Origin of the sequence: Paenibacillus sp. FSL K6-3182 (assembly GCF_037976325.1) — a bacterium.
In the GTDB taxonomy this organism is placed as follows: Bacteria; Bacillota; Bacilli; order Paenibacillales; family Paenibacillaceae; genus Pristimantibacillus.
Map to the genome: position 1 here is coordinate 1,257,501 of NZ_CP150265.1, position 115,343 is coordinate 1,372,843.

101 protein-coding genes, 4 tRNA genes, 1 rRNA gene, 1 pseudogene and 1 riboswitch (1 of these 108 only partly in view) are annotated in these 115,343 nt (G+C 44.7%); of the genes and pseudogenes, 88 read left to right on the plus strand and 19 right to left on the minus strand.

The genetic code is table 11. From position 1 onward, the window contains the following. The 6 genes from MHH56_RS05435 to MHH56_RS05460 all read left to right on the plus strand — a co-directional run. Positions 1 to 1,585: ribosomal RNA gene (locus MHH56_RS05435) — 23S ribosomal RNA — on the plus strand (it extends 1,347 nt beyond the left edge of the window). A 147-nt stretch (positions 1,586 to 1,732) separates the two neighbouring features. Continuing rightward, positions 1,733 to 1,809, plus strand: a tRNA-Met gene (locus MHH56_RS05440). A 40-nt stretch (positions 1,810 to 1,849) separates the two neighbouring features. Then, positions 1,850 to 1,926: transfer RNA gene (locus MHH56_RS05445), tRNA-Asp, on the plus strand. A gap of 30 nt (positions 1,927 to 1,956) precedes the next feature. Next, positions 1,957 to 2,031, plus strand: a tRNA-Gln gene (locus MHH56_RS05450). A gap of 7 nt (positions 2,032 to 2,038) precedes the next feature. Continuing rightward, positions 2,039 to 2,113: transfer RNA gene (locus tag MHH56_RS05455), tRNA-Gly, on the plus strand. A gap of 81 nt (positions 2,114 to 2,194) precedes the next feature. Further along, positions 2,195 to 2,791, plus strand: a complete 597-nt coding sequence (locus tag MHH56_RS05460) for a hypothetical protein (protein WP_339207118.1) — start codon at positions 2,195 to 2,197, stop codon at positions 2,789 to 2,791. A 38-nt stretch (positions 2,792 to 2,829) separates the two neighbouring features. Here MHH56_RS05460 and MHH56_RS05465 read toward each other — a convergent pair whose 3' ends face one another. Beyond that, positions 2,830 to 4,212: a DUF5808 domain-containing protein gene (locus tag MHH56_RS05465; protein WP_339207120.1), complete on the minus strand. Its 1,383-nt coding sequence runs from the start codon at positions 4,210 to 4,212 to the stop codon at positions 2,830 to 2,832. A gap of 10 nt (positions 4,213 to 4,222) precedes the next feature. Further along, entirely contained in the window at positions 4,223 to 4,618 is a 396-nt protein-coding gene (locus MHH56_RS05470; RefSeq protein WP_339207122.1) for a GntR family transcriptional regulator, read from the minus strand. Between the two features lie 196 nt (positions 4,619 to 4,814). Between MHH56_RS05470 and MHH56_RS05475 the strand changes: the two genes are divergently transcribed. From MHH56_RS05475 to MHH56_RS05525, 11 genes are all read left to right on the plus strand, one after another. Continuing rightward, positions 4,815 to 5,810, plus strand: a complete 996-nt coding sequence (locus tag MHH56_RS05475) for a Gfo/Idh/MocA family oxidoreductase (protein ID WP_339207123.1) — start codon at positions 4,815 to 4,817, stop codon at positions 5,808 to 5,810. A 153-nt stretch (positions 5,811 to 5,963) separates the two neighbouring features. After that, a complete protein-coding gene (locus tag MHH56_RS05480) occupies positions 5,964 to 6,728 on the plus strand; it encodes an NUDIX domain-containing protein (RefSeq protein ID WP_339207124.1) in 765 nt (254 codons plus the stop codon). Between the two features lie 22 nt (positions 6,729 to 6,750). Next, positions 6,751 to 7,560 carry a ribose-phosphate pyrophosphokinase gene (locus MHH56_RS05485; protein ID WP_339207125.1) on the plus strand — a complete coding sequence of 270 codons (810 nt, stop codon included), beginning with the start codon at positions 6,751 to 6,753 and terminating at the stop codon, positions 7,558 to 7,560. A gap of 1 nt (position 7,561) precedes the next feature. Then, positions 7,562 to 9,046 carry a nicotinate phosphoribosyltransferase gene (locus tag MHH56_RS05490; protein WP_339207127.1) on the plus strand — a complete coding sequence of 495 codons (1,485 nt, stop codon included), beginning with the start codon at positions 7,562 to 7,564 and terminating at the stop codon, positions 9,044 to 9,046. A 333-nt stretch (positions 9,047 to 9,379) separates the two neighbouring features. Next, complete coding sequence (locus MHH56_RS05495) at positions 9,380 to 10,798, plus strand: RtcB family protein (protein WP_339207129.1); 1,419 nt, start codon at positions 9,380 to 9,382, stop codon at positions 10,796 to 10,798. Between the two features lie 267 nt (positions 10,799 to 11,065). Continuing rightward, positions 11,066 to 11,848 carry a nucleotidyltransferase domain-containing protein gene (locus MHH56_RS05500; protein ID WP_339207131.1) on the plus strand — a complete coding sequence of 261 codons (783 nt, stop codon included), beginning with the start codon at positions 11,066 to 11,068 and terminating at the stop codon, positions 11,846 to 11,848. Positions 11,849 to 11,888: 40 nt separating this feature from the next. After that, a complete protein-coding gene (locus tag MHH56_RS05505; protein WP_339207132.1) occupies positions 11,889 to 13,154 on the plus strand; it encodes a methyltransferase domain-containing protein in 1,266 nt (421 codons plus the stop codon). 5 nt (positions 13,155 to 13,159) lie between these two features. Next, on the plus strand, positions 13,160 to 15,745 hold the full coding sequence (locus MHH56_RS05510) for a metallophosphoesterase (protein WP_339207133.1): 2,586 nt from the start codon (positions 13,160 to 13,162) through the stop codon (positions 15,743 to 15,745). 116 nt (positions 15,746 to 15,861) lie between these two features. Continuing rightward, a riboswitch (cyclic di-GMP riboswitch) is annotated at positions 15,862 to 15,947 on the plus strand. An 84-nt stretch (positions 15,948 to 16,031) separates the two neighbouring features. Further along, positions 16,032 to 18,944, plus strand: coding sequence for an EAL domain-containing protein (locus tag MHH56_RS05515; RefSeq protein ID WP_339207134.1), 2,913 nt, complete (start codon positions 16,032 to 16,034; stop codon positions 18,942 to 18,944). Between the two features lie 134 nt (positions 18,945 to 19,078). Beyond that, on the plus strand, positions 19,079 to 19,888 hold the full coding sequence (gene speD / locus MHH56_RS05520; protein WP_339207135.1) for an adenosylmethionine decarboxylase: 810 nt from the start codon (positions 19,079 to 19,081) through the stop codon (positions 19,886 to 19,888). A gap of 7 nt (positions 19,889 to 19,895) precedes the next feature. Next, a complete protein-coding gene (locus MHH56_RS05525) occupies positions 19,896 to 20,765 on the plus strand; it encodes an SDR family oxidoreductase (RefSeq protein ID WP_339207137.1) in 870 nt (289 codons plus the stop codon). An 8-nt stretch (positions 20,766 to 20,773) separates the two neighbouring features. Here the strand turns inward: MHH56_RS05525 and MHH56_RS05530 are convergent, their stop codons facing one another. After that, on the minus strand, positions 20,774 to 21,658 hold the full coding sequence (locus MHH56_RS05530) for an SDR family oxidoreductase (RefSeq protein ID WP_339207139.1): 885 nt from the start codon (positions 21,656 to 21,658) through the stop codon (positions 20,774 to 20,776). Positions 21,659 to 21,786: 128 nt separating this feature from the next. On the opposite strand from MHH56_RS05530, the gene MHH56_RS05535 reads away from it, so the two are divergent. Next, positions 21,787 to 22,743, plus strand: a complete 957-nt coding sequence (locus MHH56_RS05535) for a YafY family protein (protein WP_339207141.1) — start codon at positions 21,787 to 21,789, stop codon at positions 22,741 to 22,743. A 222-nt stretch (positions 22,744 to 22,965) separates the two neighbouring features. Here MHH56_RS05535 and MHH56_RS05540 read toward each other — a convergent pair whose 3' ends face one another. Then, positions 22,966 to 24,969, minus strand: coding sequence for a serine hydrolase (locus MHH56_RS05540; RefSeq protein WP_339207142.1), 2,004 nt, complete (start codon positions 24,967 to 24,969; stop codon positions 22,966 to 22,968). Between the two features lie 244 nt (positions 24,970 to 25,213). Between MHH56_RS05540 and MHH56_RS05545 the strand changes: the two genes are divergently transcribed. Together MHH56_RS05545 and MHH56_RS05550 are read left to right on the plus strand one after the other, a co-directional pair. Then, positions 25,214 to 25,810 carry a sensor domain-containing protein gene (locus MHH56_RS05545; protein ID WP_339207144.1) on the plus strand — a complete coding sequence of 199 codons (597 nt, stop codon included), beginning with the start codon at positions 25,214 to 25,216 and terminating at the stop codon, positions 25,808 to 25,810. A gap of 75 nt (positions 25,811 to 25,885) precedes the next feature. Then, the gene (locus MHH56_RS05550; protein WP_339207145.1) at positions 25,886 to 27,706 is read left to right on the plus strand and encodes a hybrid sensor histidine kinase/response regulator transcription factor; all 1,821 of its coding nucleotides are present in this window, start codon (positions 25,886 to 25,888) and stop codon (positions 27,704 to 27,706) included. Between the two features lie 50 nt (positions 27,707 to 27,756). Here MHH56_RS05550 and MHH56_RS05555 read toward each other — a convergent pair. The 3 genes and pseudogenes from MHH56_RS05555 to MHH56_RS05565 form a co-directional block, all read right to left on the minus strand. Beyond that, positions 27,757 to 27,894, minus strand: a pseudogene (locus MHH56_RS05555) (IS3 family transposase); the annotation flags it as partial. 333 nt (positions 27,895 to 28,227) lie between these two features. Further along, entirely contained in the window at positions 28,228 to 29,016 is a 789-nt protein-coding gene (locus tag MHH56_RS05560; protein ID WP_339207146.1) for an ABC transporter permease subunit, read from the minus strand. A gap of 23 nt (positions 29,017 to 29,039) precedes the next feature. Further along, complete coding sequence (locus MHH56_RS05565; protein ID WP_339207147.1) at positions 29,040 to 29,927, minus strand: ABC transporter ATP-binding protein; 888 nt, start codon at positions 29,925 to 29,927, stop codon at positions 29,040 to 29,042. Between the two features lie 156 nt (positions 29,928 to 30,083). Here MHH56_RS05565 and MHH56_RS05570 point away from each other — a divergent pair, with 156 nt between their 5' ends. The 7 genes from MHH56_RS05570 to MHH56_RS05600 all read left to right on the plus strand — a co-directional run bounded on the left by MHH56_RS05570 (position 30,084) and on the right by MHH56_RS05600 (position 37,995). Then, positions 30,084 to 30,689 (plus strand): TetR/AcrR family transcriptional regulator, encoded by a 606-nt coding sequence (locus MHH56_RS05570; protein WP_339207148.1) that lies wholly within the window; start codon positions 30,084 to 30,086, stop codon positions 30,687 to 30,689. A 96-nt stretch (positions 30,690 to 30,785) separates the two neighbouring features. Further along, positions 30,786 to 32,018: an aminopeptidase gene (locus tag MHH56_RS05575; RefSeq protein ID WP_339207151.1), complete on the plus strand. Its 1,233-nt coding sequence runs from the start codon at positions 30,786 to 30,788 to the stop codon at positions 32,016 to 32,018. A 247-nt stretch (positions 32,019 to 32,265) separates the two neighbouring features. Continuing rightward, positions 32,266 to 33,321 carry a fatty acid desaturase gene (locus MHH56_RS05580; RefSeq protein WP_339207152.1) on the plus strand — a complete coding sequence of 352 codons (1,056 nt, stop codon included), beginning with the start codon at positions 32,266 to 32,268 and terminating at the stop codon, positions 33,319 to 33,321. A 155-nt stretch (positions 33,322 to 33,476) separates the two neighbouring features. Next, positions 33,477 to 34,595, plus strand: a complete 1,119-nt coding sequence (locus tag MHH56_RS05585) for a sensor histidine kinase (RefSeq protein WP_339207154.1) — start codon at positions 33,477 to 33,479, stop codon at positions 34,593 to 34,595. 31 nt (positions 34,596 to 34,626) lie between these two features. Next, positions 34,627 to 35,226: a response regulator transcription factor gene (locus MHH56_RS05590; RefSeq protein ID WP_339207155.1), complete on the plus strand. Its 600-nt coding sequence runs from the start codon at positions 34,627 to 34,629 to the stop codon at positions 35,224 to 35,226. 138 nt (positions 35,227 to 35,364) lie between these two features. Further along, positions 35,365 to 36,807, plus strand: a complete 1,443-nt coding sequence (locus MHH56_RS05595) for a nicotinate phosphoribosyltransferase (RefSeq protein WP_339207157.1) — start codon at positions 35,365 to 35,367, stop codon at positions 36,805 to 36,807. 165 nt (positions 36,808 to 36,972) lie between these two features. Beyond that, positions 36,973 to 37,995, plus strand: coding sequence for an S-layer homology domain-containing protein (locus MHH56_RS05600; protein ID WP_339207159.1), 1,023 nt, complete (start codon positions 36,973 to 36,975; stop codon positions 37,993 to 37,995). 49 nt (positions 37,996 to 38,044) lie between these two features. Here MHH56_RS05600 and MHH56_RS05605 read toward each other — a convergent pair whose 3' ends face one another. The 4 genes from MHH56_RS05605 to MHH56_RS05620 form a co-directional block, all read right to left on the minus strand. Continuing rightward, entirely contained in the window at positions 38,045 to 38,923 is an 879-nt protein-coding gene (locus tag MHH56_RS05605) for a tetratricopeptide repeat protein (RefSeq protein ID WP_339207160.1), read from the minus strand. A 27-nt stretch (positions 38,924 to 38,950) separates the two neighbouring features. Next, positions 38,951 to 39,916 (minus strand): ATP-binding protein, encoded by a 966-nt coding sequence (locus tag MHH56_RS05610; RefSeq protein WP_339207162.1) that lies wholly within the window; start codon positions 39,914 to 39,916, stop codon positions 38,951 to 38,953. Positions 39,917 to 40,033: 117 nt separating this feature from the next. Continuing rightward, positions 40,034 to 40,645, minus strand: a complete 612-nt coding sequence (locus MHH56_RS05615; RefSeq protein ID WP_339207163.1) for a hypothetical protein — start codon at positions 40,643 to 40,645, stop codon at positions 40,034 to 40,036. A 70-nt stretch (positions 40,646 to 40,715) separates the two neighbouring features. Then, complete coding sequence (locus MHH56_RS05620) at positions 40,716 to 41,456, minus strand: DNA-binding response regulator (RefSeq protein WP_339207164.1); 741 nt, start codon at positions 41,454 to 41,456, stop codon at positions 40,716 to 40,718. 303 nt (positions 41,457 to 41,759) lie between these two features. Here MHH56_RS05620 and MHH56_RS05625 point away from each other — a divergent pair, with 303 nt between their 5' ends. The 6 genes from MHH56_RS05625 (at position 41,760) to MHH56_RS05650 (ending at position 47,757) form a co-directional block, all read left to right on the plus strand. Further along, positions 41,760 to 42,671: a Gfo/Idh/MocA family oxidoreductase gene (locus MHH56_RS05625; protein ID WP_339207165.1), complete on the plus strand. Its 912-nt coding sequence runs from the start codon at positions 41,760 to 41,762 to the stop codon at positions 42,669 to 42,671. Positions 42,672 to 42,685: 14 nt separating this feature from the next. Continuing rightward, positions 42,686 to 43,480 carry an alpha/beta hydrolase gene (locus tag MHH56_RS05630; protein WP_339207166.1) on the plus strand — a complete coding sequence of 265 codons (795 nt, stop codon included), beginning with the start codon at positions 42,686 to 42,688 and terminating at the stop codon, positions 43,478 to 43,480. 215 nt (positions 43,481 to 43,695) lie between these two features. Next, positions 43,696 to 44,064, plus strand: coding sequence for a GntR family transcriptional regulator (locus MHH56_RS05635; protein WP_339207167.1), 369 nt, complete (start codon positions 43,696 to 43,698; stop codon positions 44,062 to 44,064). Then, on the plus strand, positions 44,061 to 44,939 hold the full coding sequence (locus MHH56_RS05640) for an ABC transporter ATP-binding protein (protein WP_339207169.1): 879 nt from the start codon (positions 44,061 to 44,063) through the stop codon (positions 44,937 to 44,939). The genes MHH56_RS05635 and MHH56_RS05640 overlap by 4 nt, the downstream gene beginning before the upstream one ends. Then, positions 44,939 to 45,685 carry a hypothetical protein gene (locus MHH56_RS05645; protein ID WP_339207171.1) on the plus strand — a complete coding sequence of 249 codons (747 nt, stop codon included), beginning with the start codon at positions 44,939 to 44,941 and terminating at the stop codon, positions 45,683 to 45,685. Before MHH56_RS05640 ends, MHH56_RS05645 begins: the two co-directional genes overlap by 1 nt. Positions 45,686 to 45,804: 119 nt before the next feature. Continuing rightward, positions 45,805 to 47,757, plus strand: coding sequence for an ATP-binding protein (locus tag MHH56_RS05650; protein ID WP_339207173.1), 1,953 nt, complete (start codon positions 45,805 to 45,807; stop codon positions 47,755 to 47,757). Between the two features lie 41 nt (positions 47,758 to 47,798). Here MHH56_RS05650 and MHH56_RS05655 read toward each other — a convergent pair whose 3' ends face one another. Together MHH56_RS05655 and MHH56_RS05660 are read right to left on the minus strand one after the other, a co-directional pair. Next, entirely contained in the window at positions 47,799 to 48,044 is a 246-nt protein-coding gene (locus MHH56_RS05655) for an NHLP leader peptide family RiPP precursor (RefSeq protein ID WP_339207174.1), read from the minus strand. Between the two features lie 115 nt (positions 48,045 to 48,159). After that, a complete protein-coding gene (locus tag MHH56_RS05660) occupies positions 48,160 to 49,092 on the minus strand; it encodes a hypothetical protein (RefSeq protein WP_339207176.1) in 933 nt (310 codons plus the stop codon). Between the two features lie 373 nt (positions 49,093 to 49,465). Between MHH56_RS05660 and MHH56_RS05665 the strand changes: the two genes are divergently transcribed. The 15 genes from MHH56_RS05665 (at position 49,466) to MHH56_RS05735 (ending at position 66,541) form a co-directional block, all read left to right on the plus strand. Further along, entirely contained in the window at positions 49,466 to 50,035 is a 570-nt protein-coding gene (locus MHH56_RS05665; protein WP_076269627.1) for a hypothetical protein, read from the plus strand. Positions 50,036 to 50,120: 85 nt separating this feature from the next. Next, positions 50,121 to 51,203, plus strand: coding sequence for a Gfo/Idh/MocA family oxidoreductase (locus MHH56_RS05670; protein WP_339207178.1), 1,083 nt, complete (start codon positions 50,121 to 50,123; stop codon positions 51,201 to 51,203). A gap of 239 nt (positions 51,204 to 51,442) precedes the next feature. After that, positions 51,443 to 52,894: a polysaccharide deacetylase family protein gene (locus MHH56_RS05675; RefSeq protein ID WP_339207179.1), complete on the plus strand. Its 1,452-nt coding sequence runs from the start codon at positions 51,443 to 51,445 to the stop codon at positions 52,892 to 52,894. Positions 52,895 to 52,921: 27 nt separating this feature from the next. Then, positions 52,922 to 54,235, plus strand: a complete 1,314-nt coding sequence (locus MHH56_RS05680; protein ID WP_339207181.1) for a nucleotide sugar dehydrogenase — start codon at positions 52,922 to 52,924, stop codon at positions 54,233 to 54,235. Positions 54,236 to 54,256: 21 nt separating this feature from the next. Then, positions 54,257 to 56,128, plus strand: coding sequence for a glycosyltransferase (locus MHH56_RS05685; RefSeq protein ID WP_179089864.1), 1,872 nt, complete (start codon positions 54,257 to 54,259; stop codon positions 56,126 to 56,128). A 38-nt stretch (positions 56,129 to 56,166) separates the two neighbouring features. Continuing rightward, on the plus strand, positions 56,167 to 57,828 hold the full coding sequence (locus tag MHH56_RS05690; RefSeq protein ID WP_339207184.1) for a polysaccharide deacetylase family protein: 1,662 nt from the start codon (positions 56,167 to 56,169) through the stop codon (positions 57,826 to 57,828). Between the two features lie 37 nt (positions 57,829 to 57,865). Further along, a complete protein-coding gene (locus MHH56_RS05695; RefSeq protein ID WP_339207186.1) occupies positions 57,866 to 58,960 on the plus strand; it encodes a glycosyl hydrolase family 18 protein in 1,095 nt (364 codons plus the stop codon). Between the two features lie 145 nt (positions 58,961 to 59,105). After that, complete coding sequence (gene efeO, locus MHH56_RS05700) at positions 59,106 to 59,963, plus strand: iron uptake system protein EfeO (RefSeq protein WP_339207187.1); 858 nt, start codon at positions 59,106 to 59,108, stop codon at positions 59,961 to 59,963. Between the two features lie 4 nt (positions 59,964 to 59,967). After that, a complete protein-coding gene (gene efeB, locus MHH56_RS05705; protein WP_339207189.1) occupies positions 59,968 to 61,275 on the plus strand; it encodes an iron uptake transporter deferrochelatase/peroxidase subunit in 1,308 nt (435 codons plus the stop codon). Between the two features lie 87 nt (positions 61,276 to 61,362). Next, positions 61,363 to 63,153, plus strand: a complete 1,791-nt coding sequence (locus MHH56_RS05710; RefSeq protein WP_339207190.1) for an FTR1 family protein — start codon at positions 61,363 to 61,365, stop codon at positions 63,151 to 63,153. Between the two features lie 186 nt (positions 63,154 to 63,339). Further along, complete coding sequence (locus tag MHH56_RS05715; protein ID WP_339207192.1) at positions 63,340 to 63,669, plus strand: lipopolysaccharide assembly protein LapA domain-containing protein; 330 nt, start codon at positions 63,340 to 63,342, stop codon at positions 63,667 to 63,669. Between the two features lie 27 nt (positions 63,670 to 63,696). Further along, on the plus strand, positions 63,697 to 64,614 hold the full coding sequence (locus tag MHH56_RS05720; protein ID WP_339207193.1) for an RNA methyltransferase: 918 nt from the start codon (positions 63,697 to 63,699) through the stop codon (positions 64,612 to 64,614). Positions 64,615 to 64,646: 32 nt separating this feature from the next. Beyond that, positions 64,647 to 64,850, plus strand: a complete 204-nt coding sequence (locus MHH56_RS05725) for a hypothetical protein (protein WP_179089865.1) — start codon at positions 64,647 to 64,649, stop codon at positions 64,848 to 64,850. A gap of 274 nt (positions 64,851 to 65,124) precedes the next feature. Beyond that, complete coding sequence (locus tag MHH56_RS05730; RefSeq protein WP_339207195.1) at positions 65,125 to 65,820, plus strand: hypothetical protein; 696 nt, start codon at positions 65,125 to 65,127, stop codon at positions 65,818 to 65,820. Between the two features lie 73 nt (positions 65,821 to 65,893). After that, positions 65,894 to 66,541, plus strand: coding sequence for a hemolysin III family protein (locus MHH56_RS05735; RefSeq protein ID WP_076269640.1), 648 nt, complete (start codon positions 65,894 to 65,896; stop codon positions 66,539 to 66,541). Positions 66,542 to 66,641: 100 nt separating this feature from the next. Here MHH56_RS05735 and MHH56_RS05740 read toward each other — a convergent pair whose 3' ends face one another. After that, positions 66,642 to 67,457 carry a lipase family protein gene (locus tag MHH56_RS05740; protein ID WP_339207197.1) on the minus strand — a complete coding sequence of 272 codons (816 nt, stop codon included), beginning with the start codon at positions 67,455 to 67,457 and terminating at the stop codon, positions 66,642 to 66,644. 150 nt (positions 67,458 to 67,607) lie between these two features. Here MHH56_RS05740 and MHH56_RS05745 point away from each other — a divergent pair, with 150 nt between their 5' ends. Next, positions 67,608 to 68,576 carry a Gfo/Idh/MocA family oxidoreductase gene (locus tag MHH56_RS05745; RefSeq protein WP_339207198.1) on the plus strand — a complete coding sequence of 323 codons (969 nt, stop codon included), beginning with the start codon at positions 67,608 to 67,610 and terminating at the stop codon, positions 68,574 to 68,576. Positions 68,577 to 68,648: 72 nt separating this feature from the next. On the opposite strand, the gene MHH56_RS05750 is transcribed toward MHH56_RS05745, so the two are convergent. After that, the gene (locus MHH56_RS05750; protein ID WP_339207200.1) at positions 68,649 to 69,839 is read right to left on the minus strand and encodes a magnesium transporter CorA family protein; all 1,191 of its coding nucleotides are present in this window, start codon (positions 69,837 to 69,839) and stop codon (positions 68,649 to 68,651) included. Between the two features lie 193 nt (positions 69,840 to 70,032). Between MHH56_RS05750 and MHH56_RS05755 the strand changes: the two genes are divergently transcribed. Continuing rightward, positions 70,033 to 70,587, plus strand: a complete 555-nt coding sequence (locus MHH56_RS05755) for a general stress protein (RefSeq protein WP_076269644.1) — start codon at positions 70,033 to 70,035, stop codon at positions 70,585 to 70,587. 149 nt (positions 70,588 to 70,736) lie between these two features. On the opposite strand, the gene MHH56_RS05760 is transcribed toward MHH56_RS05755, so the two are convergent. Continuing rightward, complete coding sequence (locus MHH56_RS05760) at positions 70,737 to 71,966, minus strand: FAD-binding oxidoreductase (protein WP_339207201.1); 1,230 nt, start codon at positions 71,964 to 71,966, stop codon at positions 70,737 to 70,739. Between the two features lie 101 nt (positions 71,967 to 72,067). Beyond that, positions 72,068 to 72,937 (minus strand): AraC family transcriptional regulator, encoded by an 870-nt coding sequence (locus tag MHH56_RS05765; RefSeq protein ID WP_339207202.1) that lies wholly within the window; start codon positions 72,935 to 72,937, stop codon positions 72,068 to 72,070. Between the two features lie 205 nt (positions 72,938 to 73,142). Between MHH56_RS05765 and MHH56_RS05770 the strand changes: the two genes are divergently transcribed. From MHH56_RS05770 to MHH56_RS05785, 4 genes are all read left to right on the plus strand, one after another. Next, positions 73,143 to 74,315, plus strand: coding sequence for a galactokinase (locus MHH56_RS05770; RefSeq protein ID WP_339207204.1), 1,173 nt, complete (start codon positions 73,143 to 73,145; stop codon positions 74,313 to 74,315). Between the two features lie 43 nt (positions 74,316 to 74,358). Further along, positions 74,359 to 75,345, plus strand: a complete 987-nt coding sequence (galE, locus tag MHH56_RS05775; RefSeq protein WP_339207206.1) for a UDP-glucose 4-epimerase GalE — start codon at positions 74,359 to 74,361, stop codon at positions 75,343 to 75,345. A 27-nt stretch (positions 75,346 to 75,372) separates the two neighbouring features. After that, the gene (locus tag MHH56_RS05780) at positions 75,373 to 76,968 is read left to right on the plus strand and encodes a UDP-glucose--hexose-1-phosphate uridylyltransferase (protein ID WP_339209511.1); all 1,596 of its coding nucleotides are present in this window, start codon (positions 75,373 to 75,375) and stop codon (positions 76,966 to 76,968) included. A 221-nt stretch (positions 76,969 to 77,189) separates the two neighbouring features. Continuing rightward, positions 77,190 to 77,642 carry a hypothetical protein gene (locus MHH56_RS05785; RefSeq protein ID WP_076269650.1) on the plus strand — a complete coding sequence of 151 codons (453 nt, stop codon included), beginning with the start codon at positions 77,190 to 77,192 and terminating at the stop codon, positions 77,640 to 77,642. A 115-nt stretch (positions 77,643 to 77,757) separates the two neighbouring features. On the opposite strand, the gene MHH56_RS05790 is transcribed toward MHH56_RS05785, so the two are convergent. Next, a complete protein-coding gene (locus tag MHH56_RS05790) occupies positions 77,758 to 77,985 on the minus strand; it encodes a DUF1128 domain-containing protein (RefSeq protein ID WP_076269651.1) in 228 nt (75 codons plus the stop codon). A 128-nt stretch (positions 77,986 to 78,113) separates the two neighbouring features. Between MHH56_RS05790 and yyaC the strand changes: the two genes are divergently transcribed. The 20 genes from yyaC (at position 78,114) to MHH56_RS05890 (ending at position 99,008) form a co-directional block, all read left to right on the plus strand. Then, positions 78,114 to 78,716, plus strand: a complete 603-nt coding sequence (gene yyaC, locus MHH56_RS05795) for a spore protease YyaC (RefSeq protein ID WP_339207209.1) — start codon at positions 78,114 to 78,116, stop codon at positions 78,714 to 78,716. 14 nt (positions 78,717 to 78,730) lie between these two features. Beyond that, a complete protein-coding gene (locus MHH56_RS05800) occupies positions 78,731 to 79,594 on the plus strand; it encodes an alpha/beta hydrolase (protein ID WP_339207211.1) in 864 nt (287 codons plus the stop codon). 21 nt (positions 79,595 to 79,615) lie between these two features. Beyond that, entirely contained in the window at positions 79,616 to 80,278 is a 663-nt protein-coding gene (locus tag MHH56_RS05805; protein WP_339207212.1) for a DUF6483 family protein, read from the plus strand. 53 nt (positions 80,279 to 80,331) lie between these two features. Then, on the plus strand, positions 80,332 to 81,519 hold the full coding sequence (locus tag MHH56_RS05810) for an SAM-dependent methyltransferase (protein ID WP_339207213.1): 1,188 nt from the start codon (positions 80,332 to 80,334) through the stop codon (positions 81,517 to 81,519). Positions 81,520 to 81,643: 124 nt separating this feature from the next. Further along, the gene (locus MHH56_RS05815; protein WP_339209513.1) at positions 81,644 to 83,320 is read left to right on the plus strand and encodes a diguanylate cyclase; all 1,677 of its coding nucleotides are present in this window, start codon (positions 81,644 to 81,646) and stop codon (positions 83,318 to 83,320) included. A 121-nt stretch (positions 83,321 to 83,441) separates the two neighbouring features. Next, the gene (locus MHH56_RS05820; protein WP_339207215.1) at positions 83,442 to 84,524 is read left to right on the plus strand and encodes an HD-GYP domain-containing protein; all 1,083 of its coding nucleotides are present in this window, start codon (positions 83,442 to 83,444) and stop codon (positions 84,522 to 84,524) included. Between the two features lie 201 nt (positions 84,525 to 84,725). Continuing rightward, complete coding sequence (locus tag MHH56_RS05825) at positions 84,726 to 85,595, plus strand: YitT family protein (protein WP_076269656.1); 870 nt, start codon at positions 84,726 to 84,728, stop codon at positions 85,593 to 85,595. A gap of 92 nt (positions 85,596 to 85,687) precedes the next feature. Then, positions 85,688 to 86,773 carry a thiamine-phosphate kinase gene (gene thiL / locus MHH56_RS05830; protein WP_339207217.1) on the plus strand — a complete coding sequence of 362 codons (1,086 nt, stop codon included), beginning with the start codon at positions 85,688 to 85,690 and terminating at the stop codon, positions 86,771 to 86,773. A 13-nt stretch (positions 86,774 to 86,786) separates the two neighbouring features. Further along, positions 86,787 to 87,275: a tRNA (adenosine(37)-N6)-threonylcarbamoyltransferase complex ATPase subunit type 1 TsaE gene (gene tsaE, locus MHH56_RS05835; protein ID WP_339207219.1), complete on the plus strand. Its 489-nt coding sequence runs from the start codon at positions 86,787 to 86,789 to the stop codon at positions 87,273 to 87,275. Next, entirely contained in the window at positions 87,272 to 88,090 is an 819-nt protein-coding gene (gene tsaB, locus MHH56_RS05840; protein ID WP_339207221.1) for a tRNA (adenosine(37)-N6)-threonylcarbamoyltransferase complex dimerization subunit type 1 TsaB, read from the plus strand. Before tsaE ends, tsaB begins: the two co-directional genes overlap by 4 nt. Beyond that, positions 88,087 to 88,575, plus strand: a complete 489-nt coding sequence (rimI, locus tag MHH56_RS05845) for a ribosomal protein S18-alanine N-acetyltransferase (RefSeq protein ID WP_339207222.1) — start codon at positions 88,087 to 88,089, stop codon at positions 88,573 to 88,575. Before tsaB ends, rimI begins: the two co-directional genes overlap by 4 nt. Further along, positions 88,572 to 89,657 carry a tRNA (adenosine(37)-N6)-threonylcarbamoyltransferase complex transferase subunit TsaD gene (tsaD, locus tag MHH56_RS05850; protein ID WP_339207223.1) on the plus strand — a complete coding sequence of 362 codons (1,086 nt, stop codon included), beginning with the start codon at positions 88,572 to 88,574 and terminating at the stop codon, positions 89,655 to 89,657. The genes rimI and tsaD overlap by 4 nt, the downstream gene beginning before the upstream one ends. 962 nt (positions 89,658 to 90,619) lie before the next feature. After that, positions 90,620 to 92,185: a 2-isopropylmalate synthase gene (locus MHH56_RS05855; protein WP_339207224.1), complete on the plus strand. Its 1,566-nt coding sequence runs from the start codon at positions 90,620 to 90,622 to the stop codon at positions 92,183 to 92,185. A 104-nt stretch (positions 92,186 to 92,289) separates the two neighbouring features. Continuing rightward, positions 92,290 to 93,102 (plus strand): class I SAM-dependent methyltransferase, encoded by an 813-nt coding sequence (locus MHH56_RS05860; RefSeq protein WP_339207225.1) that lies wholly within the window; start codon positions 92,290 to 92,292, stop codon positions 93,100 to 93,102. 536 nt (positions 93,103 to 93,638) lie between these two features. Further along, positions 93,639 to 94,382, plus strand: a complete 744-nt coding sequence (locus tag MHH56_RS05865; protein WP_076269663.1) for an ABC transporter ATP-binding protein — start codon at positions 93,639 to 93,641, stop codon at positions 94,380 to 94,382. 63 nt (positions 94,383 to 94,445) lie between these two features. Continuing rightward, positions 94,446 to 94,673: a hypothetical protein gene (locus tag MHH56_RS05870; RefSeq protein ID WP_076269664.1), complete on the plus strand. Its 228-nt coding sequence runs from the start codon at positions 94,446 to 94,448 to the stop codon at positions 94,671 to 94,673. A 48-nt stretch (positions 94,674 to 94,721) separates the two neighbouring features. Further along, a complete protein-coding gene (locus tag MHH56_RS05875) occupies positions 94,722 to 95,651 on the plus strand; it encodes a polyprenyl synthetase family protein (protein WP_339207228.1) in 930 nt (309 codons plus the stop codon). Positions 95,652 to 95,780: 129 nt separating this feature from the next. After that, a complete protein-coding gene (gene comX, locus MHH56_RS05880) occupies positions 95,781 to 95,951 on the plus strand; it encodes a competence pheromone ComX (RefSeq protein ID WP_339207229.1) in 171 nt (56 codons plus the stop codon). A gap of 32 nt (positions 95,952 to 95,983) precedes the next feature. Beyond that, a complete protein-coding gene (locus MHH56_RS05885) occupies positions 95,984 to 98,380 on the plus strand; it encodes an ATP-binding protein (protein WP_339207230.1) in 2,397 nt (798 codons plus the stop codon). After that, positions 98,358 to 99,008 (plus strand): response regulator transcription factor, encoded by a 651-nt coding sequence (locus MHH56_RS05890; RefSeq protein ID WP_339207232.1) that lies wholly within the window; start codon positions 98,358 to 98,360, stop codon positions 99,006 to 99,008. The genes MHH56_RS05885 and MHH56_RS05890 overlap by 23 nt, the downstream gene beginning before the upstream one ends. A gap of 112 nt (positions 99,009 to 99,120) precedes the next feature. Here MHH56_RS05890 and MHH56_RS05895 read toward each other — a convergent pair whose 3' ends face one another. After that, a complete protein-coding gene (locus tag MHH56_RS05895) occupies positions 99,121 to 101,055 on the minus strand; it encodes an ABC-F family ATP-binding cassette domain-containing protein (RefSeq protein ID WP_339207234.1) in 1,935 nt (644 codons plus the stop codon). A gap of 148 nt (positions 101,056 to 101,203) precedes the next feature. Between MHH56_RS05895 and MHH56_RS05900 the strand changes: the two genes are divergently transcribed. From MHH56_RS05900 to MHH56_RS05965, 14 genes are all read left to right on the plus strand, one after another. Continuing rightward, positions 101,204 to 101,809 carry a 5-formyltetrahydrofolate cyclo-ligase gene (locus MHH56_RS05900; protein WP_339207236.1) on the plus strand — a complete coding sequence of 202 codons (606 nt, stop codon included), beginning with the start codon at positions 101,204 to 101,206 and terminating at the stop codon, positions 101,807 to 101,809. An 82-nt stretch (positions 101,810 to 101,891) separates the two neighbouring features. Further along, entirely contained in the window at positions 101,892 to 102,371 is a 480-nt protein-coding gene (gene moaC, locus MHH56_RS05905; protein WP_339207238.1) for a cyclic pyranopterin monophosphate synthase MoaC, read from the plus strand. A gap of 27 nt (positions 102,372 to 102,398) precedes the next feature. Further along, entirely contained in the window at positions 102,399 to 102,893 is a 495-nt protein-coding gene (locus MHH56_RS05910; protein ID WP_054026672.1) for a MogA/MoaB family molybdenum cofactor biosynthesis protein, read from the plus strand. Further along, positions 102,890 to 103,945 carry a molybdopterin-binding protein gene (locus tag MHH56_RS05915; RefSeq protein ID WP_339207241.1) on the plus strand — a complete coding sequence of 352 codons (1,056 nt, stop codon included), beginning with the start codon at positions 102,890 to 102,892 and terminating at the stop codon, positions 103,943 to 103,945. Before MHH56_RS05910 ends, MHH56_RS05915 begins: the two co-directional genes overlap by 4 nt. Before the next feature lie 54 nt (positions 103,946 to 103,999). Then, positions 104,000 to 104,245, plus strand: coding sequence for a twin-arginine translocase TatA/TatE family subunit (gene tatA / locus MHH56_RS05920; protein ID WP_339207243.1), 246 nt, complete (start codon positions 104,000 to 104,002; stop codon positions 104,243 to 104,245). Between the two features lie 128 nt (positions 104,246 to 104,373). Next, a complete protein-coding gene (tatC, locus tag MHH56_RS05925; protein ID WP_076269790.1) occupies positions 104,374 to 105,126 on the plus strand; it encodes a twin-arginine translocase subunit TatC in 753 nt (250 codons plus the stop codon). Between the two features lie 202 nt (positions 105,127 to 105,328). Continuing rightward, positions 105,329 to 106,495: an ABC transporter permease gene (locus tag MHH56_RS05930; protein ID WP_339207245.1), complete on the plus strand. Its 1,167-nt coding sequence runs from the start codon at positions 105,329 to 105,331 to the stop codon at positions 106,493 to 106,495. A 69-nt stretch (positions 106,496 to 106,564) separates the two neighbouring features. Next, a complete protein-coding gene (locus MHH56_RS05935) occupies positions 106,565 to 107,158 on the plus strand; it encodes a TetR family transcriptional regulator (protein ID WP_339207246.1) in 594 nt (197 codons plus the stop codon). Positions 107,159 to 107,346: 188 nt separating this feature from the next. Next, positions 107,347 to 109,182, plus strand: coding sequence for a heparinase II/III family protein (locus MHH56_RS05940; protein ID WP_339207247.1), 1,836 nt, complete (start codon positions 107,347 to 107,349; stop codon positions 109,180 to 109,182). 33 nt (positions 109,183 to 109,215) lie between these two features. Beyond that, complete coding sequence (locus MHH56_RS05945; RefSeq protein ID WP_339207249.1) at positions 109,216 to 110,346, plus strand: glycoside hydrolase family 88 protein; 1,131 nt, start codon at positions 109,216 to 109,218, stop codon at positions 110,344 to 110,346. A 49-nt stretch (positions 110,347 to 110,395) separates the two neighbouring features. Beyond that, entirely contained in the window at positions 110,396 to 111,580 is a 1,185-nt protein-coding gene (locus MHH56_RS05950; RefSeq protein WP_339209514.1) for a DUF2264 domain-containing protein, read from the plus strand. A 313-nt stretch (positions 111,581 to 111,893) separates the two neighbouring features. Then, positions 111,894 to 112,175 carry a co-chaperone GroES gene (gene groES / locus MHH56_RS05955; RefSeq protein ID WP_054026679.1) on the plus strand — a complete coding sequence of 94 codons (282 nt, stop codon included), beginning with the start codon at positions 111,894 to 111,896 and terminating at the stop codon, positions 112,173 to 112,175. Between the two features lie 78 nt (positions 112,176 to 112,253). Then, entirely contained in the window at positions 112,254 to 113,888 is a 1,635-nt protein-coding gene (gene groL / locus MHH56_RS05960) for a chaperonin GroEL (RefSeq protein WP_076269676.1), read from the plus strand. 317 nt (positions 113,889 to 114,205) lie between these two features. Then, positions 114,206 to 114,820, plus strand: coding sequence for an undecaprenyl-diphosphatase (locus MHH56_RS05965; RefSeq protein ID WP_339207250.1), 615 nt, complete (start codon positions 114,206 to 114,208; stop codon positions 114,818 to 114,820). The last annotated feature ends 523 nt before the right edge of the window (positions 114,821 to 115,343 follow it).

Here is a 115,343-nt window from a genome sequence, read left to right on the forward strand (position 1 = left end):
AAAGCCTAAGGGTTCCTGAGGAAGGCTCGTCCTCTCAGGGTAAGTCGGGACCTAACGCGAGGCCGAAAGGCGTAGTGGATGGACAACAGGTTGAAATTCCTGTACCACCGAAGATCGTTTGAGCAATGGGGTGACACAGAAGGGCAGTGACGCGGACTGATGGAATAGTCCGTCCAAGCAGTGAGGCTGATCGATAGGCAAATCCGTCGATCATAAGGCTGGGCTGTGATGGGGAGCGAAAATTGCAGTAGCGAAGGTCATGTACTCCGGCTGTCAAGAAAAGCCTCTAGTGAGATCTAGGTGCCCGTACCGCAAACCGACACAGGTAGGCGAGCAGAGCATGCTAAGGCGCGCGGAAGAACTCTCGTTAAGGAACTCGGCAAAATGACCCCGTAACTTCGGGAGAAGGGGTGCCTCGGTAGGGTGAATAGCCCGAGGGGGCCGCAGTGAAAAGGCCCAAGCGACTGTTTAGCAAAAACACAGGTCTGTGCGAAGCCGTAAGGCGAAGTATACGGGCTGACGCCTGCCCGGTGCTGGAAGGTTAAGGGGAGCGGTTAGGGGTAACCCGAAGCTGTGAACCGAAGCCCCAGTAAACGGCGGCCGTAACTATAACGGTCCTAAGGTAGCGAAATTCCTTGTCAGGTAAATTCTGACCCGCACGAATGGCGTAACGACTTGGGCGCTGTCTCAACGAGAGATCCGGTGAAATTTTAATACCTGTGAAGATGCAGGTTACCCGCGACAAGACGGAAAGACCCCATGGAGCTTTACTGTAACTTGATATTGAACTTTGGTACGATCTGTACAGGATAGGTGGGAGCCTTTGAAGCATGAGCGCCAGCTTGTGTGGAGGCAACGTTGGGATACCACCCTGATCGTATCGGAGTTCTAACCTAGAACCGTGAAACCGGTTCGGGGACCGTGTCAGGTGGACAGTTTGACTGGGGCGGTCGCCTCCTAAAATGTAACGGAGGCGCCCAAAGGTTCCCTCAGAATGGTTGGAAATCATTCGAAGAGTGCAAAGGCATAAGGGAGCTTGACTGCGAGACCTACAAGTCGAGCAGGTACGAAAGTAGGGCTTAGTGATCCGGTGGTACCGAATGGAAGGGCCATCGCTCAACGGATAAAAGCTACCCTGGGGATAACAGGCTTATCTCCCCCAAGAGTCCACATCGACGGGGAGGTTTGGCACCTCGATGTCGGCTCATCGCATCCTGGGGCTGAAGTAGGTCCCAAGGGTTGGGCTGTTCGCCCATTAAAGCGGTACGCGAGCTGGGTTCAGAACGTCGTGAGACAGTTCGGTCCCTATCTGTCGCGGGCGCAGGAAATTTGAGAGGAGCTGTCCTTAGTACGAGAGGACCGGGATGGACGTACCGCTGGTGTACCAGTTGTTCCGCCAGGAGCACCGCTGGGTAGCCAAGTACGGACGGGATAAGCGCTGAAAGCATCTAAGCGTGAAGCCCCCCTCAAGATGAGATTTCCCAGTATGTAAGACCCCTTGAAGACGACGAGGTTGATAGGTTCGGGGTGGAAGCACAGCAATGTGTGTAGCTGACGAATACTAATCGGTCGAGGGCTTATCCTAAACACGTTTACTGCGACCCATACATCCAGTAGACAGCAGCATTAAGGCTTCAGCAAGCCTACCTTTCGTATCCAGTTTTCAGGGCGCAACTTGCTAATGCGTGCATTAGTGATCGTTCTGTAAATGAATAGTTTTAGTAGTAAATGACGCGGGGTGGAGCAGCCCGGTAGCTCGTCGGGCTCATAACCCGAAGGCCGCAGGTTCAAATCCTGCCCCCGCAACCAAACCAAGGTTTCACTTTCGGATTTATCCGAGCTTACATACGGAGCTGTGGTGTAGTGGCCCAACATGCCTGCCTGTCACGCAGGAGACCGCGGGTTCGAATCCCGTCAGCTCCGCCACTTTTACAAGAAGAGTAACAAAATATATGTTGGGGATTAGCCAAGCGGTAAGGCAACGGACTTTGACTCCGTCATTCTCAGGTTCGATCCCTGAATCCCCAGCCATTTATATGCGGAAGTGGCTCAGCGGTAGAGCATCGCCTTGCCAAGGCGAGGGTCGCGGGTTCGATTCCCGTCTTCCGCTCCAATTTTACACATCCAAAACATCTTGCAATGCAGGGTGTTTTTTTGTTATGAATAAGACATTAATAATGATGAGGGGTTCGCGATGCGCAAATTAGTATTTTTTGTAGGCGGTGCAGGAGCAGGCAAGACGACATTAGCGAAAGCGCTGGCGAAGAGGCGCAGTGTGGCCATTATTGATATGGATACGGTGCTTAGGCCGGCAGCCGTTGCGCTTATGACGCTTGCAGGACTTGATCCGAATGACCGAGATTCAAGTTTCTATAAGAAACTGTGCCGCGATTTAGGCTATCGCATTACGATGGATGCTGCACTTGAGAATATTGCTAATGACGGCGATATATTTGTAATCGGGCCCTTCACGAAAGAAACAGAGACCCCTGACTGGATTGAGCAGGAGCTCTTCGCAATCGGGGCCTCTTTATCAGACGTTGAGGTAAAGGTCGTATTCGTTTATCTCCGTGACGACAAGGTGCATTATGAACGAATTGTGCAAAGGGGATCTATACTCGATCAGTATAAGCTGGACAACTGGAGCGAGTTTAGTCCATCTTTAGTGAGGAGAGAGCTGAAATGGAACATTCCAGCATCCTCAGTGCTTTATTTTGACAACTCCACGCCTCTGAACGAGCAGTCTTTAGCATCTCTGGATCAATTTGTGTATGGTGGAGACGCGTTCTAATAGCACGAACATAAAAGCAGTTGAGTACCGTATGAGCATTAAAGCTTACTAGCCATTAGTTGTTCGAAAAGCTCCTTCGTTCTGGCGGCGTCTTTCTCATTAAAAATAACGGTTAAGCCGTCAAGCTGCATGGTAATGTACGGCGGTGAGTTTTTAAATACATATAGCTTGGCAGCACCCAGCTTCTCTAAGGAAAAGTTGCCACGGGCATATTCGGCTGTCGCTGTGCCATTTGTTCTAAATCCGCTTGGGAGCGTTTCTTCAAGCGTAATTCCCTTAACGTCACTTAAATTAAAGCTGTAATCATATAAAGGATAATCGATGGACACGATACCGTCCTCTTTAATAGTTAGAGTAGGAGCCGTATTGTCAGATTGTACAATAAAAGCAGTCAAAGGAATGACGATCACAAGGACCAGCACGATGCCGCCGTATTGAATCCATTTTCCGGCTCGGGTTGCCATATTGACCGTTGTTCCAATTCCAACACGTTTAGGAACCATGATCGTTTGATCATCCGGGTTGTAGTAAGTAGAGCCATTAATCCAGTAGTGGTCGTCATCGGCTACAATACTTTGGCCGTCTGTTTCCGCAAGGCTTTCTTCAACCGCCTGTATCTTGTTATGTACAAAAAAGATGCTGCACAGCGGCAAGAGGGATACCATGACAATACCAATCATCCACTGCGTAAAGCTCAGCGAGCTTCCCTGTGTTAAAATCATATAGGCAACAAAAGCATTAATGCTCTCAAAAACAGCAAGGCTAGGCCAAAGCATGGACCAATAACGACGTGCTGCGCGGTTAATAGCGGCGTTGATGTCGTGGTTTTTGCTGTATACCTTCGTCTTCATTTTGCCAAAGGCAGTGTAAATGACGAATAAGATCGCTGTCATCGCGAGTGAGGCAATGCCGGTCATTTTTAAGAGAACGTCGCTTTTAAACAAGGAAACAATAATAGGGACGACAGATAAAAGAGCGGGAATTAGGAACCAATAGGGAGAAACAAGCATCGATTTTTTGAGCTGCGTTACTTTGGTATCGATACGGATCACTCGTTTTTCTCCGACAAACCATTGTTTATCCCGTTTGAGAGCAGCGGCTTTATGATGGATTTTGTTGAAAGGAAGTTTGGATGTATACAAAAAAATTGCAAACCAAAGCAGCATGTAAGTAAAGGCTAACGAAAAGTATTTATCGAGCAGGAAAAAAGGCACTAAAGTTATTAACGTAATGCCAGCATACACAAAATATGATTTTTTATATTTTTCTTGAAGCTGCTTCATTTCTGCATCCTCGAAGGCATGTGCAGGAAACGTAACGCCAAACAATATATGATTGCTTGGTACGGCTTGCTTCAAAAACATAACAAGAATAGTGATGTAGGCAATAGCTGCTGGAACGATTAAAATAATATTGTTCATGAAAGGTCTCCTATTCTGGCAGGGGATGATTTTTGCTCATTGCGGCTTTAAAGATGTTCGAGCAAATGTGCATAAATTGTTCTTGCTCGATACCTTTAAGACTAGCCTCAGAAATAACAAGCTTTAATTCATATTCCAGCTTTTGGCTAAAATCAGCTTGCTTGCTCCATTCGGTGCGTACCTTGGCCCCATGACGGCGATCAATAGATATGTATCCCTCGTTTTTGAGAAGGGCATAGGCTTTGTTCACGGTCATGGCATTTACCCCTAAATCATCAGCGAGCTGTCTTACCGTTGGCAATTTCTCCCCATAATTGAGTCCGCCTACGCCAATTCCGATGACAATTTGGTTGCGGAGCTGGACGTAGATCGGTATATCACTGTTGTAGTCGAGCGTCATAATCATCGGATCACCCCTAGCAATAAAGTATCATTTGTATTAGAGATGTTAATACAGATTATACAAAATGTCAAAATGCAGCTGAATCATTTGGACAGGCAGTCCTTGGCATGGCTATAATAAACAGAAGAAGATTTTCCTCATTTCATAAAAATATAATAAGCGATTAGCCAATAAAAATATTTTTCAAGGAGAGACGATTATGATCAAATTCGGCGTTATCGGTACAAACTGGATTACGGAGTCATTTATTTCTGCGGCGCGCGAGGTTGAAGATTTCAAACTAGCTGCTGTCTATTCGCGTTCGATAGAAACAGCGAGTACATTTGCGGAGAAACATAGTATTGCTGCTACGTTTACGGATATCGAAGAGATGGCGGCAAGTGGACAAATTGATGCGGTATACATTGCTAGTCCAAACTCATTTCATGCCGCTCATGCGATTGCTTGTATGAAGCATGGCATTCATGTGCTCTGCGAGAAGCCGATCGCTTCGAATGCGCATGAGCTGCGCCAGATGATTGCGGCTGCGAAGGAAAACGGCGTGCTGCTCATGGAGGCGTTAAAGTCGACGATGCTGCCAGGGTTTAAGGCTGTTCAAGACAACATCGACAAGCTTGGAACGATACGGCGTTATTTTGCGAGCTATTGCCAATATTCGTCTAGGTACGATGCCTATAAGGCGGGTACGGTGCTTAATGCTTTTAACCCTGTATTCTCAAACGGGGCGCTTATGGATCTTGGCATTTATTGCGTCTACCCGCTTGTAGCCTTATTTGGCAAGCCGGATGTGATTAAAGCGACTGGTGTCATGCTGGATTCTGGCGTGGATGGGGAAGGAAGCATCGTTCTTCAGTATGAGAGCATGGATGCGGTCATCATGTATTCCAAAATTACACATTCATCGCTGCCATCGGAGATTCAAGGGGAGAACGGCAGTATCGTAATCGACAAGATTAGTGAAATAGGGAAGGTTGAAATCCAATACCGCAACGGAACAAGCGAAGATATTTCGCAGCCTTCAAATAGCAAGTCGATGTACTATGAAGCGAAGGAATTTATCGAGCTGATTAAAGCTGGACGTACGGAGTCATCCATTAACACGTTTGCAAATTCACTCGTAACGCTGGAAATTATGGATGAGGCAAGAAAGCAGATTGGACTCGTCTACCCTGCCGATGCTATAGAAACGAAATAATATAACAGGAGCGGTGTGCAGCCGCTTCTTTTTTTATATACTTATTCGTGACTAATTGCCTATTTTTCACAGCAGCCGTTGACAAAGGAAATTAATAATGTCATTATGATAATATCAAATTGAATAAATGATATGGATCGGAGTGCAGCAGCAATGGTCGAAAATGAATCCAATTACGCAGCAGATCATTACCGATCACCTGATGGCGCACCAGCAGATATCGTCATCTTTACGATCGTAACGACTGAAAGGCAAACGCCTAAGAAGGCGCTGCCTACGAGGGAGCTGCAGGTGCTGCTGATTAAGCGGAATATATGGCCCTTCGAAGGGCAGTGGGCGCTGCCAGGCGGCTTTACGATGGAAAATGAGACGGTATATGACTGTGCTATACGCGAGCTGCAAGAAGAGACAGCGGTTGAGGACGTGCATATTGAATATTTTAACGTGTATAGCACGCCTGGCCGTGATCCAAGGGGCTGGATTATCTCGCATGCTTTTCTAGCGCTCGTTAATGAATGTACACTTGAACAAAGGGCTGCGGCTGTAGATGCATCGGATGTGCAATTGTTTACAGTCGAAGAAGCGCTTCAAATGGATTTGGCGTTTGACCATAAGCAAATCTTGACCGACGCGCTGCAAGAGATTCGCAAGAAAATGCTGACTACGAAGATAGCGAAGGAGTTTCTGCCAGAGGAGTTTACGCTTAGTGAGCTGTATCAGGTAATAAAAACGGTTGTTCCTGATTTTGAGGAGAAAAATTTCATTCGCAAATTGACGTCAACGAAAAGCCGCAGCACGATTATTGAAGAGGCGACGGATACGAATGGAAATCCGAAGCAATCCAATCAATATTCGCAGCGAGCAGCGCAATTGTACCTTTTTACAAAGGAAGAGCCAAGATTGTCTATTTATAGCTGAACGCTACGAGGAGAGTGATGTCATGCTGAGGTTTAATGGAGTAGAGCTTGGGTTAAAACAGTTTCCGAATGGGGAGACGCTCATAAACGGCGATGAAATTCTAACGCATATGGCGGAATTCAATACGATCGTATGGAAATATGAGAATGATGGCGATCTGGTTAAGCTGATGTTCATCAAGAGCTACCTGGATGATCGGCGCGTTAAATGTACGTTGACCATTTATTATTTGCCGTACAGCCGAATGGATCGAGTCGAAGGTACTTCTGCCTTTACGTTAAAATATACAGCTGCCTTTATTAATAACATGAACTTTGAGTCGGTTACGATTATCGAGCCGCATTCCGATGTATCGCTGGCGCTGATCGATCGCAGTATCGGCAAATATCCAACGATTCAGCTGCTTGAGCAAGTCGCGAACGAAGTAGGTTTTGATTCGGAGAAGGACTATCTTTTTTTTCCAGATGCAGGGGCGCAGAAACGTTACAGCAAGGTTCAAGGCTACCAGCAGCTGGTAGGCTATAAAGCGAGAGATTTTCAGACCGGCCAAATCAAGAGTCTGGATGTCGTTGGACATACCCCGCGCGAGGGCTTTAAGGCCATCATTGTTGATGATCTTTGTTCGTATGGCGGCACGTTTATGCTTAGCGCAGAGAAGCTGAAGGTACTTGGAGCCACGCATATTTATTTGCTGGTAGGACACTGCGAGCATTCGATCTATAAAGGGAAAATATTAGAAACTGATCTTATTGATAAGGTGTATACGACCGATACCATACTTCATCAAGCAGAGCATGACAAAATTCACGTATTCGCAATGGGAGGCCTATAACATGACGCAAACATTCGTTTATCCAGCTACGCTGCTATGTGACTTTTACAAGGTGAGCCATAAAAATCAGTATCCAAAAGGAACGGAGCTCGTTTATTCGACGTGGACCGCTCGCACAAGCCGACTAGATGATATTAACGAGGTTGTCGCTTTTGGCTTCCAATCGTTTATAAAACAATATCTCATCGATTATTTTAATGAGCACTTCTTTGCAAGAACAAAGGCAGAGGTAGCGTATGAGTACAAGAGGCTCATTCAATTTGCGCTTGGAGAAGCGAATCCCGATGCATCGCATATTGAGGAGCTGCACGATCTTGGATATTTGCCGATCAAGATTAAGGCAATTAAAGAAGGTGCATTAGTACCGATAAGAGTACCAATGCTGACTATTGAGAACACGAAGCCTGAATTTTTCTGGCTGACGAACTATTTGGAGACGTTGATGTCGTGCCAGCTGTGGATGCCGGCTACGAGCGCTACGCTAGCTTTTGAATATCGCAAAATTTTAGAAGCCTATGCGCTGCAGACAAGCGGCGATACAGCAGGCGTACCGTTCCAAGGTCATGATTTCTCGATGCGCGGCATGGGTGCGCTTGAATCGGCGCTCGGCAGCAGCGCAGGCCATCTCCTATCGTTCACGGGAACAGATACAATACCAGCGATATTGTATTTGGAAAACTATTATAATGCGAATATAGAAAAGGAATTGGTGGGTACGTCGATTCCGGCAACCGAGCATAGCGTTATGTGCGCGCACGGACGCGATGAGATGGCATCGTACCGCTATTTGATCAAAGAGGTATACCCAAATGGCTTTGTCTCGATCGTATCGGATACTTGGGATTTATGGAGTGTGCTGGACGTGGTCATTCGCGGCTTGAAGGATGACATTATGAGCAGGGACGGCAAGGTAGTCATTCGTCCCGACAGCGGAGATCCGGTCAAAATCATTTGCGGCGACCCGGATGGAGAGAGTGAATTCGAGCGCAAAGGCGTTATTGAAATACTCTGGGATATTTTTGGCGGTACGGTTACGGAGAAGGGGTATAAGCAGCTAGATAGCCACATCGGGGCAATCTATGGGGATGCGATTACGATTTCGCGCTGCAAGGAAATTTGCGAGAAGCTGGCAGCAAAAGGTTTTGCATCGACGAATATGGTGTATGGTATCGGTTCGTTTACTTACCAGTACAACACGCGGGATACATTCGGCTTCGCATTAAAATCGACGTTTACGATTGTGAATGGCGAGGAGCGCAAAATCTATAAGGATCCCAAAACAGATAATGGCGTGAAGAAGTCGCAGACAGGTCTTGTCCTCGTTACGGAGCAGGATGGGAAATTTGCCTATACTGACAATCTTAGCGCAGAGGAATATGAAGCTCGTAAAGCAGAGGATCAGCTGGAAGTAGTGTTTGAAGATGGGAAGCTAGTTCGCGATTTGACGCTGGCTGAAGTACGCGCGAACTTATTGGCTCATTTATAAGTTATTTATCCGTGAAAATAAGATGCTCCCTCGAGCATCTTATTTTTGGTTTATTATAAATGTGTTGACAGAAGTTGGGTGATCAGATTATTATGATGTAAATCAAATGAAAGGAGGTCGATGACAATGTTCGGACTAAATTTAGAACGTAATCATGCAACTAAATATAGCAAGTCCATTTCATCGGCCTCTACGGGGCCTGTGACTATTTTCTAAAATCTTGTATGCTGCAAGCTGCAACGATTGGGAAATAAAGGCGCAAGATTAAGCCATGGACTTTTTGGGGTCCATGGCTTTTTTGTGTTTATTTGAATTTTGAGGAGATTATCGGATATGAAAGAAACGTATTATCAGCAAGTTAAGCTGCCTTCGGGGCAGGTGCATGTTTATGCAGGACCAGAGCTATTCGCGTCCTTGGATTATAAAGTGTTTGAAATGGCGAACAACAACTTACAAATACCGAATCAAGTATATATGAGCTATACGCCTGATGTGCATGTTGGCGTGGGAACCTGTATCGGTACAACAGCGGTATGGAATACGAGTGATGGCTACGTTTCTCCTTCCATCGTAGGCAGCGATATCGGATGCGGAATGCGCGTACAGCTAACAAATCTGCATAAGGATGATTTGAAGGAAGTGAAACTGCGGCGTAAGCTGGTTAAGGCTATTGAGAAATATATGCCAGTTGAGGAGCATGCAAGAGGTTACTTCTCAGATATTAGACTTGAGACTATCGTGAAGAAGGGCTTGCACGGCTTGCCAAAAAAATATATTCCAGATGCCTACACGCCGCGCAAAGCTACCTCTTTAACCCATGTGGAGAGCAGCCGCTTTGATTTTGACGAAGAGGTGCTGGATAAGTTTCCGGAAGTTGTCTGGCATCGCGCGCATCGCCAGCTCGGCACACTTGGCGGCGGCAATCATTTTGTAGAAATTCAAGCGATTGAAATTGCTGAGGAAAATAGAGAAATTGCCGAAGCATGGGGGCTGTTCGACGGCCAAGTGGTCATTATGATTCATTCCGGCTCGCGGGCTTGGGGCGGTGCGGTCAGTCAATATTGCAGCACGGACATTGCCAAAATGATGCGTCAGGAAGGCATAGGCACCGCGGATCCTAAGCTGCTGTATGCGCCGTTATCCCATCCGCTCGGTCAAACGTATGTCAACCTCATGTACTCGGCCTTGAATTATGCGGTCGTGAATCGCCACCTGATTGCATACGCTGCCTTGGAGGCGGGCAAGGATGTGTTCGGCTCCAAATTCGAGCTGCGCACGCTGTATGATCTCATGCATAACTACGCATGGGAGGAAGAACAGGATGAGCAATCCTATTTCATTCATCGCAAGGGTGCAACAAGAGCGCTGCCGGCAGGACATCCGGATAACCCAGATCCGTATCGGAGCACGGGGCATCCGGCGCTTATACCAGGATCGATGGGCACTGCCTCGTATATTATGGTCGGAAGTGCTGCAGGGAAAGCGAATCATTATTCCATCTGTCATGGCGCAGGACGAATCAGGTCACGGAACGCAACGAAGCAGCTCGTATCGGTAGAAGAGGTCGCTATTGCAATGCGTGTAGGCACGGATGATGAAATCGTCGTAAACCAGCGCTCTATGGAGTCGCTGGTCGATGAATCACCGCAGGCATACAAGGATGTAGATCAAATCATTGAGAGTGTAGTCGGAGCGGGGCTTGCGCAGGTCGTAGCGAAATGCAAACCGTTAGCTGCTGTCAAAGGAACGTAAATAAAGGAAAAGAAGGGGGACGAGGAGAATGTTTAACCAATATCTAGAAGTACAGTTAGTTAACGTAAATGATGAACGGCACAATTCTTTTAATCGAAGCAAAGAGAATAGCTCCACTCCTCGGACCCGTTGTTTGGTATTTGAAGGGAAGCGTGTACTGACCTCGTGTTAGCTGCATTGCTGACTGTTCTTTTTCCTAGACTATGGACGATCTTGTCCATGGTCTTTTTTTTTTGCAAGAAGAAGCTGAGTAAAGGAGTGTCTAGAATGACCAAAATACATGAAAATATTTTGCTGGAACTGGGTAAAATCGAACGGGAGGAACAGGTTCGCATCGTTTACGCGTGCGAATCAGGAAGCAGGGCTTGGGGTTTTCCTTCTAAGGACAGCGATTACGATGTCCGATTTATTTACGTCAGGCCGGTGGAATGGTATTTATCGATATTTGACAAAAGAGATGTAATCGAACGCCCTATAAGCGATCTTCTCGATATAAACGGCTGGGATTTGCGCAAAGCGCTTAATCTGTTTCGCAAGTCGAATCCGCCGCTGCTCGAATGGCTGCAATCACCGATTCCATACTTTACGAAATACTCAGTAGCCAAACAAATCCGAAGCGTCTCTCCGTTATCTTTCTCGCCGAAGTCATGCATGTACCATTATCTCCATATGGCTAAAGGGAACTACCGAGAGTATCTGCAAGGCGAGCAAGTGAAAATAAAAAAGTATTTTTATGTGTTAAGGCCGATTCTTGCTTGCGGCTGGATTGCGAAGTACAACTCGATGCCTCCAATCGAATTTGATCGTTTAGTAGAGGCGCTTATTCCTGAGCAGAGCGAGCTAAGGGCTACGGTTGAACAATTGCTGCGCAGGAAAAAAGCGGGTGACGAGCTCGATTATGAGCCTAGGCTGCAAGTTATTAATTCCTATTTGGAGGAGCGAATGGTTCATTTTGAACAAATCGCACTCGAAATGGGTCAAGGGGGAACTGCGCAGGACAATCAGCTTGATGACTTGTTCCGCAGAGCATTACAAGAGGTTTGGGATTAAATAGTGTTGCTTTTAATTGATAAGTAAGGGGAAGTTAAGGATGGCTATCGTGCAAGTGAAATCGACGAACCCAAGCTTTTCGTTCGTCATTAGAAAAAATCCGGGGTCAGGCATGCTGCTGCGCGCTGTTCGCAAAGGAATGGCCTACGGCTGGTATACCGATGAAGCAACCTTCAACGTTTATTTTAAGGATGCTGACAATGAGGTTTCATACAAGCAGCATAGGCAGGACCAATTTGAGTACCTCAATGTATCGCGATATAATACGCCGCTCTTTGTACTGGGAGCGATTAATGAATTTTTTGCAGCGCCGCTTAAAGCGCAGCATTCGAGTGACACGGAGCAATACGAGCATACCTTCCATATCAATATGATTCATATTGAGCTCTTGCGTTATATTCATTTTTTTGAGAAGCATCTTACCGACTATACATTTGAAGCTGTACACCTGGCGCATAAGAGCTATTCGCTTACCATTAAGACGCATAAATCGTTATATGAGCTTATGCATGTCGTTAGTGTGCTTTGTCTCTTCCTTTCGATGTTCAGCGACGAATACATCGATATTTCTGATGATGTGTTGATTAAATATGTGAAGAGTATCCAAATTATCGACGCACCCTTTTATATACGAAGCTTGTTTGCCCGCAATTTTCTAGCTTCAAGAGACCGGTTCAAGAAATATAAAGAAGAGCTGGAGAAAACAGATCGTTATGCGGTTCAATTGGCCTTCGGCGGGACGGCTCAGCAGCGGAGAAGCTATATCGGAAGCGTGCTTCCGTTCAATAAGGCCATTCTCGACGTTGGCTGTGGAGAAGGTTTCTATGCGATTCCATTTGCATCCAAGATTGAAGATAGCTACTACGCGGTTGATATCCATGAGCCGCTGCTAGAGGTGGTAGAGCGAAAGGCGAAAGCAAAGGAACTGGACAACATCGCTAGCTTTCCTTCCATTGAACATTTTCTAGAGGCTTATAACGGCGAGCAGGTGGATGTCATTTTGACCGAGGTTATTGAGCATATGAGTCTAAATGAGGCAGCTGTTCTGATACAGCAAATATGCGAACATGTTGATTTTGATTATTTTGTGCTGACAACACCTAATGCAGAGTTTAATGCTTATTATGAGCTGGAAGACTTCCGGCATGATGACCATAAATGGGAGCTTGGACAAGCTGAATTTCAAGAGTGGCTGCTCGAAACGATTAAAGATCAATCCGTGGAAAGCCAATTTGTCGCAATCGGCGACGGAGTGAATGGTATACAAACGACGCAGGGTGCGATTTTGCGGAAGAGGAGAGAGTAGCGTCAATGGAAATGAGAACGAGAGTCCATACGATTTTTATGCTGATTGGCACGACGGAATGCGGGAAAACAACCTTTGCAAACGAAGTGCTGATGCCGCAGCTGCGATTTAGGGATGACAGCAAGGGCATGAATGCGAACGTGCAATATATTTCATCCGATAGCATTAGACAAGAGCTTCTAGGCTCTGATTATGATAAATATGATCAAATCATGCTTGAAGCGAGCGATCAGGCTTTCCGCCTTTTGTTCGAGAAGCTGCGGCTGGTCACTACTTTCCCCATCAATGCGGAATTTGTTGTCGTGGATACAACAGGTTTGTCGGAGGATTTCCGGGCGAGAGTGAGGGAGGTTGCAAAGGAAAATAACTACAACCTTGAAGTCGTGCTGTTTGATTACAAGAAGCGGGATGATTATTATTCATCGGAGCGTTCAAAGAAACTGATAACGAGCCACATTAATCGTTTGCGCAAGGACGTGCTTGGTTCGCTCTCGAGGGAGAAATATAGCAAAGTTCATAAAGTGCGGGCTAAAGATTTTTATTCCCCTATGGATAAGGTTGCGAATCCGGATTATAAGATTATAATCGAGGATGCTGCTGAGTATTTGGATGTTTTTTTACCGCTGGACCAGAAGACGATAATCGTCGGTGACGTTCACGAATGTGTGGATGAGCTGAAGGCTTTGCTCGTTAGCCATGGGTTTCAACTAGAGGGCAATGTACTGGTTGAGACAGGAAAGGTCAGCGGTACAAAAGTATTGCTCGTTGGAGATTGGATCGATAAGGGAAGCCGCACTAAGGAAATCATTGATTTCCTATATACGAATCAGGATAAGTTTTTGTTTGTGCTTGGCAATCATGAAAACTTCGTCCATAAATTTATGCGTGGTGAAATCAAAGGTGTGGAAGAGGAGCTGCTGCATGCCTACTTCGATTCCACTGAGGTGCTGAGAGGCGATGCTGAGCTTCTTCAGAAGTTTAATCATCTCGTATCCTTGTCGAAGCCTCTCTACAGAATAGTAGGAAAAGCAGGACCATCCTATTATGTGACTCACGCGCCATGCGAGAACAAATATATTGGCAAGCTGGATGTGAATTCGATCCGTCATCAGCGCAATTTTAGACTCGACCGATCGGCGCCGATTGAAGCACAGCTTGCGTTTCTGAAGCGGGATGCAGCAGGAAACCAGCCGTATCATGTTTTTGGACATGTGTCTGCTAAACAAGCATTTCGGATCAGAAATAAAATCCATTTGGATTCAGGCGCAGTTCACGGCAATCTGCTAACCTCGGTTTCTCTGTCGATGAAGCCGACTTTCAAATCACAGAAATCGTCAATAGCCAGCATGGAAGGCGAGCTTCCTGCTCTCTTCAAAGAGGAACGCAAAGTATCGCTGCAGGAGCTGGATGATGATGAAGCCCGCAGATTGCAGTATTGCTCGCGCAATAAAATTAACTTTATCTCAGGAACCATGTCTCCCGCAGATAAGGATGAAGCGGCGGGTGAGCTGGAATCGCTGAGGAAGGGGCTGAACTATTTTGTGGAGCGCGGTGTGAAAGAGGTCGTGCTGCAGCCCAAATACATGGGATCACGCTGCAATGTTTATTTGCATGCAGATATCGAGCAATGTTTTGCAGTGAGCCGCAATGGGTACAAAATAAATAAGGTTGACCTGACCGCTGTTTATGAGCGACTGCTGCAAAGATTCGGAAGCTACATGAAGGAAAACGATATATCGATGCTCCTGCTGGATGGCGAGCTTTTGCCATGGGAGGCGCTGGGAGAAGGTCTCATCGAAAAGCAGTTTAAGCCTATTGAGAAGGGGCTTGAGACAGAGCTTGCTTTCCTGAAGGCGAATGGATTCGAGGAAGCGTTCGGAAAGCTTGCGCATGATTTCAAGGAAAGTGGTTTTGAAAAGGATCAGTTTCACCTTAGCAAAGGGGCTATTAATGAGAAATATGGCCTAGCCGTCTATCAAAATTTTAAGCATGTTCATTCTATTCTTGAGAAAAATAGGCCAATTGACGAGCATATCAAAGCATATGAAACGTATAAGAGGCAGCTGGAACTGTATGCCGAGGCAGGGGAGCTTGAATACAAGCCTTTTTCGCTGCTCAAAATCGTATACGTGGACGGAAGCGAGCAGCTGCCAGCGTGGAAAACCTCTGAGATGTATCAATTCCTCACTGACGATACATTCATCACGCTTGTGCTGTCTGATGCGGAGAGCTATGAGCTTGCAGAAAAATATTTTTACACGCTTACGGTAGACAATCATATGGAAGGTGTCGTGATTAAGCCCGAGATGTCTCAGCCGTACACGGTTCCCTATATGAAAGTGCGCAATAAGGAATACATGTCTATTATTTACGGTTATGATTATAGATTTCCGCACAAGTACAATAAGCTCATCAAGCAAAAAAATATTACGCAAAAGCTTCGTACATCATTTAACGAGTACCGGCTAGGACAGCATATGCTGGCGATTCCTTTTGCTGAAATTGCCCCGGAAAACAATGGATATCAAGCGGCTGTTGCGAATCTTTTGTTTGAGGTTGCCAAAGAGAAGGAAATCGATCCTAGATTGTAAAACATCAATATACCAAACCTCCCATAATGGGAGGTTTTTCTACATCATTCGACCTATTATGAAATTGGTTATGGTATATATCGGAATAATATGGAATACTGGTATATGTAAAAAGTCCTAGTAAAAAGCAAAGTTGTCGAAAGACAATGACGCAAAGCCAACAGGCCTAAAGGAAATTTCCAAAGGTGGCTGGGTTGCCAAAAGGATGAGTGATAACATACCTATATCCTCTCCTTAAAAACTTCAGGTTACCGCCTACGTTATGAATAAGAGGGGATATTTAGCAATGAAACAAATGATTAAACGTTTTAATGGCAATGTTAATGTTGGTAGTTTTAATATTGTTCAAAAGCTATCTAATTTAGGTTACTGGGAGTTTGACCATATTCGCAGAGAAGCATCCTGGTCGAATCAAATGTTCGAAATATATGGTATGAAATCTGATTTCTCGATGACGATTGAACAATTTTTTGAGTTCGTGCATCCCGAAGATCGTGAGCGCGTTAATGAGCAGTTCCACCTTGCAATTGAATCAAAAAAGGAAAGCGTTTCCGAGTACAGAATCGTTCGTCAGAGCGGTGAAGTTAGATATGTGGTGGAAAACATTACTTTCATACGGAATGCCGAAAACGAGATATTGTTGACGATAGGCATGATTCAGGATGTAACGGAAAATAAAAAAATACAGCATCGCCTCACAATCGAAGAGCAGCTTTATAAATCGATATTTGAAAACAACCCTGACGCGGTCTTTTCTTTAGACGCACAAGGGCGTTTTTTGTCATGCAATTCAGTGCTTGAGCAAGTTTTTGGATATACGAAAGAGGAAATTATTAATGATAGTTTTCATAAATTTGTAGATGCCGCAGCGCTGGATAAAACGATTCAATATTTTGAGCAAACGGTCAAGACGCGGAACCCTCAAAACTATGATACGACAGGCATTACGAGAACAGGGCAAACGGTCGAATTTAATGTGACCAATATTCCAATCATTATTAATAAAAAGCTTATCGGTGTCTACGGCATTGCCAAGGATATTACGCAGCAAAAAATGATTGAGCAATCGTTGACTGAGACCGAATTAAAATACCGCAGTATTGTCGAGCAATCCATTGTCGGTATTTTTGTCGCGCAAAAAAACAACTTCGTTTATTCAAACGATCAGCTCAATAAAATGTTTGGTTATGACTCCTTGATCGGTATGGATATTATTCAGACGATCCATCCGTCAGACCGTGAAGCCGTCGTTAATCAACTAACGAAGTTACAGGAGGGGCAGTCTTTATCTAATTTCTGCCACAGAGCCATTAAACAAGATGGGACGATTATTCATTGCGAAGTGCACTATAATCAAGTGTCAAATATGGGAGAGCAGGCAATCGTTGGAGTAGTCCTTGATATTACGGATCGGAGCAAGGCTGAGGAATTAAATCAATATTTGGCTTACCACGATTATTTAACGGAGATGCCAAATCGCAGAATGTTTGAAGACCAGCTAGATAAGCAGCTAAGGGTAAGCGAGTATTTTAAGCAGAGGCTGGCGATCGTGCTGATTGACGTGGATCGTTTCAAATATGTAAATGATACGCTGGGGCATCCAATTGGGGATGAGTTGCTGAAACAAATCGCCTTTCGATTGATGAGCAATTTACGTGATGGCCAAACCGTATTCCGGCTTGGCGGAGACGAATTTGCAATTATTATAGCTGATGTAAAGCAGCAAAACGAAATCAAGGATATGGCAGCTACTATTATTAAGCTTATCAATGAGCAATTTTTGATAGAAGGATATGAGCTGAATGTAACCGCAAGTATTGGAATCAGTCAATCGCCTGGCGATGGGAGCTCGGTGGAGCAGTTGATGAAAAATGCAAATGCGGCTCTTTATCATGCGAAGTCCAGAGGCAGCAATCAATCACAGTGCTATTCCGCTTCTTTAAATGTGCAATCATTCAAATTGTTTTCACTCAGCAATGATTTGCGTAAAGCGCAGGAAAGAGGAGAGCTATTCCTGCATTACATGCCACGCGTACATTCGCAAACGATGGAAATTGTTGGCGTCGAGGCACTGCTGCGCTGGAATCATCCGGATTGGGGATTGGTTGCTCCGTCTGAATTCATACCGATCGCAGAGGAAACGGGGCTAATTGTATCGATAGGAGAATGGGTGCTCCGCGAAGCCTGTATGCAGCATAAACGGTGGCAGAGCTTAGGCCTGCCTTCGGTTACGCTGTCGGTTAACTTTTCGGTGCAGCAGCTTCTTCAGCAAAATATATTGCATACCATCGATAAGATCATCGAGGAGACAGGAATTTCCCAAGATCGATTGGAAATTGAAATAACGGAAAGCTCCTTTATTAGCAATGAGAATGCGGTGACTGAATTGCTGCTGGAGCTGAAGAAAAGAAAAATCAAAGTATCGCTTGATGATTTTGGAACCGGCTATTCCTCTCTTTATTTGTTGAAGCGCTTGGCACTCGATACGATCAAAATTGATCGGTCATTTATCGAGGAGTTGATGACGGATCGTAGAAATAAAAGCATTATTGAATGCATTATTCAATTGGCTGGCGAACTTGGCATGCAGGTGGTGGCCGAAGGTGTTGAAACGAAGGAGCAGTTCAACTATTTACGCGATCAGCGATGCGATGAAATCCAAGGTTATTATTTCAGTCGTCCTGTAGAGCCGGACAGCATCGTACAGCTATTGAGCCGAAGATCTTGTAAAGAGCCTGCTTTATTTATGCCAAGTAAAGAAGTGCTCGTTAATCGGAGAAAAAGCTTTCGAATCGATTTGAAGCATTGTCTATTGGCAGAGATGACCATTACGATGTTCAAAGGTAGCAGTGTGAAGCTTGGGAGTACAGAGGTGTTTGTTCGAAACATCGGGCCAGGTGGGCTCCGGTTTATAGTCGGTGTGAAGCTGCCCGTTAACAGCGATATCCTCTTGATGTTTAAGACGAAAATTCTTAATCAAATGTATGTGCTATTCGGATTTATCGTCTGGTACAATGAACTGGGCAAAGACATTTATGAATATGGTGTGCAATTTCAATTAAAAGAAAAGCAGCAGGATGAGCTCGTCAATACGCTTAATTTCCTAGCCATTAAGCAGTGTGATGGCATGCTTCCTCAAACACAGGTGTATGTGGGAGATCCGATACTCCGGATTAAGGAATTGAAAAAACATAATTAAAAATGAGATGGAAAAAGCATTTTACATTCGGTAAAACCGGGGCGTGAAATGTTTTTTTTGTGCAACATAAAAGTTTTGCCGCATCGGTCTTTGGGTAAAAGGAAATAGTAGTTATTGAAAAGGAGGATGCGCGCTTGAAACTTACACCGGAACAAAGAATTCAGCTGCATGGCTTTAATAATTTAACGAAGTCACTCAGCTTCAATATGTATGATGTGTGTTATACGAGAACGAAAGAAGAGCGTAAAGCATATATCGCCTATATAGACGAACAATATAATTCGGATAGGCTGACGAATATTTTGGAAACAGTATCGGATATTATTGGAGCGCATGTGCTTAATATTGCAAAGCAGGATTATGAGCCGCAGGGTGCCAGCGTTACTTTGCTCGTATCGGAAGGGCCGGTAATTAGCGGACCCAATGAGTCGTTTGAAGAATCGCCGGGTCCCTTGCCTGATTCCGTAGTGATGCATTTGGATAAAAGCCATATAACGGTTCATACGTATCCGGAGTATCATCCGAACGAAGGGATAAGCACGTTCCGCGCAGATATTGATGTATCGACCTGCGGCGAGATCTCACCGCTTAAAGCGCTGAACTATCTGATCCATTCATTTGATACCGATATTATGACACTGGATTATCGTGTGAGAGGTTTCACGCGCGACATTAATGGTTATAAACTTTTTATTGATCATGATATTAACTCGATTCAAAACTACATACCGAAGAAGGAATCTCTTTTGTATGACATGATCGACGTTAATATTTATCAAGAAAATGTGTTTCATACCAAATGCAAGCTGAAGCAATTTGATTTGAACAACTATTTATTCGGCTATACGAAGGATTCGTTGTCAACCATAGAGCAAGAGGAAATTACGAGAAGATTAAAGACCGAGATGGATGAAATCTTTTATGGAAAAAATATAAGGAGCTGATTTTCTCATGTCTAAATCGTCATCACAAAAAAATATTAACCCGCCGCAGCACCAAAACCGTCAACCGGGTATTGAATCCGAGATGAAGCCGCTGCCGATTTTTGAATCGGATTCATATAAAGCGGCAGGCAAGCTGAAAGGGAAGACAGCTATTATTACGGGTGGAGATAGCGGCATTGGCCGCGCTGTAGCCGTTGCTTTTGCCAAAGAGGGCGCGGATTTAGCGATCGTATATTTGAATGAGCATGACGATGCAGAGAAGACGAAGGAAGTTGTAGAGAAAGCTGGCGTGAAATGCTTGCTTATAGCTGGCGACGTCGGCGAAGAGGATTTTTGCAAAAGTGTCATCGAGCAGACGATTAAGGAGTATGGCAAGCTGGATATTTTGGTGAATAACGCGGCAGAGCAGCATGTGCAGCAGAAGCTTGAGGATATAACGTCGGATCAGCTGGTGGCTACGTTTCGAACGAATGTGTTCAGCATGTTCTATTTGACGATCGTCGCTTTGCCGCACTTGAAGGCATCCAGCTCCATCATCAATACGGCGTCTATAACGGCATACAAAGGCAATCCGACGTTAATTGATTACTCCGCTACAAAAGGAGCAATCGTTTCCTTTACGCGCGCATTGTCAGTGAATTTGGCTGAGCAAGGTATTCGCGTTAACGGTGTAGCTCCCGGACCGATCTGGACGCCGCTTATTCCAGCGACATTCGATGAACAGTCCGTAGCCACTTTTGGCTCAGATACACCGATGAAACGACCAGGACAGCCGCATGAGTTAGCAGCTGCCTACGTCTACCTAGCTTGTGATGATTCCAGTTATATGTCAGGCCAAATGCTGCATATTAACGGCGGAGAAGTTGTAAACGGGTAAAGTAGGTATTACAAGAAACCATGCAGCTTCGCATAATTTCCCCAGTGCGGCTGTCTGCCATCGACGTCGGTTATGCCGAACTCATCAGACAGCTGCCAGCTCGGGAATACTTGTCCGGATCTTTCAAGCAAATCGCTGCTTGCTGCAAGAGCTGCGATTCCACGTCCAACAAAATATGGCGTTTCCGATTGGCTGAAATGCTCGGCGTCTGGCTTGCCGCCATGCACAGCATCAAGCCACGTTTCTTCCGTTACTTCAAAATGCTCCAGCATTTCCTCGGAGCGAAGGAAGCCGGGAGTTACAGCAACAGCCGTTACATCATAGGGCTTAAGGTCAGCTGCCATTGCCGCGGCAAGATGAATAGGTGAAATTTTGGCCAGGCTATAAAACAAACTTCCGCGATAACGGTAATCGATTCCGTCAGTGACTTCAATGATTAGTCCCTTTCTCCGTTTCACCAGCAATGGAGCACCATAATGACTCGTAATGAGATGAGCTTTTACGGCACGCTCTTGCATTAACAGGCCCTTGCTTAACGAATGCTCCCAAAACGGCTTTCCCCATTCCGTTAATTTTTCTCCTCCCCAAATGTTATTGACCAGCACATCCAGTTGTCCATTTTGCTCCTTGTTGATTTTCTCGAACAAAGCCTGAACGTCCACTTCAACTGTATGGTCCACTCTAACCGGGATGCCCACGCCTCCTCGTGCAGTGACCAATTCGGCTGTTTCTTCAATCGTTTCCGCTCTGTTCAAATCGGAGGCTTGGCCGCGAATGCTTCTTCCTGTGCAGTAAACGGTGGCTCCTGCTTCTCCAAGACTTACTGCAATACCGCGTCCAGCTCCTCGTGTAGCTCCAGCAACGACTGCGATTTTTCCCTCTAATGGTTTCATTGTATCTCTCCATTCCGATTTCTATGGTTTACTCTTTGTCAGTTTAACAAACGATATACGACAACTACTGTCATATATTCATGCTACAATGAAAAAAACGAATGAAAGCAGCACAGGAGGCCTAGCATATGAGAGCGGGACGGTTAATTGCCATCCTATTATTGATGCAAAACAGCGGGAAATTGACGTCAAAAGAACTTGCGGAAAAGCTGGAGGTATCCGAGCGTACCATCATTCGTGATATGGAGTCGCTTAGTGAAGCGGGCATTCCGGTTTATGCGGAGAGGGGAGTGCACGGAGGATGGGTTTTATCCGAGGGGTATCGAACTAATCTAACGGGTATGCATGCGGATGAATTAGTGTCTGTTATCGTTGGCAGTCCATCTTCTTTGCTGAGCGATCTAGGAATTGCGAGTCATTATGAAGCGGCTGTTCAAAAAATACTGGCTGCCTCTCCTGCTGAAGTGAGCAAAGGGGCAGCTCTTATGAAGCAAAAGATTCATATTGATGGAGCGGGCTGGCATCAGATGGAAGAGTTAATGCCATTCTTGTCGATTGTGCAGGAAGCCGTTTGGGAAGAACGATTATTGAAGATTCGCTATCATCGCGAGGACGGTATCGCCGAGCGAATCGTCTCTCCGCTTGGACTCGTTGCTAAGCGCAACGTTTGGTATTTGATTGGCGAAGTGAACGGGGAGAAACGGACCTACCGAATCTCAAGATTATTGGATGCCCTTATGCTGGAGGAGCGGTTCGAACGCCCAGCAGACTTTGATCTGGCTCAGTACTGGGAACAGTCCATGGGTGAATTTAAGCAGAGACTGCCGCAATATCCTGCTGTTATTACCTTTCATGATACGGTGCTCTCTCGGCTATCCAAAGAACGATATGTGAAAATCGTAAAAAGCAGCCCTTCACTGAAAACGAGTTGGTCATCGGCGCGAGTTGAATTTCAAGGATTGGAATCGGCGTGCGAAATTATTTTAAGTTATGGTTCACGAATAGAAGCGGTTGAGCCTGCAGAGCTGCGGCAAAAAGTGATAGCTGAGGCAAAAGCTATTTATGCTTTATATGGCGATTTGTAAAAAAAAGAGGAAGCTCGAAGTGATCTGGACCAGATATTGCTGATCCACGAGCGATAACGAATGGCGATTCTTTTATGCTGGTCCGATGTCATTGAGTTCTATGCGGGTGAAGTATATGAATGAGAAATAGAGCAGGTGGGAATAAAAAGAGATAATTACTACTCCGTATGGATCACAGAGGAATCATCTCCTTTTCGCTATTATTATCGTTACATTTGTTTCTTAAGGTGTACGTGGCAGAGCATAATATCCAAATGCAAGATCAAGTAAGGCACTTGCTTCTTGGCGAAGCAGTGGTTTTTGCGAACGGAAGTCAACTGAACCGTCCTCGTTTACTTTTGTATCGGGATCTGCAATGCCTTGGGAAATAAGTGCTTTAATTCCTTCAACAGCCCATGGAGCAGTGTCGTCAGTAAGCTTAATGTCTCGCTCAAGCTTAGCTTGTTTTAAATTTTGAATCATAGTTGCAGCTGTTTGTCTTGTAATGACTGCATTTCTATCAACATCAGGAATACCAGTTATCATTTGCTTCTTGTGACCTTCAATCATATCAGGAAAACTATGCCAGCCATGAGCAATCATAAGGACCTCCATAAACTCGCCTTGTGTCATTGTGCCTCTTGGCTCAAAGTTATTGCCCTCTTTGGCAAATAGGACATCACGCGCATGTAAATTGTTAATGTACGACGAATATGCACTATCATTAGGGACATCATTGAATGCTGGCTTAATATGAACCTTACGCGCATCAGAACCAAAATCAAGACCATTGGGATTTGTATAATAAAAATATTCAATCTGACCCTGATGATCTTTTTTGAAAGCTAATTTGTTGCCTGCTTCATCTTCAAACAACAGTGGGTGAATCATTTTTAACGTGTGTTTGCCACTGGTTCCTGTCTCCATAATGAGGTTGCCATCCCCGTAAGTGAAGTTGGAATTCAAGAAAAAGAATCTTGTGTTCAAATAAGATCCAACATATTGCTCCGCATCCTTCTCGCTTAGTGGAATGTACTTCGGTTGTTCTACTTCTCTCTCGTCAGGGAAATACTGATCCATAAATGCTTCATATACCTCTAAGCTCATCATCGTATCATTATTATAGGACATGTAGAAGGAAACGTTTTTCTCCGGCAACAGCACAATCAAGGACTGATGACCAGGCAGGTTCCCGCCTTTCAGTACAACATGGTGGCCATTCATAATATCATTGCGATAACCCTCAAACCCGCCAACTGTAGTCATAGGAATTGATTTGTCTGCAAATACTGCGTAGGTTTGCATCTGTTCCGCAGTTTTTTCATTAATGATCTTCTTGCCGTTAACTGTTCCCTCCTGCTGAAACATGATTAAATATTTTGCCATATCTTCACCCGTTGACAAAATACTGCCATGTGGGCCATCGGTCGGTGCATGTCCAGATACTGAATGAGGTTTGCCATCCGGTCCATAATGTGTGGCCATTCTACCCAGCAACTCGGGCGTAAATCGAGAGCTTGTAGAATTCATCCCTAACGGTTTAAACACATTGTCTTCCATATACTGCGGGTATGATTTACCGCTTACGTTTTGAATCGCATAGCCAGCCAATAAAAAAGCAAAATTGTCATACGTATAAGCTTCGCCAGGTTTTCGAACAACTGTAGGCATATTTTCTGTCATAAAGTCCTTCATCGGAATATCTTGATCGACATATTTAGGGTCTAAAAAGAGGGATTTATCCGGGTAATCAAATCCTGCTGTGTAAGTCAACAAATTGTATAACGTAAGCGGAGTATTTGTTTTGTTAGGTACTTTCATTCCCCCGAGATAGTCTTGAATATCTCGATCTAGCTCCATTTTCCCACCTTCTACGAGTTGCAGTGCAGCTAAAGCAGTAAATGTTTTTGAAACAGATGCGATTTGAAACACAGTATCTTTATCTACAGCAATTTCCTTTTCTTTGTCTGCAAAGCCATACCCTTTATTGACGAGCACTTTACCATCTTGAACAACGACAAAATTGGATCCATTCACGTTGTATTTTTCCATCATATTTTCAAATACAGGATCAATAAAGTCCTCAATTTCTTGTGGGTTTAACTTAATATTTGTGCTGACCTCATTCGATATCTGAGATGCGACTGGACTAGTATCTCGATTGGAAACGGGCGCCGTGCAGGCTGTAAATATAGTTGTAAATGAAAGTAAAGCGACGATACTGACCTTGCGAAATTTGTTATTCACTATTCATTCTCCTTATGTGTTTGTAGTTGGCTAGCGTACAAGTCAAACGGATAACACTGCTTCACGAGTATCACAAAAAGAGTGTCATTCTAACAAGTTACCTTATGTCATCCCTTTCGTTTCCTTGCTTAAGATAAACAATGTTACATGTCATATGACGTTTTGACACTAGGAATAGAGAGGGTTTGACGTTTAAACTGCAGAGGATATAAGGGCATTACAAAACTCTGGAGGTGCATTTCTTTTGAAAAAGCTATTGTTAAACAACCTGCAAAATGTAATCTTTTTGTTCTTTACTTTTATTTCAGGTCTATTTTATTTTTGCTTCTATTTAGTGACTCTAACATTTGGATTAGGTATGTCGTTCACGGTAATTGGGATACCGATATTAACGTTTGTTATGCGTTCAGCACGGAAGTTCGTCCGATATGAACGTACACAAACCAAAATTTATACTGATCTAACAATAGAGTTGGAAGATGTGGAACTACTAGTGGAAGGATCGTTATGGGTTCAAGCTAAGCGAGAGCTTCTAGATCAACGCAACTGGAATGCTATTTTTTGGTTAATGCTAAAGCTGGTCGTAGGCTGGATAAGTCTTTTTTGCGCTGTCATATTATATATTGTGCCGCTTGCCTTTATTGCAGCGCCTTTACTTGTTCCATTCGTGAATATTCAAATAATGTTTATGACGATTGATACGTTGGAACATTCTTTAATCATTATGTTAGCAGGTATTGTACTTATCTTTTTTGGCGCGTGGTTAGGAAAAGGTATCACGCAAGCAATTGGAGGATATACACGATACATGGTTAGGGCGATATCTGGCGATTCTGCGTAAACAGGATGCGTCAGGAGAGTGAATACTCTATACTATTATGTATAATAAGGATGAAGTTTAGGTGAGGTGCTACACATGTTTGATGTAGTCAAACAATGGTTTTGGTATGATTGGATATTGCTTCTATTTCGGATTTTGGCTAGTGTTTCTGTCATGTCCGCAATGGTAGATGAGCAAGCTCAATTAACGATACCGATTTGGGGAATGATAATTTGGCAGATTATCTCATTTTCTATCCCGTGGCTTAGTTTGCTGTTTAACTATAACTATTATCTTGTATCTGAAATGGTACTTTCTGGAGGTATAAGTTTATATTTAAGTATGATCTTCCCTGAAGCTTATACGACTTTTTTGATACCTGCCTTTATGATCGCAGCCAACAGCGCAAAACAATCTTATCGATGGTCGGCCCCAATTACGGTTCTCGCTATTCCACTTGTCATTAATGCGGCTGCCGAGCACCATGTGTTATTGGATTTGATTATAGATATAGGACTTGCTTATACAATTGGGTTTGCTTTTCATCTACTTGTTGTCAATCATCGGCAGAATGGAATTATTCGTAATCAAAATGCAGTACTAGAGCAGTATATATCTCAAATTGAGAAAGTAACTATAAGCGAAGAACGCAGCCGTCTTATGAAAGACTTGCACGATACGTTAGGCCATTCCTATGCGTCCATCATTATGGGTTTAGAGACGCTTCGAACGGAACTTATGACTAGTGAGGGTCAAACAAAGCTAGAGGCTTTGTTGCGCTTAGCACGCAAAAGTATGGATGAAGGCAGAGGGTTTGTACATCAACTAGAAACACCGCATGATCGATTAACATTGGTTGAAGCTTTGAAGGGACTTGTAGATGAATTTCAATTCAATTCTGACGTTGTCGTCCGTTTTCGAACATTGGGGGAAGAAACAACGATAACTAAACTAGCTCATACGACTCTTTATCGTTGCTTACAAGAATCTTTAACAAACGCTGTACGACATGGTCAAGCTACAGAGCTTGTTGTCCTTCTTCAATTTGAGGAGCAACAAACAAGGCTTGAAGTTCAAGATAACGGTCTTGGGACAGCGGTGTTACAGGATGGATTCGGACTGAGGGCGATGAAAGAACGTGCAAGCAATCTTCAAGGTCAAGTGTCAATCTATTCTGAAGTTGGTGAAGGCACAGTCGTTACGTGTACGTTACCAAGGCAAACGGCACAGCCAAACGAGATGATACGATTGTTAGTAGTTGATGACCAACCTTTCATAAGAGAAAGTCTAAAAACGTTGTTAGAAGGTCAGCGTGATTTGCTTGTCGTTGGAATGGCTGAAGATGGGGTAAAGGCTACAGAATATTGCGAGCAGTTACAGCCGCATGTCGTTCTAATGGATTTGGATATGCCGAATAGAGACGGAATAGAAGCAACTAAGTTGATCAAACAGAATTGGCCAGCTGTCCGCGTTCTTATTCTTACTACTTTTCAGGATAAGGAAAAAGCAAAGGAAGTGCTGAGAAGTGGTGCAGATGGATATTTATTAAAGTCTATGGAGCCACGCGAGCTAGCTGAAACGATACGTCTCGTCTATCGTGGAGGAACGATTATTGCTCCATTTATATCTAATCAATTGTTTGGCGAGTCAGAAGTGATGCTTGAGGAAAGGGGTAGTTCAATCACCGAGCATGATAGTAAGGTTGTAATGGAATCATATGACCTAACAGCCAGAGAACTTGAAATATTACAGCTAGTTGCACAAGGACTTCGTTACAAAACGATAGCTTCAAAACTCTATTTATCCGACGGGACAGTACGCAACTATGCTTCTTCCGCATACCTTAAGTTGGATGTACGTAATCGTGAAGAGGCCGTTCAAAAGGTAGTTGCAGCTGGTTTTCTAAAAGTGAATTGAATGGTTGTTGGTATTTAATAACGGGATCTAATACTAGGGTTAAAAAAGAAGATGGTCGATAAATAGGCGATCTCTGTGCGTCCGTATGGAAGATAGGTGATTTCGGTAAGTAAAACAAGCCCTGGAACACCCTGCTTGAAATCCCTTTGGAGTTTGTTAGGGAAGGTTCGGTGTTCGAGTTTGGCTTTGCCCATGACTTCATCTTGCGTTAGTTCCCTTTTTAGAGGACGTCGAGAACTCTCTTTACGAGAGTCGGCCAATCCAATAATCCCAGCGTTTCATAGGCTTTCTTCCAACAGTTAGCACATTGCTCTACACGTTTTATTCCAATTACCTCTACATTAAATCCGTTTGTCTCAAAGATTTCTCGTTCTTACTCACGAAATCCCTCCGTTACTTACTCCAGTATACAAAAAGGTACCCACAGCCTGAACACCTTTTTTAAAAGTATCCAGTCTATAGGTACCAGTTTAAAGTCGGGCTTCCTCTTTTTTTTGCTTGTATCAATACTTAATGAGGCATTACAATGGCAAATCTCGTTTGCTGAATGTGATGATGCCTGCCATAAAGCCAGCAAGACCGATCAAAAAGAGAATGACCGAGGCTAGTATCGGGTTACCGCCGCCGCTCGCGAGTTCACTCGGCCTATATAATGAAAAGAGGGAGACGAAACGGAGCCATTCTATATTCTCGCTGATTTTGCCGAGCATATCGAATCCGAACATGCCAAACGTAGTAACCCCCGAGATGCCTAGTGCTTTCTTCTCGTCGCTGGAGAGAGCAGAAATGAAGAAGGAAATGCCGCCTATTGCGAAGAACAGCATCCATGCGATGACATTCAATAAAATGAAGCGGGAACCGTCAAATTCGTATCGATCACCGATAAACAAGGCATAGCCAATAAAACCAGCAGCTGTCGTAACGATCATAATCAGCAGCAGTCCAGCGACGAGTACACTTGCTTGCGTTACGGCGATACGCTGTCGAGATGTCGGTGTGGACAGCAGATAAGCCATGGAGCCTTGATCCACCAGCCTTGCCATTAGGCCCGTAGACAGCATGATGCTGAATATAGAGAGCAGAAGAGGCAAAATGAGTCCGTAATACTCTCCAGAGATGAAGGCCTCCATGCTCCCGAAGCCGGATTGAACGCCAAAAGCATTGACGATTCCCTCGGGCAGAGCCGACATAAGCTCGTTAAGTGCTCCTGTGTTTTGCGCGATGCCGGGATACAGCCAGAACATGAGCAAAATATAGAAGGCCGAGCCGAAGGCGTAGTTGCTTATTCCTTTAAGATTGATCTTCATCATTTGTTTGAAAAGGGGAGCGTTCATCAGGCGAGCTCCTTCCGGTCATAATAGTGCATGAATACGTCCTCAAGATTTTGTGCGGTGATATCGAGACTGCGAATAGGGTATTTGGCCGTCTCTCGAATCAGCTCGTTATAATTGCCCTGCACGGCGACTGTGACCCGTCTGCCATCGTGTGATTCGATAGGCACTGTGCCCGATAACACGAACAGATGAGCATCTGTGGCTTGCTCGAAAACAATCTCAACCAGCTTGCGCTGCATGGACTGAAGCTCATGTATGTTTTTGACGGTCATCACTTTCCCGTCCTTTATTATGGCGGCGCGGTCGCAGGTTCGCTCGATTTCGGTAAAGCTATGGGAAGACATCAGAAAGGTCGTTCCTTTCGCCTTCTCTTCGAGAACAAGCTCAATAAATGTCTGCTGCATGAGAGGATCGAGACCGGAGGTAGGTTCATCGAGAATGATTAATTCGGGATCATGCATGAATGCGGCGACAATTCCGACTTTTTGCTTCATGCCTTTGGACATCTTCCGAATCGGCGTGTTGACGTCGAATTGCAGCCGTTCGATTAGGCTCCGGCGTTTGGCTGAGCTGTCCACTCTCTGCATAGAGGAGAGAAATTCAAGGAAAGCTTTTCCTGTCATTCCTTCGATAAAAGCGATTTCCCCAGGCAAATAGCCAACAAACTTCTGCACCGTTCCTTGTTTCGCCCAGGTATCGAGTCCCTTTATGGATACGCGTCCATGATCCGGCTTCATAAAACCCATAATGTGACGAATAGTCGTCGATTTGCCTGCACCATTAGGGCCCAAAAAACCGAACACTTCACCTTTGTTTACCGTGAATGACACATCTGTAATGCCGCGGCCATTCCGAAAAAGCTTAGTCAGCCCCTCAACGATTAACATATACCGCTGCACCCCGCATTTGTAATTATGAAATTATTTTATTATTTGATTTCATTATTTATGATAATTTCGTTAGGGTTAGAAGTCAATGGGTTATGAAATATAGATGTGCTATAATTTCATTGAATTAAAATAGACTTGATTGCAGGAGGCAGTATGAACGGTTTCGAGAGAAGGAAGGAATTAATCAAGGAGAAGATTAAGAAGACGGTTTTAGACATGCTCAAGACGTGGGAGCCAAAAAAAATACGAATCGCCGATATTGCAGCGGAAGCTGAAGTATCTCAAGTGACGATTTACAATTATTTCGGCAGTAAGGAAGCACTGCTTAGCGAGGTGTTCAAACAATTTATTGATAAGAGCATTACCGATTTTGAAACATTCATTCAAGGTGATCACTCCTTAAAGGAGATCATTCAATATATCGTTTTTGTAGATAAGGAAGCTTATCGCGCCTTTACTCCTGAATTTTTCACACAGTTCCTGATTGATGACGAAACGAATCAATATATTGAAGAGCTTTATCGAACAAAGGGAATGCCGCTCGTCGTACAATTTGTAGAAGAAGGGAAAAGGAAGGGCGAGATCTCGAAGAAGGTTTCGACTCCGACCATTATCGCTTATATCAATATGCTAAAAGCGCAATCCCACATGTTCCTTGATTTGGCGCAGCAAAGCGAACAAGTAGACGATTTTCTTGATGAGTTTATTCATCTCTTCTTTTATGGTATTTGCAGCTCTGAACCAGAGTCTAATTCGTAGGTCCATGTTATTTGACTATGGGCTTGTATATTCGATACAATTTAGGCTGCAGCATGTTTGTACATAGAGGTATGAATGAAGGGAGAATACGAGATCATGAGTGGATTTGAACATCATTTAGATACGTATGCAGAGTTGATTGTAAAAATTGGAGTGAACGTACAGCAGGGCCAAGAGGTATTCGTTACAGGAGCTGTCGATCAAGCAGCACTCGTTAGACTTGTAGCCGGCAAAGCCTATGAAGCAGGCGCGAGCAACGTCCATGTGGAATGGACTGACGATTCATTGTCCAGATTAAAATATGAGCAAGCAGCAGACGAAGTATTTGCGCGTTACCCCGAATGGGAAACGGCAAAACGCAACTCCTTTGTGGAACGCGGAGCAGCATTTATCTCCATCGTTTCATCAAGCCCAGATTTGCTGAAAGGCATCGATTCAGGACGTATTTCCAGCTTCCAGAAGGCATCTGGCCAAGGCTTGCAGGAGTTCCGCAGAGCTATTCAATCGGATAAGGTGAGCTGGACAGTAGTTGCTGCAGCGAGCAAGCAATGGGCAGCGAAGGTATTCCCGGATGCAGGGGAAGAGGAAGCGGCCCAAAAGCTGTGGACAGCTATTTTTGAATCGGTTCGTTTGCATGCTGAGAACCCTGTCAAAGCGTGGGAAGAGCATAATGCGAACCTTCACAGCAAGGGCGAGACGCTCAACCAGAACCGTTTTCACAAATTGCATTATACGGCTCCTGGCACGGATCTTACGATTGAATTGCCAGAGAAGCATATTTGGGTCGCTGCAGGCAGCACGAACATTAACAACATTCCTTTCATGGCGAATATGCCGACCGAGGAAGTGTTTACAGTTCCGCTAAAAACAGGCGCAAACGGTTATGTATCCAGCACGAAGCCGCTAAGCTATGGCGGCAACATTATCGATCGTTTCAAGCTGACGTTTGAAGCCGGACGTATTGTGAAGGTAGAGGCTGAAGAAGGGCAAGACATCTTGCAGAAGCTCGTAGACATTGATGATGGCGCGCATTACCTAGGCGAGGTTGCGCTCGTTCCGCATGAGTCACCGATTTCACAGTCCAACATCTTGTTCTATAATACGTTGTTTGATGAGAATGCATCTAATCACCTGGCAATCGGCAGCGGTTATGCTTTCAATATTGAGGGCGGCAAGTCGATGTCACCTGAAGAGCTTGCTGAGAATGGCGTAAATGCCAGCATCACGCATAATGATTTTATGATCGGCTCAGCTGAAATGGATATCGATGGCATCACGAAGGATGGAAAGGTTGTCCCTATTTTCCGTAAAGGAAATTGGGCTATTTAATTAGGGTTAGCAAATAAAGAAGCTACCCGGGAAGAAGCGAATGCTTCTTCCCGGGTAGCTTCTTTCTGTTTTATGGGTTCTTTTACATAAATAAGACAACTTCCCAGATGGCTATATGACAAATGTCATGCCATCGTATTGACGTTTATGACTACAATGACCTGACAGTTTTCTTTACAATAAAGTTAGAATACTGCGTTAGACGTCCGGGATACTCTCCAAGCGTCATATTGAGGAGGAAAATGCGATGACAGAGCTTAAACATGCTCACTTGAAAAAAGAAGTTGCCCCATTTGAGAAAACGGATTTAAAGTCGAGTATCAGACAGCTTATTAACACCTTAGTGCCACTCGTTCTGCTCTGGTATGCCTCTTACTATAGTCTTTCCATATCGTACTGGCTTACTGCTCCGTTGGTGCTGCTTACTTCTGGTTTCGTCATTCGTACATTCATCATCTTTCATGACTGTTGTCACGGATCGTTTTTCAAAAGCAAAAAAGCAAACGATATCATAGGTACAATTACAGGCGTCATTACGCTTGTCCCTTATAGACAGTGGAAAAATTCACATTCTATCCATCACGCAACAAGCAGCAACCTCGATAAACGGGGCGTTGGCGATTTGTGGATTTTAACGGTGGAAGAATACGCAGCAGCGCCGCTTATGCGCCGGTTTGCATATCGTATGTATCGTCATCCGCTAGTTATGTTTGGACTTGGTCCAATCGGTGTTTTCCTTATTCAATACCGCTTTAATATTAAAGGTGCTAGACGCAAGGAACGGATGAACACTTATTTAACAAATGCTTTGATCGTAGGCTCTTACGCGCTGCTTATCTGGGCAATCGGTTGGCAAGCATTCCTGCTTGTTCAAGGTCCTGTGTTTTTTGTATCGGGTCTGCTCGGCATATGGTTGTTTTATGTACAGCATCAATTTGAGGATTCTTATTTTGAAAATGAAGACGAGTGGAGTTATGTGAAAGCTGCCGTTGACGGAAGCTCTTACTACAAGCTGCCTAAAGTGCTGCAATGGATTACAGGCAACATCGGCTTCCACCACGTTCATCATTTGAGCCCAAAGGTTCCGAACTATAACTTGGAAAAAGCGCATAATGCAACGCCGCCGCTTCACAAAGCGACGACGATTACGATCAGCGAAAGCTTAGAATCGCTCCAGTTCCGTCTTTGGGATGAATCAGACAAAAAATTTGTCAGCTTCAAAGGGATCAAGCATCGTCTTCGTAAAGCAAAAGCATCATCTGAGAAAATAAAAGCTACACAAGCAAGCTTGAAATTTAAATAACTCCATTTAAACATACACCAGAAGCCATGCCCTTACAGGCTGGCTTCTAGTGCATACAGCATCAAGGAAAATAAATACTTGAAATGTTGTATATGCTAAAATGATTATAAAATAATCATCACCATCGTATGGCATGGGATAAAGGATGGACGACCATGAACAAGTGGTATCAGATTTTTCAGAAAAACACAGGTCTAAGCCCATATGTGTGGGTCGTCTTCTGTATTTTGCCTTTTTATTTTATTTTTCGTTCGTCTTCCCCTTATGAAGCCGTATCCGGTATCATCATGATTATTTTGTTTTTTATTTGTTACCGGCTATCGTTTGTGTCTAAGGGCTGGCTAGTGTATTTCTGGACCAGTGTGCAAATTATTATATCGATTGCGATGACCTTATTGTTCAGTTATGTTTATTTTTCGATATTTCTAGCTTTTTTTATCGGACATATTCAGAATCGAGCTGGATTTTTTACTTTGTATACGATTCATATTGTCAGTACGTTCGTAACGGTCAATTACGGATTTGCTACACAGAACACGTTGTTTTTTACACAGTTTCCGTTCATACTCATCAGTCTCATCGTCGTTATTCTGCTTCCCTTCAACACGTACAACAAAAACAAGCAGGGGCAGCTCGAAGGGCAGCTTGAGGACGCGAATAAGCGGATATCGGAACTTGTAAAGCTTGAGGAGAGGCAGCGAATCGCACGTGATTTGCATGATACGCTGGGACAGAAGCTGTCGCTAATCGGTTTGAAGAGCGACCTCGCCGGCAAGCTGATGGTCAAGAACCCAGCGCAAGCCCAAGCGGAAATCAATGATGTTCGCCAGACGGCGAGAACCGCGCTTAAAGAAGTGCGGGAAATGGTTACGCAGATGCGCGGGACGAGAATTGAGGATGAAATGTTTCGGGTAAAGCAGATTTTGAAGGCTGCCGAAATTGAATTCGAGCTCGTGGGAGAATTGAAGCTTGGTACTGCGAATTTGCTCACTGAAAATGTTCTCAGCATGTGTTTGAAGGAAGCGGTAACGAATGTTGTCAAGCACAGCGGAGCAACGACGTGCACCGTAACGATTCAGTCATCGCGTACAGAGCTGTTGCTGAAGGTGCAGGACAATGGTGTAGGAATTCCTGAGGAAGCTAGAAACTATGGAGGCCATGGTCTTCAAGGCATGAAGGAGCGTCTTGAGTTCGTGAATGGAAGCCTAGATATCATTTCGAATGATGGAGCGACGCTCATTATTAAAGTGCCAAACGTTATTAAACAAATGTAATGATTAGCTGAAAAGGGGATTGAGGGATAATATGATCAGAATCGTCATTGCCGAGGATCAGCGCATGCTGCTGGGCGCCCTCGCTTCCTTGCTTGACTTGGAAGAGGATATGAAGGTCGTCGGAAGAGCAAGCAATGGAGAACATGCCATAAGTCTTGTGCATGAGCACAAGCCTGATATTTGTATTATGGATATTGAAATGCCGGCCAAGACTGGGCTTGATGCTGCTGAGGAGCTGAAGGGACAGGGCTGCAAGGTCATTATTTTGACGACATTTGCAAGATCCGGTTACTTTGAGCGTGCTCTCAAAGCGGGAGTTAGCGGCTATTTGCTCAAGGACAGCCCAAGCGAGGAGCTTGCAAATTCGATTCGCAGCGTGATGGCTGGACGACGGATCTTCGCATCGGAGCTTGTAGATGAGGCATACGGACAAGAAAATCCGTTAACAGAGCGTGAGAAGGAAGTGCTTGTGCTCGTAGCAGACGGGAAAAACACGAAGGAAATTGCAAGCGAGCTGTTTATTACGACAGGTACCGTTCGCAACTATATATCTGTCATTCTTGATAAGCTTGACGTCAGCAACCGCATCGAGGCAATTACTCGGTTTAAAGAAAAGGGCTGGTTCAAATAATGTACCAGTACAAGAGCACCGAAGTGAAAATATGATGCGTTATTGAGCGGAGTTATTCGATCTCAACGGCGCTTTTTTTGTTTTCAAGAGTTAAAGGAACGGGTATTGGAGAGAGTACTAGGGAAGGGAGTTAATGGGATGAGTTATACAAATTTGACACTTCATACAGATAAGTACCAAATAAATATGATGTACGCGCATTGGCTGCAAGGAAGCAAAGATGAGAGGGTTGTATTCGAGGCGTATTTCCGAAAGCTTCCCTTTAATAACGGCTTTGCTGTATTCGCAGGTTTGGAGAGAATTGTGGAATACATTCAATCTCTTCATTTCGGAGAAGAGGAAATTACATATTTGCGTACGCAAGAAGAGAACTACAAAGAGGAGTTTCTTGATGAGCTGCGTAGCTTCAGGTTTACAGGCAATATTTATTCGGTAGAGGAAGGAACGCTCGTTTTTGCGAATGAACCATTGTTCTGCGTTGAGGCACGCGTATTTGAAGCACAGCTCATAGAAACGGCTATCCTCAATATGATGAACTATCAGACGTTGATCGCGACGAAGGCTGCTCGAATTAAGCAGGTTGCTCCAGATGACGTATTGCTTGAGTTCGGAACGAGGCGTGCGCAAGAGGCAGATGCAGCGGTTTGGGGAGCAAGAGCTACTTATATTGCGGGCTTCCATGCGACGTCTAATATGAGGGCTGGCATGCTGTTTGGCATTCCTGCCAAAGGCACGCATGCCCATTCTTGGGTGCAGGGGCATGATACGGAGGAGGAAGCATTTCGAGCTTATGCGGAATCGCTGCCTGACTATGTAACTCTGCTGGTAGATACGTACAACACGCTCAAAAGCGGAGTTCCCAACGCGATTAAGATCGCCCATATGCTAGAGAGCCAGGGTAAACGAATGAATGCGATCCGCCTTGATAGCGGCGATTTAGCGTATTTATCACAAATGGCGCGGAAAATGCTCGATGAAGCTGGCCTGCCTTATGTGAATATCGTTGCCTCCAGTGACTTGGACGAAGCTATTATTTCTAACCTAAAGTCGCAAGGCGCAAAGATTGATGTATGGGGTATCGGTACGAAGCTGATTACCGCAGCGGATCAGCCTTCACTCGGGGGTGTGTACAAGCTTGTTGCGCGTGAGAAAAACGGCAGTTACGAGCCGGTTATCAAAATTTCAGCTAATCCAGAGAAGATATCGACACCGGGTTTCAAGCAGCTTTACCGAATCATTAACACATCAACTGGAAAAGCAGAAGCAGATTATATTACGCTGAGAGATGAGCAGCATGTAAACAGGGGAGAGCGAATTAAACTGTTTGACCCAGTTCATTCTTATATCCATAAATTTATTACTCATTATGAGGCGATAACATTATTAAAGCCGATTTTTGTAGATGGCGAATTAGTATATGATATGCCGAGCTTAGATCAAATTCGAAGCTATCATAAGGGACAATTTGAACTATTTTGGCCGCAATATTTGCGTAAGCTCAATGCGGAAGCGTACCGCGTTAATTTAAGTGAAGCGACGTGGGAGCTAAAGCGGGAATTGATACAGAAGCACCAACAATAGCAACAGTATGAATGAAGGACATTTGCCGCACTGTAAGTGCACAAATGTCTTTTGCTATTTATTGTATAGGTTTTATAAGCAGCGGTTTTGTCGAAAATGAAGGGAAATCCACTGGTATTGTTGAATTAATAGCAGATACATTTCATTAAACATGGAGGTACTGGTATGAAAAGAAGGGAAAAAGCTGTTTTGATATGGCTGACAATCTGCTTAATGACGTTTTCATTCGTAATGCCAGCTGCTGCAGCTGAGATTTCGAAGGATAAGTATACATATTCGATTTCGAAGAAATCGGGCGAAGTGAAAGAGACGCTAACGTTCAACGATCTAGGAGATGTATATAAGGATGTTACAATTACTTCGATTCTCGTTCCAGAAAAAGCAGTTCTTAACTATACAGCAAAGGTTGATACTAGCGTTGTTGTATTTGGTTATAGCTTGGTAAATGGTGTTTTGGTTTCGAGTCCAGTACCTTGGACGATAAACGGCAAGAAGGAGCTCGTAAATGCTTTACCCGCTAATACGACGGGAACAGTAACCTTTGAGTATGGCGTTCCCTATTATGAATTGTTCATCTTAGATGAGGCAACAGGCGACAGGGCAAGCTACTTCTTTAAGATTGACACGAGTGCAGCAGTAGGCGATCAACCTGATGCTTGGGCAAAGATAGAGGTAGATGAAGCGATATCAGCCGGGCTCATTCCAGCGGAGCTGCAAAACAACTACAAGAAGCTAATCACACGTGCAGATTTTGCGAAAATTATTATTAGACTGCTTGAAGTGGAGAAAAGCCAAACGATTGATGAAATTTTAGCAGAAAAACAAGTTGTCCTGAGCGATAATCCATTTACGGATACGAAGGTTAAAGAAGTAGTAGCTGCTTATTTGATGGGTATCGTCAAAGGTAAAGGAAATGGGAAGTTTGATCCGAGCGGAAGCATCACGAGGCAAGAAGCAGCGGTCATGCTTACGAACACAGCCAAGGTGCTTGGCTATAAGGTTCCAGCTGACGCTTCGGCATTTGCAGACAACAGCATCATAGCAAGCTGGGCTAAGCCGAGCGTTGATTTTGTGTCGATGCATGATGTCATGAAAGGCATTGGAAACAATAAATTTAGCCCAAAAGGCACGTATACGCGTCAACAAGCTTATATAACGATTATGAGGCTGGATATTGTGCTTAAATAATATAGGCATGGCATCGATTTGAGTGAAAAAGAAGGTGAGCACAAGCTGCTCACCTTCTTCGTTTCCAGCCAAACACTTTTACATGCACGAGCAGCCTTGTAATCCAGTGCGTCGCGACATAAAGAATAATAAATAATATAACGAGCGGCTTAAAGACAATCCAAATCACAATCCAAATGAGAAGAACCTGCCAGGGCTTTAGCTTTTTCAAGATATTTCCCGGCAAAAGCATGATACGATAAAATTTATAATTTTTTTGCAGTCCTTCGAGAAACTCCTGACGAATTTGTTTGTCTTCAGGATCTAATCTAATCGCGTTCTTGAGCATGAGCAGATAATCATCGTAATCGTTCCGTCTTTCTGCTGACCATGCCAAATATAAGTAAACCATATCAGACTCGACATCAAGCCGCAAAGCTTGATTAGCCAGCATTTTTGATTCGGCAAAATGATTCAACAACGCTTCGTTATAGCTTAAATTAGCGAGATACAATGAATTTTCAGGAGAGATTTCAAGTCCTTTCAATAGCAAATCCCGGGCTTCTTCATACCTTCTCGTTTTATTGTATATGTTAGCCAGCAAGAAATAATAATGTGGTTCATAAGGATCAATTCGCTGTCCTTCGGCAATCGATTCCAAGGCTGCTTTCCAATTTTCCATCGAATAAAAAGCATTGCTGCGAACAAACCAGGCTAATTCATTTTCCGGGTCACGTTGAAGCGATTGTTCGGTCCAGTGAAGGGCTTGATCCAGATTATCCATGTATAGACTAACTTGCCCGAACAGTGCATAGGCATAGGGGTCCTCTGGAGTATCCTGAATTAGCGCAAGCGCCTCAACAGAAGCTTCCTTAAACTTTTTCCAACCCATGAGCTGTTGTATTCGCTCGTATCGTTTACTGGTCATTTCTTCTTCTATTTCCATCATAACTATGTCTACCTCGCTATATCGGATTTATTTCAAACCGCTTTGTTTCATATAATCGAGAACGATTTGATAGTCCTGATTAATATCGCTGAACGTAGCATAGTTTTTGGCTGTGGCAAACCAATCGAGAGTGGTCGCCTTTCGGTTTTTCGCAGCTTTTTTCAAATCGTCCTGAGATATGGGCTGAATTTCTCCAATATCGAGTGTACGCTCCAGTGCGCTCTCAACGGCATCCTTCACGATTTGCTCCAGATCCGCTCCTGAGAAATGTTTGGTCTCCTTCGAGATTTTATTTAAATCAAGCGAGGAAAGCGGCTTTCCAGCTAGCTTTAGCTGCAGGATGGTTGTACGCTCCGATTCTTCAGGCGGCGGTACAAAAATCATATGATTAAATCTTCCGGGTCTGCGCAGCGCGGAGTCAAGGTACCAAGGCGTATTCGTCGCACCGATGACAAATACTTGATCATTGTACGTACGAAGTCCATCAAGCTCCATCAGAAGCTGATTGACGAGTATGCGGTCATGATGTTGACGCATCTGATTGCGGCTGCCGCCCATCGCGTCAAGCTCATCAATAAAGATGACGCATGGTTTATTTTCCCGAGCCTTCTCAAAAATGTCATGCAAATTGTTTTCGCTTTGACCGACGTACATGCCTAGAATAGCTTGCAGCTCAATGTGCATGAAATTAGCATCTATTTCTCCAGCAACCGCTCGCGCAAGAAAGGTTTTGCCGCAGCCTGGAGGCCCGTAGAGCAGAAGGCTGCCGCCCGCTTCTTTGCCGTAGGCTGCAAACAGCTCAGGCTGCTTCAATGGCAATATGAAATTCATGCGTATTTTTTTCTTAACATCCTCAAGCCCGCCTACGTCCGCAAAGGTTTCATCAGGCTTTTCGGATTCAACTAAATCTTTACCGTTATTATCAAATCGAAGCACCTTCAGCTTACTGCGGCGTCGATCAGCAAGATCATCACGGTCGTTATGATCGGACATGGTCATCATCCTTTTTTAAAACAAATTTGCTACTAGTGTACCAAATTTTGAGAGTTTACAGTGTGTTTTTATATAGAAATGTAATAGAGTAGCATTTCTCTTGTGAGTTTTATGGATTTAACTTCCAATACACCTCAAATGGACAATGCTGTTGGGAATAGCTCTAGAAATTAGCACTATTTCCGCCAAGCAGAGCAAATTCGCACTAATAGAACTAAAAACTAGCCTAATTTTCATAACTTGTTCTCCAATATGCTTCAAATGCACGAAGTCGTTGGGAATAGCACTAGAAATTAGCACTATTTCCGCCAAACTAACCAAATTCGCACAAATAGAACTAAAAACTAGTCTAATTTTCATAACTTGTACGCCAATATGCCTCAAATGGACAATGCTGTTGGGAATAGCACTAGAAATTAGCTCTATTTCCGCTAAACTGACCAAATTCGCAAAAATAGAACTAAAAACTAGTCTAATTTTCATAACTTGCTCGCCAATATGCTTCAAATGCACGAAGTCGTTGGGAATAGCACTAGAAATTAGCACTATTTCCGCCAAACCGGCCAAATTCGCAAAAATAGAACTAAAAACTAGCCTAATTTTCATAACTAGTCCTCCAATATGCCTCAAATGGACAATGCTGTTGGGAATAGCACTAGAAACTAGCTCTATTTCCGCCAAACAGATCAAATGCGCAAAAATAGAACTAAAAACTAGTCTAATTTTCATAACTAGCCCTCCAATATGCCTCAAATGCACAATTGTTAGTAGTGAGCTAATGTGTTTATTATTTCTAGGTTTATATAATCAATTGAGCAACTTTCGACGATATGCGGTAGGTGCGTATGCGTTTATGGCCAGATGCTTGTTCGAGCAGTCCTTGCTGCAGCAGATGCTGCAAGTATTTACGTGCTGTGCAGTGGCTGACACCTAGAAGATGCTGCGCTTCCTTGGGAGTAAAGGTTGATCCCCGCTCACGTTGCTGTCCCCATCTTAGTAGTTCTCGATAGGATGCAGGTAACGGTAGATCCAACTTTTCGGAGCTTCCGAGACCATACAATTTCCCGAGCAACTGTTGAAGAAACTGCTGGCATTGTCTAGGCCGCTCACCGATGTCGTCATAGGAGAAACGCACTACAATCCAGTTATCCAGCACAAGCTGGTTTTGGCGAAAGCGATCATCTGAAAATTTTCGTCGAGACGCTTGTTTGTGATGCGGCCCGTATCCGTCAATCTCGATAGAAATTCGATATGGTGGGCGAACATAAGCAAAGTCGAGAAAGCGGCTGCCATCGCGATAATCATTGATCTCATATTCAGGATGCAAATAGTCAAAGCTGCCGAGTACCGGCCACCATATATGAATTGCAAATAGCTGCTCGCCATGATCATCGCGCTCTTCTAATCGACGTCTGCGTTCACTCTTAGTTTTGCGCAGTTCAGAATGCATCGCAATCCACCTCGTGTATGCTTGTTTCACTGTGTCCAAATGAACCAATCCACCTTCATTCCCACTAACAGATACAATACGATTCACCATATGTAACATCCCACCCCATCCTCATAAAATAAAAAAACACCGCCCGATCACGAACAAATGTCCGAAGTACGAGCGGTGTGCTTCACCTAAATTAATTGTAATCGAGCAGCGTTCAACTGTCACTAGACTTAAATGACCTATTCGGATGAGTAGCTGGATTTATTTATCAGGTACTATAATTTTCGTATTCAAATGCCAGCCCACGCAAATAAGTGTATAGTTTAGGGAGCGAGTTAAATGGTTTATTGCTAATAGCTTGATGTAATCCTGTTAATAATGAAACTTATGAAGAGGTGGTTGAAAATGACCAAACCGCGTATTGGTATGGTTGGACTTGGAGGAATTGCACAAAAGGCCTATCTTCCTATATTATCGAAAGCTATAGACTGGAATTTTGTTGGTGCTTTTTCACCTAATGCAGAGAAGCGTGCAGTAATTTGCGAGCAGTACCGAATTTCATCCTATGGAAGCTTACTCGAGCTGGCTGACCAATGCGATGCTGTTTTTGTACATAGCGCTACTGATACTCATTATGAGGTAGTGTCAACTCTGCTCAAACAGGGTAAGGATGTATATGTGGATAAACCACTGGCAGCTACTTTGCATCAGGCAGAGCAGCTTGCGGAGCTCGCAGAAAAGTTAGGCAGGAAGCTGATGGTTGGCTTTAACCGTCGTTTTTCCCCTTTATACATAGAAGCAAAGGACCGAATGACGGACACGGCATGGATTCGGATGGAGAAACATCGGACGAATTCAGTTGGTCCGCAAACCGCAGATTTTACGATGCTGGACGATTATTTGCATGTAGTTGATACAGCACGCTGGCTTGCAGATGGGAAGGCGACTGTGATTGACGGCGTCGTTAATGTTAACGAGCATAATCAGCTGCTTTATACACAGCATCACTACAGTACACTCGGCGGTTACACGTTATCGACTGCGATGCACCGACACGCAGGAACGAACTTGGAGCAGCTCGAAATTGTATCGTCAGGCGAAATTATTCGTGTGAAAAATATGAGTTTGCTCGAAGTAGAGCGTGACGATACAGTAACACAAACGTTGCCGCCATCTTGGCAAACGACTCTGAAACAACGAGGTTTTGAGGATGCTGTTCTTCACTTCATTCAATGTATCGTACAAGATAAGAGTCCAAGCGTGAATGGTGAAGAAGCTCTGGAATCACAAAAGCTGCTAATGAAGATGCTGGAATAAAGGGAGTGCACGAAATGAGTCACGATTCACAGGCATTGGCAAAACCGAAGCAAGCGCGAAAAAAGAGGGTACTTATTTGGACGTTAGCCATTGTTTTGGTATTACTATTGTCGCTGGCTGTCGCGTATCAAATGATGGTTTATTCACCATCTGCTGAGGCTAAAGCTGCGATGAAGAGCGATGAACAAGTTGCGGTCAGCATTGGACAAGCAGGCTATCGCTTTGAACCGACCGCTGGAGCAGCTGGGATTGTTCAGCCTAATGTTATTTTTTATCCAGGTGGATTAGTAGATCCAAAAAGCTATGCACCTTTAGCTCACAAGCTCGCTGACGCAGGCCACCGTGTATACATTGCAAGTATGCCGCTTAATCTTGCTTTAATGGGGCAAAACAAAGCGGATGATTTTATTGCTGAGCATCCAGAGGAAAGTTACGTTATAGGCGGCCACTCGCTTGGCGGTGTTTTTGCTTCACGATATGCTGCGGAGCATTTGAATCAAATTGAGGGTATCTTTTTCCTTGCGGCCTATGCAGAAAAAGCTGGAACTCTTGAAGATGCTAAACTGCCAGTATTGCAAGTCACTGCGTCTAATGATGGCGTGTTGGATTGGGAGGCATGGGGCAAAGGAAAACGGTATATGCCTAGCTCAACGCAGTATGTCACGATTGAAGGAGGGAATCATGGTCAATTTGGTTCCTATGGCACGCAAAAAGGGGATCGACCAGCAAGCATTAAGCCGGAGGAGCAGCTGGAGCAAGTAAGCAATGAGCTGATCGGATGGATGAAGGGAATTCAAGCAACCAAATAACGGACTGTCCAGTTACTCGGACAAACGTACTGCTTATCATAAGAGGACAAGAAGCTGTCTCACGGTTAATAACCGGAGGCAGTTTTTTTGTTTTCAACGTTTAGCCTCAAAGATCTGTATAACATGCTGTAATGAAATAGGCTTGACATTTATTGGTCACGGTTGTATGGTTAGTTACATAAGTAATGAACCATGTAACCTGAAGGGGTGATGACGTGTTTGATGATCGAAGTCCCATTTACCAACAAATAGCAGACAAAATTAAAGACGACATCATAAGCGGCATTTTGCAAGAAGATGAGCAGGTCATGTCAACAAACCAATATGCTGCATTTTATCGTATAAACCCTGCTACAGCAGCGAAAGGCTTTCATTTATTGACGGAGGAAGGCATTTTGTATAAGAAAAGAGGAATCGGCATGTTTGTAAATGGCGAAGCTAGGCAATTGCTGCTGGCACAGCGCAGAGATCGTTTTTTTGAAGAGGTCGTCGATCAAATGCTTGTGGAAGCTGAGAAAATTGGTGTCCCTCTTGCAGATATCATTGGTCGCATCGAACAAGTGAAAGGGAGGACTGACGTATGACGCTAGGTATCGAAGTGAATCAATTGGGGCAGCGTTATGGATCATTTTCAGCGCTACACAACATTTCGTTCAAGCTCGAGGGTGGCAAAATATACGGTTTGCTCGGTAGAAATGGTTCTGGAAAAACCAGTCTATTATCGATCATAGCCTCCTATCGACAGCAATCAGATGGTGAAATAACGATAGATGGTGAAGCGCCATTCGAAAATGCACGCATCATGGAGCAAGTATGCTTTATCCAAGAAAGCGGCCATATGCCGGACACTTTATACGTTCGTGATGTATTAAAGCTTTCGGCTAGCTGCTGGCCCAATTGGGATGCAAACTATGCGGATCGACTCATTCGTCACTATGAGCTCCCGATTAAGAAGCGTATATCTACCCTTTCGAGAGGAATGAAGTCAGCGCTTGGCGTGACGATTGGCCTTGCTAGCCGCGCACCGGTTACGATTTTTGATGAGGCTTATCTTGGCATGGATGCTCCGTCCCGCTATACCTTTTATGAAGAGCTGCTTAATGATTATATGGAAACGCCTCGTACTTTCATTTTATCTACGCATTTAATTGAGGAAGTAGGCAATTTGTTTGAAGAGGTGCTTATTTTGGATAAAGGTCGCCTAATCATGCATGAGGAAACAGATGCGCTGCGGGCGCGCGGCTCATCTATAACTGGACCGTGTGAAAGCGTGGATCGTTTTGCAGAAGGTTTGCCGGTGCTTGGGGAGCAGAAGCTTGGTAAAACGAAGTCAGTTACTGTGTTCGGAGAGCTCACTGATGTGAAGCGCAAGCAAGCATTAGCAGCAGGGCTTGAGCTTGGTCCTGTATCACTGCAAGATTTATTCGTTCATTTGACGAAGAAAAGAGGGGATGAATAATGAGCAGCAAGAGAAAACATCCCGTGCTTAATGTTGCACAGCATATGATGTACACCTTTCGTTGGACGATCTTTTTTTATTGGGTCATATTTATTCTGATCTATATTGGTATAGGCATTTTAACAAATGCTGAGTCTATAGTAGGACCTGATTTTGAAGGGCAAGAGGTTTGGGAAAGCACGACCATATCGCCGAGAGTATTTCTGCTTGTCATTGGCATACTGCTGACCCCTGCATCGCTCGCAAGCTTTGTTTCCAGTGGAGTAACGAGAAAGCACTTTATTGGAGGTGTGAGTTTAGTACTAGTCCTATTTTCAGCCATATTCGCCCTTATATTAACGATAGGGTATCCCGTCGAGCAATTCATTTATGACAAAAACAATTGGACACTAGAGCTGAACAATCCGCATTTGTTTTCATCTTCTTTAGAGCTCGGCTGGATCTTTTTTGAATATTTCTGTTTGTTCTTTGCCTACTTTGGCAGCGGCTGGCTCATTGGCTCCGGATTTTATCGATTTAATTGGAAGATAGGCGTACTAATTTCAGTTGCTGCGCTGCTGCCAATGATGGCGATGGAGGCTGTTCTATCGTCAGACTGGATAGGCAATCTATTGCAAACGGTATTAGAGGTAGAACGAGCATCGCTAGCAGCAGTCATTATTCTTGCCTTTGCTGTCATGCTGTGTATTGTAGCCTTGAATTTTATGATGCTTCGCCGTGTATCAATAAGAAAAAAGTTATTTTAATCCAATTATTCAAGCCGTTCCCAAAGATCGTAACGATCTTTGGAAACGGCTTTATTTATTTTGTCAACAACCAAATTTTTGAAGGAGGCTTATCGAACATTGTCGAAATATAGTATGATATGAGCATTAACATTATCGAGTTTTTGAGGTGTATGATGAAAGTACTACGTAAATTTTTGTTGATCTTCGTGTTTTTGCTCTGTATTGTTACTCCTTTTTTTGCTACGGCTTCTTATGCTACTACTTTCCAAGCATTAACGAATGAACCAAATATAAGGATAACAGAATGGGAAATGATCTGGGAGGAGAATCCATCTGGAATTTCGAATCATAGTGAATTTCTGGAGAAAAAAGGCGCTTGGATGCCGTTTACCTACGGCGATCCATTACCTACTAAGCCTGCTAATATTACATCGGCATGGTTGAGATTTAAACTACCTGAATTTTACTTTTCAAGACCCGCTCTAATGATTAGCAGTCTTACTGCGAAGGATGTAATGATTTTTATTGATAATGAGCTCGTATATAAGTCTGATCGTAATTATCCATATAATAGGAATGAGATTTTATTATCTTTAAGCTCGTATGAATCTAATAAAATGGTATACGTCTTTCTTCATACAGATGCAGACTGGCTAGGATTAAAGAAGCAAATCTTAGTTGGCGAGAATCAAACGCTCAGTAAAGATTTTTTGAAGCACGATATGCTGGATGTTGTTTTGGGAGCAGCCCTTTTGTTCGTTTCATTGGCTATGTTTCTTATTATTATTTTTTTGAGAAAACCATATTTAGCTGGATGGAGTTCTCTGTGCGTAGTTATTTTATCAATCGGTTTAATGATTCTCTCATATTCACCTTATCTACATACTATATACGGGGAGTATGGATTTTATATTTACTATTTATTCGATTTAGCATCAAGCCTATTGATGCCTGCTATTTATTTCTTTTTCGAAAAGATTTTTGGAAGAGGACCTTTCGGGTTAATATTATTGTTTAGAAGGCTTCAGGTTATTATTTTATTTATAACAGTTATATTATTGCTGGCTTCTTTTATATCAGTTGAGATCAAAACTATGTACACTATGGTTACTATTGTATCTTTCGGTGGCTCAATAATAATTGGGAATTTGCTTCTCGTCGGCTTGCTTATAAATTATTGTTTTCAAGGAAATAAAGAAGCCATTGTTTTAACGACTGGCTTCGGTATCTTCTCAGCAGTCGGGGTATCCGAAGTTATTTGGTATTTTATCAAGGGTATGAGCTATGATTTGTTTTTCTGGAAATGGGGCATTCTTAGTTTTATTGCTGCACTTGTTGTGATTCTTGCAAGGAGAATTTTAGAAAACTACGAACAGGTTGTTAAATATTCAAAACAACTTGAAGTGTTTAACAATGATCTTCAACGGTCTGAAAAAATGGAAATCATTAGTCAGTTAGCAGCTTCAGTAGCTCATGAGGTTAGAAACCCGTTGCAGGTGACGAGAGGTTTTTTACAACTTCTTCGTGAGAAAACTACGAACGATAAGGAACAAAGCTTTATGGTACTTGCAATAGATGAATTAGATCGCGCATCAGAGATCATAACTGATTTTCTTACGTTCGCCAAACCACAGCTTGAACAAACAACGCTTTTAAATATTTCAGAGGAGCTTCAACAAATTGAAGGTATACTGGTTCCTCTTGCTACAATGCAAGGTGGAGTAATCAATGTTGAGTTGGCAAATGACTTATTTGTAAGAGGTAATTCATCAAAATTTAAGCAAGCTCTAATAAATATTATTAAAAATAGTATTGAAGCACTGGACAAAGAAGGTGTTATATTAATTAGAGCTTATATGGATAATTCTAACAATGTCGTTATTTGTATAAAAGACAACGGTGAGGGAATGAATGAGGCTGATCTCGCAAGGTTAGGAGAGCCGTATTATTCGAAGAAATCAAAAGGAACTGGTTTAGGGCTGATGGTTACTTTCCGAATTATAGAGGTAATGCAAGGGAAGCTTGAGTTCTTTAGTAAGAAAGGTTTAGGAACCGAAGCAATAATTCATATCCCATCTGCAGAAAAATAGCGCTGGTTGCTTTTAAAACCAGCGCTTTTTTTTATTTTTATTTATTGCCACATAGCGCCTTGTGCTTGGATCGCTTCTTCTTTAATTGTTGTTGGGTTTTCTGGAATTACCAAGTAGTATTTATTCGCCGATTCTTCCACAACCTCTACTTCGATTGTATCCGGAACATCGATTCCGAAAGCTTCTTTTATTGCTTCTTTCGGATTGGCGATAAGTTGTTTCTTGAATTCGGCATCTTCCCAAGCTTTTTGAATGATTTGTTCTTTTAACGATTGTACATTGGACACAATAATCACCCTTCCGAATATGTATAAGTTTACCATACTCAGTCTATCATGCCCGTTCGACAAATTCTATATGAATTTTCAATTATTCGACAATTAATAGATTATATAGTACCTATTAAACTGAAATTTTAGACAAAAAGTAGTTAAATCCGCCTTCCATCAGCAACTTTTTGTTTGATTCTATCGTCTCATGGGTATGGTTCAAATGTTTTAGTATAAAAGTATGGAATGCGACTAGCTCACTAGATCCTGCTTCCAATTCGATTAGTCGTTTTTCATTATCAATTGCAAGCTGAACATAAGGTCCGAGGCATCCTCGAATAAAGATTTCATTTTCAACCTTTTGTTCAGTTAATGCTTCTTCCGCAGTTCTATTTGCGGCGATCATCGCAAGCAGGCCATTATAGCTGCCTTCAGCCAGATCTTCTTTCCAATCCTGATAGTCGTCAGACATCTGAAGCGACATCAGCACAATATCGATGGCAAGCTCCATTTTCTCAATGAGCTCTGGGCGTCCTGCTAACAACAGCGCGCCAGTGCTTGCGATTTTGACGGGACCTGCTTTGCCAGCTGTGCGGATAGGGTCGTTTATAAAGTAATCATCGCGATCCTCGTTGGTTACACTCTCGGCCCAGTTCGTTACATAATGGTCGTAATACGCCCAAAATGGTGAAGTTGAAGGGAACAGCTCACGGAATACACGGAACATTTCGAGCATGAGCAGGTTTCCAAGAGCAAGCTGTTCCTTCCAATTGGATGCCGGCTTGCTGTCCATCACGTCATCCTGAATAAAAAAATAAAGCATTCCATATACATTAGCTAATGCAAGCGCTTCGCATTGCGAATCATTAATTCCGCTCGGCTCTTTCATCCAGAAGGGGAGAAGGCTGCATATGTAATCCTTATTGCTGTCATGCTTCACAGGATTGAACTTATGCGCATAGGCCAGACCAAGGCTGCCGAGCGGTGCAGGGAAAGCAGCAATACGTTCTTCGGCTTTGGCATAAACAAGTTCCAGCTGTGTGGTATAGCGAGTAAACCATTCCATTTAAATGTCCTCCGCTGCAATAGAATGTAAGCCAAACGACCATACTAAATAAAGATTTGATGCATATAAATAGTATATGAACGGTGTCAATCTTTTCCTACTATATCATTTTTGGAAAAAGAAAATCTTAACATATTTTTAAGCTTGAGGAAGAAAAAACGAAGTCTGTATTGAGTAAAAGCAGAAAATCCAGTAAAATGGATTAAGGTTATAAAAATAGGTGAAGTTAGTAGATGATCCTCTGTCACGCTATGCTTACAGAACTGGACTTAGGTCGGGGATGAATCTATTACCTGAGCAGGTTTAGAATTTAGTTCTCCTGCATTAAAGTTAATACCTAGATGAGAGTTCTTTAATGTGGAGGTAGTATGGCATGAATAGAGATGTTGAAATTTATGTTCTCTTAACGAATACGGGAACCTTATTTTCCAAGACAATTAGATGGTACACTAAAAATATGCTGAATCACGCTTCAATCGCATTTGACAGAGACTTGAATGAGGTTTATAGCTTTGGCAGAAAAAATCCGAACAACCCATTTTTTGCGGGATTTGTGAAAGAGGATGTACGAGGCGAGTTTTTTGAGAACTCAACCTGCGCTTTGTATAGATGCACGATTAGTCATTGCGCCTATATAAACATACGAAATCAAATTCATTACATGGAGAAAAATCGCGATCAGTATAAATACAATTTGCTTGGCATGTTAGGCATCATGCTTAATATTGAGATGAAACGAGAGTACGCATACTTTTGCTCGCAGTTTGTAGCCTCTGTTTTTGAGGAAAGCGGCGTGAATCTTGTTAATAAACCTTCCTTGTTCGTAACACCTGCAGATTTGGAGAATACAACGCTGCTGGAGCTCGTTTACCATGGTAAGCTGCAAGCTTATACAGGTGTTCAAGAGGAAATAAAGGCAACTGGAACCTTCCGCACTGCGTAAAGAAGATCTCACGTGTTGAGATCTTTTTCTTTTTTATAATGATCATTATGACGAAAACGGATTACATCCAGGAGGCTGGTTCACGATGTCTATTATTAGCTTTGGAATAGTTGGCGGAGGCTGGCGCGCAGAGTTTTACATACGTATCGCCAAAGCATTGCCGGAGAAATTCAACATTCATACGATACTTGTTCGTGACGAGGAGAAGGGGCGGCTGCTGGAGGCAAAATGGGGCATTCGTACGGTTCGCAATATGGATCAGTTTACGGCTGAGTCCAAGCAGTTCAGCTTCGCTGTCGTATCTGTCCCGCGAACAGCGGCTCCGGCTATTATCCAAGAGCTAGCTGAACGGCAAATTCCAGTGCTGGCAGAGACGCCTCCGGCTGCTGATTTGGAAGCACTAACCAACCTGTATCAATCGCTGCCTAAGGATGCAATGGTACAAGTAGCCGAACAGTATTTATTTCAGCCGATGCATGCGGCTCGGATTCAGATTGCCCGCTCCGGGAAGCTGGGTGAAGTATCGCAAGCACAGGTATCTGCTGCCCATGACTATCACGGAATTAGCTTAATTAGACAGCTTCTTGGCGTCGGGTTCGAGCATGCCAGCATCATTGGACAGACCTTTGAATCGAAGATCATGCAAGGGCCGAGCAGACAAGGTGATCCGCTTGAAGAACGAATGGTTCAATCTGTGCAGCGAATTGCAACGCTCCGATTTGGCGACAAGCTGGCTGTATATGATTTTACGGGAGATCAATACTTCTCTTGGATACGGCGCAGCCGCATGCTCATAAGAGGCAGTAAAGGTGAGCTAGTAGACTCAGAAGTCAGTTATTTAAAAGATTACGCCACGCCCATTCATACGGAGCTTCGCAGAGTCGATACCGGTCAGCACGGGAATTTGGAAGGTTATTATCATCGCGGGGTAATTGCGGATGGCGAATGGCTTTACCAGAATCCAGTTGCTCCCGCTAGGCTTAGTGATGACGAGATCGCAATCGCGACTTGTTTGCTGCGAATGGGGCTGCTCGCTTCCGGTAAAGGAGCTTCCTTCTATAGCCTGGCAGAAGCAGCACAGGATCACTATTTGGCGCTCCTTATGGGAGAAGCAATGGCTTCGGGACAAACGGTGCATACGGAGAAACAAGTTTGGATGCCAGAATAGTCATAATCACCAATTAGGACAATTAGCACTAAACAAAATTGGTACCAATTACATGCAGGTGTAAGTCTTCGGCTGTGCTAAAATTGTACGATAAGTAGAAGACTCGTAGTCACTATTTTTGTGATAGAGTCTTTTTTTGTTTTGAATATTCGGAATTTTCTGGAAATTATTATTTTTTTCTTGGAAAAACATATTCGATTTATTAATTAATGGGTAATCAAGCTATAAAGGAGAAACAGATGCCATTTTTAACGAATAAAATAAAGAATCCTGTCATTTTATTGCTGATGTTCGTGTTGCTGGCTCTTTCGGTTACAGGGTGCGCTTTGTTTACAAGCAGCGGCAATTTGAGCGAAGAGAATAAACCAATAGAGACGGAAAAGCCTGTCGTGCCTGTAAATGGTGAAAAGAGTAAAGTGATTCCATTTGTCTATACGACCAATAAGGAATTGTCTCTTACTTTCAATGGTATGGGTGATGAGAGTCTGATGACTAAGCTCCTCGATGAACTTGATCGCTACGATATTAAGGCGACCTTCTTTTTGCCGGGAATGAGGGTGGCTGAAGAGCCGGGAATTGCCAAGGAGATTTTGGCCAGAGGTCATGGCATTGAGAACAACACGCTTAGTCGGCTCGATCTAACTCATTTAAGCTATGAGCAAGTGTTTAAAGAGATCAATGTCAGCAATGAAGTGATCGAGAGGGAGCTAGGAGTAAAGCCTCAATATATGCGGACGAGATCCGGCGATTACAATGATACCGTTCAGCTGGCGGCAGCGCAGAGCGGGCTTTCGGCTGTTGTATCTTACAGTCTTAATTTGCATGAATGGCAGCAGGAATCGGAGCAAGAGAAAGCGGACTATATTCGAAAATATGTAACTCGGGGCGGCATTATTGCCTTGGATACGGAGCTGGATGGACAGGTACTTGAATCGATACCGCTTATTGCGAAGGCAGCGGCCGAGGTTGGCTACAAGCTCGTTCCGCTTAAAGAGCTGGTAAGCAGTGGTCAAGAGAGAAAACCGCTTGAACAAATACCGGGATTTGATGCTGCTCGAAAAAATTTAAACGACAAACAATCGAGCTACAAGCTTATTTATAACTGGGAAAATAAAAAGAAGGTTGTGTCACTTACCTTTGATGATTGGGGTACCGACTACACGATTACAAAGCTGCTTGATATTTTGGAAAAGCATGACGTGAAGGCTACTTTCTTCTTGCGTGCCAACGGAGTAGAGAAAAATCCGAATTTAGCTAAGGCGATAGCGGAAGCCGGACATGATGTTGCTAATCACACATACAGTCATCCTGTCATAACCAAGTTAACGCCTGAGCAATTGCAGGAGGAAGTCGTCAAGGCTCATCAAGTAATAACCGAAGCCATTCAGCAGCAGCCTACCATGTTATTTAGACCCCCGACGGGTGAAATTGATGATGAACGGGCGAGAATCGTAGCTGCAACAGGCTACACCTCCATTGCGATGTATGACGTAACGGTGTTCGACTGGGACTCTGCCAATGACGCCGATCATATCGTGAAGGGTGTTCTAGATCAAACGGTTGATGGAAGTGTTATTCTTCTTCACATGCTGGATAACATTCATACGATTGAGGCGCTGCCAGATGTTATTGAGAAGCTGAAAAGCGAGGGTTATACATTCGTTCCCATGTCGCAAATGTCTCTAAAATAACTTTTTCTTACTAGATGGAGATGACATATGACGTTATACGAGGAAATCGTTACAAGGCAGAAGAAAATAGCGGTCATTGGATTAGGTTATGTCGGATTGCCGATTGCAGTAGCTTTTGCGAAAAAAGTGGACGTAATCGGCTTTGATGTCAATAAAGATAAGATTGCACAATATTGCAGCGGGATCGATACAACCGGCGATATAGGCAGTGATGTGCTCAAAAATACCGAAGCGCAGTTTACTTCAGATCTGAATGAGCTTAAAGATGTTTTTTTCTTCATTGTGGCAGTGCCTACACCGATTCAAAGCGGTAATATACCGGATTTGAATTATGTGAAGAGTGCGTGTCAAATGGTGGGCAGGAAGCTCAAGCATGGCGCAATGGTTGTGTTTGAATCAACCGTCTATCCGGGGGTGACGGAGGAAATATGTATTCCGATTTTGGAGACAGAGTCGGGTCTTGTTTGCGGCGTCGATTTCAAGGTAGGTTATTCGCCTGAACGAATCAATCCCGGTGACAAGGTTCATCGACTAGAGAACATTACGAAGATTGTGTCCGGTATGGACGAGGAAACGCTGGAAACTGTCGCCAGTATATACGAGTTGATTATTGAAGCAGGCGTATTTCGGGCGGAGAGCATCAAGGTAGCTGAGGCTGCAAAAGTCATTGAAAACGCACAGCGAGATGTAAATATTGCTTTTATGAATGAGTTGTCCATGCTGTTTAACGGTATGGGCATTGATACAAAAGCTGTACTTCAAGCCGCAGGCACCAAATGGAATTTTCTAAACTTTAGCCCTGGGCTGGTTGGTGGTCATTGCATCGGAATTGATCCTTATTATTTGACCTATAAGGCGGAGGATACCGGCTATCATTCCAAAATTATTTTAGCGGGACGCCAAATTAACGATGGGATGGGCAAGTATGTCGCTCAGCAAATCATTAAGAGGCTTGTTAAGCAGAAGGTAAATATAAATACAGCCAAAATAGGCTTTCTTGGCTTTTCTTATAAAGAGGACAGCTCCGATATTCGCAATACGAAGGTGACAGACATTATCGAAGAGCTTCAAGAGTACGGGATAACAACACTTGTGGCAGATCCAAATGTGGACAAGCAGCAGGTTTATGGTGAGTATGGCATCGTGCTATGCGACATTGAGGAATTAAGCGGGTTGAATGTTGTTATTGTAGCGGTTCCCCATAGTCAAATTATGAAGATGCATGTTGAGGATTTTGACAAGCTGTATGACGACAATAAAACGAAGTTTTTGGTTGATATAAAAGGCGTATTTGATAAGCGGTTATTCGAGCATAACGGATACGACTATTGGAGCCTATAGTGCCGGATTGGAGACAGCAGCGTGTTTAGACGACAGAAAAAAAAGCCGATAGAAGTGCTGACTGTTCCAAGAGCGGACAGACGCACCCTTTGGAGCGTTCCCGATCCGGAACATTTGCGGCAAAAGGTTGATCGAAGAGGTTATGCCGAAGGTCAAAGCAAGGACGGCCGTGATGATGCGGCAGCGATGCATAAGCTGCGTGAGCTTAGCCTGAGATATGAGGCTAGCTTTGACGTGCGGCTGCTTCGCAATGGCCGGAGGAAGAAGCAGGCAATAAAGGGAAAAGCGGTAGACATTTCTTCTACAGGCATTTTGATTGAACTGGACGCATCCGTAATTGGCGATTCGTTCATGGAGGGGGCAAAGTATAAGCTGAGCTTCGAAATCCCACCTGGGACGATGCCTGAAGGTTATGAGTCTGCCGTGAAAATAGAAGCTGTTATCAAAAGAACATTTACGCGAGATAGCGAAGAGGGAGCGAAGCAGCTTATCGCTTTCCAATTTGAGCGGCCTTTATCCACGTATCTTCAGAAGAAGCGTTGGGGTTATTCTGTCTATGCGGCGAGCACCCTGCTGTTTGTAGCCGTTGGTATTATTATGCTTATGCGTGTGGAAAGCATCATTTATTTTAAATATAATTTCATCTTGTATTTATACAGTATTACGGCAGCGGCTTTCTTGCTCACTCGTTACTTCTTCGGCGCGCTGCACCGCGATGTGCCGGTTAATCCGCATTATACGCCAGGCGTATCGATTATAATTCCTTGCTTTAATGAAGAGGAATGGATTCATCGAACGATTTTGAGCTGCATGAATCAAGATTATCCGATCGACAAGCTGGAAGTGATTGTCGTAGATGATCGCTCTAAGGATCGTTCTGTGGAGCAAATTCAGAAGGTTATCGACCTTGTTCACAAAGAGGCGCAGAGGTATGAAACGAAGGATCGTCTGAAATTGCATGTATTGTCCGAAAATGGGGGCAAACGCGTAGCGCTTGTAAAGGGCGTGGAGATGGCAAAGCATCGTTTGGTCGTATTTGTGGACTCTGACAGCTTTCTAGAGCCAACGGCGATTAGAAATCTCGTACAGCCCTTTCAGGACCCGCGAATGGGCGGTGTCGCTGGACGCACGGATGTGGAAAATAAATATACGAACACAGTTACTAAGCTGCAGACGGTTCGTTACTATATTGCATTCCGAATTATGAAGGCAGCTGAATCTTGGTTTGACAGCGTAACCTGCTTATCTGGGCCACTCTCTTGCTACCGGAAGGATTTAATTTTGAAGCATAAGGATGCTTGGCTGACGCAAAAGTTTTTGGGGCAGCCAGCGACCTTTGGCGATGACCGCAGCATGACTAATTTTATTTTGAAAACACATCGTACCGGCTATCAGGATACAGCAATTTGCTCCACAATCGTCCCCTCAGAGATGAACGTGTTCTTAAAGCAGCAAATGCGCTGGAAACGTTCATGGCTGCGTGAATCGCTGCGAGCAGGGGGCTTTATTTGGCGGAAGGAGCCGTTTATGGCTTTGTTCTTCTACATTGGGCTTATTGTTCCTATTGCAGCGCCGATTGTGGTTTTATACAACTTGGTTTATGTACCGATCATGTATCGGATCTTCCCAAGCACCTTCCTGATGGGACTGCTGTTAATGGCGCTGTTGATGAGCTTTGCCCACTTGTTGTTTCGTAAGAGCAAGCTTTGGGTTTTTGGATTCGTATTTTGTATCTTCTACGAGTTTGTGCTGCTGTGGCAAATGCCTGTTGCTTGGGTGACCTTCTGGAAATCAACCTGGGGGACAAGAGAAACGCCGCAGGACATTGAAGCTAGAAATAAGAAAGCAGCGAGAAAGAACAAAAACAACAAGAATATGGACATGCCGCTTTAAAGCGGCCATGGTCTATTTCCTAGATAAGGATGACCGCTATGAATAAGTGGTATACGAATGGAGTTTTCGATTATAAGCGGAAAAACAAAAAAAAGGTGATCAGAACGACCGTACAGATGATCATCTTGCTTGTTTTGGGCTTCATTCTTTTCCATGCTGTATTTGATATCAAGCAATATGCGGAGCCGGATAAGGCGCAGTGGACCAATCAAGACGGGTTTATTGCGCTGTCTTATTTTGGCGTAGCAAGAAACGGCACATCGGAGCTGATTTCCAAAAAACGGCTGGATCAGCAGTTGAAAGCACTGCACGATCAAGGTTATGTAACCATTTCGCAGCAGGATGTTATGGACTATTACAAGCTTGGAAAACCTTTGCCGCCTAAAGCGCTGTTTCTATCCTTCGAGGATGGACGAAACGATTCCAGTTTATTTGCTCAGCCTTTGCTGGAGAAATACAATTATAAAGCGACCATTTTGTCCTATGCGAATAAGGTTGGGAGCAATGAATCCAAATTCCTTCAGCCTAAGGACATGCTCAGTATGATGAAAAACGGCTATTGGGAGCTTGGAAGCAACGGCTACCGCTTGTCTTATATTAATATTTTTGACAAGGAAGGCAAGCTCATTGGTGTGAAGGAAGAGAATGAGTTTAAAGATCGGGCTAACACGAGTTACTACACTCACTATCTGATGGACTTTATCCGGGATGAGAGCCTTGTGCCTGCGGAGCATCGAGATGAAATGGAAGCACGCATTAATGCAGACTACAAGTCGATGAAGGAAATATACAACAAGACGCTTGGCTTTGTTCCGAACGTGTATATGATTATGCACGCGAACATTTTGTACAACGGCATGAACCGGCTTGTTGAGAATGTGAACGACCAAAATATTAAAGCGATGTTCGGCATGCATTTTAACCGTGAAGGACTTTCCTTGAATAAAAGCAGTGACAGCCTTTATAATTTAACAAGGATGCAGCCTGCTTCCTATTGGTATACGAATCATTTGCTTATGAAAATTAGTAAGGATACCGGTCAGAAGGTCAGCTTTATTGCAGGGGATGAGCGGAGATCGTCAAAGTGGCAGCTTATCAGCGGTGCGGCTGAGTTTAAGGATAACCGGATTGCTTTGACCTCTGTTCCAGCAGGAAGCGGCATGCTTTTGTTGAAAGATATTCATGCTGCCGACGTAAAACTTACTGCGGAGCTTGGCGGTCATGCAGTCGGCAGCCAATCGATTTATGTTCGCTACGATCAGAATACGGATTCATTTGTTCGAGTGTCGATCGAAGATAATTCGGTTATTGTGGAGCAAAAGGCACCCGGAGGCAAGGTTGAACGGCTGCTAGCAAGCAAGCTTGGGGACAAGGCGGCAGAACGTGCGAAGCAGCTTGAAGTTAGCTTATCGGGCGATCAATTAACGGTGATTGTAGATGATGTACAGCTCTCTTTGCAGCAAATTAGCAGCTCGATCGTCGGCGGAAATATTGCGCTTGCATCCAAAGCAAGCCTTAACAACGAAAAAGATGATATTTACGACGCTGTTTTTGATAATATAAAAGTAACGACCGTCAATGAGGACGGTACAGAGCATGAGTCATTATACAAGAACGGTTATGTTGGGATTGAGGGGTTAATCAGTAGAGTGAAGAACGCGATTAATGCATCATTCGACTGGGCGATCGATACGTTTTAGCTTAATCAGAACCTAATAATTCGAGGAGTTTGAATCAATGCGGAAACGAAAAGGTCTTATTGCAGCATGTTTGCTTGTGGTGCTTGTAGGCGCAGCAATGTATTTTTCCAATCTTACAAATCGCGCAAAGAAAGCGGAGCAGTCGTCTATTGAAGACGTACAGCAGGCTGCAGCCAACGTACTGCCTGAATTGTCAGCTTGGATTGTGGACTGGCAGTGGAAGCAGGGAATTGAGGACCTGAGTATTATTAAAGGTGAATTAACAAGCTTGCAGTTGTTTGCGGCCTATTTTGATTATAAGGATAGTCTTTATTTTACGGATAAGTTCCAGCAGGCGTTGCCTGAAATCATGAAGATTTATAAGAAGAACGAACAGATGCAGCTCTATCTGACGGTAGTAAATGACCAGTTTAAAGAAAATGGTGAGTCTGTTCAGAAGGATTCGAGTTTAATTAAGCGGCTAGTAGAGACGGAGAAAAGCCGCAAAAAACATGTAGATGAATTGATTGCAGCCGTTGATCAATTTGGCTTGAACGGAATTGAGATCGATTATGAGCGAGTCGAGGAAGAAGACTGGGAACGGATGCTGCTTTTCTACTCGGAGCTTCATACTCGTTTGCAGAAAAGCGGGAAGTCGCTTCGAATCATTTTGGAACCAAGAGCTCCTATTGAACAATTAAAGCTTCCGGAAGGCCCGGAATATGTCATGATGGCTTATAACCTATATGGCTCACACAGCGAACCAGGACCAAAAGCGGATGAAGCTTTTATTGAACAATTGGCAACCAGAATGGAAGTACTGCCTGGCAGTCCGTATATGGCTTTCTCGGTTGGCGGGTTCGATTGGCATGAGGATGGCAAGGTTGAAGCTTTGACTGAGGAGCGAGCGGGGCTGCTGCTAAAGCAAACGGGCAGTAAAGCGCAGCGCGATCAAGCGAGCGGCAGCATGTTTTTTGAATATACTGATGCTGAGGCCAACAATATGAAGCATACCGTGTGGTACGCAGATGAAGTGACATTATCTCGTTGGATAAATACTGCAAAAGCGAACGGAATTAGCAAGGCGGCGATTTGGAGGTTAGGCGAAATAGAGATGGAATCTCTGACTAATTTGAAGCTGTATATGCAATAAAATAAGGAATAACAAAGTGCTTCCGAAGCTTATGAGAATAGCTGCGGAAGCACTTTTCTTTAGTACTGAAATATTCCATTGACAATGATTATCAATAGCGAATATACTTCATTTTAGGACAAAAACAGAGTGGGGAGCAATTTTAATGAAGTATAAATTAATGACTTTTTTACTGGCTTGTACGGTAGTATTTACAGGCTGCGGCTCAAATGATGCAGTTAAGAATGAGCCTAAACAAGCAGAAGGCAATTCCGCAAGCGGTGCTGTCGTCTCGGACGAGGTTTGGGCACCTATTCTGGAGAGCTATCGTCAGTTTACTATTGAGCAAGCCGATACTTTCATATTAGAAACAGAGAAGTTTGTAACAGCTGTGAAGAGCGGGGATGTTGAGGCGGCGAAAAAGCTGTATGCGCCGACACGCATGTACTTTGAACGTATTGAGCCAATAGCTGAAGCGATTGGCGACCTCGATCCAAATATTGATGCGCGTGAGAATGACGTGGAAGACAAGGACTGGCGCGGATTCCACCGCATTGAGCAGGCGCTGTGGGAGAAGAACTCAACAGAGGGTATGGGTGAGTATGCAGACCGCTTGCTGGAGGATGTAAAGCTGCTTCGCGCTTTGATGGAGACTGTTGAGGTTGAGCCAAGTTTGCTTGTAACGGGAGCGGTAGAGCTGCTTAATGAGGTATCCGCTTCGAAGGTGACGGGCGAGGAAGAACGTTATTCACACACGGATCTGTACGACTTTGCAGCTAACGTGGAAGGTGCAGACAAAATCTATCAGCTGGTTAAGGCTGAATTGAACAAAAAGGATGCTGCGCTGGATGAGCAAATCGGCAAAGGATTTGCTGATCTTGAGCAAGCCTTGTCAGCTTACAAATCAGGTGATGGCTATGTTTCCTATCTAGATTTGAAAGAGGAAGATACAAAGAAGCTAAGCCAGCTGATTGATGCGCTTGCCGAGCCGCTTTCTCAAATGGGTACAATATTGGAGGCTTAACAACATGACGGAACCTTTTAATTCCAATCAAAATGAGGGCAAGCCCAACATAGATGCTAAAAAAATCAGCCGTAGAGACCTACTACGGCTGGCAGGTGTTGGCGGAGCTGGACTGCTGCTCGGAGCAGCTGGTGTTGGAGGCTTGTTCCAAACGCAGGAACGCAGCGCGGCTAAGCCCGCTTCCAAGGCAGTCAAAGCAGATAAAGACCAAATTGTCAGCTTTTATGGCAAGCATCAGGCTGGAATTACGACGCCGGCACAAGACTTTATTTTATTCGCTGCCTTTGATTTAACGGCGAGTACACTGGATGAGGTGCGTAAGTTATTTCAAGCATGGACGAGTGCAGCAGCATCCATGACAAACGGTGAAATGCTCGGCAAAACTAACGATAATTTAAATCTTCCTCCATCAGATACGGGTGAAGCAGAAGGTCTGCTGCCATCTCGTACTACGATTACTTTCGGTGTGGGTTCGTCATTTTTTGATGCAAGATATGGATTAGCGAGCAATAGGCCAGCTGCTCTTGCTGATATGCCTGCTTTTGGCGGTGATGAGCTGCGAGAGGAATGGTCAGGCGGTGATATTGGCGTTCAAGTGAATGCTAATGATATGCAAATTGCATTCCATGCGATCCGCAATCTAGCTCGTATAGCTAGAGGGAAAGCGGTGCTCCGCTGGACGCAGGAAGGGTTCCAGCGTACAAGCGGTGCTGATCCAGCGAATGCTACGCCTCGGAACCTGATGGGCTTTAGGGATGGAACAGGCAATCCAGACGTTAACGATGATGGGGAAATGAACAAGGTCGTGTGGGCAGCCGCAGCTGATGGCACGCCGTGGATGGATAAGGGCAGCTATATGGTCGTAAGGCGTATTCGCATGCGCATTGAGGTATGGGATCGTTCGACGCTCGGGGATCAGGAGTCAACCTTTGGCCGCCACCGAGACAGCGGTGCCCCGCTTGGCGGAGCGCATGAGTTCGACAAGCTTGATTTGGAGAAGAAAGACGAGAAGGGCAAACCGGTGCTTCCGATGAATTCGCATGTGCGTCTAGCTCATGGCGATGGATCGGTAAAAATATTGCGCCGCTCCTACTCGTATTCAAGTGGAATGGATCACAAAACCGGGCAGCTGGATGCGGGCTTGTTGTTTATTTGTTTTAACCGCGACTCACGGAAACAATTTATTCCGATGCAGACTAAGCTTGGGCAAAGCGACCTAATGAATGAGTATGTCGTTCATACGGGTAGTGCGATGTTTGCTTGTTTTCCAGGTGTTCGTGAAGGCGGATATATCGGAGAAACGTTATTTTAAATCATGATGTTGCTCGGTTAGGGTTGGGTAGAAAATAGCTCTTTATGATGAAAGGGGCGGACGTCTATGTTCGCACAAAATGACGGAATGAAACAGTGGGGTATTCGTTTCATTTCTTTTTTTGTACTGATGATATTGATGTTAGGGAGCAGCGGATTATATACGTTTGCTGAAGGTGCGCAATCCACCGAGCTTGATCGTTTGCTTCCGCTCGTTGGCGGTGCTCTTGTTGAAGCAGGTCAAGGAAAATGGAAGGAAGCGGCAGCTCATATTGATGATGCTTCGGCTAAGTGGAAGCAGCTTGAGCCTGCGGCAACGAAGGAATCGGCAGCGGTGGATTCTGCGCTTGCGGGAGCTATAAAAGCTTTAGCAGCGCCGGAAAGCGATGCTGATGCTGCCAAAGCTACGTTATCCCTACTAGCGAAGGCACTTAATAAATACGTGAAGAGCGTTCAAGACGCACCGGCGACTCAGCTAACTGGTCAAGATGCGGCTGTCAGCATACTTCCTTTGGCAGAGAAGCTGCTTGCAAGCATTCAAGCAGGCGACTTGGACAAGGCATATGCTGGATATCGTGAAATGAATAATAGTTGGCTTAAGGTTGAGCCTGCTATTCGAGCGGATCATTTCAACGTTTACAGCGGCTTGGAAACGAAGATGAGCATGCTTCGCATTGCTGTTCAAGCTGATCCTCCGAGAACCGAACAAGCGAAAACAGAAGCGTTGGCACTCATTCAGCTTATTAAGGATTATCGCGATGGGAAAATAGTGACTGTGGCTAAGGAGTCGGGCATAACGGTAGCCGATGCTGTGGACATCCTAAATCAGGCGTTAAATGATGTCCAGCAAGGACATTATCCAGAAGCGGCTGGACAGATGGAAGCTTTTATCGTGCAGTGGCCTGCGATTGAGGGTGTGGTTGCCCTGCGTTCGGCTGCTATCTATAGCAGTATGGAGATTGGAATGGCTGAGGCGGGCGGGTATTTGCTCTCCGATCCTCCAGCGGCAGATAAGGCGGAGCAGCTTATAGCCCAGATGCTGGGGCAGCTAGAGCCAATGATGCAGGATACCCGTTACACCGCTTGGGATGCGGGGATGATTTTGCTGCGCGAGGGTCTTGAAGCCATTCTTGTATTATCTGCTTTACTTGCGTACTTGCAGCGTACCGGCAATCAAGATAAGCGCAAATGGGTATGGTCTGGCGTATGGGTTGGACTTCTGCTTAGCGGTATTATGGCTGTTGTGCTAACGTATGCCATTGCTCAGGTCGCAGCTGGAAGTGCGCGTGAGTCGATTGAAGGCTTTGCTGGCTTACTATCCGTTATTCTAATGATTACAGTTGGCAATTGGCTGCACAATAAGTCTAATATGAACAATTGGAATCAATACATCGATAAACAAATGGGCAGTGCGCTCGCAAGAGGAAGCCTATGGTCACTATTTGCTGTTTCGGGTCTAGCGATCTTCCGCGAAGGTGCGGAGACGACGATTTTTTATGTCGGGATGGCGCCGTCTATCGATCCGCTGCAGCTGGCTCTCGGATTCGGCGTTACGTTCATCTTGCTGATTGCACTTGGCTTTGCGATTATTAAATTTAGCGCGAAGCTTCCCATACGGCCATTTTTCCTTGTTGCATCCGCATTAATCTATTATCTCGTTGTTCGCTTCCTTGGCGAGAGCATACATTCCTTGCAGGTATCAGGGTGGGTGCCGTCGCATACTGCTTCAGGCGTACCGACTATAGGGGCGTTGGGCGTATATCCGACTTGGGAAACTACACTGCCTCAGCTTGCGGTGCTAGTGTATATTATCGTAAAGATAAGTATAACGCAGCTGCGCAAAGCGGCATCACCCGGTAAAGCAGCAGAAGCCAAATAACGATGTAATGGAGCTGTTCCAAGAGCAGATATAATCTGTTTTTGGGGCAGCTCATTTTTTATTGATGCTTCATTATTATAAAATTGTGGTTAAGTTTAGTATGTAAGGAAAAGTAATTACTCATAGCTTGCCAATAGGCGAATGGATTAGGTTTGTGGTATGATTTTTGAAAAGGGAGGAATCGGTATGAAAGGTCCGGGAATTCTTATTTCCGCATTAGTATTCGCGCTTCTTATCGCGATATTTGCGGTTATCAATATCGATTCGGTACATGTAAACTTTTTGTTTACGAAGGCAACCCTTCCGCTCATTCTCGTCATATTGGGATCGACGCTGCTTGGCGGCTTAACCGTAGGCCTGCTGGGGATGATTCGTCAGATTCGCTTGCAGCGAACCGTCAAATCATTAGAGAAGCAGCTTGCTGAATTTACAACCGAAGCGGAACTTCTTGGTTTATCCAAGGCAACGATCCGTACGGAGCCGAGCGAAGAGGCGGCTGTTTCACAAAAGGAATAATATAGTTATCAGATCGTGAGGCCATTAATGTTTATTTATACGTATGCATGCCATGAGGATGAAGCGGCATTGTGTGAGCTGGAGCTGCAAGTCTTATTCGGCGAGAAGCCCAAACAAGGCGTTGTCAGAAGTCAGCATAAGCTATCGGTTGATCGCAGCCCTTTCGTAAAACGGCGTATAGCCGTCATGCTGGAAGCTAACAGTATGGAAGAACTGATCGTTATGCTTCCGTCAATTGAGCTGGGTGGGAAAACATTCAAGGTTGTTTATACGCAAGGCGATGAAGCCTTCACCTTTGATGAGCAAAGACAGCTCGAGAGAGCTGCTGGTGCGGTTATTCATGGCAAGGCCGATATGCGCAAAGCGGAGCAGCTGTTTGGTTTAATGAAGCTTTATGGTCGCTGGTACTTTGGACCGCTGGAAGAGAACGGAGCTGTATGGCTGAGGCATCAGAATAAGCCGCAAAATTATTCCACTGCACTGCCAACAAGAGCAGCTCGTGCGATCGTGAATCTTGCGGCTGGGCAAGCAGCAGAACAGCTTAAGCTTATTGATCCGTGCTGTGGAATGGGAACCGTTCTGATTGAAGGCATGTCAATGGGAATCGACATTGAGGGGTTGGATCTCAATCCGCTTGCCGTGCGAGGCGCGCGCGTAAATCTTGCTCATTTTGGTTATCCAGACCGAGTAAGACTTGGCGATATGCGGCTTCTCGAAGGACATTACGATGCTGCCATTGTAGATATGCCATACAATTTGTGCTCTGTCTTGCCAGAAAGCGAGCAGCTTGTTATGCTTGAGAGTGTAAGAAGGTGGGCGAAGCGAGCGGTTATTGTCACAACTGATCCAATGATGAGGCAGTTAGAGCTGGCATCTTGGAGGATCATAAAAACCACAACCCTGAGTAAAGCCTCTTTTACCAGATATATAAGTGTAGTAGAATAAGAATTATGTAGCGCATGAAACGAGGTGAACCTATGTCTACAATCGAACAAAACGAATCCCAAGAGGAGCCTAAGAAGCTGACTCAAGCGGAGAAAGCGAAGCAATTGCTCGCTCAGAAGAAACAAGCGAAAGCTGGAGGAGCTCCAGGCCAATCGCATCTTTCTACGGGGACGCAGGCACTGAAGAGCCAGAACACGAAGAAAGTTAACAATCAGCGTAAAAAAATGGGTGTATAGCTGTCGGTTCCAACTTTTTTTTGAAATGCAGCAATAGCAACAATGAAGGACGCCAGCTGGTAACAGCTAGGCGTTTTTCTTATATAATAATATAAGAAGCAGGTTAGTCAGCGTGGAGGTTCACGGGGTTCTTGCCTAAATTTACTGAAATAACAACAAAAGGAAAGAATGAATCAATCGACTATCCCGCATAATGAATATACACGGATGAATTAGAAAAAATAATAAAACATGAAAATGAATAACGTTTAAGTTAATTACGGAGGGATTCGTTATGACGGCGACCAAACCATCACGAATGAGTATTTATTTGCTTGCCGGTGTCGCAACATCCAATAGCATATTTACGGAATGCAAGGTTAAGCTGGAACAAATGTTTCAATCCGATGGTGTCGATCCAGCTATCCACGTCATATTTCCTTATGGCGATGCCAGTCGCAGCTTGGTTAGACAAGTGCTAGAGGTGAAAAGCGACTTGTCCAACCGTTTAACGGCTGGTCGGATCGGCGGACAACATGCGCTGGAGAAAATCAAACAAACGATGAGCAGCGAGCGTTTATTGCTGATTGGACACAGCGGCGGCGGTGCCGCTGCTTATCAAGCGGCAAAAATGCTTTATGAGCAGGATCAAATCGAGGATTTTCGAATTGTGCAAATTGGTTCACCAAGAACGCCGATCGAGCCAAAGCTTCAGGAGCGCGTTAGTTATTTTCATTCCATCGACAGCTTAGGCAAGCTTAATGACCCGATTAGCCGAATTGGTACTTGGGGCGGATGGAGCATAAGCAAATATGCGATGCCAAGGTGGAATCGCATGAAGTACGCGCCAGGCTATGTTGAAGGAATTCCTACTGTGGGCGGGCATGCGGATTATTTTCGCCATACGGAGGATTTTAGCGACCAAGAGGCCGTTTGCAATCTAGATAAAACAGTGGACCGCGTGCGGGGTTGGTTGAAAGGATGGGTCTGATCCTATACACTAAGGTGAGAGTAAGCAGCAGCTTCTAGAGTGAGATGCTTACGACTTAGGAGGTGAAGGACCCATGGCCAATACACATACGTACACAAAGAAAGAAGAAATTGCGAATGCCGTCACACATGGGATTGGGGCTGCACTCAGCATTGCGGCACTCGTCGTGTTGATCGTATTCGCGGCAACGAAGGGAACGGCCTTTCATGTTGTCAGCTTTACTATATATGGATCAGCCATGCTGCTGCTGTATGCAGCCTCTACGCTCGTGCACAGCTTCCCTGAGGGAAAAGCGAAGCGGGTATTTGAATCACTTGATCATTCGTTTATTTACGTCTTTATAGCAGGAACTTATACGCCGATATTGTTCCATATCGTGCAAGGTACGCTTGGCTGGGTACTATTTGGGATCGTTTGGGGAGCGGCATTAATCGGTGTAGCGTTTAAAGCTTTTTTTGCATCACGATTTTTATTCACATCAACGATCATTTATATCGCAATGGGATGGATTATCGTATTTGCTTGGAAGCCGCTTACAACGCATCTAGCTCCAGGAGGGGTGCAGCTGCTCGTAACAGGGGGATTGCTGTACACATTCGGAACGATATTTTATATGTGGCGTGCCTTTCCTTACCATCACGCCGTATGGCATTTGTTTGTACTTGGCGGTTCAATTGTCCATTTCTTCGCTATACTGCTATATGTTCTCCCAGCGAAATGACAAAGATTATTTGGACATAGAGAAGCAAATCTTACTCGCATGAAGCAAGCTGTGCGGGAGATGAGATTTGCTTTTTTTGTTTTTTTGTAGCAGCTCGGAATTAAACTTCAATTGCTGGGCACCAGCCTGGCGGCTCCGCGCAAATGGCCAAGGCAAAGGCAGGATCTTCTTGGGCAAGATCAGCGAAGTAGTTTGATAATATATGGTTTCCTGAGACAGAGCCCATACGGAACGAACGTTTCACCTCACCCTTTGCGTGCATATAGTAGTAAGTTTGTTTAGTCTTTGGCGATTGGTAAACGAGCGTAGGCAGATGGGGGACGATATCAAATTCGTTTTGAAAACGCCAATGGGTACCAATGGATGCGTTGTAGCTGCTTGCAAACTTGGGATCACCGACTCGAGGTGCTCCATACGTATATATAATGGGATCAGTAAAAGCAGTGTTGTTCGCGAGATCGAGAGCAGCAAGGGTTGCAAGTGCACCCCCAAGGCTGTGTCCTGTTATAAACAGCGGTCTGCCCTGTGGAAGCTGATTTATGATTTCAATGATTTGAGTACGTGCTGACATATAGATGTCGGTAAACCCCTTGTGCGTTAGACCGGCATTTTTGACTGGGCGGTAAGTCGTTTGCTGGGCAATGAAATCAGATACCCAATCCACTGCAGAGTTGCTGCCGCGAAAAGCGAGCACGGATGCACGTTCAGATGTTAAAACAAAACCGAATCGTTCATCGCTGTCGTCATATGCTCTAGCCGTAAATTCACTTACTAAGCTGTAGGTTCTAGGTACAAGAAATAATCCGTCCTTGTTGTTGTATTGCATGTACGTTTGTCCGCAAACCGCAGCCAAAAATAGAGCTGTTCGAAAATCGAGATCATGCGTGGCTAACGTGCCTCTCGTATTTGCTGTCATACCATCCCTCCGCTCATACAACTCCGGTTCTCCCGATGTTTGTAATATATGATCAGCCCTGCAGATGGGTACCAGCGGAAAAAAATGGACTTCTTAAGGCAGCTCCAAGTATAATCGGGGAATAACGCGATTATGAAAGGGGATTCATAAATGACTCTTCAAATAGGTATTGCAGGTACAGGATGGTTTGGCATGATGCATGCGGAGAAGCTCGCTAAGCTTGCCGGCATCAAGGTAACTGCTTTCTTAGCAACTAGCCAGCAAAAAGCAGATGCAGCAGCACAGCGCTTTGAGGGTGCACGCGGTTATGATTCTATACATCGCATGCTTGATGATCGTAAGCTTGATGCGGTATATATTTGTGTACCGCCATTTGCGCATGGAGAGATTGAATCTGCATTGCTTGAAAGAAGCATTCCCTTTCTTGTAGAGAAGCCGCTTGGAGTAGACGAGCAGCTGCCGTCTGAGATTTTGAAAGGAATCGAAGAGAAAAAGCTGATTACATCGGCTGGCTATCATTTCCGTTATATGGATGGAACCGACCGTGCAAGAGAGCTGCTGCGCGAGCGCACAACATTAATGGCGCTTGGCTATTGGATGGGCTCCATGCCGGGGGTAAGCTGGTGGCGCAAGATGGAAGGATCAGGCGGTCAATTCGTAGAGCAGACAACACATATTGTGGATCTGCTAAGGTATACGGTTGGTGAGGTAAGTGAGGTTTACGCAGCTTATGGCAATCGATATATGAGCGGTGTTGAAGAAGGTGTAACGGTTTCTGATGTAGGCACAGTTACGCTGAAGCTAGTGGGTGGTGCAGTTGCTACAATTAGCAATACTTGCGCTATCCCAGCTGGAGATCGTTCCGGCCTACATATTTATACGAACAAAGGCGTGCTGGAGCTTGGCCATAGCGGATTGATTGACACGGAGGCTGGCCGCAGAACAGAGTATGCTAACCAAACGGATCCCTATGAGCTGGAAAATGAGGCTTTTCTTCATGCGATCCGAACCGGGGATGTTTCCCGCATTCGCTCCAGTTATGCGGATGCAGTAAGAACACATCAAGTGACAATTGCTGCTAATGAATCTGCTCGTACTGGATTGCCAGTTAAGCTTTAGAATATGATTTAAAAAAACCGTCCATGAAGGTCATTGACCCTAGTGGACGGTTTTATTATGGGCTGACTATCATTATTGGCTTCGTTTTCTTTGGGAACGCGTTTGAGCTTGAGGGGGTTCACTTGAAGCATTCGCAGAGGCTTGCTGCGAACGGCTGCTCTTCGAACGCTTGGAACGTTTTGCCTGAGAGGAAGAATCAGTAGTAACAATCTCCTTCGGATTGCGTCCATTTAACAAGTCGCCAGTCCAGCCTTTCTTCCAAAGCCATAAATACATGAAAATCGTAACGAATAAAATAAATACGTTCATCGCTGTAAAGCTCCACTTATTATCTTTAAATGGCAGGATCTCGAAGTTAACGCCCCATATACCGCCTATAATCGTAGCAGGTAGGAACAAGACAGTAAATATCGTGAGCGTCTTCATAATATCGTTGCCGCGAAAGTTGGAAATGGCATCGTCCATTGAGATCAAGGTATCTATTTCCAGTGCGTAATGCTTCAGAAGCGCTTCGATTCTCTCCAGCTTATGCGTAATGCGCTTAAAGCTGTCCGTCTCAGTGAGTTCATCCATGAAAGCTTCCTGTGCAGCACTATGTACTTCTCTAATCGGAATAAAAAGATGACTCCAATGAAGCAAATCGTAACGCCTCTCAAAAATAGTATCGATAAGGCCGGTACGATTCTCATTGCGCATCGTCGTTTCAAGCTCTCCGAGTCTTTTTTCAAAACCATCAAGACCAGCATGGAACGTTTCCAAAATAATGCTCAGCATAATAAATAACGCTTCAGGAGCTGATTCGCAGCTCTCGAACTTTAGGTTATGGTCAATGGACTGAAGCCGGAGCGGAATGCGCATGTCATCATGCATCGTCAGCAGCCGGTCTTCTGTCAGCCAGAAGTGAAAAGGTTGAATATCCGATTGGTCGTCCGACACTTGGAACATAACAGTGCCATATAGCAGCTTCTGCGAATGCGTCGCAACGCCAACGGATATATTGTTTGTTCTTCTGCCTGCGCATTCATCAATCCATGACGCACATTCCGGAAATAGCTGCTTGAGCTCATCTCTCTGCTGCTGAGCCGCTTCCTGTTCCTGTTTGGTAATGGCTTTAATGGTCTTTTGTCCTTCGCTTGAAGAAACGGCTTGCCTTTGTGCACCTTTCCTGCTGGGCAAGGGCTCATTCCTTACGGTTTGCTGCCTCGCTTGCTGCAGTACATGCCATTCCCATCCTGCGGGATAGCGAAGCATCCGATGAATCATCGCTCTGCCTCCTGCTTGTCCGATTTTCCAATATCTATTCCTCCATCATACCGCGAACTTCAATGATGCACAACCTGATCATTTGATAACACGAAACCTTCGTTATTTCATGTCAAATTTCAACACAATACGACTTAATCCGCCATAAGAAGGGCATACCAAGATTAGTATGCAATACAAGGAGGATAAGGCAATGGCAAAAAAAATAGGCATATTTGAAACGGAGCAGCAAGTCATAACGGCTATTGAACAGCTGGAGCAAGCGGGCTTCGTTCAAGGCGAGCTAAAAGTCATAGCAAAAGATTCTGAGCATTCTAGGCGAGTAGAAGCAGAGAGCGATGTCCATGTGGACGAGCTTAGAGAACTCGAAGATATGCCTGACCGTCAAGGTTTGGGTAGTCTTGGCATGGCTGCTGCTGCTGGGTTTGCAGGAGCTGGCATGAATGCTGTTTATGGCATGACAGGTTACGGGACAGCGCCTTATGCTGCCGGAGGTTTTCCTTTTGCAGCGGCAATTCTGCTTGGCGATGACGATCACAGTGGAACGCTGCAGTCGCTTGGTCTTGAAAATGAAGAGGTTCGATTGTGCAGTGATGCTCTGCAAAGCGGTTCATTAATCGTTATTGTTGAAACTCTGGAAAGCAAATCGTTGTTTGACAAGGATGGCGGTCCGGATTTGTCACGGCTGGGGGCGGCAGAAGCTGTTTTTCGCGCCTGCAATGCCTCTAGCGTTATTGCTGGCGAATAGCTGCTGGTAACATCAGAAAGATTATATAGAGAAGTCTCACATTTCGTGCAGAAGCCATTTTTGCCGATAGGTGAGGCTTTTTAATTATGTATATAAGCCGTCCGACGGACGGCAGCCGCAATGAAAAGTTGTATCATTTATGTTGTTGATTATACATTTGCTAAGGATTTGCGATCCAGCTTTACGATTTCAGTTAAGGGATGCTCTTCGCCGATAATAAGATCACGCAGCAAATGGGATGCAAGCATGCTGTATACGGTACCGTTGCCGCCATAACCTAAGCAATAATAAACATTTTTCCAAGCGGGATCAGCACCTATAAAGGGCAAGCCGTCACGCGATTCGCCGAAGGTGGCGCACCATTCATAGGCAATGGGAGCCTGCAGCTCGGGAAATAAAGCCTTTAGCTGGCTGTGCAGCTTATCGCTGTGTTTCCTAAGTTCTTTATCGCTGTGAGTGGGCTTTTCAGTATGCTCATCCAAGCCGCCGACAACGACGCGGCCGTCAATAGTCGTTCGCATATACAAATAGGGACGGGCAGTTTCCCATACGAGAAAGCGTTCATGCCAGCTTTGAAGACTTGGCTGAACTTCAGTGACAAGTACAAAGGAGCGATTCAACTCTGCTTTGATCAGCTTGCCGCGAAGCTCTTCAGGTTCATACCCTACAGCATAAACAACATGCTCTGCTTCAATCTCATAACCGTCAGCGGTTTTTAGAAGATGGAGGCCGCTTGGCAGCGTTTCATGTGCTACGACATCGGTTTGCTCATAAATCTCAAGCCCAGCTTCAGCAGCATCGTTTGCTACACCGTTTACGAACTGATAAGGATTTACCTCTGCGTCGCCGTGTGCAACGATCGCACCCGGCTTCTGAAACGGAAAATGTTTGGCGATGTCGCTCGGGGACCAGAATTCGACTTCAAGTCCACAAGCCTTTAATGCCTCATATTCCCTTTTGAGTTTTGGAAGCTCCTGCTCCGAAGAGGCATAATACAGGCTGTTTCTTCTAATCAATCCTACATCGACAGAAAGGGAGTCAGCTGTTTTTTCAAGCATTTGGACTGCATCTCTGCACGCTTTATAGAAGATTTGGGCATCCCGCTCCCCGATTTGGTCGATGAGGTCACAAAGCATAATATCGTTGCAAAATTGCAGGAGGCCTGTATTTGCTGAGGTGCTTCCGCCTGCTACCTGTCCCCGTTCAAGCATAATGGTGGAAAGGCCGCTTTTATTGAATACAGAAGAACAGATCGTACCTGACATCCCGCCGCCTATAACAGCCACTTGTGTTTTTTTGTTTTGCCGCAAGGGCACATACACCTTGGGATTGTTTAATGTAACCGGCCAATATAAGTTACCGGTGTGCAGCTCTTTCATAGATCATCACTCCCTACGATAGTATTACCCGAATTTACGAATATGAAGCGATCGGGAGCTGATACTAACAAGAGGAGGGATATTCAGCTAAACGGTGCTGCTTAGTCTCCTAAATTCCGCATCGCCATGCGGTATGCAGTAGGAGATTGGCCATGAAGCCGGCGGAATTGTTTGGAGAAGTACAGAGCATCCTGTAGACCGACTGATGCGGAAATTTGTTCAATGGTCAGCTCTGGCCGTTCCCTCAGCATGCGGCGTGCTTTATCGATTCGGAGCTTGAGCAGGAAAGTAACGGGAGATACGCCAATGCGCTGCTTGAACAAACGGGACAAGTACGCTCTATTGTAGCCAAGCGATTCCGCCATTTGTTCAATGGAGACCGGATGGGCATACTGCGTTGATAAGTAATGGATGACTTGTTGAAGCAAATGATCGCCTTCTGCTTGGGAGGTACGGATTTCATTGCCGTTCTGGGTATTGAGCGCGCTTTTGTACTCGGCAAGGAGCAAATGCAAATACCCTACGGCTCTCATATCAGACGCAGCGCCTCCCCGCCGAAAGGTATCATAGATTTGACGAAACAACGCAGCGGCTCGCCGCTTATCTGGCATGAACACTACCTGCTGCTCTGCTGTTAAGCCAGCGGTTGCAACGAGATCGGCGGACAATGTTCCATGAAATGCGACCCAGCGATATTTCCATGGCGTGTTACCGTCAGATTCATAACTGATTAATTGTTCCGGCTCAATTAAGAACGTATGCCCTGCACGAAGCTCATGCTTAACCTCATCACAAATAAAGATGCCCTTTCCTTCCAGTACGATGTGCATCAAATAGAAGTCATAAACCTTGGGACCAAGCCGGTGGTACGGCTTCGTTTGGCTCTCGCCAGCAAATAATACATTGAGTGGGGAGTTTTTGCCATCACTGATAACGGGATTGGAGGCTACGGTATACATATCCTGCTGCATTTTACTTTACACCTGCTTTACAGTGGAATGCGAAGATGAACAATTGTAGAGTTTATACTATCATAGCATGTCCGATGTTTATGCGAGAAGTCACATTAATCCATATAAAAAGCACTTGCCGCCATTTAGTTTTACTGCTGTTTCCCGTATACTAAAGTTGTTATCCAAACATACAAAATCGATATAAAAAGGAACGTGATAGCAAATGGCAAACATTGAAGCGCTAACACAGCAGTTCATACAACAATACGGCGGAGACGCAAGCGACATCGCTGTATTTCATGCTCCAGGCCGCGTAAACTTGATCGGTGAGCATACAGATTACAACGGCGGCTACGTATTCCCAGCTGCACTTACTTTCGGAACGACGCTTCTTATCCGCAAACGCCTAGATCATCAGCTTGGTCTAGCGACAACAAACTTCCCAGCGTCAAAAAGCTTCTCGCTCGACACGATTGTGTATGACGAGGCTGACGACTGGATGAACTATCCTAAAGGAATTGTTCATGAGCTTTTGCAAGCAGGCGTGAAATTCTCCAGCGGCTACGACTTGCTGTATCATGGCGAAATTCCAAATGGCGCTGGACTTTCCTCCTCTGCATCCATTGAGGTCGTAACAGCTTTTGCACTGCAAACACTTGAGGGACTTCCAACTGATAAAGTGAAAATTGCATTGCTGTCACAAAAATCCGAAAACGAGTTTAATGGCGTGCAATGCGGCATCATGGACCAATTCGCGGTAGCAAACGGTAAAAAGGACCATGCGATCCTGCTCATGTGCGATACGCTTGAATATGATCTCATTCCATTTGATTCCGGCAGCTATAAGCTGGTTATTGGCAATACGAACAAACGCCGCGGCTTGGTTGACTCCGCTTATAATGAGCGCCGCGCACAATGCGAGCAGGCGGTACAGGATCTTAAAGCAGCATTCCCTGAGCTTACGCTTCTTGGACAGATTAATCTGGAGCAATTTAACTCTGCAAAACATCTGATCAAGGATGAAACAGTTCGCAAACGCGCACAGCATGTGGTAGAGGAAATCGACCGTGTACTGCAATCAATCAAAGCATTGAAAGCAAACGACCTTGCGCAGTTTGGACAATTAATGAACGGCTCACACGATTCGCTGCGCGATCTTTACGAAGTAACGGGTGCTGAGCTGGATGCCATGGTTGCGGCTGCTCGCCTCGTACCAGGCGTACTAGGTTCGCGTATGACGGGCGCAGGCTTCGGCGGATGTACGGTTTCGCTCGTTCACGAAGACAGCGTTGAAGCGTTCCAAGCAGAGGTAGGTCGCAAATATAATGAAGCAACAGGCTTAACTGCTGACTTTTATGTATGCACAATCGGTAATGGCGTAGAGCGCCTAGTATAAATAGCATGATCATGCGACACCAAATGGAGAGGGGAAATGAATCATGGCAGTATTAGTAACTGGAGGGGCTGGCTACATCGGCTCGCATGCAGTAGCGGCATTGCAGGAACGCGGCGAGGAAATCGTTATCGTCGATAACTTGCAGCAGGGTCACCGCAAGGCTTTGCTTGGAGGGAAGCTGTATGAGGGGGATCTTCGCGATGCAGCTTTCATGGATACCGTATTTAAGGAAAATGAAATTGATGCAGTTATCCACTTTGCAGCGAATTCGCTTGTTGGCGAAAGCATGAAGGACCCAGGCAAATATTATCACAATAACGTGTTTGGTACGCTTTGCCTGCTTGAGAAAATGAATGAATACAATGTTCGTAAAATCGTATTCTCTTCGACAGCTGCTACTTACGGCGAACCGGAGAACGTGCCGATCGACGAGTACGATCGCACGCTTCCGACGAATGCTTATGGCGAAACGAAGCTTGCGATGGAAAAAATGATGAAATGGTTCGATGTTGCTCATAACATCAAATTTGTTTCGCTTCGTTACTTTAATGCGGCGGGCGCTCATGAGAGCGGAAAAATCGGCGAGGACCATAGCCCGGAAACACATTTGATTCCTATTGTGCTCCAAGCAGCGCTTGGTCAACGTCCTCATATTTCGGTATTTGGAGAAGACTATGAGACGCCAGACGGTACGTGTGTCCGTGATTATATTCATGTAAGCGACCTTGCCGATGCCCATGTACTTGCAGTGGATCGTCTTCGCAGCGGAGCTGAAAGCTCTGTATACAATTTAGGCAACGGAACAGGCTTTTCTGTCAAACAAGTTATTGATATTGCGCGCACAGTGACTGGCAAAGAAATCCCTGCTGTGTTCGAAGCTCGCCGTGCGGGCGACCCTGCTATTCTCGTAGCTTCATCTGATCGTGCTCGCAAGGAGCTGGGCTGGAATCCGAAGCGGGATAAGCTTGAGGACATTATCAAAAGCGCTTGGAGCTGGCATGAAGCGAATCCAAATGGATACAACGACTAGGGTTGACGCTTAAAGGAAAGGAGCTGCATCACCTTGGAAACCAAACAACAAGCAACATCAGCAAACGATGCGCTGGTTCTTATAGAACGCTTGCTGCAATTTGGATTGCAGCGCAATCTGCTGAACGATCAGCTTGATACGCATGCAGCGAGAAACGAACTGCTTGATCTCTTTCACTTTACTGAGCCTTTTGAAGGCCAAGTGACAGAGGAGCGACTCGAAAGCGCAGTACCGCTTCTGGAGCCGCTGCTTGACTATGGTTACGCAATCGGACTCATTCCAGATAATACGACGACATATCGCGATTTGCTTGATGCTCGCATTATGGGCTTCTTGCTGCCGCGTCCTTCTGAAGCCAGCGCTGCATTTCAGCGTTTGGCGAAGGAGCAGGGACTAAAAGCAGCTACGGACGCTTTCTACAACCTGAGCATCGATTCGAACTATATTCGGATGGATCGCATTCGCAAAAACCTTTATTGGCTGCACGAGACAGAATACGGAAATCTTGAGATTACGATTAATCTCTCGAAGCCCGAGAAAGATCCGAAGGAGATTGCGCTGCTCAAAACGATGCCGCAGGCGAAATATCCGAAGTGCTTGCTCTGCGTAGAAAACGTTGGCTATGCTGGCCGTCCTGATCATCCGGCTCGTCAAAACCTGCGTGTCCTGCCGCTCACGCTGCAAGAAGAGCAGTGGTATCTGCAATATTCACCGTATGTTTATTACAATGAGCACAGCATCATTTTCAAAGGAGCACATGAGCCGATGGTTATTTCGCATTCTTCATTCGCGAGACTGCTCGACTTCGTGGAATTGTTTCCGCATTATTTCATTGGCTCGAACGCTGATTTGCCGATAGTCGGCGGATCGATTCTAAGCCATGATCATTTCCAAGGCGGCCGCCATGTGTTTCCGATGGAAGCTGCATCAACAGATACGCTGTTTACTGATCCTAAGCTGCCAGGCTTGCGCTTTGGCATCGTGAACTGGCCGATGTCAGTCGTTCGGGTTAACGGGACGTCCAAAGCGGATGTTCATCGTGCAGCTTGCCATATTCTCGACGAATGGCGTAATTATAGCGATGAGGCTGTAGATGTGCTGGCATTTACGAAGCAGGCCGATGGCACAAATACTCCGCATAACACCATTACGCCTATTGCACGTCTAAGGGACAATGGCGAGTATGAGATTGATCTAGTGCTTCGCAACAACCGCACGAGCGAAGAGCATCCGGACGGTATTTTCCATCCGCATCAGCATTTGCATCATGTGAAGAAAGAAAATATCGGCTTGATCGAAGTCATGGGACTTGCAGTACTGCCAGGACGCTTGAAGGATGAACTGGAGCAAATTGCAGCTTATTTGTCAGGGGCATCAGCTGCTGTTCCAGAAGAGCTTCATGCGGACTCTCATCCGCTCCATAAGCATGCGGAGTGGCTGCTAGCTCTAATCGATCGTTTTGGATCTTCAAATACTGCTGAACAAGCGAAAAAAATCGTTGAAGCTGAAACGGGCAGCAAGTTTCTAGAGGTGTTGAAGGACGCAGGCGTATACAAGCGCACAGCTGATGGCGCCGCAGCCTTTGAACGTTTCTTAACATCTATAGGGCTCCAAAGAGCATAAAATAACAAAACCTCTATCCTCGCGGGCCTCTAGCGATTGGATGGAGGTTTTTTGCTATCAAGCTTAAAAATGAAGCAATTTATATAATGTTTTAAAATCATGCATTGTGAAATTATATTAATTTGTAAAGTGACAAAATTTATGGTATTTTTTATAGAATAAACAAACCTTTTTGAATTATATTTTTATTTCTCTATAAACTATTTATCGGAGGGGTCAAGATGTCCGAAAAAATGCTGCCGTTGGACGACTTTTTGCAGCTTAGCACTGATGAGCAAGTGGAAAAATTAAAGCGTTGGAAGATGGATTACACGCTTAAAGACATTCGGGAAGCTTGGAACTTCAAGCATTCCGCGCAATATTATATGCTGCTGAAGAAGCTTCGGATTTACGAAAGAGTTGTTAATAAATCAGATAAGTTTTATCCCGTCCAAGAGCAGCTCATAACGAGAACGAATGCTGGCGGAGAGCGCGGCTGGTCCGGCCAGTCTGCTTTCGCGGAGCGCAAGCTTCCGTCGGATAGCTTCGATTACCATTTAAATACGACGCTAAGCGGACCTGCACTTGCAGACAAGCTGGAGCGAATCGCACATTTTCTAAAAGGCGAGCACAAGGAAGTATCAATAAAGCTGTCTATAGAAGCTGCGGAAATAGAAGTGGAAGAGCTGGAGTAAATACTGAATGAACAATAAAAAGAACCGAGTTCGGCGAAGTTGCCTGGCTCGGTTCTTCTTTTGTAGAAAAATGAAAATAAATGTCTGATACTGGAATATTATGTTTGTAAATAGTTTATTGCAAACGCAGCTTTCCAAGCTCGGAAACGAGCGCTTCTACCTCGCTGATGCTGAATTTCTCTTTTGAAGCGACTACTTCGTACAGATCTTTTATATCCTCATACTTATTGAGATCAAAGTTAGATGCCTGCATAGCTGCAGCGGAAGCCATTTTCAGCTTTGTTTTGATAACTTCAATCATAAACGCTACATTTTCTTGCGTTTGTAAGTTTAAATTCGTCATGGAGTGCCTCCTAAAGTTTTTGCGAGCCGAATTCGGCTGCGGAAATGGGCTTGTTCGAACGTTTTGCAATGCTGCAATTGTAACATGTTTCAAACGAGAATGACCACAAATTGAACAGTATCTTAAAATTGGATACAATTGAACAAGATACGATTGGCAATCGAAGACAGGGCAGGTGCAATACGACGGAACAGCTAACGAGCAGTGAATTGGAGTCCTTTTTTTGTGCCATTGCAAATAAGTATATGAATCGCAGCGGCATTGTATTTGTATGTATAGGAAGTGATCGTTCCACAGGGGACTCTCTTGGTCCATTAGTGGGAACGATGCTTAAGGAGAGAGGTTGGCCGAATGTCATTGGAACATTGGACAAGCCATGTGATGCGCATGCGGTTCAGCAAGCCGCTCAGTCGCTGCATAAAGATGACGTTGTCATTGCCATTGATGCATGCCTTGGCAAACCAACTTCCATCGGCCGTTTTATTTTGCACGAAGGACCGATCGAGCCAGGAAAGGCAATCGGCCGCAGACTTCCAGCAATCGGGCATTATAGTATTGCAGGCGTAGTAAATGCTAACGGACCCAAGGCTTACTGGATGCTGCAAACGACTTCACTTTACCAAGTGATGCGTATGGCAAGCGAGATCGCGTGCGCGGTAGATTCAGCTTGGGGCCAGCATTCGGATAGCTTGTCATATGTTAATCAAGTATTACAAATTCCATCCGTGTAGAGGAGCATGAACAAATGACAAATGAAAATAGCAAAGAAGTATACTCAATCGCACAGCGTAAGCTTTTTTTGAATAACGGATTGGAGCTTGCATATTATGATTCCCATCCGGATGACGGAGGCGCGGCGGATGGCATTAGCGAGGTTGTCGTTTTGCTGCATGGCTACTGCGGAAGCTCTTCCTATTGGGAGCATATCTTGGATGGGCTAGAGCAATCTGTACGTATCATTGCGCCAGACGCACGCGGACATGGAAGAAGCTCTGCGCCAAGTGATGAGGTTTATACGATGGAATTGTATGCGGAGGATATTGCTGAGCTGCTTATCAAGCTGCAAATTCATAATGCAGTATTGCTTGGGCATTCCTTAGGGGGCTATATTACTCTTGCATTCGCTGAAAAATATGCCAAGAAGCTTTCTGGCTTTGGCCTGATCCATTCAACAGCGCTAGCAGATAGTGACGCTGCCAAAGAAAACCGTGATAAAGCAGCAGCGGCTCTCGAGCAAGATGGCGTGAAGACATTCGTTGATGGTCTTATTCCTAAGCTGTTTGCTCCGGGTAATGTGGAGGTTTTGTCCGCTGAGGTTGAGCAAGGAAAGAAAATAGGCTACGGCACATCCCTGCAAGGCGCAATCGGCACAGCAAAAGGAATGAAGGCACGTCCTAACCGGACGCAGGTAATCGAGCAATCTGAGCTGCCTGTACTTCTTGTTGCAGGGGTGTCAGATAAGGTTATTCCAGTGGAAAGTGTTTTTGCAGCATCAAACGGCTGGACCGTGAAAGTGGAGCTTGGCAGCGCAGGTCATATGGGAATGATCGAAGAGCCGAAGCAATTGATCAATGCTATTCTTAGTTTTGTAAAGAATAAGCAGCAGTAGATTGGCGAGAGGGGGAACCAGATGTTTCAGCGCGATTATTTCATGCGAATGATTGAGCAAATGACAGAAGCAGTCGGTCAAATTATGAATTTGAGGCGAGAGCGCAAGCACGAGGAAGCCTTGCTCTATATCGATGAGCTTCTTGATACAAAGTTTAGGCTAAGCAGCAAGCTTATTCGTTCCCTTTCGGATGAAGACTTACTGAAAATGATGACGACGAACGGGATCTTGGAAACGGATCATTTGCAAGCCATCGCTCTTCTGATGAAGCAGGAAGCTGAATTGACTGCCGACTTGGGACGCGAGGATGAGAGCTTCATCGCGTATGTGAAGTCGCTGCATTTGTTTCTAAGATTATCGCTAGTAGATGCGGCGCCAACGATTACCGAGCCCCGCGAACAAATAAAGGAGCTGCTTGAGCGGCTGAAGCCATATGAATTGCCCCTGGCTACGAAACGTTTGTTAATGGAATGGCTTGAAGCAGAAGGGCGTTATGACACTGTTGAAAATATGATGCATGAGCTGCTTGAGGATAACGCGCTGACGAACGAGGAAGCAGAAGCAGCCTATAGACGAATGTTGCTGCAACCAGACGAGCGGCTTGAAGCGGGAGGGCTGCCGCGCGAGGAGATAGAGCAGGGAATTGAAGACCTTGCCAAGCAGCAAACAGACGATATAGCATAAGCGTACGTATAGTGAGCTTAGCTTCAAAACTGATTTAGGAGTGATTGGACAGCATGATGGAACAATGGCAGCAAGAAATTACGAAATGGATCACTGGCAAAGAGCTGCTGCAGGCTACGCTTAGCCAGCCGAAGCGGAAGGACGGAACCGCAGCGCCTAAAACAATTATTCGTCCCATTGAGATGAAGAGCGGCTTGTTTTATCAATTTGAATATCATTTTGCAAACAAGGTTACGCATGACAATGTTGCTGAGCCGCAAGCGGCTGAGCGAGTCATCGATTTGCTGCAGGAGAACTACCGTCAGGCGCTTGTAAAAACGAACGAGGCTGACGTTCAATTGCTCTTTAGCAAAAAAGGGAAAGCAGCTATTTTAAAGAAACCGCCAACTGGTGATTCGAGCAAAGCGAATTTGCAGCATAATCGGCAGAAACAGCGTATTTTGTCCGAGAGTCAAGCAGCCCCTTTTCTTGTTGAGCTTGGTATTATGACGCAGGAAGGGCTTGTCCACGCCAAAAAACAGGATAAATACAGACAAATCAATCGGTTTCTAGAGATGGTAACAGATGTGCTTGCGTATTTGCCAACGGACAGGGAAATTACGATTGTTGATTTTGGCTGCGGCAAATCTTATTTGACGTTTGCGCTTTACCATTTGCTTGCAGTGGAGCAAAAGCGGAATATTAACATTATTGGACTTGACTTGAAAGCCGACGTCATTGCTTTCTGTTCGGAGCTTGCGGAGAAGCTGGGTTATGACAAGCTTAAGTTTCTCGTAGGAGACATTGCTGAATATGAAGAGCTGCAAGCTGCTGATATGGTTGTCACTCTGCATGCATGCGACACGGCTACGGATGCTGCGCTTGCCAAAGCTGTTAATTGGGGAGCCTCCGTTATTATGTCGGTACCTTGCTGCCAGCATGAGCTGTTCAAGCAGGTAAAGAGTGATGTTCTATCTCCGTTACTTTCTCAAGGCCTGCTGAAGGAGCGTTTTTCCGCACTCGCCACGGATGCCGCAAGAGGAACTTTGCTGGAGGTTTTGGGGTATAAGGTTTCGATGCTGGAATTTGTAGATCCAGAGCATACGCCAAAAAATCTGCTCATTCGCGCGGTCCGTTCAGAGCAGCATGGGCTTTCTATGAAAAAATGGGAAGAGTATGAGCAATTTCGTCAGTTTCTGAACATTTCCCCGTCGCTGGAGCATATGCTTTCCGAACGATGGCCTAATCACATCTCCAAATAATATTGCTTATTGGCGAATGTTACACTTTGAATTTTTTGAGGGTAAGCAATTGTCGATAGTATTAACATTTGCTACAATGGAAGAAGATGGCTATCAAATGAATGGGTGAACCGTATTGGAATGGATGATCTGGCTAGACTTTAGTATGTTTCTAGTGCTGCTCGGCTTGTTTTTCTACGTGTTTGCCTCCAGCAACGTTACGATTTTGCATCGTATGTATTTGACTTTGCATGTCGTTTTTATGTGTTGGACGCTTTTTCAATTTGCGTCTCAGACGACAACTTCTGCGCTCTTTAGACTATTTTACGTTTCCATATCGTATGTAGGGCTTTCTCTGCTTGGAATTGGATGGTTCGTATTCATCGTATATCTCACCGGCCAGTCGTATGTTATACGAAAGAGCCGGTTGTTCATTTTAGCGATGCCCGCGCTTATTTCTGTAGCTGTGGTTATCATTAACCCAAATGGCATGTTTCTACGAATTAACGATCAGCTAAGTCCGCTCAAGCAGCTACAGCAAGGGCCGTTGTACTGGATTATGATTACGCAATTAATTGTTTATGTAACCGTTTCTTTTGTTATTATGTTCTACAAGCTGCGCGGCGAAAATTCGGTACGGCAGCGCACATTAATCAAAACCGCAATAAACGGTATGTTTGTACTCGTTTCGTTTGCTATTACAGATTTATTCATCAATGTTCTATTAATTGAAAAAATGAATCAATATATTCCGCTTATTTCAGTAGGAATGGCTGTTGCCGCTGTTTATTTGGTACATGCCATTAGACGGAACAAAGTACTCGATATTATTCAAACCGTACAAAGAGATGTAATGAATACGATGTCGATGGGTATTATCGTGCTTGATGAGAACGATATCATCATTGATGTAAATAAAGTAATAAAGCCGATTCTGAGGCTGCGCATCGGCGACAAGTTTAATTCCGCTCATCTAGGACCGCAATTTAAAGGCGAGGTTACTAGAGATATTGCTGCTTTTTTTGAAGAGCAGAATAAGCGTCCGATGGACCGGCTTGAGATGGAAATTGCAATTCAGCATGACAAGCATAGGCATATTATCGTACAGTCTGCGCCTATATTGAACAATAAGAAGACATTGGTAGGCAGAGTACTAACCTTCCAAGATGTGACGGAGCTTCGCCTGCTAGTCGAAGAAACGAATGTTCAGAACGAGCTGCTCCAGGATCGGAATCGCGATCTGCTTATTATGCAGGACGAGCTGTTTCAAGCGAATAAGAAGCTGGAGCATATGGCGATTACTGACGGTTTGACCGGCTGCTATAATCGGCGTTACTTGCTTCATCAATTGGAGCAAGAAGTGATTGCTAATATTCGTTATGGCATACCCTTCTCTATATTTTTATTTGACCTCGATCATTTTAAATTGATTAATGATAAATATGGCCACTTAATTGGTGATGAGGTGCTTTGCGGTACGGTTGATGCCGTTAGAGGAGTTCTGCGATTTACGGATATATTAGCTCGTTATGGCGGAGAAGAATTTACGGTGTATTTGCCGCATACCAACCGAGACCAAGCTGATCAGATAGCGGAGATTCTTATGGAATCGGTTGAGCAAAATAAAATAAACACAGGAACCTCGGAGGAGCCGGTATCGGTAACGATAAGCATGGGGGTAATCTCTATTGAACATGTTGACCCAACCGATTTAGTAGATCCAAAAGCTTTTTTAAGAGAGTTGCTTGCACAGGCAGATGCCGCATTATATGAAGCCAAGTATAATGGACGTAATCGGATTGTTAAACGAAAATTAGCCTAGCAGCCTGAACAGTATGTTTAGGCTTTTTCGTGTTTGCTGCATAGTCAGTTGGACATAGTTCTGATAAAATGGATTTGATCCGGTTACAATCGCTAAACTATCAAAGGCGGGAACTAATCTAATGAGAAAAACGCAGATTGGAATGGTCAAGCCGGGAGACAAGGTGGCTAAACCCATTTTTCAAGAAAACGGCAACGTGCTTCTAGGAGAAGGGGTTGAATTGAATGATCGTTACATCGATCGATTGCGGAACTTAGGCATCGATTTTCTATTCATAGAGGATGGGTTGACGGAGGATCTGATTCCTGAAGATACGATCCGTGATGAAACGCGTAAGCAAGCGGTCGATACTATTTACAAAACGATGAACTCCTTCAAAGACCAGACCGTAACAAAAGGGCGAACGATCGCACCGGATATGGGCCGCAATTTTCGGGCGGTATTCGGCCAAATTATGCAGGATTTATCCTCAAGACCAAACATGCTGGTTAATTTAACGAGCATTCATGCCATGGAAGGTTATTTATTTCAGCATTCCTTTAACGTGGCTGTGCTTTCAGGCATTATGGGCATGGCAAAGGGCTTTAATCGCAATCAGCTTGAAGAGCTTGGCATTGGCGCGCTGCTCTTCGATATTGGTATGACAAAGGTGCCGCCAAAGCTGCTGGCTCATACTGGCGGTTTATCGCTGGCGGAACGTGAAGTCATCAAAAGCCATGCGAAGGACGGGTTCGATATATTGCGCAAGTATCACGATATATCTATCGTTTCTGCACACTGCGCGCTTCAGCATCATGAACGATTTAACGGATCAGGTTACCCGCGCGGGCTCAAGGAAAGTGAGATCCATATGTACGCTCAAATCGTAGGATTAGCGGACACTTTTGATGCATTAACTTCACCAAGGCCTTATCGCAAACGGTACACGGCAAGCGAAGCGATTGAGTTTTTATTTGCTGCCGGCGGCACTTTTTTTGATCTGGACTTGATTAAGCTGTTCTGTCGTCATATATCAATATATCCAGTTTCGACTTCACTTTTGCTTAGCACTGGTCAAGTTGGTGTCGTTTCAGAAAATACGGAGCTCGCTCTCCATCGTCCCCGTGTACGAATTATTATGGAGCCAGACGGCACAATGCCGGCATCGCCTTATGAGATTGAGCTCAAGAACGAGCTACATATTACAATCGTAAAGGAGTTGTAATTATTTTTTGTAGGAAATAGGCGCTATCTCTTTCGCGCTTACTTGAATATTAAACATGGATAGAAACCTTCTCTTAGAGGCAAATTGCTGCTAAAGTGGAAGGTTTCTTTTTTTGCAATAATGACAGAGTTGCTTTATATCTGGTACTTTTTAAGGTAAAATAATGAGAAATAGAGCTAATAGGGGGATGTGCGTACATTTATGGGATCATTACAGCACCACAAACTGTCCAAGCTCGAAGTGTTGCGAAGAGTGCTGTTTATTACACTAGGCGCTGCGCTCGTCTCAGTTGGGCTGGAAATCTTTCTAGTACCAAATCATATTATTGATGGTGGTATTGTCGGCATATCGATCATGGCCTCCTATTTAACGAAAGTGCCGCTTGGTCTTTTTCTCTTTCTTCTTAATCTTCCATTTTTGTTCCTTGGTTACAAGCAAATCGGCAAAACCTTTGCAATATCGACGCTGTACGGCGTTTCGGTCATGTCGCTTGGAACGTTTTTGCTTCATCCCGTACCGCCTCTTACGGTAGAGCCTTTTCTAGCTGCTATATTCGGCGGTGTCATTTTGGGCATTGGCGTTGGCATGGTTATTCGTTTTGGCGGATCGCTCGATGGTACCGAAATTGTTGCGATCGTGTTTAATAAGCGTATTCCTCTTTCGGTTGGCGAGACCGTTATGTTTTTCAACTTATTCATTCTCGGCAGTGCAGGCTTCGTGTTTGGCTGGGATCGGGCGATGTATTCGCTTATCGCGTATTATATTGCTTATAAATTGATTGATATTACGATCGAGGGCTTCGATGAATCCAAAGCGGTGTGGATCATTAGCGATGAAGCGAAGGAAATCGGCGCAGCGATTATGAGCCGTTTAGGACGCGGAGTTACTTACCTGCATGGCGAAGGCGGCTTTACTGGCGGCAGCAAACGCGTTATTTTTTGTGTCATTACGCGGCTTGAAGAAGCGAAGATGAAGTCGATTGTTCATGAGCTTGACCCTGTGGCGTTTCTTGCCGTCGGCAATATTCACGATGTGAAGGGCGGACGGTTTAAGAAACGGGATATTCACTAATGATGGTAGTAGTCAGTTTCTAAGAAATGCGAGGCCGATTTGGCTTGCACAGATCGGCCCACTTTTGCTTTGAGATGAAGGAGACCAGCAATTTGGATGAGTTTGCGAGTATTCATCATTGGACGGCAGGCAGGCAAGGAAGTGCTTGGCAGCGCGAGCGCGGCGTGGTTATAGGGATAGGCGATGATACCGCCGTAGTTGATCCCGCTTCTGCTGCGGATGGCATTGCTGCACCAAAGCGGATGCTGCTGGCCGTCGACACGATGGTGGAGACGGTACACTTCAAGCCGTCGACGATGCGGGACGAGGATGTCGGCTATAAGGCGCTTGCCGCCAACATTAGCGATATTGCCGCGATGGGAGGCGTGCCTTTGCATGTGCTAGTCTCAGTCAGCGTGCCGCCATCGTATACGCCGGAGCGGATGCGGAGGTTGTATGATGGGCTGTACGAGTGCGCCGAGCGCTACGGTGTTGCCATTGTAGGCGGCGATACGACGTCGGCGCCGGAGCATTTGGTTGTCGCTGTAACGGTGGTTGGCACCGTGGAAGCAGGGCGTGAGCTGTGTCGCTCGGGCGCAAAGCCGGGCGATGCAGTGTTTGTGACCGGCGCCGTAGGCATGTCGGCGGCGGGATTGCATGCGCTCCTTGCAGAGGAGGAGCGCGTGGTGCTGCAGCCCGCGGATTTCAGCGCGGGTAGGGAAGGTTTGCTTGTGCAGGCGCATCAGCGGCCAAATCCTTCAGTGCGTGCGGGAAGGCTGCTGCTTGAGCATGGGAGCTGTCGTTCACTTAATGATGTAAGCGACGGCCTCGCGAGCGAAGCATGGGAAATTGCTGAAGCGTCGGGGCTTCGCCTCGTGCTGTATGAGAAGCTTCTGCCAAAGAGCGGCAGCTTGGCTGCTTACGCTTCAAGAGTAGGAATAGATCCGCTGGAATGGATGCTGTATGGCGGAGAAGATTACGTCTTGCTTGGCACGATAGCACCAGAGCATGCGGAAGCGATGCGAGTAGCTTTTCATCAAGAAGGTATTCCTTTTTTTATTATTGGGGAAACCGTGATGGGAGAGCCCGCTGTTGAACTCATTCGACATGATCAAGCTTATATGGAAAAAGAGTCGCTGCCTCATTTGGAGAAGAGAGTTTTGCTTAAGAAACGCGGATATAATCATTTTTCGACATGAACGGGTGAATAGCATGCAACAACAGATAAGCCATGCCACTTGGCTGGCACAATCGGAACAAGACACTGTAACGCTAGCCGAACAGCTTGCAGCTTGGGTAAAACCAGGTACATTGCTTGCATTGGATGGTGATCTGGGCGCGGGAAAAACTAGATTTTCACAAGCTTTTGCAGGTGCAATCGGTGTGAAAGGCATTGTGAATAGTCCGACATTTACAATTATAAAAGAATACGAAGGGAATCAGCTTCCCTTTTATCATATGGATGTTTACAGGCTGTCGCTGGAGGAAGCGGATGAGCTTGGTTTGGATGATTATTTTTATGGCGATGGCATAACGATTGTGGAATGGGCTAGCTTGATCAAGGAGCTGCTGCCAGCTGAGCGGTTGGAGCTGTATATTGAGCATCTTGGCGATGAAGCACGGCGCATACAATTGACCGGCTACGGTGAAATTTACGCAGGCTGGTGTGAAGCTTTAAGCAAGTTAGGAGCAGACAGATGAGTAATGAGCAGAGAAATCAAACGGGACCGATACTCGCTTTAGATACGTCCACGGCGTCGATGGCAGCTGCTATCGTTAGCGGTTATGAGGTGCTTGCGGATATTCAAACGTTAGCGGAAAGAAACCATTCTGTACACGTTGTGACGCATATTCAAGAAATGCTGCGAAAAAGCGGCCTTGCTAATACGGACATTGAGGCGATTGCGGTTGGGAATGGACCAGGATCATATACAGGAATGCGTATTGCGATCTCTGTAGCAAAAACGTTGGCATGGGTATGGAACAAGCCGCTGGTGAGCGTGTCCAGCTTGGAGGCCATAGCATATGGTGCTTGGCATCAGCAGGTGAGCGGAATTGCGGAGCTGGATAAAGCGCGTAATGGCGAGCATTGGGTATTTCCGATTATGGATGCAAGGCGCGGTCAGGTGTATACATCGGCTTTCTCGATGACGGATGCATCTGAATGGACTCGCTGGCTGGATGATGGCGTTCGTATTATGAAAGATTTTGTAGATCAGCTTGAGCAGCGATTAGCGAATTTGCCGGCTGGAAGCATAAGGAGCATCTCACTCGTCGGCGACCTGTCGCTTCATGAAGAAAGCGCGATGCGCTTGAAGCAGATTGGCGAGGCAGCAGGCGTTATCGTTCAGCTTCAAACCTTTATCCAAGAGGGCAAATGGATAGCAGAGCTTGGCCTCAAAAGACTACAGTCAGGTCTATTAGAAGATCCGCATACTCTTATTCCTAACTACACTCAGCTAACTGAGGCTGAGGTCGTATGGAAGGCAAAGCAGGCAGGTGAAGCTAAGGCATGAAATTAGAAGTGAACAAACTCATTTTTCGAGCGATGACTATGGCAGACATACCCGCTATCGTTGCGATTGAACAGGAAGCCTTTACGAGTCCATGGACTGTGGAAGCATTCACGAATGAGCTCATGAACAACTTATTTGCTCGCTATATGATTATGGAATATGAGGAACAAATAATAGGCTACGGCGGCATGTGGGTTATTATGGACGAAGCACATGTAACGAATATTGCGGTACGCTCAGATTATCGCGGGCAAGGTTTAGGAAACTGCTTGCTTAATGAGCTGCAGCGGACGGCAGTTTTCTTTGGCGCGGTAAAGATGACGCTAGAGGTTCGTCCCTCCAATGAAATTGCGCAAAACCTTTATCGGAAATACGGTTTTGAGCCTGCCGGCATACGCCCGCGGTACTACTCGGACAACAATGAAGACGCGCTTATAATGTGGGCTGAGCTAGACAAAGAGCGGTTGAAGGTAAGGGAGCAATGAATGTGAATCAATCGAAACAGACAGTGAATGAACAGCCAATGAATGATCTTGTTTTGGCGATTGAAACGAGCTGCGACGAAACGTCAGCGGCGGTTATTCGCGGTGGAAAACATATTTTATCGAATGTCGTGTCCAGCCAAATTGAAATACATGAACGATACGGCGGTGTAGTTCCCGAGATTGCATCGCGTAAACATGTAGAGTCGATTACATTGATAATAGAACAGGCTGTCAAGGAATCAGGGCTAACGTTAAAGGATATGTCCGCTATCGCTGTTACACAAGGTCCCGGTCTTGTAGGGGCTTTGCTCGTAGGTATTGTAGCCGCCAAAAGCCTGTCTATGGCATTAGATATTCCATTGATCGGTACGCATCATATTGCAGGTCATATTTATGCAAATGAGCTCGTTCATGACATTATATATCCATGTATGGCGCTAGTTGTTTCGGGGGGCCATACAGAGTTAGTTCTGTTAAAAAGCGAAGGTGATTTCCAAGTTGTTGGCCGTACTAGGGATGACGCAGTCGGTGAAGCATATGACAAGGTAGCGCGTGCGCTACATTTGCCTTACCCAGGCGGGCCGCATATCGACAAGCTTGCAGTCGAAGCAGACGAATCGATTACTTTGCCTCGTGCATGGCTGGAACCGGATAGCTATGATTTTAGCTTTAGCGGCTTGAAATCAGCAGTACTAGCGGTTATTAATCAGACGAGAATGAAAGGTTTAGTCCTGAATGAGGCGGCACTTGCTCGCGGATTCCAAGAGTCAGTCACTGAGGTGCTCGTCACAAAAGCTCTGCGCGCAGTCAAACAATATGGCGCAAAGCAGCTGCTGCTTTGTGGCGGCGTGGCAGCGAATAAGGGCTTGAGGGCAGCTTTAAGTGCAAAGTGCACGTCAGAACGTGTGCCTCTGCTCATACCGCCGAATTCGCTGTGTACAGATAATGCTGCAATGATTGGAGCAGCGGCTTATTTGAAGCTAAAACGGTCGCAATTCACAGATCTTGACATGAAAGCTGACCCTGGTTTATCGCTTGAGAGCTGGTCAGTGAGCAATATGCCACATTCGTTGGCTGAATAGGGGCTAATAAAAAATATTTTCAATTGGAATTGACAGACAATTTATTAGAGCTTATAATAAGCGACAATACTTCAAACTTCAACTTCATACGTTACAAACGCAAAGAACAGGAATAGTAAAGCTTGTCCGGGAATGTCTGAAACGTCACTATGAATGTGCATCATTCATACGTCGTTATGACACAAGAGAGCTGCGGGATGGTGCAACGCAGTCGAAGGATGCTTGAAACTCGCCTGGGAGCGGAACAGTGGAAACGATGGCAGCATGAGTTCATGCTGATAGCCATGCAGGTACATTGTTACGGTTAACCACCGTAATCGGGTGCATGTGAGTCAACATCCGGAGTTGGCCATATGCTTAAGTTGGGCGTCCCTGCTCGTTTGCGAACGTATGGGTGTCAACAAGGGTGGTACCGCGCGGGTCATAATAACCTGTCGTCTCTTGATTCAAGAGATGACAGGTTTTTCTTGTTGTCTTGAAGTGAAGGATTTAACGATTTAATGAGCAGCATCAATCCATATAGAGTAAAAACGCAATGAACAGGAGCAGTAGAACAGTAGGCTGGCAAAACGAATTTCAAGATATGTTCATCAAAAGCGGATGAACGAATTGAAATCGTACAGAGAGCTGCGGGGTGGTGTGACGCAGTCGAAGCTGAGGTTTGAATCTCGCCTGGGAGCGGAACGTGGGAAGCAAGCTGTCATAAAAGACAGTTTTTGTCTACAACGTTACGGTTAGCCGCCGTCATCGGGCATTTAAGCGGGCTCGGTTCCCGCAGCAAGCTATTCAATATTGCCTTTTTTGCAAGGCAGCATTGTTTTAAGCTTCTGCAGTAAGAATCGGTCAATTAGAGTGGTACCACGGCAGCGTAAGCGCGTCGTCTCTTACAAGGAGACGTCGCGCTTTTTTTGTACCCAATAATGAAAAAATACGTCCAAACGAATCCCTAGGAGGAATTAACAATGACAAACGAAATGAAAAAAATCCAAATTTTTGATACAACTCTTCGTGATGGCGAGCAGTCACCAGGTGCTTCAATTGATCCTGAACGTAAAATTATTATTGCACGCCAGCTTGGCAAGCTTGGCATTGATGTTATTGAGCCAGGTTTCCCGGTTTCCAGCCCAGGCGAATTCGCGGCTGTACAGCAAATTTCACGTGAGCTTCAGCATGTAGAGATTGCAGGTTTTGCGAGAGCGGTAAAGGTTGATATTGACGCTGCAGTGAAAGCGACACAGGATGCAGCACGCAGACGCCTTCACTTGTTTATATCCTCCTCCGATATTCATCTTAATCATCAGCTTCGCAAATCTCGAGAAGAGGTCATTAAGATTGCGAGAGATATGGTTGCTTATGGCAAGCAATTCGTAGATGAAATCGAGTTTTCTGCAATGGATTCCACACGATCTGGCAGAGATTTTGTGATTCAGCTCGTTGAGGCGGTTATTGCGGAAGGTGCGACTATCATTAACCTGCCTGATACGCTTGGTTATGCTATGCCAGAGGAAATGAGCGAGCTGTTCCGCGCGGTGCGCAAGCAAGCCAGAGGCGGAGATACGGTGAGATATAGTGCCCATTGTCATAATGACCTAGGCCTTGCTGTAGCTAACAGTATTTCGGCTATTAATGCAGGTGCCACACAAATTGAAGTGACTGTAAACGGGATTGGCGAACGAGCGGGCAACTGCTCTCTAGAAGAGCTGGTTATGGCAATAGAAACGCGCAAGGATGCTATTCAAGCAGAAACAAACATTAAAATTAGCGAAATTTATGAAACCTCTCGTTTGGTTAGTCGCGCTATGCATTTCCCGATTGCTTACAATAAGCCAATCGTTGGCCGCAATGCATTCCAGCATGAATCGGGCATCCATCAAGACGGCTTGCTGAAAAACCGTAACACGTATGAAATTATGGATCCGGAAGCGATGGGTATTTCGCGGAACATGATTATATTAGGCAAACATTCCGGCCGCCATGCGATTAAACATCGCCTTGCTGAGTATGGCATCGATATGACAGAAGTGCAGCTGCAGGATGTGTACGATAAATTCAAGGAAGTCGCTGATGCTCAAAAAATCGTGACAGATGATGAATTGATTCGTATCGCAGGTGAGCTGACACAGACGCAGCCAGATCCATATGTACTGGTTGATCTGCATGTTCACGCTGGTACGCAGCCTTCACGTACAGCGACGGTTACCATCCGTGAGAATGAGTTTGGTGTAGAACAATCTTATATCGCAATGGGAGGCGGCCCTATTGAGGCAGTGATCCATGCCATTCAACAAGCAATTCCAGTAGCAGCGGAGTTCGAGGATTTGGAGCTTCATTCGCTATCAACTGGCGAGGATGCTCACGGTGAAGCGGTCGTCAGCATTATTCATCAACAGAAACGATTCCGGGGTACATCCATTCATAGTGATATTGTGCTTGCAGCCGCTCAAGCTTATGTTTCAGCGTGCAATCAAGCAGTTATGACGACAGGCAGCAGAGTAGTAGAAGTAATCCAAACTAAAGCTGCCAACTAATTTCCCATAAGGCCAACGGATTGCTTTTCCCATAGTAGAGTGAGTTCTTTCTATTATGGGAATAAGCGCTGCTGTGGGCATAAAACCTCAAGGAGGTAGATGTGATGAGTAAAATTATTCAATATTATAATCAGTTTGATGAATGGGGGCGTCTCGATAGAGCGCCCCTTGAGTTTATCGTCAACTGGCATTTTATTCGAAATTACTTGCCTGAGCGTGGACATATTTTGGATAATGGCGCCGGGCCTGGGAAATATGCGATGGAACTAGCTGATAGCGGCTATGATGTCACGTTAACAGATTTGACCCCAAGGCTGGTACAATTAGCCGCTGAGAAGGCAGAGGAGCTTGGGCTTACAGATCGTTTTAAAGGTTTCCACGTTGCAGATGCTAGAAGCTTGAGCTCGTTTGCAGATGAGACTTTTGATGCTTCATTGATGATGGGGCCGCTCTATCATTTACAGAAGGAAGAGGATCGTGAACAGGCGGTTAAGGAGCTATATCGTGTAACACGGAGTGGTGGGTTTGTGTTTATCGCCTTTATGACACGTATTAGGCATTTGCTAAATGCTCTTGCTTATCCGCAAAGCTGGAAGCCTCTTGATTCAATGGATGAGATTCACCAGTTTATGGATTCAGGTGTTTTTAATCATTCAGATGAAGGCAGATTCACGGGAGCCTATTACTACGATATAGATGCGATTAAGCCGTTTATGGAAGTGCAAGGATTTGAAACGGTCAAGTTGATTGGTTCCTCCAGCGTTGCAGGAGCCCTTACATCGGAGCAGTTCGATTATTGGAGGTCTCAGGGAAACAAACAATTCTCCGATTTCATGCAAATGATTTATGATTCTGCTGAAAATATTCATTTATTAGGTTCAGCTTCACATTTGCTTTATATCGGTATTAGAAAATAGCCATAAAAAATTGCCAAAATTAGTGTTGTGCACAAAGTTATCCACAAAGAGGCTTCATTTTGTGGATAAAAGAGTGAAATGCCCGAAAACACTGGATTTACGAAAGATCAATATTGTGAACGGAAAGGGGATATTATTTGCGGTGTATAACTGTGGATAATGTGTATAACGTGGATAAAATAAATAAATGTAAGAAATTGTACCTATAAAACGACGGATTCCGCTAAAATGCTACTCTTATACGTAGGTACTATCGACAGAATTAACTAACAATTTATACAGAACTGTTGATATCTCTGTGGATAATGGTGATTGGTTGTTTATAGCAGCTTTTGGAATCATTAGTAAGCTTCCTTTTGTTTTGCGCTAGCATTGCGGTCACGCAAAAAAATTGCGTGAATTACTAGACAGGTTTTCGGTGAAAAAGTTAACGGTATGCGTTATCTTGAAACTATGACGCATACCAAAACATAAATCTCACCTTATAGCTTTTAGTGATAGGCAATGCTTAAGTGTGAATGGAGGTTAACCAAGGAATGGATAAGCAAACGATCATTCAGGTAAGCTCGGTCAGCAAGTACTATGGTGCGAATAAGGCAGTAGATCAGGTTTCCTTCAAAGTAAACGAAGGTGAAATATTCGGTATTATCGGTACGCACGGCGCGGGAAAAACGACGTTGCTAGAGATGCTAATGGGGATTCGTATGCCTGACCAAGGCAGTATACGCATCTATGGACATGATGTGGTGCTGGATGCAGAAAAATTGAAGGAAGACATCGGAATTCATCTGCAAAGCACAACCTTAGTAGATAAAATGAATGTTCGAGAGGCAATGGAGCTTTTCCAAGGCTTTTACAAACGGAAAAATAATTTGGATCACATCATTGAACAGTTTGGGCTTAGTCCATATTCGGATAAACTAGTTAAACGTTTATCAGGCGGTTGGAGACAACGTACGGCACTAGCTATCGCATTGGTGAACGATCCAAAAATCATATTTTTGGATGAACCCACAACAGGACTGGATCCGCAAGCCAAACGTGATTATTGGTCACTGCTGCAGATTCTTAGACAACAAGGGAAAACAATTATTGTCGCTTCTCATGATATGGAGGAAATTCAGCGCAATTGCGATCGTGTATGTGTGATGCGCAAGGGAGAATTCATTACTTGCGATAACCCGTCTACACTTATTGCACAGCTGCCTGGCGGCGGCATGACAATGGAAGCCGTTTATATGCATCACGCAGTTGAGATGAATGGGAGTGTCAGCATATAAGAAAAACAAAAACTAAAAGTATGTTTATTGCACATGTATTCCTCAAGGAGGGCTTTTTAGTAAATGGATCATCGAGATCGCATCGAAAGTCCGTCAGTCGAGCGCAGAAAACTATTGGAGAAGAGAATGGAGATGATTACAAACTTAATCAATCAAATGAATGAGGGGGAGAGTCAGAAGCAAGAAGATCAAAAGCAAAAAAAACAAAAGCGCAGAGACGACTGCAACGGCATAAGGACACTACATCGGTTAGGACGATTTGTAACTGTATTTCAGCGTATGTTTATGTAACGATTTAGTAGTATAATATAATGATCTTGATTTGGCGGAGGATCGATTGTGAACGATTGTATTCCACTCATTGGTCAACACATGCGATTATTGGTTCAGCGTTTCTTTACAGCTGAGCCTCTTGCACGTTATGCAGAGCAGTTTATTGCGGACAAGCTTGAAGAGAAGATTCGATTTGGTCAACTGACGGTTATTCATTACCGCATGTTTGGCGGAAAAGGCGAAGACCCCATAAAAGCAGCTGCTGCAGTCGAATTATTTATTTTGGCGTCGGATATATTGGATGATTTGCAGGATCAGGATGTTCCAAGCAAGCCTTGGATGAAAGTCCCAATGCCTATAGCCATTCATGTTGCCTCCTCTCTACTAACTTTGTCGCAGCAAGCAATGTTAAGCAGCACATCTAATCATGAGATTCGATTGGCACTCACAGAAATGATGAATGCGCAGCTTTTGAAGGCCGCAAATGGTCAAATGCTTGATATTATGAATGAAATGAACGACGAGGAATCCTATTTGGATGTCGTAAAACAAAAGTCTGCTACGCTTCTTCAACTAGCGTGTATGGCCGGCGTAATATTGGCTGGTCGCCCTTGGAATGAAACCGTAGCAGAATATGCGCTAGAAATAGGTGTTTCAGCTCAAATTCAAAATGACCTCCGAGATTTGCTGCGATGGGATGAAAAAAGTGATTTTCTTCAACGTAAATGCACCTTGCTTACTCTGTATTTAATAGAAGGAGAAGCAGAAGAGGATCGCTGGATTAAAGAGTATTTTGAGGGTCGGTTAACTTCCGAAGAAATTGCGATGAAAAGAGAGCTTTTTCTTGAAACCTGTGAAAGAACAGGAACTATATTATATGGCTCTGTCATGAGTCGGATGCACTATAATTGCTTTGAGGAATTAGTAGACTCCATACAGGAAATAAGTCCTTGGAAAGCGGAATTTTTGCACATAATAAACTCTAAAAATGCATAACAACAAACCACGCAAAACGTCTTTCGGTAAATACGAATCACTTTTGCGTTTCCTGTCGTATCTATTCCTGTTATAGTAGAAAAGAAGAAAAGATTACTAATATAGTAGTAGAGAAGCGGAGGAGTTAATATGTTAAAAGAAGCTATTCGTCAGTTGGTAAGCAACACTGAAAAAATGTCTATGGCTATGGGTGGACAAATGCAAGTAGCAGGTGTTTCAGTTGCTGAACAACGCGCTCTTCTTGGCGAACTAAAGAACAAAAACGAAAAAAATAGCGGCTACGCATACATGTGGAATTAGCATACTGATTTGTAGGGAAGGAAGAGGAGTGCATGAGACCTAACTTATTTAACCGAATTGTTGCAATCCTCTTCCTGTTTGTCTTGTTAGGTTCTGTTTTATATTTAACCTCGGTAATCGTAAGAATTCCTTCAATCGGTGCTGTACTAGTGGAGGAGCCAGGTAATCGTTATTTTGTTAAGTCGATAGAACCAGCGGGACAAGCGGATGTAAAAGGTATTGAAATAGGCGATCAGATTTTAGAAATAAACGGTGATTCAGTACAGGATTTTGAGTATGTAAAGAAATATAATTCAATTGAATCGGCAGATTACGTTCTTGTTTTACATAAGGATAAAGTTACACAGAAAATTGAGTTTCCCAAGGGGTGGACAGGCGACCATTCGTTATGGGAGCTGCTGATTCAGTTGTATATCCCTGGTGTTTCACTCATTATTTTTTGTGCGTTTTCAGGATTTTTGTATGCAAAACGAAGGAATGATAAGGCTGTAATCATTCTTATTTTGTTTTTTATTTCGATTGGCTTAAGTTACTATAGTTCTGCAGCATCAAGTCGAAGCGATTCTGTTGGGCTTACTATTATTTATTTGGTTCTACCCAACATACCATTGCTGTTTATGAGCTTCATGAACATTTATTTAAAGCGATTCGATGTTCATTTTATTAGTAAATCAATATTGAACACTTTATATGGGATTGTGGGTTTTGTAGGAATCATAAGCTTAATTTATATCTGGACAGATTTAGCGTCAAATAACATCTATACCTATATTCAAATAGCCTATAGCAGTTCTGTGCTGATAGGTAATTTTGTATGCGTTTATATGCTTGTGCGAAAGTTTATAAAGCATCGACGTACAAAGCTGCATTCTCTGTTCACCATTACGTTGATCTCGCATCTAGTTGCTTTTACTCCGTTTGCATTAATGAACTTGCTGCCTCAAATTATTGGCAAGGACCAAGTTTTTCCAGCCGCTTTTACTGCGCTATTCCTATTCTTATTACCTATCGTTTATTTCTATCTGTCTACCTCAAATCAATTATTTGATATTGACTTTATTCTAACTAGATTTAAATATTATACGGCGCTAGCCTTTATTCCAGCTGTCATTGTGGCTGCACTTGTAGCGTTTGTATTACTAGGAGAGAACAATCCGTCATGGTCCGCGTGGTTTGGCGTATTTTTTGTCATTTACATCGGAATGACGTTGTTTTTATATGGGAAGGAACAAATTGATCAAAGGTTCAGACCTAAGCTCTTTAAGGCGATGTATAGTTATCAGGATAGTCTGGATCGTTTCTCGCGAAAAATCGCTAGAGTAATGAAGCAAAGCGATTTGGAAGCTGTGCTTAAACAAGAGATTAGTGATCTGCTGCCAGTTAGTCGGATTACTTTTTTACTTATTGAGCAAACGGAGAATACCGTATACCCGATGGGCGATCATCCTGAGGAACTTATCACTGCCGAGTTTTTGCTCGGAACTGTAAATTCCTTACAGGTGGGTGAGTTAATCGAGCTGCCTTATGGACTCGGTCTCGTAATAGGCAGACAACGGTCTAGGTATCATATTTTGTGGATCGGCATGAAAACCAATCATACGCGCTTTAATTCGGACGAGCTTCGTTGGCTAAAGACGATGTCCAATTATTCCAGCATCGTATTTGAGAATCTATATTTAATTGAAGGTTTAATTGAGGATTTAGAGTCGGAGGTTCGCAAAGAGCATTCAACTTCACCATGGGTGCTGCGCCTTCTTTTCTGTTTGTCTGAGAACGAGAGAAGAAAACTTGCTGCTGACTTGCATGACTCAGCGCTGCAAGATCAGCTGCTTTGGTACCGGAAGCTTGAAGCCATTATGATGGATTATCCGATTTCGAATAGTTTGGGACGCGAGCTGGAGGATATTAAAGAAGGATTACTCGATGTTATCCATCAAATTCGTGAAACTTGTAATGAACTGCGTCCACCGCTTTTGAAGGAGATGGGAGTAGTCGAGGCTGTTGAATCGATTATTGAGCATACTCAAATGCGTGTTAACTTTGCAGTGGATTTTCGCGCAAAATCTTTTAATCGTCCGCTTAACGAGGAACAAATTACGGCGATTTACCGGATCGTACAGGAATTGCTGCGTAATGCGGACAAGCATTCTCAAGCTAAATTAGTTGTTCTTGAGCTTGAGCTGCGCAAAGGAACGATATATTTCCGATATCAAGATGATGGTGTCGGTATGGATGTAAATCAAATGAGTGTTTCTTTTGAACATATGGGCTTGTCAGGCATTAAAGAGCGGGTGACAGGTCTGGAAGGTGACATATCATTTTATTCGGAAAGCGGTAACGGCTTAGAGGTTGTCATCTTGCTGCCAGAGATCATGACAGCCGGTAGATCGGAGAGGGGTATATCGCGTGATTCGTATCTTATTAGTTGATGACCATCCTTCTGTCGGAGAAGGAACCAAAACAATGATTGAGCAAGACAGCGAGATGACGGTTTCGGTCGTTTTATCCGCCATTGAGGCGCTCGATATTGTACAAATCCAGCAATTTGATCTCATTTTATGTGATTTGAATATGCCAGGCATTAGTGGATTGGAATTAACGAAACGTCTTATTCAACAGGATCCGGAGCGCAAGGTTATTATTTACTCGGGCTATGAGATTGGCTCGCATTTTAACTTGCTGATCGAATCAGGCGTCTCTGGTTTTATTTCCAAGACAGTATCAAGAGAACAGCTTCATAATGCAATTCGATGTGCCATGAGAGGGGACACGGTTATTCCGATCACCCTGTTAAAGCAGCTTAGAAGGCATGAAGTAACGATCGGACGGACAGAAGTAGCTGTTGAAGATGTGTCTATTAATGAGAAGGAACAGACCATATTACATGAAGTAGCTACTGGAATTAGCAATAAAGAATTGGCAGCCATGCTCCATGTTAGCCAGCGGAATGTCGAATATCAGCTGTCGCGTATATTTGATAAACTCAACGTACGGTCCCGCTCAGAAGCAATTAAGGAAGCACAGCGTTTAGGCTTGATCAGCTTAGAACAATACTAGAATTAGGTTAGATAACTTTAGCTTGTTTAGGTGGTTAAGTAGGATAGGAATGAATAAAACCGGCAGCTAAAGGATTATCCTTAAGCTGCCGGTTTTAATTGATTTACGAAACTTACATGTATTGTTCCCATTCCTCATATGCGGTCGATAGTGAGGTTTTAACAGCTTCAATGGCAGCTTGAATTTCTTGAATACGGATGTAATCATTAAAAATCGCAGGATCAGTGAGCTGTAATTCCAAATCGGTTATTTGCTGCTCCAGCGTAGCGATTTCCAGTTCTAATTGTTCAACTTTACGCTGACGTGTACGTTCTTCACGTTTTGCTTGCTTGTCCGCCTCATAAGAGTTGGCAGGTGAAATGTCGGATACGGCTGTTGTTTTTGAGTTTGAAGCCTGTTTTGACAGTGCTTCGAGCCGTGCTTCTTCGATTTCACTTTTTTTCTCTATCATTTCGTCATAATTTCCTAGGAAATGATCAGTACCTGACGACTTTAGTTCGACAATTCGTTCAGCCATCTTGTTTAGGAAGTAACGATCATGCGAAATGAAGAGCAAGGTTCCTTCATAGTCAAGCAATGCAGCTTCAAGAACTTCTTTGCTAAATAGATCGAGATGGTTGGTAGGCTCATCCAAAATAAGGACATTGGCCTCTGCAAGCATAAGCTTCGCTAGAGATACACGTGCCTTCTCACCGCCGCTAAGGGAAGAAATTCGCTTGAGTACGTCTTCGCCGCTAAATAAGAAGTTGCCGAGCACCGTACGAATACGTGCCTCCTCCATATGGGAGTAGCTGCCCCAGACCTCTTCAAGAACCGTATTTTGGCCGTTCAGCCTCGTTTGTTCTTGGTCATAGTAGCCGAGTTTGACGTGAGTTCCAAACTTAATTGTACCTGTTGTTGGTTCATTTTGACCGACAATAACCTTTAGCAGTGTTGATTTCCCAATCCCGTTCGGACCAATTAAGGCAACGGTTTCACCACGAGTGAGCTGGAAGGATACATTTTTAAAGATAGGTGTGTCCTTACCCGGGAAAACAACGGAAACCTCATTAACAGCAAGTACGTCTTTGCCTGTCGAACGCTCGATTTCAAATGTGAAATGAGCTTTTTTTAAATCACCCTGCGGCTTGTCCAGCCGATCCATTTTGTCCAAAGCTTTCCGTCTGCTTTGTGCACGTTTGGTCGTTGAAGCACGAACAATATTTCGTTGGACAAATTGCTCCATACGCGAAATTTCGTCCTGCTGTTTTTCGAATTGACGCATATTGATTTCGTACTCGGCAGCTTTCAGCTCCATATAGCGGCTGTAATTTCCAGTATACCGCTTGGAAGTATGACGCTCGATTTCGATAATGGTTTGAGCAAGAGCATCTAGGAAGTAACGGTCATGGGATACAACTAAGATGGCACCTGAATATCCGCGTAAATAGGACTCTAGCCACGTTAAAGTCTCAATGTCGAGATAGTTGGTAGGCTCATCAAGCATAAGCAGATCCGGTGCCTGAAGCAATATGCGAGCGAGTGCGAGCCGTGTTTTCTGGCCGCCGCTTAATGTTGATATTAAAGTGTCAGCTGGGAATGTTCCGAAACCCATACCGTGAAGAACACTGTTAATGCGCGTGTTGACCTCGAAACCGCCTTGCTCGCGGTACCAATCTGAACGCTTGGCATAACGATCGAGTATAGCTGTATAACGTTTCTCATCCTGATGAAGTTCGGGATCTGCAATTTTCACTTCAAGATCACGAAGCTCTTGCTCTGCTTCAATTAGATGTGAGAAAACGGCAAGCATTTCTTCACCTATCGTTCGATTGGATTGCAATCCGCTATTCTGAGCGAGATAACCAATTTTAGTTTCTTTGGCTTTATGAATAGCGCCAGAATCTGCGGACATTTCGCCTGCAATGATTTTGAGCAGTGTAGACTTGCCTGCACCGTTCACACCTACGAGACCAATACGTTCTCGTTCCAGCACCTGCATCGAAATATTGGATAATACGACATTTACGCCGTAGCTTTTTGTTACGTTAGAAACCTGCAGCAGCATTTTGAAACCTCCAACAAATAAATGGTAAAGAACGAATGCTCATACTACATATTAGTGTACCATAAACGAGCGCTAGCATTGGCGAAAGTTGCACAACAATGTTAAACTACAATTAATGAAAGAAAATGATGGGAACTAGAATAGGTGAATGTTTTTGGTTGAACCAAATCAACGGGGCGATAAGGCTTACATACGAAGTCAGATAACGATAAAACGAAATAAATTACCAGTCGAGCAGCGGCGATTATGGTCAGAAGCAGCTTGCAAGAAAGCGATGGCTTTTATTGAAAGCCATTCGGTCGGCGCGTTTATGGTGTATGTGTCTTTTCGGAGCGAGCTTGATTTGTCGGGTCTTATTGAATGGGGCTGGCGAACAGGGCGAGAAGTCATTGCGCCAAGATGCATCGCAGCAGATCGTTCCATGGAGCTCTATACCTTGCGGAGCTGGGATGATCTGATACCTGGTGCATATGGAATTATGGAGCCGAATCCGAATACAGCGCAGCTTTTTAAGGACAATTGCGAACTGGGTGTTGTGTTTGTGCCGGGACTAGCCTTTGATCTTCAAGGAGGCCGGCTTGGTTATGGAGGCGGTTATTATGACCGATTTGCTGAATCATTTCAAAACAATGCTTCTAAGCCGTACTGGCTTGGAATAGCGTTCGAGACGCAGCTCATTGATAAGGTGCCTCTCGAGGGGCATGATTTGAAAATGGATGGCTTGATTACTGAAAAAAACATGTATTTAGTTTAGAGGAAATGCAGCTGAATGATTGCCAAGCGAGCTATGAACGTTAAAGGCGAACCGTTCATTAGCGCTAGAAGGAGCGTTTGAGGTGGAGTTGACACATTTTAACGAGCAGGGCCGGGCGCGAATGGTAGACATCTCTGACAAGGAAGTCACTTCCCGCACGGCAGTCGCTCAAACCAGGATAACGATGAACCGAGATACATTAGAACAAATTAAGGCTGGCAAGATTGGGAAGGGCGATGTACTGGCTGTGGCTCAGGTTGCTGCAGTTATGGCTGCCAAAAAAACGTCAGATTGGATTCCAATGTGCCATCCGCTACCGCTCACAGGCATCAATGTGGTTTTTAGCGATAACGGAACGGATGAGCTTTACATAGAAGGTACAGTAAAGACAACAGGAAAAACCGGCGTGGAAATGGAAGCACTGACAGCCGTGTCTGCCGCAGCTCTAACGGTTTACGACATGTGCAAAGCGCTGCAAAAGGATATGGTTATCGGTCCTACGCAGCTGGTTTCAAAAACGGGCGGAAAAAGCGGCGATTATCGAATTTCGTCAAACCCATGAGCGAAATAGGAATGGGAGGAATGGTAAATGCGGTGGAAAGTAGCAATTTTGACAGCAAGCGATAAAGGATCACGTGGAGAACGTGAGGATACGAGTGCCCAGGTTATCCGTGAATTGGTTGAGGAAGAGCTGGGTGGAGAAATTATTGATTATCGGATTGTACCGGATGAGCAGGATGAGATAATGGCAGCCATCATAGAAATGACAGAGTACTTCCATGCGGATCTTGTGCTTACGACGGGCGGCACAGGTCTTGCAGAGCGCGATGTTACGCCTGAGGCAACGCTCAAGGTTATTGACCGTGCTGTTCCGGGAATTGCGGAAGCGATGCGTATGGGCGCTCTCCAAAAAACAAGAAGAGCAATGCTCTCAAGAGGCGTCTGCGGCATAAGAGGCAGCTCACTAATCGTTAACCTGCCTGGGAGTCCAAAGGGCGTACACGAGAGCTTAATGGCGATCATGGATCAATTGCCGCATGCTCTGGGCATTTTATCCGGAGAACTGGGGGAACATAGCGTATGAGTCAGCAGCAGCATCATGCTAAGAACGGAACAGAGCAGCATGGATCGACGACACTAAGAGAAGTTTCCGTATATGATGCGATCGGGCTGCGACTGGCTCATGATTTAACGCGAATTATTCCAGGTCAGTTTAAGGGTCGATTGTTCAAAAGAGGTCATGTCGTAGTAGAAGCGGACATTCCTAATCTTCTCGATATTGGCAAGGAGCATATCTATATTATGGAGCTTGGAGAAAACGAGCTTCATGAGGATGATGCAGCCATTCGAATGGCTGAAGCGTTATATGACGAGAAACTCATTCTTTCAGAGCCGCATGAGGGCAAGGTAAGCATTAAAGCAAACCAGCTAGGCCTTGCGGAGATTGATAAGGCAGTAGTTGATGCCATTAATGAGCTGGGTGAAATTGCATTAGCGACGATTAAGGCAAAAACAGTCGTTAAGCCGGGTCAAGCGCTGGCTGCAACAAGAGCCATTCCGCTTGTCGTACCCAAATCGAAGGTGGAGACGGTGGAGAGGCTTGCAGCCGAATATCGTGAAGCGAATGGCGGAGCTTCACCGCTGCGCGTTCGCCCTTTCCGTAAATTTCGCGTCGGTTTGTTGACGACGGGCGGCGAAGTTTTTAACGGAAGAATTGAAGATAAATTTGGTCCGGCAGTAAGAAGCAAGCTCGAGGAGCTTGGATCAGAAGTTGCAGAGCAGCGATTTGCACCCGATGATCGACAAACAATTGTCAAGGAAATACACTATTTGCTTGCACAACGTTATGATATGATACTAGTGACTGGCGGAATGTCGGTAGATCCCGACGATCGCACTCCTGGAGCCATAAAGGAAACAGGTGCGGATATCGTAAGTTATGGAACTCCGATGCTGCCAGGCTCAATGCTGCTTATTGGTTATTTAAATGGAGTGCCGATATTGGGGCTTCCAGGCTGCGTCATGCATGATCCATATACATCATTCGATGTGCTGCTGCCGCGGATTTTAGCGGGAGATATGATTGTTCGTGAAGATATTGTCAGCATGGGATATGGCGGCTTAAACAGCTGTTAAGTATGAGCTGCTTAATAATGATGCTGCTACATAAAATTACGAGGAGGTTGGCAAATGTCAGGAATTGGTGCAACAGGTGTTATACTGCTCGTGTTGGTTGCTTTGCTACTATTTGGACCAAACAAGCTTCCAGAACTTGGACGTGCATTCGGACGGACATTGCGTGAGTTTAAATCCGGAGCAAGAGAGATCATGGATGATGATGATCGTGACCGTGATCGCAAGGACAAAGATTCGAGCCGTGTTGATGTGAGTCGCTCGGAAAATAGTGATAAAGACAATAAGCGGCTGCCGGATTAATCGGGCCCGCTTTTTTCTTGAAAAAAAGTTTACCGCTAGGCGAAGGAGGTATCGTGCAGGTGGGATCGGAAGGAAACAGCAAATCGGAGCATAAATCACGTAAAGCGCTTCTTCGAGAAGAAGGGTTGATGCCGCTTTTAGAGCATCTTGGCGAGCTGCGCAAGCGTATCATTTACGTGCTTATTATTTTAACGTTAGGCTTAGTCGTCGGACTTATATTTGCACAGCCTACCTATAACTTTCTAATGAGCCAGAAGCCTGCTAATACAATTTCGTTACATACGTTTTCCCTTTGGGATGGCATTGGCATGTATATGAAATTTGCATTTGTCATCGCTTTAATTATTTCTTTACCTGTTATTGCATATCAGCTTTGGGCATTCGTAAAGCCGGCTTTGCGCAAGAACGAGCAGCGTTCCACGCTTAAATATGTTCCGTTTGCACTAATCATGTTTTTAATTGGATTGGCATTTTCTTATTTTGTCGTCTTTCCACTTGCTTTTAATTTCACAAGAACAGTATCACAACATTTAAACCTTGAGGAAACATATGGTATCGCGCAGTATTTTACGTTTATGTTTAATCTGCTCATTCCGATATCGCTATTATTCGAACTGCCGCTAGTCATCATGTTTTTGACAGCTATACGTTTAGTGAATCCACAGCGGCTGCGCAAAATGCGCCGTCTAGCCTATTTCATCATGGTGCTTATCGGAGTTATGATTACGCCGCCGGATTTCATATCGGACATATTAGTGGCGATCCCATTACTCGTTCTATATGAGATTAGTGTGTTTTTATCAGGCTCGGTACACAAAAAGCAGCTAGCTGCAGATGCAAAATGGGAAGCGGAATATGGCGAGTCAATGTCTGAAGCATAGGATGAAGAAGGGGAATGTCCTCTTCTTCTTTTTTTTATATAAGAAGCTTATAAAGGGCTTATAGTTCTCCGTCAAAGCTGCTTTAGCATCCAGAGGACGCCGAAGGCGAGTTTGCGTGGTTGACAAAAACATCATTTCCGCATAATATTTAAACAGTTGTTTAAAACAATTGTTTAAATAGAGAAAACGGGAGTGGATCATATTGAAAAATACACTAATTGCTTTTATGAAACGACCAACGACTATCGTTGGTATATTTACGGCAATCATGTTCCAGGTTATTTTTTCGGTCATTTGGATGACAGGTTATAACGGTGTTACGGACCGCGTACAAAATTTGCATATTGCTATTGTCAATGAAGATGAACAGATGGGACAGAAGATTGCTGGCAACCTTGTTCAGAACTTGCCTTTTAACATGAGTGAAATCAGCAGCATTGATGAGGCGAAGCAGCAGCTGAATGAGCGTGAGCTGCAGATGGTCGTATGGATACCGGCGGATTTCTCTCAAAAGGCTTCAGCAGCCGATGGTACAGCCTCCATTCAATATGTAATAAACGAATCAAATCCAGCACTGATTAAAAGTATTATGAGTGGTGCAGCCGGACAAATAACAGCAGAAGTAAATAAGCAGGCCGTATCGGGCGGCATTCAAACCGTACTTGGCAACATGCAGCTGCCAGCAGAGCAAGCTGGAGCAGCGGCACAAGGATTGTCAGAGCGGGTTAAATCTGAAATTCAGTCAACGAACGTGATACAAGGAATGAACAATCAAATGGTTCCGATGATGCTGGTGCTTGCTTCTTATGTCGGCGCGATGATCATGGGTATGAACTTTGAGCAATCTTCCCTTTCACTAGGAGCAACAACAAGCAGATGGAAACGTTTCGGCGCAAGAAGCGTAATTAATGTAGGAGCAGGTGTCATTGTTTCGTTAGTAGGTTCTTCCTTGCTTGCTGCATTTGGCGGTCAGATGGAACAAGGATTCCTTCATATTTGGCTGTTCCAGCTGATGTTCGTATTAACATTTATATTCGTTTCGCAAATGTTTATTTACCTGTTTGGTTTAAGCGGCATGCTGTTCAATATTATTTTATTATCGGCACAGCTTGTTACCTCTGGTGCGATCGTACCGCGTGAATTGTTATCCGACTTTTACGTCAAGCTTGGTGATATTCTTCCAGCAACGTATGCAGTTGAAGGTACGATGAATATTTTGTTCGGCGGCCCAGCTGCTACAGCTGACTCTTTGTCACTGAGCGTTATTGCTGTCGTTGCCTTTGCAGTTAGCGTAGTTGCGGTTGCGCTGAAGCGCCAAGCCGCTCCTGTAGTGCAGCCTACAGCAGTTATTGCAGGGCAAAAACGATAATTCAAATGCAGTTTGCTGTTGGTTTAGTGTGGTTCAAAATAAAAGATATTGTTTTTATGGGGGCCCGTCATGACAACAGGAGATGCGGATATTAAAATTAGAATATTGTCAGCTGCCAAAAAGCTGTTTGCGGAAAACGGCTTCGATAAAACGACCGTTAGGCAAATATGCGAAGAGGCTGGAGCTAATGTTGCGCTCGTCTCGTATCATTTTGGCGGGAAAGAAAATATGTTTTATGCTTTATTTGATCATTATTTTCCAAACAATCAAATTGCCGAGCTAGACCCCATGCAGATAGATCCGGTAGAGGGTGTTAGACTTATTGTTCGTGAGGTAACTAATTTCCGCTACAGCGACTATCAATTAATTAACATTATTCAGCAAGAAGTTATCATGAACACGGATCGAATTGAGAAGATACGCAAGCATGTGATGCCGATGTGGGGAAAGCTCAGATACTGGCTTAAAGAGGGCAATGAGCAAGGTTTATTTCAATTCAACTCCTTAGATAACACCTTGTTTTCCATTATCGGAACGTTGCTCTTTCATCGGAATAGCCAATATTGGGCTATCTTGCATGAAGAAGAGCGTTCATCACAGGAAGCGATCGTCGAGGATTTAACCTTATTTATTTTGGGTGGATTGTACTATAGAGGCGAATAGCTGAAACCATGAAATACCGTGCGCGAGAAATCGCCGTACGGTATTTTTTTTGTTACAGCCTTCTGCTATTCATAAACTACTGGTACAATTTAGGTGCAACGATTATGAAAGTTTGGAGTATCAAGCCTAATGCCCGTTTAATATAAAGCCAGCAGCTGCGGAGGCAGAATAGGAGCGAGATTATACAAATGAAACGTGACCGGATACAGGAGATTTTGGAGAAGCATAGGAAAAAAGGGTTGACGCTTCTTGCCTCAGGCGGCGAAACGCAGAAGCCAAGTTCGCAACTGTGGAATCAGTCCATTAATGAACAGCTCCTTGAAGAGATTAAAAGGGATGCCGATCGCTTCATGCTTACCCCTGATCCCGAGCTCACTTACTCTCTATTTTGTGTTTATGGAGATACGGGAGAGCGCTTAGCTTATGAACGAGTATATTTTGAGAGGCGAAAAAGATTGAATTCGTATGTCATTATGGCGCTGCAGGAGCCGGAAAATGTAGACTACGAAGTTGCCGCTCTTAATATGATCTGGTCGGTTTGCAATGAGTTTACATGGTGTCTGCCTGCTCATTTTAATGAAGGATCAGACAGGCTGGACATCGATTTATTTTCGGCGGAGACTGGGTTTGCACTGAGTGAGATAAAGTTGTTATTAGGTGACCGCTTGCCGGATTTGCTGCGAAGGCGTATAGAGGCTGAGGTAGAAAATCGCCTATTCCGTCCTTTTTTGGAGCAAGGCCCGTACGGGTGGGAGACAGCGGATCACAATTGGGCGGCTGTATGCGCGGGTTCGGTTGGGGCAGCGGCACTTTATCTCATTGATGATTCGTATAGACTGTCGCAAGTGCTGGAACGTGTGCTTCATTCGCTTGATTGTTATTTGAGTGGATTTGGCGATGACGGCGCGTGTGCGGAAGGTTATTTATATTGGCAGTATGGTTTCGGGTATTATGTGTATTTTGCTCAGATATTAAAAAGGGCAACTGATGGAGAAATCAACTTATTTACTTCGAATAAGGTGAAGGAGATTGCACTTTTTCAGCAGAAATGTTTTACGGGAAGCAGCACGGTCGTTAACTTTAGTGATTCGCGTCCTGAAAGCGGTATATTCATGGGGCTCAGCTGCTCTCTGCATCAGGAGTTTGCAGAGGTCATTGTACCGGATGCGAGCCTTGGAGCGGAGTATGCTGCTGACCATTGCGGACGCTGGGCGCCGGCGATTCGTAATTTGATGTGGATAAAAGAAGAATGGATGGTGGCGACTGAAAGTAAAACGATCTGGCCTGCAGAGTCCTATTACTTATCTGATGTGCAGTGGCTTCTGTCTAGACATGCAAGCGAGAACGGAGGCAACTACAGCTTTGCGGCAAAAGGGGGCCATAATGAGGAGCCTCATAACCACAATGATGTGGGCCATTTCATCATACATGCTGATGGGCAAGCTTATTTAGCGGATTTGGGCAGCGGAAAATATACGGCGAAATATTTTGGCCCGGAACGGTATTCGATTTGGTGCAATGGCTCTCAGGGTCATTCGGTTCCTATTATAGACGGCTCTCATCAGCAAAATGGGACTGCGTTTCGAGCAGCTGTTATGGAAGCGTCAACAAATGCGAGTATGGATAGGTTTGCGCTGGAAATCAGCTCGGCGTATGGCCATTCCAAGCTGGAGCGATTGGAGCGCCGATTCCTTTGGGAAAAGGAAAAGCTGCCGCGCCTGACGCTGACGGATGCGATTTGGATGATGCCAAAGGGAGAAGAATCGGATGCTGAGCGGCAAGTTACAGAGCGGTTCATTTCGTTTCTTGTTCCTGAGCTGGCGGAGGAAGGTCGAGTGATTTTAACAGGACAACGCCAATTATTCATTAATTATGATCATCAGGTTTGGAAGCCGGTCGTTACCGCAAGGAGCGATATCGATCATTATGGCGTTGAGCGATTCTGGTATACGCTTGATTTTGAATGGAAAGCAGCAGTTATAGTGCCGTTGATTGCAAATTTTATTTTTCAATTTGAATCATAACTACAATATTCGATGCGAGGAGCGAGTAAGGATATGGAGCAGATCAATTGGGCAAATGAAGCTTGGGCAAATGTACATGAGAAGGTTACGAGAACGAGCAATCGGATTGGTGCAAGATTTCCGCATGCGAGCGTCGATGGAACGTATGTGCTGGAGGCGCCTCAGTGGTGGACAGCCGGTTTCTGGCCGGGCTTGTTATGGCTGCTGTACCGTGATTCAGAGTCGAAGGACGATCGATATAAAGATATTGCCGAAGCATGCGAGCAGCAATTGGATGAAGTATTGTTCGGATATGATTGCTTGGATCACGACATCGGCTTCATGTGGTCGCTAACGAGTGTAGCCCGCTATAAGCTGCTTGGTGAAGAGCAATCCCGTAGACGAGCGTTGTTAGCGGCTAGTGTACTCAGCGGAAGATTTAATGTAAAAGGAAACTATATTAGAGCTTGGAACCCATGGGGTGAGGGTGATCGCAATGAGGGCTGGGCGATTATTGACTGCATGATGAACCTGCCTTTGCTCTACTGGGCGAGCGAGACAACGGGCGATCCAAGATTTAAGCATTTGGCGATGGAGCATGCGGATACGGTGCTAGAGCATTTTATACGGACGGATGGTTCGGTTAATCATATTGTAGTCTTTGACCCGCATACGGGTGAATTTGTAAGTGTGAACGGCGGACAAGGCTTTGCGCCAAACTCAGCGTGGTCGCGCGGAGCATCGTGGGCGATTTACGGGATGGCGCTCAGCTATCGTTATACGGGCGAGGCTCGGTACTTGGAGGCGGCGAAGCGGGTTGCCCATTTTTTCCTTGCGAACTTGCCTGAGGATTCGGTACCGCATTGGGATTTCCGTCTGCCTTCAGGTGTAGAACGTTATCGCGACACGTCAGCTGGCGCTTGTGCAGCCTGCGGTTTGCTCGAAATCGCAAGAGCAGTTCCTGTAGAAGAATCGGAGCTATATCAAGCGGCTGGCGAGCGAATAATGCGCTCACTCTACGAAAATTACGGCGCTTGGGATGATGAGGCGGAGGAAGGCTTGATTTTGCATGGGACAAGCCATTACCCAGAGCGGAGAAACATTGACGTGCCGCTTATTTATGGCGACTATTTCTTCGTAGAAGGTTTAGCACGATTAAGAGGGGATTCCTCGACGTTCTGGTAGAGGAGAGGTAACGAACATGCAAATCGAAAGTGGATCACAGATAAACGAAATGCTTCCTGTGCGCAAATACTGGCTGGAGCAGATGCTCGCTATTGGCGAACCTGTGCTTAGCGCCCTTGCGGAGCGCCGTCTTAAAGAGAAGATGCCTATAGAAATCGCAATAACTGCTGGAGAGACTGATGATGAGAAAGCTGCCGCTGAACTTAAAGCTGACCGAGCGAAATTCACGCATTTGGAAGCGTTAGGACGCCTTTTATCCGGTATGGCTCCATGGCTTGAGAATCAGCACATTAATGGACACGAAGAGGAGCTGCGAGTTCGTTATGCCGCGCTTGCTCGTGAAGCAGTGGATGCGGGCACTGATCCAGCATCGCCAGACTATATGAACTTCAGCGATGGTTACCAGCCGATTGTCGACGCTGCTTTTTTGGCGCTTGCGATATTGCGTGCCCCGATAGAGCTTGGTGAAAAGCTGGAGCAGCGTGTGAAAGCAAATGTAATTACGGCGCTGAAGCAAACGAGGTCGAGAAAGCCAGTCTTCTCGAATTGGCTGCTGTTTGCAGCAACGATTGAAGCGGCGCTGCTTAAGCTGGGTGAGCTTGACTGGGACCCGATGCGGATCGATTACGCGTTGAAGCAGCATGAGCAGTGGTATTTGGGTGACGGCGCATATAGTGATGGTCCAGATTTTCACTGGGATTACTATAACAGCTTCGTTATTCAGCCTATGCTGGTCGATGTGCTTGCCGCAGCAGGTGATGAGCACGAGGAATGGCGAGCCATGCAGAGTGCTGTTGCGAGCCGTTCACGGCGTTACGCAGAAGTGCTTGAGCGGCTAATTGGAACGGATGGAACATACCCGCCAATTGGACGTTCACTTGCCTATCGTTTCGGAGCCTTTCAAAGCCTAGCTCAGCATGCTCTAAATGATGATTTGCCTGCGTCCGTCACAGCACCTCAGGTACGCTGTGCGCTAACCGCAGCGATTCGTAGAACGCTTGAAGTGCGAGGCAATTTTACAGCGGATGGATGGCTTACAATCGGCTTCTGCGGACATCAGCGAGATATTGGCGAGCGGTACATCTCCACGGGAAGCCTCTATTTATGCGCTGCGGTGTTCTTGCCGCTTGGCCTAGCAAACGAGCATCCATTTTGGAGTGGAGCGGACGAGGCTTGGACTTCTAAAAAGGCGTGGTCAGGACAGGCTTTTGGCATCGATGCGGCTTTGAAGTGAATTTCTACTGATCCTGAGGTCGTTTTAAAAAGAGCAAACGGTCGTATTTCTGTGGGGAAGCGATTTGAGCATTATCGTATTCTCAAGATATAGTTGGCGCATAATAATAGCTTGAGCGAATGACAATGGACGGGCCAATCCGCGTAAAAAAGATTTAGTTCCTTCTGCCTAGTGTAAATAAACGGAAAAATGAAACCAAGCACTTGAAATTAATAACGAAAATGAGTATGATAAAAATAGTTGTTAGCACTTGAAGGTTTCGAGTGCTAACGAGAATATAAGCAGCGACAAATTTTGAAGGAGGCTATTTTCAATGATCAGACCTTTGGGTGAACGCGTATTGATCGAAGCAATCGCGAAAGAAGAAACAACCGCTAGCGGTATCGTATTGCCGGATTCGGCGAAAGAAAAGCCGCAAGAAGGCAAAGTGATTGCAGTTGGAAGCGGCACGCTGAAAGATGGTGTTCGTATTGCTCTTGAAGTTAAAGAAGGCGACCGCGTTCTTTTCTCCAAATATGCAGGCACTGAAATCAAATACGAAGGCAAAGAGTATTTGATTATGAAAGAAAGCGAAATTCACGCGATTTTTGAATAACAACCCGCTTAGGGTCACATAGAAGGCAACACATAAACTAAGCAGTTCTACTTAAACTATTTTGGGAGGTTTCTGTTAATGGCTAAGGAAATTAAATTTAGCGAAGACGCTCGTCGCGCAATGCTGCGCGGTGTTGATGCACTTGCAAATGCAGTTAAAGTAACACTAGGTCCAAAAGGCCGCAACGTGGTACTTGAGAAAAAATTCGGAAGCCCGCTTATCACAAATGATGGTGTTTCCATTGCAAAAGAAATCGAGCTTGAAGATGCTTTTGAAAACATGGGCGCTCAACTTGTTAAAGAAGTAGCTACAAAAACAAATGACGTTGCTGGTGACGGTACAACTACGGCAACTGTTCTTGCACAAGCGATGATTCGCGAAGGCTTGAAAAACGTTACAGCTGGCGCTAACCCTATGGTTATCCGCAAAGGTATCGAGAAAGCTGTTAAAGCTGCTGTTGAAGAGCTTAAAGCAATCTCGAAACCAATCGAAGGCAAACAGTCGATCGCACAAGTTGCTTCGATCTCATCTGCTGACGATGAAGTAGGCCAACTTATTGCTGAAGCTATGGAAAAAGTCGGCAACGACGGCGTTATCACTGTAGAAGAGTCGAAAGGCTTTGTTACAGAGCTAGAAGTTGTTGAAGGTATGCAATTTGACCGTGGTTATGTATCTCCATACATGATTACAGACACTGATAAAATGGAAGCTGTCCTAGACAATCCTTACATTCTTATCACTGACAAAAAAATTACGAGCATTCAAGAGATCCTTCCGGTTCTTGAGAAAGTCGTACAATCCGGCAAGCAATTGCTAATCATCGCTGAAGACGTAGAAGGCGAAGCTCAAGCTACTCTAGTAGTGAACAAACTTCGTGGAACATTTACTTGCGTAGCTGTTAAAGCTCCAGGCTTCGGTGACCGTCGTAAAGCTATGCTTCAAGATATCGCTGCTCTAACAGGCGGCCAAGTGATTACAGAAGAGCTAGGCCTTGAGCTTAAATCGACTGGCGTTGAATCACTAGGTTCTGCTCGTCAGATCCGCATCACTAAAGAAACAACAATCATCGTTGACGGCAGCGGCAACTCCGCTGACATCGTTGCTCGTGTGAATCAAATCCGCGCTCAACTGGAAGAAACAACTTCCGACTTTGACCGTGAGAAGCTTCAAGAGCGTCTTGCAAAATTGTCTGGCGGCGTTGCAGTTATCAAAGTTGGCGCAGCTACAGAAACAGAATTGAAAGAGCGCAAACTACGCATCGAAGATGCCCTCAACTCCACTCGTGCAGCGGTTGAAGAAGGTATCGTATCGGGCGGCGGTACTGCCCTCATTAACGTATACAACGCTGTTGCTGCTGTTAAAGCAGAAGGCGACGAGCAAACAGGCGTTAACATCGTTCTTCGTTCCCTTGAAGAGCCGCTTCGCACAATCGCTGCGAACGCTGGTCAAGAAGGTTCGGTTATCGTTGAGCGTCTGAAAAACGAAAAAATCGGCGTAGGCTACAACGCAGCTACTGGAACATGGGTTAACATGTTCGAAGCGGGTATCGTTGACCCTGCTAAAGTAACTCGTTCAGCATTGCAAAACGCAGCATCCGTTGCAGCTATGTTCTTGACAACTGAAGCAGTTGTTGCTGACAAACCAGAACCTAAAGGTGCTGGCGCTGGTATGCCAGATATGGGCGGCATGGGTGGAATGGGCGGCATGATGTAATAAGGGGGATAAACCCTTATGCATCAAGGGTTTTCGTCAGTGAAAATCCTGTTTATCAATATCTATATAACTTTGAGACCTTCCAGATTATTCTGGGAGGTCTTTTAGCGTTTGGCGAAATTCAACGTGAATAAGGATATTGGAGGAGAGGGAGGTAATCGCTGCCAAAGGGGGCATCTGACGATGTGAATATTAAAGCCAATTTACAAAATGACAATAATGTAACATAGGAACCCTTAATTGTTAGGGGAATCGATGGTTGTTTGCCTCTCTGTCTTTTAAGATATAAGAAATAAAGGCAGAGGAGGTGGAGTGAAATGAATTTTTTAGAAGAAAATATTAATTTATTTAGAATGGTTAATGACCTAGGGAAACAATATCCTTACTTAAATCCTGCTATGGTTTTCATTGCGGAGTTTATGGTGTATTTCTTGGTTTTAGGTGTTATCTTCATTTGGTTTACTCGAAATAAACAGAGTAGAATGATGATTGTTTGTGCTACCATTACTTTTGTATTTGCTGAAATTATTGGGAAAATAGCAGGCAAATTTCATTCGAATAATCAACCATTTGCTGAGTTGGCAAATGTTAATAAATTAATTGAAAAAGCCGTTGATAATTCTTTTCCAAGCGATCATACAATATTGTTCTTTTCATTTTGTGTATCCTTTTGGTTATTTAGAAAAGGCTGGTGGTTTTTATGGGTTATACTAGCTTTCCTTGTTGGTATTTCTCGTATTTGGGTCGGTGTCCACTATCCAGCAGATATCCTAGTAGGAGCTATTATAAGCATCATTTCAAGCTCAATTGTTTACCTTGTTGTTCCTAAGTTAAGCTTGACTCGGAAATTGCTAGGGGGCTATGCGAAATGCGAAGAATTGCTTCTATCTCCATTAACAAAATCGAAAGGGAATAGATCAAAGGATTATTAAGAGGAAATAAAGCACATAGAAAAAGATAATAGATCCTGTCGGTTATCAGGAAGAGAAGCCTGTAGCAGGAAGAGTTTCCTTGAGTGTAAACACCGTTTGACCACATCGTGTAAAAAAATGAGAGACCTTTCAAGAGTTCATTGAACTTTTGGGAGGTCTCTCATTATTTTTGATAAATACCTTAATCTAATTCTTGATCTAAAAAAGGTATTACTAAACGACGTACTTCATCTGTTGACTGAAGATCATGACACCATCAACGCCGTAATATTCCACTAATTTGAGTCCCGTTGCGCGGTCAGGAATATCATGAGCGGCAAGATGTTTTTATTGATATCAGTATGGATAGATTTCTTTCAAAATAGTGAGTCATGCTGATGCACAAATCATTATGATTTAAGCATCTCTCAGTATTAGCTTATACCACGCATCTCCCTTCATTCGTAATCAAAGATTATGCTTCGTATTGCCCATTCCATAACCATTTGATCAGCGAAGCAATTGAAATGAATGCCGTATGTAT

Coding starts and splice junctions, on each gene's coding strand:
- MHH56_RS05855 (WP_339207224.1), top strand. CDS start 90,620: ATGACAAACGAAATGAAAAAAATCCAAATTTTTGATACAACTCTTCGT.
- MHH56_RS05500 (WP_339207131.1), top strand. CDS start 11,066: ATGACCAAAATACATGAAAATATTTTGCTGGAACTGGGTAAAATCGAA.
- MHH56_RS05825 (WP_076269656.1), top strand. CDS start 84,726: ATGGGATCATTACAGCACCACAAACTGTCCAAGCTCGAAGTGTTGCGA.
- MHH56_RS05895 (WP_339207234.1), bottom strand. CDS start 101,055: ATGCTGCTGCAGGTTTCTAACGTAACAAAAAGCTACGGCGTAAATGTC.
- MHH56_RS05805 (WP_339207212.1), top strand. CDS start 79,616: ATGTTTCAGCGCGATTATTTCATGCGAATGATTGAGCAAATGACAGAA.
- tatA (WP_339207243.1), top strand. CDS start 104,000: ATGTCAGGAATTGGTGCAACAGGTGTTATACTGCTCGTGTTGGTTGCT.
- MHH56_RS05515 (WP_339207134.1), top strand. CDS start 16,032: ATGAAACAAATGATTAAACGTTTTAATGGCAATGTTAATGTTGGTAGT.
- MHH56_RS05610 (WP_339207162.1), bottom strand. CDS start 39,916: ATGTCCGATCATAACGACCGTGATGATCTTGCTGATCGACGCCGCAGT.
- MHH56_RS05525 (WP_339207137.1), top strand. CDS start 19,896: ATGTCTAAATCGTCATCACAAAAAAATATTAACCCGCCGCAGCACCAA.
- MHH56_RS05650 (WP_339207173.1), top strand. CDS start 45,805: ATGAGCATTAACATTATCGAGTTTTTGAGGTGTATGATGAAAGTACTA.
- MHH56_RS05485 (WP_339207125.1), top strand. CDS start 6,751: ATGCTGAGGTTTAATGGAGTAGAGCTTGGGTTAAAACAGTTTCCGAAT.
- MHH56_RS05570 (WP_339207148.1), top strand. CDS start 30,084: ATGAACGGTTTCGAGAGAAGGAAGGAATTAATCAAGGAGAAGATTAAG.
- MHH56_RS05575 (WP_339207151.1), top strand. CDS start 30,786: ATGAGTGGATTTGAACATCATTTAGATACGTATGCAGAGTTGATTGTA.
- MHH56_RS05470 (WP_339207122.1), bottom strand. CDS start 4,618: ATGATTATGACGCTCGACTACAACAGTGATATACCGATCTACGTCCAG.
- MHH56_RS05690 (WP_339207184.1), top strand. CDS start 56,167: ATGAATAAGTGGTATACGAATGGAGTTTTCGATTATAAGCGGAAAAAC.
- MHH56_RS05720 (WP_339207193.1), top strand. CDS start 63,697: ATGTTTATTTATACGTATGCATGCCATGAGGATGAAGCGGCATTGTGT.
- MHH56_RS05745 (WP_339207198.1), top strand. CDS start 67,608: ATGACTCTTCAAATAGGTATTGCAGGTACAGGATGGTTTGGCATGATG.
- MHH56_RS05870 (WP_076269664.1), top strand. CDS start 94,446: ATGGATCATCGAGATCGCATCGAAAGTCCGTCAGTCGAGCGCAGAAAA.
- MHH56_RS05475 (WP_339207123.1), top strand. CDS start 4,815: ATGATCAAATTCGGCGTTATCGGTACAAACTGGATTACGGAGTCATTT.
- MHH56_RS05965 (WP_339207250.1), top strand. CDS start 114,206: ATGAATTTTTTAGAAGAAAATATTAATTTATTTAGAATGGTTAATGAC.
- MHH56_RS05695 (WP_339207186.1), top strand. CDS start 57,866: ATGCGGAAACGAAAAGGTCTTATTGCAGCATGTTTGCTTGTGGTGCTT.
- MHH56_RS05910 (WP_054026672.1), top strand. CDS start 102,399: ATGCGGTGGAAAGTAGCAATTTTGACAGCAAGCGATAAAGGATCACGT.
- MHH56_RS05600 (WP_339207159.1), top strand. CDS start 36,973: ATGAAAAGAAGGGAAAAAGCTGTTTTGATATGGCTGACAATCTGCTTA.
- MHH56_RS05940 (WP_339207247.1), top strand. CDS start 107,347: ATGAAACGTGACCGGATACAGGAGATTTTGGAGAAGCATAGGAAAAAA.
- MHH56_RS05755 (WP_076269644.1), top strand. CDS start 70,033: ATGGCAAAAAAAATAGGCATATTTGAAACGGAGCAGCAAGTCATAACG.
- MHH56_RS05640 (WP_339207169.1), top strand. CDS start 44,061: ATGACGCTAGGTATCGAAGTGAATCAATTGGGGCAGCGTTATGGATCA.
- MHH56_RS05490 (WP_339207127.1), top strand. CDS start 7,562: ATGACGCAAACATTCGTTTATCCAGCTACGCTGCTATGTGACTTTTAC.
- MHH56_RS05590 (WP_339207155.1), top strand. CDS start 34,627: ATGATCAGAATCGTCATTGCCGAGGATCAGCGCATGCTGCTGGGCGCC.
- MHH56_RS05675 (WP_339207179.1), top strand. CDS start 51,443: ATGCCATTTTTAACGAATAAAATAAAGAATCCTGTCATTTTATTGCTG.
- MHH56_RS05865 (WP_076269663.1), top strand. CDS start 93,639: ATGGATAAGCAAACGATCATTCAGGTAAGCTCGGTCAGCAAGTACTAT.
- MHH56_RS05790 (WP_076269651.1), bottom strand. CDS start 77,985: ATGACGAATTTAAACTTACAAACGCAAGAAAATGTAGCGTTTATGATT.
- comX (WP_339207229.1), top strand. CDS start 95,781: ATGTTAAAAGAAGCTATTCGTCAGTTGGTAAGCAACACTGAAAAAATG.
- MHH56_RS05715 (WP_339207192.1), top strand. CDS start 63,340: ATGAAAGGTCCGGGAATTCTTATTTCCGCATTAGTATTCGCGCTTCTT.
- efeO (WP_339207187.1), top strand. CDS start 59,106: ATGAAGTATAAATTAATGACTTTTTTACTGGCTTGTACGGTAGTATTT.
- tsaB (WP_339207221.1), top strand. CDS start 87,272: ATGAGTAATGAGCAGAGAAATCAAACGGGACCGATACTCGCTTTAGAT.
- MHH56_RS05885 (WP_339207230.1), top strand. CDS start 95,984: ATGAGACCTAACTTATTTAACCGAATTGTTGCAATCCTCTTCCTGTTT.
- MHH56_RS05595 (WP_339207157.1), top strand. CDS start 35,365: ATGAGTTATACAAATTTGACACTTCATACAGATAAGTACCAAATAAAT.
- tsaD (WP_339207223.1), top strand. CDS start 88,572: ATGAATGTGAATCAATCGAAACAGACAGTGAATGAACAGCCAATGAAT.
- MHH56_RS05950 (WP_339209514.1), top strand. CDS start 110,396: ATGCTTCCTGTGCGCAAATACTGGCTGGAGCAGATGCTCGCTATTGGC.
- MHH56_RS05670 (WP_339207178.1), top strand. CDS start 50,121: ATGTCTATTATTAGCTTTGGAATAGTTGGCGGAGGCTGGCGCGCAGAG.
- MHH56_RS05665 (WP_076269627.1), top strand. CDS start 49,466: ATGAATAGAGATGTTGAAATTTATGTTCTCTTAACGAATACGGGAACC.
- MHH56_RS05560 (WP_339207146.1), bottom strand. CDS start 29,016: ATGATGAAGATCAATCTTAAAGGAATAAGCAACTACGCCTTCGGCTCG.
- MHH56_RS05550 (WP_339207145.1), top strand. CDS start 25,886: ATGTTTGATGTAGTCAAACAATGGTTTTGGTATGATTGGATATTGCTT.
- rimI (WP_339207222.1), top strand. CDS start 88,087: ATGAAATTAGAAGTGAACAAACTCATTTTTCGAGCGATGACTATGGCA.
- MHH56_RS05935 (WP_339207246.1), top strand. CDS start 106,565: ATGACAACAGGAGATGCGGATATTAAAATTAGAATATTGTCAGCTGCC.
- MHH56_RS05815 (WP_339209513.1), top strand. CDS start 81,644: ATGATCTGGCTAGACTTTAGTATGTTTCTAGTGCTGCTCGGCTTGTTT.
- MHH56_RS05660 (WP_339207176.1), bottom strand. CDS start 49,092: ATGGAATGGTTTACTCGCTATACCACACAGCTGGAACTTGTTTATGCC.
- MHH56_RS05530 (WP_339207139.1), bottom strand. CDS start 21,658: ATGAAACCATTAGAGGGAAAAATCGCAGTCGTTGCTGGAGCTACACGA.
- MHH56_RS05800 (WP_339207211.1), top strand. CDS start 78,731: ATGACAAATGAAAATAGCAAAGAAGTATACTCAATCGCACAGCGTAAG.
- MHH56_RS05860 (WP_339207225.1), top strand. CDS start 92,290: ATGAGTAAAATTATTCAATATTATAATCAGTTTGATGAATGGGGGCGT.
- MHH56_RS05900 (WP_339207236.1), top strand. CDS start 101,204: ATGTTTTTGGTTGAACCAAATCAACGGGGCGATAAGGCTTACATACGA.
- MHH56_RS05630 (WP_339207166.1), top strand. CDS start 42,686: ATGAGTCACGATTCACAGGCATTGGCAAAACCGAAGCAAGCGCGAAAA.
- MHH56_RS05580 (WP_339207152.1), top strand. CDS start 32,266: ATGACAGAGCTTAAACATGCTCACTTGAAAAAAGAAGTTGCCCCATTT.
- MHH56_RS05615 (WP_339207163.1), bottom strand. CDS start 40,645: ATGAAAATTAGACTAGTTTTTAGTTCTATTTTTGCGCATTTGATCTGT.
- tsaE (WP_339207219.1), top strand. CDS start 86,787: ATGCAACAACAGATAAGCCATGCCACTTGGCTGGCACAATCGGAACAA.
- MHH56_RS05620 (WP_339207164.1), bottom strand. CDS start 41,456: ATGGTGAATCGTATTGTATCTGTTAGTGGGAATGAAGGTGGATTGGTT.
- MHH56_RS05710 (WP_339207190.1), top strand. CDS start 61,363: ATGAAACAGTGGGGTATTCGTTTCATTTCTTTTTTTGTACTGATGATA.
- MHH56_RS05810 (WP_339207213.1), top strand. CDS start 80,332: ATGATGGAACAATGGCAGCAAGAAATTACGAAATGGATCACTGGCAAA.
- MHH56_RS05535 (WP_339207141.1), top strand. CDS start 21,787: ATGAGAGCGGGACGGTTAATTGCCATCCTATTATTGATGCAAAACAGC.
- MHH56_RS05735 (WP_076269640.1), top strand. CDS start 65,894: ATGGCCAATACACATACGTACACAAAGAAAGAAGAAATTGCGAATGCC.
- MHH56_RS05820 (WP_339207215.1), top strand. CDS start 83,442: ATGAGAAAAACGCAGATTGGAATGGTCAAGCCGGGAGACAAGGTGGCT.
- MHH56_RS05645 (WP_339207171.1), top strand. CDS start 44,939: ATGAGCAGCAAGAGAAAACATCCCGTGCTTAATGTTGCACAGCATATG.
- MHH56_RS05785 (WP_076269650.1), top strand. CDS start 77,190: ATGTCCGAAAAAATGCTGCCGTTGGACGACTTTTTGCAGCTTAGCACT.
- MHH56_RS05460 (WP_339207118.1), top strand. CDS start 2,195: ATGCGCAAATTAGTATTTTTTGTAGGCGGTGCAGGAGCAGGCAAGACG.
- MHH56_RS05770 (WP_339207204.1), top strand. CDS start 73,143: ATGGCAAACATTGAAGCGCTAACACAGCAGTTCATACAACAATACGGC.
- MHH56_RS05625 (WP_339207165.1), top strand. CDS start 41,760: ATGACCAAACCGCGTATTGGTATGGTTGGACTTGGAGGAATTGCACAA.
- MHH56_RS05565 (WP_339207147.1), bottom strand. CDS start 29,927: ATGTTAATCGTTGAGGGGCTGACTAAGCTTTTTCGGAATGGCCGCGGC.
- MHH56_RS05915 (WP_339207241.1), top strand. CDS start 102,890: ATGAGTCAGCAGCAGCATCATGCTAAGAACGGAACAGAGCAGCATGGA.
- MHH56_RS05495 (WP_339207129.1), top strand. CDS start 9,380: ATGAAAGAAACGTATTATCAGCAAGTTAAGCTGCCTTCGGGGCAGGTG.
- MHH56_RS05585 (WP_339207154.1), top strand. CDS start 33,477: ATGAACAAGTGGTATCAGATTTTTCAGAAAAACACAGGTCTAAGCCCA.
- groES (WP_054026679.1), top strand. CDS start 111,894: ATGATCAGACCTTTGGGTGAACGCGTATTGATCGAAGCAATCGCGAAA.
- MHH56_RS05740 (WP_339207197.1), bottom strand. CDS start 67,457: ATGACAGCAAATACGAGAGGCACGTTAGCCACGCATGATCTCGATTTT.
- tatC (WP_076269790.1), top strand. CDS start 104,374: ATGCCGCTTTTAGAGCATCTTGGCGAGCTGCGCAAGCGTATCATTTAC.
- galE (WP_339207206.1), top strand. CDS start 74,359: ATGGCAGTATTAGTAACTGGAGGGGCTGGCTACATCGGCTCGCATGCA.
- MHH56_RS05945 (WP_339207249.1), top strand. CDS start 109,216: ATGGAGCAGATCAATTGGGCAAATGAAGCTTGGGCAAATGTACATGAG.
- MHH56_RS05765 (WP_339207202.1), bottom strand. CDS start 72,937: ATGCAGCAGGATATGTATACCGTAGCCTCCAATCCCGTTATCAGTGAT.
- MHH56_RS05750 (WP_339207200.1), bottom strand. CDS start 69,839: ATGATTCATCGGATGCTTCGCTATCCCGCAGGATGGGAATGGCATGTA.
- MHH56_RS05605 (WP_339207160.1), bottom strand. CDS start 38,923: ATGATGGAAATAGAAGAAGAAATGACCAGTAAACGATACGAGCGAATA.
- MHH56_RS05760 (WP_339207201.1), bottom strand. CDS start 71,966: ATGAAAGAGCTGCACACCGGTAACTTATATTGGCCGGTTACATTAAAC.
- MHH56_RS05680 (WP_339207181.1), top strand. CDS start 52,922: ATGACGTTATACGAGGAAATCGTTACAAGGCAGAAGAAAATAGCGGTC.
- MHH56_RS05510 (WP_339207133.1), top strand. CDS start 13,160: ATGGAAATGAGAACGAGAGTCCATACGATTTTTATGCTGATTGGCACG.
- MHH56_RS05505 (WP_339207132.1), top strand. CDS start 11,889: ATGGCTATCGTGCAAGTGAAATCGACGAACCCAAGCTTTTCGTTCGTC.
- MHH56_RS05725 (WP_179089865.1), top strand. CDS start 64,647: ATGTCTACAATCGAACAAAACGAATCCCAAGAGGAGCCTAAGAAGCTG.
- efeB (WP_339207189.1), top strand. CDS start 59,968: ATGACGGAACCTTTTAATTCCAATCAAAATGAGGGCAAGCCCAACATA.
- MHH56_RS05730 (WP_339207195.1), top strand. CDS start 65,125: ATGACGGCGACCAAACCATCACGAATGAGTATTTATTTGCTTGCCGGT.
- MHH56_RS05480 (WP_339207124.1), top strand. CDS start 5,964: ATGGTCGAAAATGAATCCAATTACGCAGCAGATCATTACCGATCACCT.
- groL (WP_076269676.1), top strand. CDS start 112,254: ATGGCTAAGGAAATTAAATTTAGCGAAGACGCTCGTCGCGCAATGCTG.
- MHH56_RS05465 (WP_339207120.1), bottom strand. CDS start 4,212: ATGAACAATATTATTTTAATCGTTCCAGCAGCTATTGCCTACATCACT.